Source organism: Streptomyces prunicolor NBRC 13075 (genome assembly GCF_000367365.1).
Lineage (GTDB): Bacteria > Actinomycetota > Actinomycetes > Streptomycetales > Streptomycetaceae > Streptomyces > Streptomyces prunicolor.
In genome coordinates this window covers 1-86,394 of sequence record NZ_BARF01000039.1, presented here as the reverse complement: position 1 = coordinate 86,394, position 86,394 = coordinate 1, and the positions used below count along the sequence as shown (strand labels likewise).

74 protein-coding genes and 1 pseudogene are annotated in these 86,394 nt (G+C 69.7%); 47 read left to right on the top strand and 28 right to left on the bottom strand.

From position 1 onward, the window contains the following. Positions 1–261 precede the first annotated feature (261 nt). Both ychF and SPR02S_RS18440 read left to right on the top strand, forming a co-directional pair. A complete protein-coding gene (gene ychF, locus SPR02S_RS18445) occupies positions 262–1,350 on the top strand; it encodes a redox-regulated ATPase YchF (RefSeq protein WP_019058470.1) in 1,089 nt (362 codons plus the stop codon). Positions 1,351–1,542: 192 nt separating this feature from the next. After that, entirely contained in the window at positions 1,543–1,920 is a 378-nt protein-coding gene (locus SPR02S_RS18440; RefSeq protein WP_019058469.1) for a hypothetical protein, read from the top strand. A 264-nt stretch (positions 1,921–2,184) separates the two neighbouring features. Here SPR02S_RS18440 and SPR02S_RS18435 read toward each other — a convergent pair whose 3' ends face one another. Further along, complete coding sequence (locus SPR02S_RS18435) at positions 2,185–2,940, bottom strand: SDR family oxidoreductase (protein WP_019058468.1); 756 nt, start codon at positions 2,938–2,940, stop codon at positions 2,185–2,187. A 14-nt stretch (positions 2,941–2,954) separates the two neighbouring features. Beyond that, entirely contained in the window at positions 2,955–4,478 is a 1,524-nt protein-coding gene (locus SPR02S_RS18430; protein ID WP_019058467.1) for an FAD-dependent monooxygenase, read from the bottom strand. Between the two features lie 58 nt (positions 4,479–4,536). Here SPR02S_RS18430 and SPR02S_RS18425 point away from each other — a divergent pair, with 58 nt between their 5' ends. Beyond that, on the top strand, positions 4,537–5,151 hold the full coding sequence (locus tag SPR02S_RS18425; protein WP_019058466.1) for a TetR/AcrR family transcriptional regulator C-terminal domain-containing protein: 615 nt from the start codon (positions 4,537–4,539) through the stop codon (positions 5,149–5,151). A 40-nt stretch (positions 5,152–5,191) separates the two neighbouring features. Here SPR02S_RS18425 and SPR02S_RS18420 read toward each other — a convergent pair whose 3' ends face one another. Then, a complete protein-coding gene (locus tag SPR02S_RS18420; RefSeq protein WP_026150670.1) occupies positions 5,192–6,538 on the bottom strand; it encodes a M14 family zinc carboxypeptidase in 1,347 nt (448 codons plus the stop codon). 250 nt (positions 6,539–6,788) lie between these two features. Between SPR02S_RS18420 and xynA the strand changes: the two genes are divergently transcribed. The 3 genes from xynA to SPR02S_RS18405 all read left to right on the top strand — a co-directional run bounded on the left by xynA (position 6,789) and on the right by SPR02S_RS18405 (position 9,163). After that, positions 6,789–7,475: an endo-1,4-beta-xylanase XynA gene (gene xynA, locus SPR02S_RS18415; RefSeq protein ID WP_019058464.1), complete on the top strand. Its 687-nt coding sequence runs from the start codon at positions 6,789–6,791 to the stop codon at positions 7,473–7,475. 38 nt (positions 7,476–7,513) lie between these two features. Next, complete coding sequence (locus SPR02S_RS18410; protein ID WP_019058463.1) at positions 7,514–8,197, top strand: polysaccharide deacetylase family protein; 684 nt, start codon at positions 7,514–7,516, stop codon at positions 8,195–8,197. Between the two features lie 174 nt (positions 8,198–8,371). Next, positions 8,372–9,163: a COG4705 family protein gene (locus tag SPR02S_RS18405; RefSeq protein WP_019058462.1), complete on the top strand. Its 792-nt coding sequence runs from the start codon at positions 8,372–8,374 to the stop codon at positions 9,161–9,163. 43 nt (positions 9,164–9,206) lie between these two features. Here SPR02S_RS18405 and SPR02S_RS18400 read toward each other — a convergent pair whose 3' ends face one another. Next, on the bottom strand, positions 9,207–10,550 hold the full coding sequence (locus SPR02S_RS18400) for a sensor histidine kinase (protein ID WP_019058461.1): 1,344 nt from the start codon (positions 10,548–10,550) through the stop codon (positions 9,207–9,209). Beyond that, positions 10,547–11,209, bottom strand: a complete 663-nt coding sequence (locus SPR02S_RS18395) for a response regulator transcription factor (RefSeq protein ID WP_019058460.1) — start codon at positions 11,207–11,209, stop codon at positions 10,547–10,549. Before SPR02S_RS18395 ends, SPR02S_RS18400 begins: the two co-directional genes overlap by 4 nt. A 138-nt stretch (positions 11,210–11,347) precedes the next feature. Between SPR02S_RS18395 and SPR02S_RS18390 the strand changes: the two genes are divergently transcribed. Continuing rightward, positions 11,348–12,187 carry a COG4705 family protein gene (locus SPR02S_RS18390; RefSeq protein ID WP_043258347.1) on the top strand — a complete coding sequence of 280 codons (840 nt, stop codon included), beginning with the start codon at positions 11,348–11,350 and terminating at the stop codon, positions 12,185–12,187. Between the two features lie 26 nt (positions 12,188–12,213). On the opposite strand, the gene SPR02S_RS55900 is transcribed toward SPR02S_RS18390, so the two are convergent. From SPR02S_RS55900 to SPR02S_RS18375, 3 genes are all read right to left on the bottom strand, one after another. After that, positions 12,214–12,855, bottom strand: coding sequence for a hypothetical protein (locus SPR02S_RS55900; protein ID WP_019058458.1), 642 nt, complete (start codon positions 12,853–12,855; stop codon positions 12,214–12,216). A 39-nt stretch (positions 12,856–12,894) separates the two neighbouring features. Continuing rightward, complete coding sequence (locus tag SPR02S_RS55895) at positions 12,895–14,325, bottom strand: NAD(P)/FAD-dependent oxidoreductase (protein ID WP_019058457.1); 1,431 nt, start codon at positions 14,323–14,325, stop codon at positions 12,895–12,897. A gap of 84 nt (positions 14,326–14,409) precedes the next feature. Then, entirely contained in the window at positions 14,410–14,826 is a 417-nt protein-coding gene (locus SPR02S_RS18375; RefSeq protein ID WP_019058456.1) for an SsgA family sporulation/cell division regulator, read from the bottom strand. Between the two features lie 209 nt (positions 14,827–15,035). On the opposite strand from SPR02S_RS18375, the gene SPR02S_RS18370 reads away from it, so the two are divergent. Next, the gene (locus SPR02S_RS18370) at positions 15,036–16,679 is read left to right on the top strand and encodes a sigma-70 family RNA polymerase sigma factor (protein WP_019058455.1); all 1,644 of its coding nucleotides are present in this window, start codon (positions 15,036–15,038) and stop codon (positions 16,677–16,679) included. On the opposite strand, the gene SPR02S_RS18365 is transcribed toward SPR02S_RS18370, so the two are convergent. Beyond that, positions 16,654–17,580 carry a LysR family transcriptional regulator gene (locus SPR02S_RS18365; protein WP_026150667.1) on the bottom strand — a complete coding sequence of 309 codons (927 nt, stop codon included), beginning with the start codon at positions 17,578–17,580 and terminating at the stop codon, positions 16,654–16,656. The genes SPR02S_RS18370 and SPR02S_RS18365 overlap by 26 nt on opposite strands. Before the next feature lie 96 nt (positions 17,581–17,676). Here SPR02S_RS18365 and SPR02S_RS18360 point away from each other — a divergent pair, with 96 nt between their 5' ends. Beyond that, entirely contained in the window at positions 17,677–18,507 is an 831-nt protein-coding gene (locus SPR02S_RS18360) for an oxidoreductase (RefSeq protein ID WP_019058453.1), read from the top strand. A gap of 101 nt (positions 18,508–18,608) precedes the next feature. Continuing rightward, entirely contained in the window at positions 18,609–20,822 is a 2,214-nt protein-coding gene (locus SPR02S_RS18355) for a DEAD/DEAH box helicase (RefSeq protein WP_019058452.1), read from the top strand. A 37-nt stretch (positions 20,823–20,859) separates the two neighbouring features. On the opposite strand, the gene SPR02S_RS18350 is transcribed toward SPR02S_RS18355, so the two are convergent. The 3 genes from SPR02S_RS18350 to SPR02S_RS18340 form a co-directional block, all read right to left on the bottom strand. After that, a complete protein-coding gene (locus SPR02S_RS18350) occupies positions 20,860–23,484 on the bottom strand; it encodes a discoidin domain-containing protein (RefSeq protein ID WP_019058451.1) in 2,625 nt (874 codons plus the stop codon). An 86-nt stretch (positions 23,485–23,570) separates the two neighbouring features. Next, positions 23,571–24,791, bottom strand: coding sequence for a serpin family protein (locus tag SPR02S_RS18345; protein WP_019058450.1), 1,221 nt, complete (start codon positions 24,789–24,791; stop codon positions 23,571–23,573). A 137-nt stretch (positions 24,792–24,928) separates the two neighbouring features. After that, complete coding sequence (locus SPR02S_RS18340) at positions 24,929–26,119, bottom strand: serpin family protein (RefSeq protein WP_026150666.1); 1,191 nt, start codon at positions 26,117–26,119, stop codon at positions 24,929–24,931. A 114-nt stretch (positions 26,120–26,233) separates the two neighbouring features. Between SPR02S_RS18340 and SPR02S_RS18335 the strand changes: the two genes are divergently transcribed. The 6 genes from SPR02S_RS18335 to SPR02S_RS18310 all read left to right on the top strand — a co-directional run bounded on the left by SPR02S_RS18335 (position 26,234) and on the right by SPR02S_RS18310 (position 33,146). After that, positions 26,234–27,607, top strand: a complete 1,374-nt coding sequence (locus tag SPR02S_RS18335; RefSeq protein WP_019058448.1) for a DUF4190 domain-containing protein — start codon at positions 26,234–26,236, stop codon at positions 27,605–27,607. Between the two features lie 147 nt (positions 27,608–27,754). Then, a complete protein-coding gene (locus SPR02S_RS18330) occupies positions 27,755–28,507 on the top strand; it encodes a GntR family transcriptional regulator (protein WP_019058447.1) in 753 nt (250 codons plus the stop codon). Between the two features lie 390 nt (positions 28,508–28,897). Continuing rightward, positions 28,898–29,089: an SPOR domain-containing protein gene (locus tag SPR02S_RS18325; RefSeq protein ID WP_026150665.1), complete on the top strand. Its 192-nt coding sequence runs from the start codon at positions 28,898–28,900 to the stop codon at positions 29,087–29,089. 31 nt (positions 29,090–29,120) lie between these two features. After that, positions 29,121–29,555, top strand: coding sequence for a (deoxy)nucleoside triphosphate pyrophosphohydrolase (locus SPR02S_RS18320; RefSeq protein ID WP_019058445.1), 435 nt, complete (start codon positions 29,121–29,123; stop codon positions 29,553–29,555). A gap of 206 nt (positions 29,556–29,761) precedes the next feature. Next, complete coding sequence (locus SPR02S_RS18315; RefSeq protein ID WP_026150664.1) at positions 29,762–30,169, top strand: ATP-binding protein; 408 nt, start codon at positions 29,762–29,764, stop codon at positions 30,167–30,169. A gap of 262 nt (positions 30,170–30,431) precedes the next feature. Further along, complete coding sequence (locus tag SPR02S_RS18310; RefSeq protein ID WP_019058443.1) at positions 30,432–33,146, top strand: SpoIIE family protein phosphatase; 2,715 nt, start codon at positions 30,432–30,434, stop codon at positions 33,144–33,146. Between the two features lie 93 nt (positions 33,147–33,239). Here SPR02S_RS18310 and SPR02S_RS18305 read toward each other — a convergent pair whose 3' ends face one another. Continuing rightward, the gene (locus SPR02S_RS18305; RefSeq protein WP_245607577.1) at positions 33,240–34,709 is read right to left on the bottom strand and encodes a hypothetical protein; all 1,470 of its coding nucleotides are present in this window, start codon (positions 34,707–34,709) and stop codon (positions 33,240–33,242) included. Between the two features lie 217 nt (positions 34,710–34,926). On the opposite strand from SPR02S_RS18305, the gene SPR02S_RS18300 reads away from it, so the two are divergent. From SPR02S_RS18300 to SPR02S_RS18290, 3 genes are all read left to right on the top strand, one after another. Then, entirely contained in the window at positions 34,927–36,243 is a 1,317-nt protein-coding gene (locus SPR02S_RS18300; RefSeq protein ID WP_373283329.1) for a glycoside hydrolase family 18 protein, read from the top strand. Positions 36,244–36,341: 98 nt separating this feature from the next. Then, the gene (locus SPR02S_RS18295; RefSeq protein WP_019058440.1) at positions 36,342–36,629 is read left to right on the top strand and encodes a hypothetical protein; all 288 of its coding nucleotides are present in this window, start codon (positions 36,342–36,344) and stop codon (positions 36,627–36,629) included. Then, a complete protein-coding gene (locus SPR02S_RS18290) occupies positions 36,626–37,642 on the top strand; it encodes a phosphotransferase family protein (RefSeq protein ID WP_026150662.1) in 1,017 nt (338 codons plus the stop codon). The genes SPR02S_RS18295 and SPR02S_RS18290 overlap by 4 nt, the downstream gene beginning before the upstream one ends. A gap of 501 nt (positions 37,643–38,143) precedes the next feature. Here SPR02S_RS18290 and SPR02S_RS18285 read toward each other — a convergent pair. The 4 genes from SPR02S_RS18285 to SPR02S_RS18270 are packed head-to-tail and all read right to left on the bottom strand — an operon-like array spanning position 38,144 to position 42,027. After that, positions 38,144–38,914, bottom strand: a complete 771-nt coding sequence (locus SPR02S_RS18285; protein ID WP_019058438.1) for a succinate dehydrogenase/fumarate reductase iron-sulfur subunit — start codon at positions 38,912–38,914, stop codon at positions 38,144–38,146. Further along, positions 38,911–40,878: a fumarate reductase/succinate dehydrogenase flavoprotein subunit gene (locus SPR02S_RS18280; protein ID WP_019058437.1), complete on the bottom strand. Its 1,968-nt coding sequence runs from the start codon at positions 40,876–40,878 to the stop codon at positions 38,911–38,913. The genes SPR02S_RS18285 and SPR02S_RS18280 overlap by 4 nt, the downstream gene beginning before the upstream one ends. 18 nt (positions 40,879–40,896) lie before the next feature. Continuing rightward, positions 40,897–41,718 carry a succinate dehydrogenase subunit SdhC gene (gene sdhC, locus SPR02S_RS18275; protein WP_019058436.1) on the bottom strand — a complete coding sequence of 274 codons (822 nt, stop codon included), beginning with the start codon at positions 41,716–41,718 and terminating at the stop codon, positions 40,897–40,899. Positions 41,719–41,736: 18 nt separating this feature from the next. Then, positions 41,737–42,027, bottom strand: a complete 291-nt coding sequence (locus tag SPR02S_RS18270) for an Rv0250c family protein (RefSeq protein WP_019058435.1) — start codon at positions 42,025–42,027, stop codon at positions 41,737–41,739. Between the two features lie 292 nt (positions 42,028–42,319). Between SPR02S_RS18270 and SPR02S_RS18265 the strand changes: the two genes are divergently transcribed. The 10 genes and pseudogenes from SPR02S_RS18265 to SPR02S_RS18220 all read left to right on the top strand — a co-directional run bounded on the left by SPR02S_RS18265 (position 42,320) and on the right by SPR02S_RS18220 (position 55,207). Beyond that, a complete protein-coding gene (locus SPR02S_RS18265; RefSeq protein WP_019058434.1) occupies positions 42,320–44,509 on the top strand; it encodes an ABC transporter family substrate-binding protein in 2,190 nt (729 codons plus the stop codon). A 167-nt stretch (positions 44,510–44,676) separates the two neighbouring features. Further along, a complete protein-coding gene (locus SPR02S_RS18260) occupies positions 44,677–45,276 on the top strand; it encodes a hypothetical protein (protein ID WP_019058433.1) in 600 nt (199 codons plus the stop codon). A 153-nt stretch (positions 45,277–45,429) separates the two neighbouring features. Continuing rightward, positions 45,430–47,337: a translational GTPase TypA gene (gene typA, locus SPR02S_RS18255; RefSeq protein WP_019058432.1), complete on the top strand. Its 1,908-nt coding sequence runs from the start codon at positions 45,430–45,432 to the stop codon at positions 47,335–47,337. A gap of 251 nt (positions 47,338–47,588) precedes the next feature. Continuing rightward, positions 47,589–48,185, top strand: coding sequence for a hypothetical protein (locus SPR02S_RS18250; RefSeq protein WP_158697839.1), 597 nt, complete (start codon positions 47,589–47,591; stop codon positions 48,183–48,185). A 320-nt stretch (positions 48,186–48,505) separates the two neighbouring features. Beyond that, positions 48,506–48,839: pseudogene (locus tag SPR02S_RS61735) on the top strand (ATP-binding protein). 527 nt (positions 48,840–49,366) lie between these two features. After that, positions 49,367–50,989 carry a peptide ABC transporter substrate-binding protein gene (locus tag SPR02S_RS18240; protein WP_019058429.1) on the top strand — a complete coding sequence of 541 codons (1,623 nt, stop codon included), beginning with the start codon at positions 49,367–49,369 and terminating at the stop codon, positions 50,987–50,989. 146 nt (positions 50,990–51,135) lie between these two features. Further along, complete coding sequence (locus tag SPR02S_RS18235; RefSeq protein WP_019058428.1) at positions 51,136–52,062, top strand: ABC transporter permease; 927 nt, start codon at positions 51,136–51,138, stop codon at positions 52,060–52,062. Further along, positions 52,055–52,993 carry an ABC transporter permease gene (locus SPR02S_RS18230; protein WP_019058427.1) on the top strand — a complete coding sequence of 313 codons (939 nt, stop codon included), beginning with the start codon at positions 52,055–52,057 and terminating at the stop codon, positions 52,991–52,993. Before SPR02S_RS18235 ends, SPR02S_RS18230 begins: the two co-directional genes overlap by 8 nt. Positions 52,994–53,004: 11 nt before the next feature. Further along, positions 53,005–54,066, top strand: coding sequence for an ABC transporter ATP-binding protein (locus SPR02S_RS18225; RefSeq protein WP_019058426.1), 1,062 nt, complete (start codon positions 53,005–53,007; stop codon positions 54,064–54,066). Then, positions 54,059–55,207: an ABC transporter ATP-binding protein gene (locus SPR02S_RS18220; RefSeq protein ID WP_019058425.1), complete on the top strand. Its 1,149-nt coding sequence runs from the start codon at positions 54,059–54,061 to the stop codon at positions 55,205–55,207. The genes SPR02S_RS18225 and SPR02S_RS18220 overlap by 8 nt, the downstream gene beginning before the upstream one ends. 98 nt (positions 55,208–55,305) lie before the next feature. Here SPR02S_RS18220 and SPR02S_RS18215 read toward each other — a convergent pair whose 3' ends face one another. From SPR02S_RS18215 to SPR02S_RS18190, 6 genes are all read right to left on the bottom strand, one after another. Beyond that, the gene (locus SPR02S_RS18215) at positions 55,306–56,304 is read right to left on the bottom strand and encodes an ABC transporter ATP-binding protein (RefSeq protein WP_019058424.1); all 999 of its coding nucleotides are present in this window, start codon (positions 56,302–56,304) and stop codon (positions 55,306–55,308) included. After that, positions 56,301–57,299, bottom strand: a complete 999-nt coding sequence (locus SPR02S_RS18210; RefSeq protein ID WP_019058423.1) for an ABC transporter ATP-binding protein — start codon at positions 57,297–57,299, stop codon at positions 56,301–56,303. Before SPR02S_RS18210 ends, SPR02S_RS18215 begins: the two co-directional genes overlap by 4 nt. Beyond that, complete coding sequence (locus SPR02S_RS18205) at positions 57,296–58,210, bottom strand: ABC transporter permease (protein WP_019058422.1); 915 nt, start codon at positions 58,208–58,210, stop codon at positions 57,296–57,298. Before SPR02S_RS18205 ends, SPR02S_RS18210 begins: the two co-directional genes overlap by 4 nt. Beyond that, entirely contained in the window at positions 58,207–59,247 is a 1,041-nt protein-coding gene (locus tag SPR02S_RS18200; RefSeq protein ID WP_026150661.1) for an ABC transporter permease, read from the bottom strand. Before SPR02S_RS18200 ends, SPR02S_RS18205 begins: the two co-directional genes overlap by 4 nt. 45 nt (positions 59,248–59,292) lie before the next feature. Beyond that, on the bottom strand, positions 59,293–61,164 hold the full coding sequence (locus SPR02S_RS18195) for an ABC transporter substrate-binding protein (protein ID WP_026150660.1): 1,872 nt from the start codon (positions 61,162–61,164) through the stop codon (positions 59,293–59,295). 236 nt (positions 61,165–61,400) lie between these two features. After that, the gene (locus SPR02S_RS18190; RefSeq protein ID WP_019058419.1) at positions 61,401–61,943 is read right to left on the bottom strand and encodes a hypothetical protein; all 543 of its coding nucleotides are present in this window, start codon (positions 61,941–61,943) and stop codon (positions 61,401–61,403) included. A gap of 569 nt (positions 61,944–62,512) precedes the next feature. Here SPR02S_RS18190 and SPR02S_RS18185 point away from each other — a divergent pair. The 5 genes from SPR02S_RS18185 to SPR02S_RS18165 are packed head-to-tail and all read left to right on the top strand — an operon-like array spanning position 62,513 to position 68,183. After that, positions 62,513–64,150 (top strand): peptide ABC transporter substrate-binding protein, encoded by a 1,638-nt coding sequence (locus tag SPR02S_RS18185; protein ID WP_019058418.1) that lies wholly within the window; start codon positions 62,513–62,515, stop codon positions 64,148–64,150. 60 nt (positions 64,151–64,210) lie between these two features. Continuing rightward, complete coding sequence (locus tag SPR02S_RS18180) at positions 64,211–65,134, top strand: ABC transporter permease (RefSeq protein ID WP_019058417.1); 924 nt, start codon at positions 64,211–64,213, stop codon at positions 65,132–65,134. Beyond that, positions 65,127–66,134, top strand: a complete 1,008-nt coding sequence (locus SPR02S_RS18175) for an ABC transporter permease (RefSeq protein WP_019058416.1) — start codon at positions 65,127–65,129, stop codon at positions 66,132–66,134. The genes SPR02S_RS18180 and SPR02S_RS18175 overlap by 8 nt, the downstream gene beginning before the upstream one ends. A gap of 8 nt (positions 66,135–66,142) precedes the next feature. Next, a complete protein-coding gene (locus SPR02S_RS18170) occupies positions 66,143–67,117 on the top strand; it encodes an ABC transporter ATP-binding protein (RefSeq protein WP_026150659.1) in 975 nt (324 codons plus the stop codon). Next, entirely contained in the window at positions 67,110–68,183 is a 1,074-nt protein-coding gene (locus SPR02S_RS18165; RefSeq protein WP_019058414.1) for an ABC transporter ATP-binding protein, read from the top strand. The genes SPR02S_RS18170 and SPR02S_RS18165 overlap by 8 nt, the downstream gene beginning before the upstream one ends. A gap of 150 nt (positions 68,184–68,333) precedes the next feature. Here SPR02S_RS18165 and SPR02S_RS18160 read toward each other — a convergent pair whose 3' ends face one another. Further along, complete coding sequence (locus SPR02S_RS18160; protein WP_019058413.1) at positions 68,334–70,451, bottom strand: S9 family peptidase; 2,118 nt, start codon at positions 70,449–70,451, stop codon at positions 68,334–68,336. Between the two features lie 216 nt (positions 70,452–70,667). On the opposite strand from SPR02S_RS18160, the gene SPR02S_RS18155 reads away from it, so the two are divergent. Both SPR02S_RS18155 and SPR02S_RS18150 read left to right on the top strand, forming a co-directional pair. Continuing rightward, a complete protein-coding gene (locus tag SPR02S_RS18155) occupies positions 70,668–70,862 on the top strand; it encodes a hypothetical protein (protein ID WP_019058412.1) in 195 nt (64 codons plus the stop codon). Positions 70,863–71,113: 251 nt separating this feature from the next. Continuing rightward, the gene (locus tag SPR02S_RS18150; RefSeq protein WP_019058411.1) at positions 71,114–71,887 is read left to right on the top strand and encodes a maleylpyruvate isomerase family mycothiol-dependent enzyme; all 774 of its coding nucleotides are present in this window, start codon (positions 71,114–71,116) and stop codon (positions 71,885–71,887) included. A gap of 55 nt (positions 71,888–71,942) precedes the next feature. Here the strand turns inward: SPR02S_RS18150 and SPR02S_RS18145 are convergent, their stop codons facing one another. Together SPR02S_RS18145 and SPR02S_RS18140 are read right to left on the bottom strand one after the other, a co-directional pair. Further along, positions 71,943–72,134, bottom strand: a complete 192-nt coding sequence (locus SPR02S_RS18145; RefSeq protein WP_019058410.1) for a DUF397 domain-containing protein — start codon at positions 72,132–72,134, stop codon at positions 71,943–71,945. Then, positions 72,131–73,006, bottom strand: a complete 876-nt coding sequence (locus tag SPR02S_RS18140; protein WP_019058409.1) for a helix-turn-helix domain-containing protein — start codon at positions 73,004–73,006, stop codon at positions 72,131–72,133. The genes SPR02S_RS18145 and SPR02S_RS18140 overlap by 4 nt, the downstream gene beginning before the upstream one ends. A gap of 157 nt (positions 73,007–73,163) precedes the next feature. Between SPR02S_RS18140 and SPR02S_RS18135 the strand changes: the two genes are divergently transcribed. From SPR02S_RS18135 to SPR02S_RS18095, 9 genes are all read left to right on the top strand, one after another. Further along, positions 73,164–73,673 carry an ATP-binding protein gene (locus tag SPR02S_RS18135; protein ID WP_019058408.1) on the top strand — a complete coding sequence of 170 codons (510 nt, stop codon included), beginning with the start codon at positions 73,164–73,166 and terminating at the stop codon, positions 73,671–73,673. A 228-nt stretch (positions 73,674–73,901) separates the two neighbouring features. Then, positions 73,902–74,786, top strand: a complete 885-nt coding sequence (locus SPR02S_RS18130; protein ID WP_019058407.1) for a helix-turn-helix domain-containing protein — start codon at positions 73,902–73,904, stop codon at positions 74,784–74,786. A 141-nt stretch (positions 74,787–74,927) separates the two neighbouring features. Then, positions 74,928–75,809 (top strand): N-acetyl-1-D-myo-inositol-2-amino-2-deoxy-alpha-D-glucopyranoside deacetylase, encoded by an 882-nt coding sequence (gene mshB / locus SPR02S_RS18125; RefSeq protein ID WP_019058406.1) that lies wholly within the window; start codon positions 74,928–74,930, stop codon positions 75,807–75,809. Further along, positions 75,809–76,228: a DUF6113 family protein gene (locus SPR02S_RS18120; protein ID WP_019058405.1), complete on the top strand. Its 420-nt coding sequence runs from the start codon at positions 75,809–75,811 to the stop codon at positions 76,226–76,228. Before mshB ends, SPR02S_RS18120 begins: the two co-directional genes overlap by 1 nt. Positions 76,229–76,378: 150 nt before the next feature. Then, a complete protein-coding gene (locus tag SPR02S_RS64345; RefSeq protein WP_026150658.1) occupies positions 76,379–79,021 on the top strand; it encodes a hypothetical protein in 2,643 nt (880 codons plus the stop codon). Positions 79,022–79,171: 150 nt separating this feature from the next. Next, on the top strand, positions 79,172–80,122 hold the full coding sequence (locus SPR02S_RS18110) for an ABC transporter ATP-binding protein (RefSeq protein WP_020684185.1): 951 nt from the start codon (positions 79,172–79,174) through the stop codon (positions 80,120–80,122). Continuing rightward, positions 80,116–80,865 carry an ABC transporter permease gene (locus SPR02S_RS18105; RefSeq protein ID WP_019058402.1) on the top strand — a complete coding sequence of 250 codons (750 nt, stop codon included), beginning with the start codon at positions 80,116–80,118 and terminating at the stop codon, positions 80,863–80,865. Before SPR02S_RS18110 ends, SPR02S_RS18105 begins: the two co-directional genes overlap by 7 nt. After that, on the top strand, positions 80,862–82,076 hold the full coding sequence (locus SPR02S_RS18100; RefSeq protein WP_019058401.1) for a sensor histidine kinase: 1,215 nt from the start codon (positions 80,862–80,864) through the stop codon (positions 82,074–82,076). Before SPR02S_RS18105 ends, SPR02S_RS18100 begins: the two co-directional genes overlap by 4 nt. Next, positions 82,073–82,687, top strand: coding sequence for a response regulator transcription factor (locus SPR02S_RS18095; RefSeq protein ID WP_019058400.1), 615 nt, complete (start codon positions 82,073–82,075; stop codon positions 82,685–82,687). Before SPR02S_RS18100 ends, SPR02S_RS18095 begins: the two co-directional genes overlap by 4 nt. A gap of 107 nt (positions 82,688–82,794) precedes the next feature. Here the strand turns inward: SPR02S_RS18095 and SPR02S_RS18090 are convergent, their stop codons facing one another. Beyond that, complete coding sequence (locus SPR02S_RS18090) at positions 82,795–83,646, bottom strand: transglutaminase family protein (protein ID WP_026150657.1); 852 nt, start codon at positions 83,644–83,646, stop codon at positions 82,795–82,797. 23 nt (positions 83,647–83,669) lie between these two features. Then, positions 83,670–84,689: a GNAT family N-acetyltransferase gene (locus SPR02S_RS18085; RefSeq protein ID WP_026150656.1), complete on the bottom strand. Its 1,020-nt coding sequence runs from the start codon at positions 84,687–84,689 to the stop codon at positions 83,670–83,672. 140 nt (positions 84,690–84,829) lie between these two features. Here SPR02S_RS18085 and fdxA point away from each other — a divergent pair, with 140 nt between their 5' ends. Both fdxA and SPR02S_RS18075 read left to right on the top strand, forming a co-directional pair. Next, positions 84,830–85,150, top strand: coding sequence for a ferredoxin (fdxA, locus tag SPR02S_RS18080; protein WP_019058397.1), 321 nt, complete (start codon positions 84,830–84,832; stop codon positions 85,148–85,150). Between the two features lie 115 nt (positions 85,151–85,265). Then, positions 85,266–86,360, top strand: a complete 1,095-nt coding sequence (locus SPR02S_RS18075) for a bifunctional succinyldiaminopimelate transaminase/glutamate-prephenate aminotransferase (protein ID WP_019058396.1) — start codon at positions 85,266–85,268, stop codon at positions 86,358–86,360. Positions 86,361–86,394: the final 34 nt, after the last annotated feature.

Genomic DNA, 86,394 nt, shown 5'->3' with positions numbered 1-86,394 from the left:
GAAGGGGCGGGGCCCCGCGTCTCGCGCCGGGCTGTGGGGGTCGTGTCCTGTGTTGCTCCACTGGACCAACTTAGGTCGGTTTATGTGCCGAATAGGTCCTCAGACACGCCGATGGGCAGAGCTTGGCCACGTGTTCGACGCGAAGCCGGGAGGGCGCGACGCACGCCGTAGACTGGTGGATCGGCCCCGGGCCCCAGTCTCCGTAGCCCCAGCCGGTCCCCTCCACTGCTCTCACGCCACTCACGTACGGGAAGTCGCAACGTGTCGCTCACGATCGGAATCGTCGGTCTGCCGAATGTCGGCAAGTCGACCCTGTTCAACGCCCTGACCAAGAACGACGTGCTGGCGGCCAACTACCCGTTCGCCACGATCGAGCCGAACGTCGGCGTGGTCGGCGTCCCCGACGCGCGCCTGACGAAACTGGCCGAGATCTTCTCCTCGCAGAAGATCCTCCCGGCGACCGTCGACTTCGTCGACATCGCGGGCATCGTGAAGGGCGCGTCGGAGGGCGAGGGCCTGGGCAACAAGTTCCTCGCGAACATCCGTGAGTCCGACGCGATCTGCCAGGTCATCCGCGCCTTCCAGGACGAGAACGTCGTCCACGTCGACGGCAAGGTCTCGCCCAAGGACGACATCGAGACGATCAACACCGAGCTGATCCTCGCCGACCTGCAGACCATCGAGAAGGTCCTGCCGCGCCTCCAGCGGGAGTCGCGCATCAAGAAGGACATCGGCCCGAAGGTCGCGGCGGTCGAGGCGGCGCAGGAGATCCTGGAGAAGGGCGACACCCTCTTCTCGCAGGGCATCGTCCAGGGCTCCGGCAAGGAGGAACTCCTCCACGACCTGCACCTGTTGACGACCAAGCCCTTCCTCTACGTCTTCAACGTCGACGAGGACGAACTGGTCGACGAGGACTTCAAGACCGAGCAGCGCGCCCTCGTCGCCCCCGCCGAGGCGATCTTCCTCAACGCCAAGCTGGAGGCGGACCTCGCCGAGCTCGACGAGGAGGAGGCGATGGAGCTCCTGGAGTCGGTCGGCGTCGAGGAGCCCGGCATGACGACCCTGGCCCGCGTCGGTTTCGACACCCTCGGCCTGCAGACCTACCTCACGGCAGGCCCCAAGGAATCCCGCGCCTGGACCATCAAGAAGGGCGCGACCGCCCCCGAGGCCGCCGGCGTCATCCACACCGACTTCCAGAAGGGCTTCATCAAGGCGGAGGTCATCTCCTTCGCCGACCTGGTGGAGACGGGCTCGGTCGCGGAGGCGCGGGCCAAGGGGAAGGCTCGTATGGAGGGCAAGGACTATGTGATGCAGGACGGGGATGTGGTGGAGTTCCGCTTCAACGTGTAGCGGGCGACCTACCGTCACGTCGCCGATCTGGCAAACATGCAGGTCAGAGAAGGTCCGGCTCTTCGGAGTCGGGCCCTTTGACATGTTCGACCCGAAGGTCAGCCGTAGCACCACCGACCCCAAGACCTCGGCCACCGCCTGCACGGTCACCTTGACCGAGGCACTGCCCACAAGCGGTGGTACTACTACCCGGTGCGGATCACGCTGAGCAGCGTCGGACCGGGCGCCGCTCCCGTGGCCGCGTCCTTCTCCGTCGGGCTGGACCCGCAGGTCGTCTCCGACGTCCGGATCGTCAGCGCCCGGCTCAACGACAAGGCGTACGACGCGGGGGTGCGGCTCCTCTCGGACACCCGGACCGTGTCGCTGTTCGAGACCCGCTGGACGACGCGAGCGAAGCTCAGGTCCGGCGACCGGCTCGACCTCGGTCTGGAGGTGAGGACCCGGAAGCCGACGGGTGACCTGCCGACCGTCAAGCACCCGACCGTAGGGTTGATCGACATGGGCAACCACATCACCCAGCGGCAGACCGGCCTCACCTCGATGTCGCGGAGAGATGCACAGTGGACATAGTCCCCGGTTACGTGTTCATCCTGCCGGCGGTGATCGTCGTGGGATGGATCCTGTCGTGGTGGGCCGCCCGGTGGGTCCGGTGGTTCCTGCTGTCCGGCGCGGCCGTCGTCTCCGTGCTCTGTGTCGTCGTCGGCTGGATCCTGTTGTGGGGAGCACGTGGATGTGGTGGGGTCTGCTGTCCGCCGGGGCCAGACGCGGAGGGCCTGAGCAAGCCCCCGCGCCCCGCCCCGGGACCGACCCTTCTCCGAAGCGCTCAGCAGCCGCTCAAAAGCCGTGCCGCGCCCCACCATCCACCGACACCATCACCCCGGTGACATACGACGCCGCCGGTGACAGCAAGAACGCCCCCGCCCGTCCGAACTCCTCCGGCGTCCCGTACCGCCCCAGCGGGATCGCGGCCTCGTTGGTGGCGCGCCTCGTGTCGGGGTCGGGGGACAGGGCGTCCAGGTCGCGCATGCGGTCCGTGGCGATTCGGCCGGGGAGGACGCCGAGGACGCGGACGCCGCGGGGGCCCAGTTCGTCCGCGAGGGACTTGGCGAAGCCGGCCAGACCGGGGCGCAGGCCGTTGGAGATGGCCATCCCCGGGGCCGGTTCGTGGGCGGTGCCCGACAGGACGAAGCCGATCACGCCCCCAGCCTCCAGCTCTTCCGCCGCCGCTCGGGCCAGTCGTACCGCGCCCAGGAACACCGACTCGAACGCCGCCTGCCACTGTTCGTCGGTGGTGGCCGTCGTTTCGCCCGCGGGCGGGCCGCCCACGCTGATCAGGATGCCGTCGAAGGAGCCGTACAACTCCCTTGCCGAGGCGATCAGTTGACGGGGTGCCCGCGGGTCGGAGTTGTCCACGGCGACTCCGGTCGCGTTCGGGCCCAGCTCGGCCGCCGACTCGGCGGCGCGCTTCTCGTCGCGGCCGGTGATGACCACCTTGGCGCCGTCGGCGACCAGTTCGCGGGCGACGGCGTAGCCCAGCCCGCGCGTGCCGCCGGTGACGACGTACACCTTGTTGTTCAGTCCGAGGTCCATGAGTCCGGTCCCGCCTAGAGGTTGAGGGTCGTGGTGATGGCCGCGTCCACCTGCGCCGCCAGCTTGGTGTCGTCCGCCTCCGTCCACGCCCACGCGACGTGGCCGTCGGGGCGGATCAGGGCGGCGCGGACGTCCGCCCAGGCCGGCCGGGTCTTGTCGGGGGCGCCGGCGTGCACCGTCACCCGCTGCTGGGCGCGGTCGGCCAGCGCGTCGTCCTCCGTGAGGTCGAGCAGGACGTACGAGTCCGCCCGCAGCGCGCCGAACAGCGTGCTGTCCGTGTCGGTGAGGGCGAGGTCGGGGGCGCGGGTGCCGGTCACCGGGTGGGCCGTCGGGTCGGTGCTCGGGTAGGCGACGTCGAGCGCGGTCAGCCGGCCGGCCAGTACGCCGCTGAACTCCCGTGACTCGGGGACCATCCGGCTCAGCAGGTCACGCAGGGCCATCCCCTCGGGCGTGAAGGCGTGGAACAGGTAGGTCTGCGCGCGGCTGTGCTCCATCAGCTGCTCGCCGACCGGGTAGCGGTCGGAGTGGTAGCTGTCGAGGAGCCCCTCCGAGGCCCAGCCGTCGATCGTCGCGGCCAGCTTCCAGCCGAGGTTGAAGGCGTCCTGGAAACCGACGTTCATGCCGACGCCCCCGGTGGGGTAGTGCTGGTGCGCGGCGTCGCCCGCCAACACGACGCGGCCACGCCGGTAGTGGGAGGCGAGGCGGGTGGCGTTGCCGTAGCGGGAGAGCCAGGACGGGTCGCGCATGCCGAAGTCCTCGCCGGCGATGTCGATCACCTTCTGCCGCAGTTCGTCCATCGTGAGGTCGCCGGGCCATTCGCGGGTCTCGCTGTCCGGGCTGGTGCCCGCGATGCGCCAGCGGTTGTCGGGCAGCGGCACGATCATCAGGCCGCCGCGCTCGGTGAAGCGGTTGAAGCCGGGCGCCGGCGGGTTGTCGAAGAGGACGTCACCGAGCCAGCCGAGATAGCGCGAGTCCGTGCCGGGGAACTCGATCCCGGCGACGTCGCGCACGGTGCTCCGCGTGCCGTCGCAGCCCGCGATGTACTCCGTCTCGATCTCGTACGGCCCCTCCGGCCCCTCGACCCGGACGGTCACCGAGTCCGTGTGCTCGGTGAAACCCGTGACGCGGTGCCCGCGCCGGATGTCCGCGCCGAGCCCGCGGGCGTACTCCTCGAAGAGCGCCTCGGTACGGGCCTGGGGGATGAACAGGGTGTACGGGAACGGGGTGTCCATGACCGAGAAGTCGAGCCGGTCGGACAGGTTGGCGAAGTGGCCGGTGGAGATCTTCAGGCTCTCGTCGAGGAAGCGCTGGTGGATCCCGCGCGAGGCCAGCACCTCGACGCCGCGCGGGTGCACGGTGAGCGCCTTGGAGCGGTTGTCGATCTCGGTGCGGATCTCCAGGACGGTGACGGAGATGTTGTTGAGTCGGAGTTCGGCGGCGAGCCAGAGGCCGACGGGGCCGCCTCCGGAGATGACGACCTGTGCTGTTTCCACCCGGGCCGTTTCCGCCTGCGCTGTGTTCACCTGCTGTGCACCCATGAGATCACTCATTCCTTGGTCGCTGACCTAGAGTCTTGAGGTGAAGTAAACTAGGTCGGTGACCAACAAGCAACAGAGCGACCGACTGGATCCGGCCGCGGTGATCCGCGCGGGGCTGGACCTCCTGGACGAGAAGGGCCTGGACGCGGTGTCCACGCGCGCGGTCGCCGACCGGCTCGGCGTGCGGATCAACACCGTGCAGTGGCATGTGAAGACCAAGGCCCGGATGCTGGAGCTGATGGCGGACGCCGTGATCGGCGAGATCCCGCTCACCGGCCTGCCGGAAGTCCCCGCCGAACGGGCCCGCGAACTGGCCCGCCGGTTCCGCCGGGCCCTGCTGTCCCACCGCGACGGCGCGGCACTCGTGGTCGGCACCTACGCCGCCGAGCCCATGACCCTGGCCTTCGCGGAGAGCCTGGTCGAGGCGCTGCTGGCCTGCGGCCTGGGCGATCGCGAGGCCGCGTGGACCTCATGGGCGGTCGTCTACTTCGCCCTCGGTCTCACCCAGGAGGAACAGGCCGTGGATCACCGCCCGTTGGGCGATGTCCTGGCGCGTGCGATCTCCGAGGCGACCCATCCCGCGCTGCACCGGGTGGCCGGGCATCTCGCGCCGACGTCGTTCGAGGAGCGGTTCGAGTTCGGGGTGGCCGCGCTGCTCGCCGGGCGGCGGTGAGGGGGAGGGTCTCCGGCTCGGGTGCGGGTCCGTCGCGGGGTCAGCGGAGGGACTTGAGTGCGCTCTCCGCACCGGCCAGGACCGTACGCGCCTGGTGTTCCACTTGATGGTCGACCGGCACCCAGCGCACCCGCAGCGCCTCCTCGGTATCCGTGCACCACGCGGTGAAGAGTTCGTCCAACTCGCGGTACAGCACCGGGGCGGCTCTGTCGTCCGATGCTCGCAGGAGTCGTAGCAACAGGCCTGCCGCGCGGATCGGTTGGCGGCGGGCCACGATGTTCAGGGCCGCGATCTGGGCCGTCGTCAGACGCCTCGGGTCGTCGTCGGCCGACGCGGCGGCGGCCTGACGGCCAAGCTGCGCCCAGGAGTTGGCGACCATGTCGTAGAGGCCGTCGCCCATCCACTCCACCACCCGTCTGAGCGGGTCGTGTTGGGGCGGTGGCAGGAAGCTACGAGCCTTTTCGAGTACGGCGGTCACCTGGCGGCCGCCGTCCAGGACCAGGTCGGCCAGGTCGCGGAGCGCGTCCTCGGCATCCGGGTACGGGGTCAGGTCCTCGGCCAAGTCGCTTGCCCACATGGGGACTTCGACGATCGCGGTGACACCGCCGTAGCGCAGGGGCGCGCACCAGGTGGACGCGCCGATGTTCTCCGAACCGGCCGCCAGGCGCGCGGTGCTGTCCGGCGGGGGCAGGACGTAGACCGCGGGGCTGGGGTTCTCCCAGTACAGGGCGTCGTACGTGCCGTGTTGGAGGGGGATGCCGAGTTCGGCGGCGGAGGTGCGGAAGGGCGCGGCCAGTTCGGGGAGGTCGCGGGTCAACTGGAGCCAGCTGCCGCCCACATCGGTGCTGTGCAGCGAGCACTGGAGGAACGGTCGTAGGTCGTCGATGACCTCGAACAGCGCCCGGCTCTCCGGGAGTTGGCTCGAAATGATCGGTGCCCATTCCGGTTGCTCCGCGGCCATCGGACGGTAGGTGGTGCGGTAGTAGTGCCGGAGGGTTGGGGTGCGGGTGGGTGTGGCTGTGGCTTCCGCGGTTCCGGCCTCGCTCACCGCTGCGCCGTCCGGGTCGAGGCACAGGACGATGTCCCAGGTGACGAGGGTGGGGTCGGTCGCCGCGGACAGGCGGGCGCCGCGGGCGAGTTGCTCCGCGAGCACGAGCGCGGTCGCGCCGCCGACCGGCTCGTCGGGGTGCGGGCCGGCGACCACCAGGACGTGGTGCGGTCCGTGTCCCACGGACAGCATCAGGATCGGGCGGCCCGCGCGGGACCTCCCGATCCGGCGCAGCCGGCAGGTCCCGGGATACCGGGAGACCAGCCGCCGCGCCGATGCGGTGACCTGGGTGACCGTGGGATAGCGGTCCGTCATGCGTGCCGTCATGCGTGCCGTCATGCGGTCCATCATGACCAATGAAGGGGACGATTCGATGATCGGAGAATTCTTCGAAACATTCGATCGAAAACATTCGGCTTTTGGGTCTTGATCCTTTGTTGTATCCGGGGAATTTCTGCGGTGAATTGTTCAATGTGGTGTCTGAGCTGGGGAATTCGCCAAGGTATTGGGTGCTGATCGGCTACGAATATTTCGTACTCAGAACCGAAACTATTGACAGTTGGCAGGGGCAGACCAACACTGACGCGGCATGGACACCACACCCGCACGCACGTCGAACCGCTTGAGGCTGTCAGTCAGCGGCGCCTGCGCCCTGCTGCTGGCCCTGCTGGCGATGATGACCCTGCCCGGCACGGCCGGGGCCGCCACGGTCATCACCACGAACCAGACCGGCACCAACAACGGCTACTACTACTCGTTCTGGACCGACTCCCAGGGGTCGGTCTCCATGAACCTCGGCTCCGGCGGCAACTACAGCACCACGTGGAGCAACACCGGCAACTTCGTCGCGGGCAAGGGCTGGAGCAACGGCAGCCGGCGGAGCGTGACGTACTCGGGGAGCTTCAACCCGTCCGGCAACGGCTATCTCGCGCTGTACGGCTGGACGTCGAACCCGCTCGTCGAGTACTACATCGTCGACAACTGGGGCACCTACCGGCCCACGGGCACGTACAAGGGGACCGTCACCAGTGACGGCGGGACGTACGACATCTACAAGACGACGCGGTACAACGCCCCCTCCGTGGAAGGCACGAAGACCTTCGACCAGTACTGGAGCGTCCGGCAGTCGAAGCGCACCGGCGGCACCATCACCACCGGCAACCACTTCGACGCCTGGGCCCGTGCCGGGATGCCGCTGGGCAGCTTCAGCTACTACATGATCCTCGCGACCGAGGGCTACCAGAGCAGCGGCAACTCCAACATCACGGTGAGCTGACCACCTTCCAACTCCCCATACTGGAGGGACCACTTCACATGAAACCCAGCGCGTTACGATCCCTGGTCGCCACGCCGGCCGTCATCGCCCTGGCCGCCGCGGGCACCCTCGCCGCCGGTGCGAACACCCCGGCGCAGGCCGCCACTTGCGGGGGTTACGTCGGGCTCACCTTCGACGACGGGCCGTCCGGCAACACGCCCGCCCTGCTCAACTCGCTGAAGCAGAACGGTCTTCGGGCCACGACGTTCAACGAGGGCCAGTACGCGGCCGCCTACCCGGCGCAGGTCAAGGCGGAGGTCGCCGCCGGAATGTGGGTCGGCAACCACAGCTACACGCATCCGCACCTCACCCAGCAGACCCAGGCGACGATCGACTCGGAGATCTCCCGGACCCAGCAAGCCATCGCGGCCGCGGGCGGCGGCACCCCCAAGCTGTTCCGGCCGCCGTACGGCGAGACCAACGCGACGGTGAAGGCCGTGGAGGCCAAGTACGGTCTGAAAGAGATCATTTGGGACGTCGACTCGCAGGACTGGAACGGCGCGAGCACCGACGCGATCGTCCAGGCGGCGGCCCGGCTCACCAACGGCCAGATCATCCTCATGCATGACTGGCCGGCCAACACGGTGGCGGCGATTCCGCGGATCGCGCAGGGGCTGGCGGCGCGGACTCTGTGCGCGGGGATGATCTCGCCGCAGACGGGGCGCGCGGTCGCTCCTGGATAGCCGCCGCCGCGCCGCGTTTACCATCCGCCGTACCCCTCTGGCCAGGGCATTGGCCTGCGCTTTCAGGTTGTGTTCAGGCTCGGAGGGGTCTCGGGCAACTCATGCACCGGAAGCCCCAAAGCTCTGGCAAAGGGGTCTGGGGCAACCGCCGTTCGCCATGTCATCGTGCCTGCCATGACGACGGATCACCTCACTCACGACCGGCCCTCGCGCCGCATCCGGCACGCGGCGAGCAAGGTGCCGGAGGTGACCGTCTACTTCTGGGTCATCAAGGTGCTGACGACCGGCATGGGGGAGACGGCCTCCGACTTCCTGGCCCATGCGTTCGGCCCGATCCCCGCTGTCGGCCTCGGCGGCATCGCCCTGGTGGCCGCCCTGGCCGTGCAGTTCGCCGTCCGGCGGTACGTCGCCTGGATCTACTGGACGGCGATCGTCATGGTCAGCGTGTTCGGCACGATGGCCGCCGATGTCCTGCACGTCGGCCTCGGTGTGCCGTACGCCCTCTCGACGCCGTTCTTCATGGTCGTCCTGGCCGCCGTCTTCGCCCTCTGGTACCGCAGCGAGGGCACCCTGTCGATCCACAGCATCCACACCCGGCGCCGCGAGATGTTCTACTGGGCCACCGTGCTCGCCACGTTCGCGCTGGGCACGGCCTGCGGGGACCTCACCGCCACGATCGGCCTGGGCTATCTGGGCTCCGCCTTCCTGTACGGCGCCGCGATCGCGGTTCCGGCCCTCGCGCACCGGTGGGGCGGGCTGAACGCGGTGGCCGCTTTCTGGGCGGCGTATGTCATCACCCGCCCGCTCGGTGCCTCCGTCGCCGACTGGATGGCCGTCGGCCACCAACGGGGCGGGCTCGGCTGGGGACTCGGGCCGGTCACGCTGTCCTGGACGGTGGCCATTCTGGGCTTCGTCGGCTACCTCGCCGTCTCCCGCAAGGACATCCGGCGCGACACCCTGGCGTGAGAGCACGACGCCCCGGCGTGCGGGTCCGGGGCACGCCTCGTTCTCAGCCGGCGGGCAGGCTGACCACGAACCGTGCCCCCGGGGTGTGTTCGGAGTCGTAGGTCACCTCGCCGCCCGCGGAGCGGGCCAGGCGGCGCGCCAGCGGCAGGCCGAGACCCGCACCGCCGTGACCGTCGCCGGGATCCGCGCGCCGGCCGGGCTCGAAGAGCCGTGCCGCGAACGGGGGCGGTACGCCGGGGCCGTCGTCCACGATGTCGACGCGGACGCCGTCGGACGCCTGGTGGGCACGGACGGCGACGGTGGTGACGGCGTAGCGGCAGGCGTTGGCGAGGAGCGGGCTGACGATGCGTTCGAGGAGAACCGGCCCGACTCCGGCCACGAGGTGCGGGCCGTCCACCGTGATCGTCAAGTGGCCTGGTGCGTACGGGACTTGGGCAAGGGCGCGCAGTACCGGCAGCACCTCGGCTGTGCCCGGTGCGGCGAGGCCGCCGGCGCGGGCGTCGTCCAGGAGGGTGTCGCAGATGCTGCGCATGGACTCGGCGGCGTCGGCGATGACCTGGTGGGTGGCGCGGGTCTGGTCGGCGGTACGGGGGTGGGCCTGCCACCAGTCGAGCTCGGCGATGATCCGGCTCAGCGGGGTGCGCAGCTCGTGCGAGAGCTCGCCGGTGAGTCTGCGCTCGTAGCGCAGAAGGCTGCGGATACGGTCCAGCAGGGCGTCCAACGACCCGCCGAGCAGGGCGAGTTCGGCCGGATGCCGGATGCTGCCGAACCGTTCCCCGGAGGCGACCGCGCTCCACTGGGTGGCCTGGTCGGTCATGGTGCGGACGGGGCGCAGCGCGCGGCCGACCGCCAGCCGGGTCAGGGCGTAGGTGCAGGCGAGCATGACGGCGTCCAGGGCGAGCGACCCCATGAGCAGGGTGTCGGCCGAACCGCGGTACGCGGAGAGGTCCAGCGCGGTGACGACGGTGGTCCGGCTCCCCGACCCCGGTACCGGTTGGGAGCAGAGTCGTAGGGGACGTCGGACCGTGGCGGTGACGCACCGGTGCCCGCCGTACCGGGCCAGCGCGTCGGCCACCCGGGTCGACCGACCTGCGGCGGGCGGCTGTTCCAGCAGTTGCCGGTCGGCGTAGATCCAGACGTCGGCGTCGAGGAGCGCGTCGTTCGCACTCTCCAGGACACGCACCGTCGTACCCCGGGTGTCGACGGTCGTCGCGACGGCGGCGGCGCGGGTGCGCAGCTCGTCGTCCGCCTGGTGCTGGAGGCGGCGTTGGGCCACGGAGTCGAACGACACGGTGAGGACCAGCATCAGCGGCGCGGCGGTGAGAAGCGCGACGAGGGAGAGCCGGCCGCGCAGGGTCCGGGAGGCCGGGCGGCGGACCCCGTTCATGACAGCCGGTGTCCGACGCCACGGGCCGTGCCGATCGTCCGGGCGCTGCCCGCCTCCCGGAGTTTGCGGCGCAGCCGGGTCAGGTACTGGTCGAGGGTGTTGTCGTGGACCCGGGCGCCTTCGGGCCAGCCCGCGCGGATCAGTTCGCGGCGGGTGACGATGCCGCCGGAGGCCGCCATGAGCGCGGCCAGGAGGCGGAACTCGGTCGGCGTCAGATCGACCCGGGTGTCCTGGACGTCGACCGTGTGCCGGACGGCGTCCAGGGCCAGGTCTCCCGCTGTGGCGGCGGGCGCCGGCGCCGCCCGTCTGAGGGCCGCCCGCAGGCGGGCCGCGAGTTCGGCGAGGTGGAACGGCTTGGACAGGTAGTCGTCGCCCCCGGCGGAGAACCCGGACAGCCGGTCGGGCAACCGGTGATGCGCGCTGAGGAAGATGACCGGGGAGAGGAACCCGTTCGCCCGCATCGCCTGGCACACGTCCCGCCCGTCGGCGTCGGGCAGTCCGATGTCGAGTACGGCGGCGGAGACGTCGGCGGTGGCCAGCCGCAGGGCGGTCGCGCCGTCCGGGGCCGGGACGGTGTCGTAGTCCTCGTCCCGCAGCCCGCGCATCAGCACGTCCCGCAGGGCGTGATCGTCCTCGACGACCAGGATGGTCCGGCGCATGGTCCTCCCCGACTCCGCCGACTTGCCGCTGACTACAATCCTGTAGACGGTCTACGGAACTGTAGACGATGCCGGTGCGGGAGGGCGCCGTACGGCGGTCAGGATGTGTTCAGGTGTCCACCGGCAGGGTCGGGCCGCATGACATACGAACCCCTCGAGAGCGCTGAAACCGCTGAGCCCGCTGAGCCCGCCGTGCCCGGTGCTGCTCGGCCGCGCTGGAACAAGGTGCCGGAAGTCACCGCCTACTTCTGGATCATCAAGGTGCTGTGCACGACGGTCGGCGAGACCGCGGCCGACCTGCTGAACGAGAAGGCCGACCTGGGCCTGACCGGCGTGTCGGTGCTGATGAGCGGGCTGCTGGCGGTGGTGCTGGTGGTCCAGTTCCGTACGCGGGCCTACCGCGCCGGCGTCTACTGGCTCGCCGTGGCGCTGATCAGCGTCGTGGGAACGCTCATCAGCGACAACCTGACCGACAACCTGGGCGTGCCGCTGGAGACGAGCACCGCGGTGTTCGCCGTCGCCCTGGTGGTCGTGTTCGTGGTGTGGCATCGGCGCGAGGGGACGCTGTCCATCCACAGCATCGACACCACCGGCCGCGAGGCCTTCTACTGGCTCGCCGTGCTGTTCACCTTCGCGCTGGGCACCGCCGCAGGTGACCTGGTCTCCGAGCGCATGAACCTCGGCTACTGGCTGTCCGCCGTCCTGTTCGCCCTGGCCATCGGCGCGGTGGCCGTCGCCCGCTTCGCCCTCGGTCTGGACGCGGTGCGCGGCTTCTGGATCGCGTACGTCCTCACCCGCCCACTGGGCGCCTCGATCGGCGACTACCTCTCCCAGCCGACCGGCGACGGCGGTCTCGGCTTCGGCACCGTCGTCACGAGCGTGCTGTTCCTGGCGGTCATCCTCGGACTGGTGGTGTACCTCGGGGTGACCCGCAGGGACGTCGTCGATCGGGGCCGTGCCGCGCGGCAGGCGGCCTGACCGGCGGAGCGGGAATCGCCCCGGTGTCACTCCCGCCCGGCCGCCGGGTTGAGGGCCGCGGCGATCGCCGGGGTCACCGGGTGTCCGGCGAGGACATGGCGGATGGCGTCGAGGGGGACAGGGCGTTCGTAGTAGTCCTCGAAGTGGGCCTGGATCGTCTTCGGGGAGCGGTGGGTGAGGAGACGGAAGAGGTGGCTGGCGCCGTCCGGGTCCGCGCGTCCGGCCGGGAAGTCGATGGCCGAACCGGTGCGCCACGCGGTGTCGCCGGTCTCGCGCCACAGGCAGGCCGTGACGCGGGTGCGGGTGATCCCCATGTGCTCGTCCGTGAACGCGAGGTCGTCCAGCAACGGGCGCAGCGTGACCGGCACTTCGTCGATGACACCGGGCCAGACCTGGTCGTCCTCCGTCCCGTACGGGCTCATCGCCGACTCGTGGTCGAAGCCGCGTATGAGCACTCCGGCCGAGGTGAAGAGGACGGAGAAGTCGTCCCCTGAACCGTTGTCCATCAGGGCCGCTTCCTCGCCCGGGCCCCAGTTGGCGTCGAAGGTGTAGTAGACGAACTGCGGATCGTCGCCGATCGTCGAGTCCAGGACCGCCAACGCCCGCAGATGGACGCGGAGTTCGGCGGGATCAGGGAGGAGGGCGGCGGCCTCGTACACGGTGCTCATGACCTCATGGAAGCAGCCGCCACTGACAACCCCGACGCGCTACTGGGCGATCCCGGGCAACGAGATACCGGCCTCAGCCAACAACTTCCGTTCTCCAACCGTGAACGTCGGCCCCTCGAGCTGCGGCCGAAGCGGCCCGATTGCCGCCGCCGCAAGCACACTTGGCCGGAGCAGCGCCGTGCCCGGGGACTGGAGGGTCAGTACCTCTGTCATCGCGGTCGCCACGTGGTACGAGCCCGTGGCGGTGTGGGAGAGGCGGCTGACGTAGCGCTGGAGGAGGCGGTCGGGGGTGCCCGCGTTTCTGCCCTTCGTCGTCCCGTAGTGGATGTCCTGGCCCACGGCGAGACTCCAGGCGAGTTCGACAGGCCTCGCGATGGCCCGTTGTGCCTTGCGGGAGAGGCCGTTGGTGAGGCCGAGGGAGGTCAGTTGGGTGCGTAGGGCTACGGCGCCGAGGGCCGCCACCGACATGCCGTGGCCGTACACCGGGTTGAACGCGGCCACCGAGTCGCCCAGGGCGACCAGGCCTTCGGGCCAGGACTTGAGACGTTCGTAGTAGTAGCGGCGGTTGGCCGTGCTGTGGGTCACGGCGACGTCGGTGAGGGGTTCGGCGTGGGACAGGAGGTCGGCGATGACCGAGTGGCGGAGCGTGCGGGCGTACGGCTCGAACTCGGCTGCCTCGCGGGAGGGTTGGGCGCCCGGCGTGCCGATCAGGCTGACGTGCCAGCGGCCGTCCTCGATCGGGACGATGCCGCCCGTGCGGCCGGGTTCGCCCCGCCGCGGGTCCGCCTGGACGCTGATCACGGGCCAGTTGAGGGTGGGGACGGGGGCGCGGTAGACGCGGCTGGCGTACGCGATGCCGGAGTCGATGCGGTCCTCGGCCGGTGCCGGGATGCCCAACTCGGCCAGCCACCGCGGAGTGCGTGCCGCCTTTCCGGAGGCGTCGATCACCAGGTCCGCGGTCAGGTCGGTCTCGGTGCCGTCCGCCGCGCGCAGCCGTACGCCGGTGACGCGGCGCGAACTCCCCAGCAGGGCGGTGACTTTGGTGTGCGGGCGCACGCTGACGCGCGCGTCCTTCAGTACCTTCCCGCGGACGACGGAATCGGTGAGGTCGCGGCTCGCGGTGATCAGATGGTGGCTGTCGCGCTTCCAGCGGCGGTACCAGCCCTCGGGCGAGTAGATCAGCATGTTCGTCGTCATGGGCACCCGGTTGGCGCCCGCCGACAGCAACTCCCCGACCGTGCCCGGCAGCAGCTCCTCGATCGCGTTCGCCCCACCCGACAACAGGACGTGGAAATGCGCCGCTTGGGGAACGCCCGGACGTGCCTCGGCGCCCTCGGGCAGGCCGTGCGCCTCGATGATCTCGACGCTGTCGACGTGGTCCCGGACGGCCGCGGCGGCGAGCATGCCGGCGAGGCTGCCTCCGACGACGACGGCACGGGTGGACACACGGGTCGATACACGGGTGGACATCCGGTGCGGTGATTCCGTCATGAGAGGCAGACAATCATCCCAACGCGCCGATCGCATAGGGGAGTTGACCTTCGCCCCCGCATGTCACGCGCCGTCGAGCAGCGAGGCGAGTCCTCGGTCCAGGGACGGTTCCAGGGCTTCGCGGCCCGGCTCGGTGACCCGGTACGTGCGGCGCAGGAAGTGGTGCAGGGCGACCGAGTCGAAGCGGATCATCGCGATGCCCTCGGGCGAGTGGAACTCAACGGCCGTGTGGGCGGGGCCGTATGGCCTGATGTGCACGTTGCCCATCCCGGAGGGGGTGTCGAGACCCTCCTCGAGGAGTGCCCGCGCGAAGGTCCAGGTCACCTTCTTGCCGTCGAGCGATATCCAGGCGGGGAACAGGAGTTGGACGGCGAAGGGGTCGCCGGAGGAGTACCGCAGGGTGACCGTCACGGCCAACTCCTGGTCGTCGTCGGCGATCAGGCGGGCGCTGGTGGGCTGTTCCAGGGTGAGATGGCGCATGGACGGTCTCCGATTCGGGCGGGGCGGGCGGCGGCCGGTTGTGCCGACGCACCTCCTTGATCACCTGGAGGGGTCCTTGATTACGCCGTTTCGTACGGGAGTTATGTGACCTGTATCACCTTGCGGAACGACTGCAACTTTAATTGAAAGTTTTGCCATCTAGGGTACAAACCCTTCCCCGCCCCACTGGCAACTGGAGCGTTGCTGCCATGAACGACGGTCCCACCGCCGCGTACGCCCGGATCTACGAGGAGCAGCAGCCGCGCCTCGTCGCCTACGCCCGCTCGCTCACCCGGAACACCTGGGTCGCCGAAGACCTCGTCGCCGAGGCGCACTTCAGGGTGTGGCGCAGGCTGTCCGCCGGGCACGAGATCGACAACGTACCGGCGTACCTCATGACCACGGTGAAGCACCTCGCCACGGCCGCGGGCAGCGCCGCCCGCGAGACGCCGCGCGATCCGCAGGTCGACGAGCGGACCGACGCGGACCCTGTGCACGTCCACGCCCAGGGGGGCGATCCGGCCGAGCAGGTGTCCTCAACCGACCTGCTGATGCGGGTACTTGAGCAGTTGCCCGAGCGGTGGGTGAAGGCGCTGTGGCTGGCCGAGGCGGAGGGGCTGCCGCTGGCCGCGATAGGCCCCCAACTCGGTACCAAGCAGGGCGCGACGGCCGTACTGCTGCACCGCGCGCGGGAGGGCATGCGGCAGGCGTTCCTGCGTGCCCAGACCGGCGCCCCGGACGATCCCGCCTGCCAGGTGCACTGGGCCCGGATGCCCGCGTACGTGCGCGGCGCCGCCACCGAGCGGCAGTCGGAACGCATCCTCGGCCACGTCGACGCGTGCGACGACTGCCGCGCCCGCCTCGCGGCCCTGATGCGCGCCAACGACCGGCTGCCCGCGCTCGTGGCACCGGCGCTGCTCGTGTTCGTCCTCGGCGGCGCGGGCAAGTTCCTGCTCGCGTTCGGCGCGGGCTCCGCGGGCGCGGCGGCCGTCACGGCGGGTGGCGGTCATGGTGCCGGGTTCCTGCACGGCGTACGGCATGCGGCAGTCGGCGCGTCCAAGACCCAGGTGGCGGCCGCCGTCGGTACGGCCGTGGCGGGCGCCGTCGCGGTGTGCGTCCTCCTCGGCGGCGGCGACGCCACCGAAGTCCCCGTCGCCAAGGGCCCGGTGACCGAAGTCCCGGTCTCCCAGGCACCGGTGGCGTCCGAGCCGCGCACGGCGAAGCCCTCGAAGACACCGGGCGACCGGGGTGGTTCTACGGCGCCCGTGGCGGACGGGGCGATAAGTGCCGTGCCGCCGGCTGTTCTTGGCGACACCGGGGGCGGGTCGACCGTGACGCCGGTGGGGGATGGGGGCGCAACTCCTGTTCCTACGGCTCCTGTTGAGCCGCCGCCGGTGACCACTGAGCCGACTCCGACTCCGACTCCGGATCCCACCCCGCCTCCGACCGAGACGCCGACTCCAACTCCCGCTCCACCGGTGACCACGAAGCCGGAACCGACACCGACCGAACCGACACCGACCGAACCGACACCGACCGAACCGACACCGACGAAGCCGGAACCGACACCGACGAAGCCGGAACCGACACCGACGGACCCGAAGCCGACGGAACCGACTCCCACGCCGCCCAAGAGCGACGAGCCGACGCCGGAGCCGAGTACTCCCGTCAAGGAGACCCCGGACCCTGTCACACCGGAGCCCACGACCCCGTCCGAACCGTCGTCGCCGTCCGAACCGTCGTCACCCGCACCCACCCCCACAACCACACCTGAACCCACGCCCGTTGAGACCCCGGGCGGCAGCGACCAGCCCTGTGATCGGGAGGTCAAGGGGAATCGGCCGATCTCATAGGAGCCACCAGGCGGCACGCCTCCGCGTAAGCCCTCACCAGCGGCCGTACACCGTCCTCCCGTCGCCAGGCGAGGGCGTAACGGCTCGGCGAAATGCCGTGCACCGGGCGGGTGATGACCCCACCGAGGGTGATCAGATGGGCGTTGCCCGTGGCCACCAGGCAGATGCCGAGACCGGCGACGAGCGCCTCGTACGTCTCCTCGGTGCTCGCGATCTCCGCCCCGATGCGCGGTAGTTGGCCACCGCGTTCGTCGAGGGCGAGCCAGTGGTCGCGCAACGGACCCGCGTCGGGCGGCAGGGCGAGGAACGGCTCGTCGACGAGGTCCGCGAAGTCGACCTCGGCGCGGGCGGCCAGCGGATGGGTGTCCAGGAGCGCGACCAGGCGGGGTTCCTCGGCGACCACCGTCCAGCCGTAGCGCTCCGCGTCGGGCAACGGCAGCCAGACGAACGCCACATCCGCGGCGCCGTCCGCGAGGCCGGCCGTCGGATCGTCCCAACTCACCTGCCGCAGCCGTACGTTCGCCTCCGGACGCGCGGCCGTGAAGCGGGAGCGGATCGCGGGCAGCAGGCCACCCCGGCCGGGGCTGGTGCTCATGCCGACCACCAGGGTGCTGCGTTCGGCCGCGCCCACCTCCGCCAGCGCCGCCGCGCCCTCCGCCCAGACCGCCAACACCCGCTGGGCGTACGGCAGTAGGGCCGCACCGGCGGCCGTGAGCGCCACGCCCTGCCGGTCGCGCCGGAACAGTTCGGCGTCCAACTGCCGTTCCAGCGCCCGGATCTGCTTGCTCAGGGCGGGCTGCGAGACGTACAGCTTCTCGGCCGCGCGCGTGAAGTGCAGTTCCTCGGCGACCGCGACGAAGTAGCGCAGGTCCCGTACGTGGACGTCCGTCGTCATAGCCATTGGTTATCAGCGTAGGTCTTGGACGGGCGATCGGGGGCGGGCGCAGGCTGGTCGGCAGTCGGGCAACAGGGATCCGGGATCTCAAGGGGAGACGTCATGAACAAGGTGTGGCTGGTCACCGGCGCGAGCAGCGGGTTCGGGCGGGCCATCGTCGAGGCCGCGCTCGCCGCCGGTGACGTGGTCGTCGGTGCGGCGCGGCGGACCGAGGGGCTGGAGGACCTGCTGGCCGCGCGGCCCGACCAGATGGAGGCGCTGCGCCTGGACGTCACCGACACGGGGGCGGCGGAGGCGGCCGTACGGGACGTGGTGGCGCGGCACGGGCGGATCGACGTGCTCGTCAACAATGCGGGGCGTACGCACGTCGGGGCCTTCGAGGAGACCACCGAGCAGGAGCTGCGGGACCTGTTCGACCTGCATGTCTTCGGGCCTGCGGCCCTCACGCGCGCGGTGCTGCCGTCCATGCGGGAGCGGCGCTCCGGGGCGATCGTGCAGATGAGCAGCATGGGCGGGCAGATGTCCTTCGCGGGCTTCTCGGCGTACAGCGGAACGAAGTTCGCCCTGGAGGGGCTCTCCGAAGGGCTCGCGGACGAGGTCGCCGAGTACGGCATCAAGGTGCTGGTCGTTGAGCCGGGCGCCTTCCGGACCGCGCTGTTCGACACGAGCCGGGCCGGAGTCAGCGCCGACAGCGGGGCGTACTCCAAGGTGAGCGCGACCCGCGGCGCCGTCGACAGCAACGACGGCGCCCAGCCCGGCGACCCGGCCAAGGCGGCGGCCCTCATCCTGGCCGCGCTGGACGCCGAGGAGACCCCGCTCCGCCTGCCGTTGGGCGAGGACGCGGTCGACGCCGTCCTCGGCCACCTCGACCAGGTGCGCGGCGATATCGCGGCGTGGGAGAAGCGGACGCGGGCGACGGGGTTCGACGCCTGACGGACGGCCGGAACCCTTGGCCCGGCTGCTCTCGTCCCGGTTGTCAGTGGCGCGTGCCACGATTGTGCGCACAGGGAGACCGATGGGGAGCGGGGGGTGACATGGAGGGCGAGTCGCCGCGGGTCGGCCGACGGGCCAGGGAGCTGTGCGTACAGGGCACACGGCTCTACGACGTGGCGCGCGCCCTGCGTGCCGACCACACCCGTGCCCTCGACACCGTCCGCTCCGCGCTGGAGCCGCTGCGGGCCGAACTCGTCGCCCAGGAGCTGGAGTCCATCCCCGTAGCGAGGCTGAAGGACGTCACCGAGGGGCGGCTGCGGCTCGGGGCCGTGGAGGCGGCGGGGCTCACCTCCGTGCGCGCGGTGCACGAGGCGAGCCGGTACGAGCTGCGGCAACTGCCCGGCGTAGGACAGCAGACCGCCGACCGGGCGCTCGCCGCCGCCCGGCAGATCGCGCGGGCCGTCGCCGAGACCGTCTCCGTGCGCATCGACGTCGACCACCCCGAACCCCGCACCACCGCCCTGGTCATCGCGCTGCAACGGCTCGTCGAGGCCGGACCCGAGCTGCGCCGCGCCCTGGACGCCGCGACCCGGCTCGACGAACGGCTCGGCGCGCTGCTGCCCGTGGCCCGGCCCGCCAGCAGCAGGCTGTTGCTGGCACTCGCCGGTCGGCGCAGGCGGGACGGTGCACTCGCCGCGGTCACCGAACTGCACGAACTGGTCGCCGACCCGGCCGCCAAGGACGTACGGCTGCTGATCGCGCAGGCCTCCACCGATCTGCTGCGTCCGCCCGTCTCCGAGATCGAGGCGTGGGTCGACTTCGAGCTGCGGTCCGCCGAGTACTACAGCCAGCTCGCCGAGGTCGACGGGCAGCAGCCGGACCTCGCGGCGAGCGAGGGCTTCCTGCCGGCGGAGCTGGCCGAGCGGGTGCACGCCCAGCCGCTGGACGACACCCATCGCCGGGTCTCCCTGCGCGGATACCAGTCCTTCGGCGCCCGCTTCGCCCTTGCTCAACGCCGGGTCGTCCTCGGGGATGAGATGGGGCTCGGCAAGACCGTCCAGGCCATCGCCGCACTGGCCCATCTCGCGGCCGAGGGGCACAGCCACTTCCTGGTGGTCTGCCCGGCCAGCGTGCTGATCAACTGGACCCGCGAGATCGGCGCCCGCAGCACCCTGCGCGCGCTGCCCGTGCACGGCCCGGACCGACAGGACGCCTACGGGGAGTGGAGCGAGCGGGGCGGGGTGGCGATCACGACCTTCGACACGCTGCACACCCTGCCCGCGCCGGTCGACAAGTCACCGAAGGGCAGGAGGACGAGGACCGAGGCACCGACCGGTCCCACTCCGGGCATGCTCGTCGTGGACGAGGCCCACTACGTGAAGAACCCGGACACCCGCCGCACCAAATCCGTCGCCCTGTGGACCGAGCGCTGCGACCGCGTCCTGTTCCTCACCGGCACGCCGATGGAGAACCACGTCGACGAGTTCCGCACCCTCGTCCGCCACCTGCGCCCCGAACTCCTCCCGACCGTCCGCAACGGCACCGCGGCGGCCGGACCGCACGCCTTCCGCAAGTCCGTCGCCCCCGCCTATCTGCGCCGCAACCAGGAGGACGTGCTCACCGAACTGCCCGCACTCGTCCAGGTCGACGAGTGGGTGGAGCTGGGCGTCGCCGACCGCGAGGCGTACGACCGCGCGGTCGGCGACGGCAACTTCATGGCGATGCGCCGGGCCGCCTACGCCGACACCGAGAAGTCCGCGAAGCTCCAGCGCCTGCGGGAGCTGGTCGCCGAGGCGGCGGACAACGGGGTGAAGGTGGTGGTCTTCTCGTACTTCCGGGATGTGCTCGCCGCGGTGGAACAGGCCCTGGAGAAGGGGGTGTTCGGCCCCATCTCCGGAAGCGTCCCGGCGGCCCGCCGACAGCAACTCGTCGACGACTTCACCCAGGCCCCCGGCCACGCCGTGCTGCTCTCGCAGATCGAGGCGGGCGGAGTCGGCCTCAACCTCCAGGCCGCCTCCCTGGTCATCCTCTGCGAACCCCAGGTCAAGCCGACGGTGGAGCACCAGGCCGTGGCCCGCGTCCACCGCATGGGCCAGATACGCACGGTCCAGGTGCACCGCATGCTCGCCACGGACAGCGTGGACGACCGGCTCCTGACCATCCTCAAGAACAAGGACCGCCTCTTCGACGCCTTCGCCCGGCGCAGCGCCCTCGCGGACGCCACACCGGACGCGATCGACATCTCCGATGCCTCGCTGGCCCGCCGCATCGTGGAGGAGGAGCAGCGGAGACTGGCGACGGAAGCCGCCAACTGACCGTGCCCTCAGGGGTGTTCGGCCAGTTGTTCGGCCGTCACGAGCGCACGTCGAGTTCGGCGAGAGCGGCACCTTTGCCGCCGCTCCGTACGGTGACGCGGACGTACCGGGCGGGCGTCCCGTCAGGCGTGTGCCAGGTACGCCGATCCGCCGAGACCTCGACCGTGTAAGCCCCCGGCTGCTTCGTCCACGTGGGCCGCACCGTCCCGACGCGCACCGTCCGCCCCAGGTCGACTGTCAGAGCCGCGCTGTCGGTGGCCGGGGACCAGGTGGTCGCCGGGCTGCCGTCGACCGCTGCCTCCGGATACAGGCCGGACTCCGAGGAGGTCGCCGTCGCGGGCCGGCAGCGGGCCAGGTCGGTGGTGGGGGTGAGATCGGGGCGCCGGGTCTTGAGGGTGACCGTGCCAGTGAGGGTGCGGCGCCCCTCGGGGGTGTCCAACGTGAACGGCGCCCCGGAGCGCAGCCGTACCGTCGTCGTCTTCGCCCCGATCGCGATGTCGTACGTACGACCGCGCCAGCTGAGCCCCGACAGGCGTACGCCGTCGGTGAGTTGGGGCGGCAGGCTCGGGTCGAGGTGGAGGGCGTCGGGGCGCAGGCGCAGACCGGTGAGGCCGTGGGTGAAGACCTGGAGGAAGCCGCCCTTGCCGGTGAGGAAGTCCTGCGCGGGGGAGCCCGCGAGCGGGTCGGACGCGCCCGCCTTGTCGCCGCGTGACTCCGAGAAGAGGGCGAACGGGCCGCGCGCGAAGGGCTGGTAGGCCCGGCGCAGGAAGGTGTACGCGGCGCAGCCCGGCTCGCCGATCGCCGCCGCGTCGATCGCGTGGACGGCGTCGGTCATGGCGGGGCCGTCCGGGTCGGTGCGCTGGGCGTAGTAGTCGAGGGTGGCGGCACCGGCACCGGACGGCATCGGCCACTCCAGCGGGTAGATCAGCAGCACGGTGTCGGCCTGCTTGATCTGGGAGCCGCCGTAGCCGTCGTACTGGAGGAAGATCTTGCGCTTCGGGTCGTAGGGGACGCGCAGCCGGTTCGCGATGGTGAGCCAGTCGGCGGGGGCGTCGGTGCCCAGGGTGCGGGCCGCGTCGGTGGCGGCGCGCAGGGCGGTGGCGGCGACGGCGTTGGTGTAGACGCCGTCGTTGACGCCGTTGCTGTACTCGTCGGGTCCGGCGACCTCTTTGACGGAGTACGAGCCGTCGGAGTTCTTCGTGACCCGCGAAGTCCAGTACTGGGCAAGGCCGTTGAGGAGGGGCCAACCTCGGGTGCGGAGCCAGCTGCGGTCGCCGGTGGCGAGGTAGTACTGCCAGGCGGCCAGCGCGATGTCGCCCTGGAGGTGGTTCTGGGTGACGCAGTGCGGCGGCTGCCAGCTCTGGCACTCGTTCCACAGCTTCCCGTGACTCGCGCTCGTCCACGGGAAGAACAGGCCCTTCACCCCGGTCTTCGCGGCGTTCTCGGCGGCGGCCGTGCGGGTGCGGTACCGGTATTCGAGGACCGGGCGGGCGAGGTCGGGGTGGGCCGCGAGCAGCGAGGGGAGCATCCAGGTCTCGGCGTCCCAGAAGACCATGCCCGCGTAGTTGTCGCTGGTCAGACCGGCGGGCGCGATGCTGTTTTGGGCGCCGGGGCGCAGCGCGGACAGCAGCCCGTACTGGGCGGAACGGGCCCAGAGTTGCAGATCCGGATGGCCCGGCACCTCGATGTCGGACGACCACAGCGCCCGCCACGCGGCGGTGTGCGCGGCCAGCAGCGCGTCCCACCCGCGCCCCGCGGCCCGCCCGGCGGCGTCCTGCGCGGCGGAACGCGGGTCGCGGGAGGTGAGGGCGGTGTCGACGCCGACGTACTTGGTGGCGGTGTAGCTACGACCGGAACGGACGGGGAGGGTGGCTGCCTGACTGGCACTCAACCCTCCCTGCCTATCGGCCTGTTGGATACGTCCGGGGGCATCCAGCACGGACGCGACGGCCCCGTCGACATGCGTCCCGTCCGTGCGGAACGCCACGCCGATGGTGCGATCGCCGACCGGGCCGCCGTCCGTCTGTGTGACGCGCCGTGCGCCACGGCCGTCGAGGCGGTCGGTGAGGGTGAGTTCGCCGTCCCAGTGCGGGGTCACGCGCAGCCGTACGGCGCCGGTGTGCGGGGCGTCGCGGGCGGCGAGGACGTCGTAGACCAGGTCGGTGCGGCGGCCGTCCTTCGTGGTCCAGGTGAGGGACGTACGGACGTAGCCGCAGCGGAGGTCGAGCGTCTGGCGGTAGTGGCTGACCCGGCCGGTGTCGGCGCCGCCGTAGGTCTCGGTGCCCGTCGTGACGTCGAGGCCGGTCCAGTTCGGGAGCGCGGCGAGGGCTTCGCGGCCGGCGGTGTTCGCGGGGCCCCGGGCGTAGAGGCCGGAGACGAACGCGCCGTCGTAGCGCGGGGTGTAGAGCGGCCAGCCGGTCTTCTCGCCGGAGGCGGCGTAGCCCGCACCGGAGGGCGGTACGCGGGCGCCGAGATAGCCGTTGCCGACGTAGGGGTGGTACGTGTCGGCCGGGTCGATGCGGGTGGCCGAGGGCGACCAGCCGCGCGCGCCGCAGTCGGCACGGGGATGGGGGCGGGGTGCGGCCGACGCCGGAGAGAGGGGAAGGGGGAGGAGCAGGGCGGCGGCGAGGAGCGGGAGCAGCAGGCGGGTGGGTTTGGGCACCGTTCGACGATGGGCTGCCCCGCGCGGCGAGGGTGGGAAGCGCGCGGGGGATTACCACGTACGGAGCGCAACCGGCCCCGGGTCCCCTACCTCCCGTAGGGGGTCGGATCGGTGACCCAGCCCGCCGTCAGGACCAGGCCCGACTCCCGGTGTACGGCCAGGAAGCCGAAGGGGCGGTCGAATTGGGCGGTGACGACGGTGGTCATGTGGCGGAGTCGGGGCGCGGCGCCGCCGTAGCCGGGCGCGATCGCGGTCACCGCGCCCGCACGGAAGCCGAGCGCGCCGAACCGCGCCACCGCGGACTGTTCGGCCTGCCCGATGGCCAGCGGGGTCGGGCTGATGCCGGGGAAGTGGCCGTCCGTGCTGTCCATCGCCGTGGTGAGCCCGAACAGGCCGTGCAGGCCCCGGAGATCGTGCCGCGCCCGCATGTCGTACGCCACCGTCGTCACGGCCAGCTCCGGCGGTCGCGGTGTGGCACACGGCTGTTGCTCGACGCGCAGGCCCGGTCCCACGTCCCCGTACGGGAGTTGGCCGCTCGGTACCACGGTCAGTCGGCCGGCCAGTACGTCAACTCCCGTGCCCAGCACCCGACCTGGGGTCATGCGCGGTTCGCCGAGCAGCAGGTGGACGTCGATCCCGTTGTCGCCGGGGACCTTGAGCTCGGTGACGTGACCGTGCGGGCCGCTTGTCACGCCGGCCCGGTCGAGGCGTACGCCGGTGCGGTGCAGGCCCACCAACTGCCGTCCCTGCCAAGGGCCGGTGTCCGGGCGGAGCCTCAACTCGCTGAACGGGCGCGGCCATTCGGTACGGAGCGCGAGCGCGCTCGCCAGGACCATGAGCACGTCCTCGTCCAAGGTGACCGGCATCCGCTCGATCAGCCCGTCCGTCCGCTCGGCGGCCCAGGCGTCCAACGCGTGCTGGGAGGCGGGGAGATCTTCGGTGAGCACACCGTGCGTGTCCGCCGGCAGCCCGGCCCGCCACTCCTCCCGTAGGGGCAGTTCGCGCCTGGTCCACAGTCCGAGCGCGGAGTTCAGACCGGGCATCGACGCCATCCGGGCCAGCAACTCCCGTGCGGCGGCGGCAGCTTGGTCGGCGGGCATGCCCACCGCGTCCGCCAGCTCCGCCCGCGCGGCGCCGGACGCCCCGTCGGCGAGGAACGCGAGCAACGGCCACACCCCGGCCGCCGAGAACACCGTGCCGTCGGACACCGAGCCCGCCCAACGCGCCGTCAGCCGATTGGCCGCCTCGACCGCGCCCCCGAGCGCCGCACCGTCAACTGCCGTGCCGCCGACCGCCGTTCCCTGCACCGCTCCCAATTCCGCCCCCGTGAGTTCCGTGACACAAGACCGCGCCACCGCAAGATCGCGTACGGGAAGGCTATCGTCGGCCGCGCCGTCCCCGGTGCTCAGCCCCGGTGCTCAGCCCCGGTGCTCAGCCCCGACGATCAGTCCCAGTCCTCCTCGGGGTACAACTCCGGTTCCGTGACCCACCCCGCCGCCAGCACCAGCCGTGAGTGACGGTGCAGGGCGAGGAACGCGAAGGGGCGGTCGAAGCGGGCGGTGATGGTGGTGGTGACGTAGCGGAGGTCGGGCGGGGCACCGCCGGGGATGGCGGCGAAGGCCGTCACCGCCGCCGCGCGAAAGCCGCGTGCGCCGAATCTCGCCGTCGTGGACTGCTCGGCCGACCCGATCGCCAGCGGGAACCCGCTGATCCCGGGAAAGTGCCCCCGCGAGGCGTCCCGCGCCGTCGTGAGGCCGAACAGGCGGTGCAGGCGCAGGAGATCGTGCCGCGCACGCATGTCGTACGCCACGGTCGTCACGTCGAGCGAGGGTGGTTGTGGGCTCGTGCAGCGTTCCTTCTCCACGCGCAGGCCCGGGCCCGGGTCGCCGTAAGGGAGTCGGTCTCCGGGTACTACGGGATGACGGCCGTCCAGGATCCCCACGCCCGCGCCCAGCACCTGCCCGGACGTCATCCCCTCCTCCCCGAGCAGGAGATGGACGTCGATCGCCGACTTGCCGAGGACCTTCAGCCGGGTGACATGGCCGTCCGGTGTGTCCGCCACGCCGATCCGGTCCAGGAGGGCGGTGCTGCGGAACAGGCCGAGCGGGACCCGGTCGCTCCAGTACAGGCTCTCCATCGGTGTCTCGTCGAACGGCCGCAGCCACTCCGTGCGCAGGGCCAGCGCGCTCGCCAGCACCAGTTCGGTGTCGTCCGTCAGCGCCACCGGCATCCGCTCGATCAGCCCGCCGGTCCGCTTCGACGCCCACGCGTCCAGGGTCGCGCGGTCCGCCCCGAGGTCTCCCGTGAGCACCCCGTGCGCCTCGGCCGGCAGCCCCGCCGCCCACGCCTCCCGCACCTCCAGCGTCCGCTTCGTCCACAACCCGAGCGCCGAGTCCACACCCCGCATCGCCGCGAGCCCGCCCAGCAACTCCCGTGCGGCGGCGGCAGCTTGGCCGGTGGGCAGCCGCACCGCGTCCGCCAGCTCCGCCCGCGCCGCACCCCCGGCACCGTCCGCCAGCAGGGCCAGCAACGGCCACACCCCGGCCGCCGAGAACACCGTGCCCCCGTCGACCGCCCCCGCCCACCGCGCCGTCAGCGCGTTCACCGCCCGCACGGTCGCTCGTGTAACCCGCATTCCACCCCCGCTCACCTCGCGCTTACCATGCGCCAAGTCGTACGTCAGTTCCGCATCTGAAGATCTCCAGCTCTCCCCCCGGAGATCCCCGCCTGAACCAGGAGCACGGTACCCGTGTCCATACCCCCGCCCCCTCAGGGTCCCGAAGGTCCCCAGGACCAGCCCCCGGTCCCGGCTCCCTCCCCGCAGGCATCCACCCCGTACAACCCCTACGCCCCACCGCAGCAGGACCCGTACGCCCCGCCGTCGGCGGACCCGTACGCCCCGCCCCCGCAGACCCCCTACGGCGCGCAGCCTCCGCCCCAACTCCCGTACGGCGCACAGCCGCAGAGCCCCTACGCCCCGTACCCCCAGGGCGTGCAGACCCCTCCGGGTCCCCCGAGCCCCTACGGCCCCCAGCCCTACCAGACCTGGTCCCAGGGCTACACCCCGTACAACAACCCCGCGCCCCTCAACGGCATGTCCGTCGCCGCGCTCGTGCTCGGGATCCTGTGCTGCGTGCCGGGTGTCGGTCTCGTCCTCGGGCTGATCGCGCTGAACCAGATCAAGAAGCGGGGCGAGCGCGGGCGGAGCATGGCGGCGACCGGCATCGTGCTGTCGGCGTTCGGGCTGGTGGTGGGGGTGCTCGGGGTGACCGGCGCGGCGACCGGGTTCTGGGACGAGGTCAAGGACAGCGCGCGGAACAACGCGAGCGCCTCCCCGGTGAAGGGCGAGTGCTTCGACGCGCCCAGCGGTTCGCTGGAGGGCATGACGTACGACTTCGACGTGGTGTCCTGCGACGGCGAGCACGACGGGGAGGTGTTCGCCGTCGTACGGATGGGCAGCGGCTCGTATCCGGGGGACAAGAAGGTCACCGCCACCGCCGACGACAAGTGCTACGCGCTCCAGGACGCCTACGCCATGGACGGCTGGGCCGTACCCGACGACGTGGACATCTACTACGTCACCCCGACCTCGCAGAGCTGGAGCCTGGGCGACCGCGAGATCACCTGCGTGTTCGGCAACACCGACGAGGAGGCGAGCCTGCCCGGCGGTTCGCTGCGCAACGACGCCACGAACCTCGACTCCGACCAGGTCGCGTATCTGAAGGCGGCCCACGTCCTCAACGCGGCGCTGGACACGGCACCGGACGCGCAGTACGTCGAGGACGACCTGCCGGGGCACAAGGCCTGGGCGGGCCGGGTCTCGACCGCGCTGACCCAGCAGGCCGATCTGCTCGACGGCCATGAGTGGTCCGGCGCCTCCGCCGAACCGGTCGCGGCCCTGGTCAAGGATCTGCGGACGGCGCAGAAGGAGTGGGCGAAGGCGGCGAAGGCGTCCGACGCCGACGAGTTCTACGCGCACTACGACAAGGGCGCCGACCTGATCGACCCCCAGAAGTCGGTCACCGCCCGCAAGGCTCTGGGGCTCGCCACGACCCCTCCCGCGTACGACGAGAACGACGGCGGCGAGGACAGCGGGGGAGGCGCCGGCGGCATGGAGGTGTGACGGCTCCTATAGCGGGGAGAAAGTGCCTGGGTAAAGCCCACACCGGGGATAAGTCATCACATCGAGTGATTCTCTGGCCTTTGCTTGCATGGCACAACCCACGGTTGCCAGGCTGTTGCTGTCTGTACAACCTGATGGGAGCGGCCAGTGACATTCGGTGAGCAGCCGGCGTATCTGCGCGTCGCGGGTGATCTCCGCAAGAAGATCGTCGACGGCCAGCTGCCCCCACACACCCGGCTGCCCTCGCAGGCCAGGATCCGCGAGGAGTACGGGGTCTCCGACACGGTCGCGCTCGAAGCGCGCAAGGTGCTGATGGCCGAGGGGTTGGTCGAGGGCCGTTCCGGCTCGGGGACGTATGTGCGCGAGCGTCCCGTGCCGAGGCGCGTGTCCCGCTCCGGGTTCCGGCCGCCGGCCGGCGCGACCCCGTTCCGGCAGGAGCAGGCCGAGGGGGAGGCGCGCGGCACCTGGGAGTCCAGCAGTGAGCAGGCCGAGGCGAGCGGCACCATCGCCGAGCGGCTCGCCCTCAAGCCCGGTGACCGCGTGATGTGCACGAAGTACGTGTTCCGGGACGCGGGCGAGACGATGATGCTCTCCACGTCCTGGGAGCCCCTCGCGGTGACCGGCCGTACGCCGGTGATGCTGCCCGAGGAGGGGCCGCTCGGCGGCATGGGGGTCGTCGAGCGGATGCGTGCCATCGACGTCGTCGTGGACAACGTCACGGAGGAGGTCGGCGCCCGGCCGGGTCTCGCCGAGGAGTTGCTCTCCCTGGGGGGAGTCCCCGGGCATGTGGTCCTGGTCATCCAGCGCACGTACTACGCCTCGGGGCGCCCGGTGGAGACGGCCGACGTGGTGGTCCCGGCTGACCGCTACCGGATCGCCTACCACTTGCCGGTCAAGTAGCGCACCGAGAAGCGCACCAAGCGGCACGCCAAGAAGCACACCGAGCGGCGCACCGAGTAGTGCGCTCAGTGTGAAGTAGTCCACCCCTTACGGCATTTGTCGCCGGAACCGACCAACTCGCCCCGCCCTGGGCGCCGTTGGATTCCGGTCTTTCTCGCAGGTCGTTCACGACGCCTGTAGCGTGCCTCTCACCGGATGCATCGAGGTGCGCCAACGGCGCGTTCGTCATCGTGCGCCCCCTCCGTCCTGGCTGGTTGCGTACCTCTTTGTGAAAACCCGTATTCGCTGCGTGAAGGTTAGGCGTAGGCTCCGGCATATGCGGATTGCGGTTTCCTTATGGGGTGGGGCACGGCACGAACCGCGAGCAGGAGGCGGAGGGGCGCGATGGCGATGAACGACGACACGATCACCCTGCCCTGGCTCGTGATACGGCAGGACGACAACGGCAATCGCTACCGCGTGGGCAGGTACGCCACCCGCGCGGAGGCCCAGAAGATCGCGGACAGCCTCGACGACCGCGGCCACAAGCAGCTGTACTGGGTCGAGCGGATCGGGCAGAGCGAGGACGCCACCCGCAACTGACCGCACCCTCGCACCCCGTAGGCTCCGGCGCATGACGACACGGATCGTGGTGGTCGGAGCCGCCCTGTTCGACGGCGACGGCAACGGCGGCAGTGCCGGCGGCCGACTGCTCGCCGCCCGTCGCAGCGCTCCCCCCGAACTGGCCGGACGCTGGGAACTCCCCGGCGGCAAGGTCGAGCCCGGCGAGCGCCCCGACGCCGCGCTGGTGCGCGAGTTGCGCGAGGAGCTCGGCGTCGACGCCGAGACCGTGGAGCGCGTCCCGGGGGAGTGGCCGCTGAAGCCGCCGTACGTCCTCCAGGTCTGGACGGCCCGGCTGCTCCCCGGCTCGGCGGAGCCCGCGCCCCTCGAAGACCACGACGAACTCCGCTGGCTGGCCCCCGCCGACATCTGGACGGTCGACTGGCTCGACCAGGACGTGCCCGCCGTACGGGAGGCGCTCGCGCTCGTCGAGGCCGGGGCGCGCTGAACTCGTCGACGTGCGCAGGGCTGCCGGGCCGCTGCGAACTCGTCGTGGGCCGGGATGACGTAGGCCGGGATGGCGGAGCGCGGTGGACTCGGCGTACGCCGTTCGTGCCACAGTGCGCCCTCCGGGGCGGTACCGGGCCCTGAATATCGGGTATGTGCCCATTAACCCCATGAAATCGGACATGGGTGAGCTGGCTGGCCCGGGATGTGATCGGCTTGATCGACACCGAAGGCGACTGCGCCGAGTGGACCTTTCCCGCGGAGCCCGGAGCCGTCCGCACCGCACGCACCGCCGTCCGCGGCCAGTTGCGGGACTGGGACCTCGACGCCCTCGCCGACATCGCGGCGCTGCTGGTCAGCGAGCTGGTGACCAACGCGCTGCGGCACGCCACCGGACCCATCGGCGTCCGGCTGGTCCGGCCGGTCGGCCCGGACGGAGTCCTGCTGGTCGAGGTCTCCGACCCGCTGCCCGACCCGCCCCGCGAGCGCGTCGCCCGCCCCGAGGACGAGAGCGGCCGGGGTCTCCAACTGGTCGCCGGTGCCTGCGTCCGCTGGGGTACCCGGCCCGGCGAAGCGGGCAAGATCGTATGGTTCGAGCTGGCGGTCCCGGGGTGAAGCGATGCCTCGGCCGGCTGTACGAACCGGACAATGGTGTCCATCGACTGGTTCAGGCCTGTGACGGTTGTCGATCGGCGTGGTTCGACTGCGTGTCCGCTGGTTAGAAGACTGGGAGTGTTGTCGCAGGCCGGTCCGAAATGCATCGGGATTGTCCTGTGATCGTGAACACCGTGTTGTGCGGCGCCGTAGTGCTGGATACTGCGGGCAGCCGCCCCCGGTGACCGGTGCCGGACGCGGTGAGCTGGAGGGGACGGTTCGCGTGAGCGAGATACCAGCGAAGGCCACGGAGTCCGAGGACCCGTCGGACGGCGCGAGGGCTGAGGCCGCGGGTCACGTCGACGTGCCCGGAGGTGACGGCGTGTCCGCCGCTGACGTCATGTCGGGTGTGCCCGGCGGCGACGCGATGACCGTCGGTGACGCCATGTGGCAGAGCAGCCCACCCGGCTCGATCTACGACTACATCAAGGTCGCCTCCTTCTCCATAGGCCCCGACGGGCTCGTCGACCAGTGGAGCCTGCGGGCCGAGCAGCTGTTCGGCATCCCCACGGAGCGCGCGGTGGGCATGGATCCCATCGAGGCGTTCGTCGACCCCGAACTGCACGAGCGCGGCCAGCGGAAGATGGCCGAGATCCTGGACGGCCGGGAGTGGACCGGAGTGGTCCCCTTCAAGGTGCCGGAGACTCCGGAGGGGGAGCCGGGCAAGGAGGGTCTCGCCGAGGTCTATGTGATGCCGACCCGGACCGAGGAGGGCGAGCGGGCCGCCGTCTGCATCGTCGTCGACGTCCGCATCCTGCGTCGCATCGAGACCGATCTCGCCGCCTCGCAGTCGATATTCGGTCAATCTCCGTTCGGGTTCCTGCTGATCGACCCCGACCTGCGGGTCCGCCGGGCCAACCAGCAGATCGCCAACACCTTCGGCGGCACCCCCGAGGACCACCGCGGCCGGGGCGTCCACGACTATCTGCAGAGCCCCGAGGCCGAGCGGGTCACCGCGACCTTGCGCCGCGTCCTGGAGACCGGCAACTCCATCACGGACATGCAGGTCACCGGCCTCGTGCCCGGGTCCGAAGAGCGCCGCCACTGGTCCATCAACCTCTACCGCGTGCACGGCGGCAGCGGCCGCCCCATCGGCATCGCCTGGCTCGGCACCGACGTCACCGACCGCCGCGCCGCCGCCCGCGAGGCCGCCTCCGCGCGGCGCAATCTCGCCCTTCTGAACGAGGCCGGCGCCCGCATCGGGAACTCCCTCGACCTGGAGACCACGGCCCGCGAACTCCTCGACGTCGTCGTCCCCGGCTTCTGCGACCTCGCGACCGTCGACCTCTACCAGGGCCTCCTGGCCGGCGACGAGACCCCGCCGGGCCGCGCCGACGGCAGCGCCGAACTGCGCCGGGTCGCCTTTGCCAGCGCCGTCTCCGACGCCCCCTTCGCCGGCGGGGGCGCACCCGTCACGGTGGGCGCGGTGCACCACTATCCCTTCAACTCGCCCTGCGCGGACGCCTTGCGCACCGCCCGCCCGCAGTACGTCCCCGCCGAGGAGGGCGGCCCCGTCCAGTCCACGCTGGCTGTGCCGATGGTCGCCCACGACACGGTCGTAGGACTGGTGCAGTTCGCCCGTACGAAGGGCAGCGAGCCGTTCGGGGACCGGGACCGGGATCTCGCGGTGGAGCTGGCGGCGCGGGCCGCCGTCTGTATCGACAACGCGCGGCTGTACCGGCGCGAGCACGAACGGGCGTTGATACTGCAGCGGTCCCTCCTCCCGCCCGGCGACCCGGAGGCCTCCGGTCTCGACATCGCCTGCCGCTACCTGCCCGGGAACGCGGCGACGGAGGTCGGCGGCGACTGGTTCGACGTCATCGAACTCCCCGGCCACCGCACGGCGTTGGTCGTGGGAGACGTGATGGGACGCGGTCTGCGCGCGGCGGTGGCGATGGGTGAACTCCGCACGGCGGTCCGCACGTTGGCCCTCCTTGACCTCGAACCAGCCGAAGTCCTCTCGGCGTTGGACGAGATCGCCCGAGGCCTGGGCACCCCCGGCGGAGTCCAGCAAGCCACTCGGGCGGCCCGCCGCCCCCGAGAGGCGGACCTCGCAGAGGTGTATCTGGCCACCTGCATCTACGCGGTCTACGACTCGGTGACCAGGCGCTGCACGTTCGCCAACGCGGGCCACCTCCCGCCGGTCCTGGTGGAACCGGGCGAGGCCGCGCTGATGCTCGACGTCCCGCCCGGCATGCCCCTAGGGGTCGGCGGCGAGCCCTTCGAGGAGGTGGAGGTCGAACTCCCCGAGGGCGCGCTGCTGGCGCTCTACACGGATGGGCTGGTCGAATCCCGCGACCACCCGCTGGACGAGGGCCTCCAGGCGTTTGTGGGCGCGCTGACCGACCCGGCGACACGTGGTTCGTCCGACGGCAACCCGTCCACCGCGGCGGCACTGAACGCCGAGACCCACCGCGACCTGGAGGACGTCTGCGACCACGTCCTCAGCACCCTCGACACCCACCACGGCGAGGACGACATCGCGCTCCTCATGGCCCGCGTCCAGGGCCTGCCGGAGGACTCCGTCGGCGACTGGACCCTGCCGCGGGAACCACGCAGCGTGGGCCGCGCCCGCGAGTACGCCCGCGCCCGCCTCCAGTCCTGGGACCTCGAACCCCTCATCGACACCACCGAGTTGCTCGTCAGCGAGCTGGTGACGAACGCGCTGCGGTACGGCGAGGGCGAGATCCGGCTCCGTCTCCTGCTGGACCGCACCCTGGTGTGCGAGGTCTGGGACGCGGGCCTGGTCCAGCCGCGCCGCCGCCGCGCCCGCGACACGGACGAGGGTGGCCGGGGCCTACAGCTGGTCGGCCTCCTGTCGGCGGCGTGGGGCTCACGCCGGACGCCACGCGGAAAGACGGTGTGGTTCGAACTGCCGTTGCCGGACGGGGAGAACGGGATGGTGGACCCGGCGGAGGCGCTGCTCAGTCTTTTCTGACGGCTCTGACGGCTCTGACGGCTCTGACGGCTCTGACGGTCTGACGGCTTTGGCTGGTCCCGGCGGTGGTGTTCTACGTCGTTCTACGTCGTTCTACGTCGGCGGAACGCCCCGGCGTTTGCGGGTGGCCGGTCCGCCGAAGCAGAGGGGTGGGCCGCCGTCCGGGTCCTCGCCGAGGAGGATTCCGCCGAGGACCGCCCCGCCGACCCCGCTCGTGTGCGCGTCGGCGGCACCGGCGTACGGGTTCCCGTGCACACGGACGTCCTGCTCGGCCAACTCCCGGGCCTCCAGCGCGGGTACGTCCGCCGCGGCGGGGTCGGTGGTGAGCAGCAGCTCCGCTTCGGCCAGCCGGGTGCGGGCTGCCACGCCCACGGCACCCCGGTGCGTCGCGATGAAACCGTCCGCCGAACCGACGTCACTCCGCCCGACGAGCCAGGCGGCGGCGCCGAGGACTCCGTCCCGTGTCCCGCCCAGCGGCCGCAGGGCCTGGACGATGCGGCGCAGGGCGTCGAGGGGGTCGTGGTCGTAGGGGCGGTCTCCGGCCAGTTCTTCTCGTACGGCGGCGAGGGTGGTGTGGGCGTGGGCGAGGTGGGTGTGGAGCGGCCCTGTTGGTGATGTGGCCGTTGCCCTTGCGATGTCGGATTCGGTGCCGGTGAGTGTGGCGGGCACCAACTCGGCGGCGGTGGCGAGTGAGTTGGCGAGCCGGTCGACGTCGTTGAGGAAGACATCGGCCTGACTGATGGCACCCTCGGCGGCGCGGAGGTCGCGTATCGCTTGGCCGGTGTCTCCCAAGTCGGCTGCCTGGCGGGCCTGGTTGAGGTGGGTGGTGGCGAACACGAGCCGGTCCTTGGCCTGTTCGACGTATCCGGTGACGGTGGTGGTCGCGGTTGCCGGGTAGTGAGCGTGGAGGTCGGCGAGTGTGGCGTCCACGCTTCCGGTACGGCCGGCGAGTTCCCGAAACCGCGCCTCTGCGATGCCGAGGGCATTGTTCAACTCCTCTTCCAATGCCCGGAGTTGATCGAAGGCGGGTGCTTCCGTATCGAGCCGCCGCCCGACCTCGGCGCACCGTCCGACGATGCCGGCGAGGGCGTGCCGCCGGGCGGCGTCTTCCTCCGGGACCCCTTGGTCGTAGCGCAGGCGTATCGCGAAGGCGGCGGAGAGCTCGCGCTCGGCGTCCCGCAGGGCCCGCACGAACGGTTCGATGGCCGTGTCCCCGAACCGGGCGTGGACAAAAGCGAGTTCCTCACGGCTGGTGCGCAGGCAGTCGTCGGCCTGGACGAGGGAGGCACCGGCTTGGCGTTCCAGTACGGGGAGTGGGGTGACGGGAGGCTGGGCCGATACGACAGCGACCCCGACACCGGGAGTAGTACGGGTACGGGCCCTACGGGTACGGCGCACATACCCGTACCCCGCGAGTACGCCCACTCCGCCCAGGGCGACGAGGGGGAGGACGAGGTCGGCGGCGGACGTACCCCCCTCGGCGTCCTGCCGCCCCGGCCCGCCCGCGACGGCGACGGCCCCACCGCCGGTGGCCGCAACCGGAACCTCCGCATTGATCGTCATCACCGGCAACACCAGCCACACGACCCCGACGGCCCCACCCAACACGGCATGCGCCACCCGCACGGATATGTGGGAGGTCCCGCGCCGCGGCCGGCCCCGTATCAAGGATGACGTCACATTTCGGAGCGTATGAGCAGGAATGCGGTCGCGCGACCGGGATGGGCCTGGGGTGGGACGTGGGGTGTACGGGGGCGAGTGAGGTGAGGGGTGTGCGGCTATGGGGAGGGGTGACGCGGGGATGGGGCGTGTAGGAGGTACGGGGTCGGGGGTTGGCTCGGGGTCTGGGACTGGCTCGGGGTGGGTGGACGCGGGGGAGGAAGAGGCGAATGGCGAGGCCCGTCCGACGGTCGGAGACGGAGCCGAGCAGAGGGAACGAAGGGTGGGGAAGCGCGGCGGGAGCGAAGCGAGCGGCGCGCCTGCGGCGAGCGGCGCGCCTGCGGCGACCCACCCACCCGAGGTCGCCGACGGTGTCGTACCCCCACAAGGGCCACCCGCACCCGACGACGAAAGTAGTACGGGTGGGCGGGGTGGGAGAACGAAGTGGGTTCGGCGGAGTGTCCTCGCTGTTGTGCTTGCCCTGGTGCTGCCGCTCCTCGGTGCTGAGGTCGCCCTGCGGGTCAATTACGCCGGTGAGCCGGCCGACGGCACGTACACCAGGGATCAGGACGCGATCTGGCTGGGCCATGCGTGGGTGGACGGGCGTAAGACCGACACGGATATCGCGGCGCTCGCCGGGCGGCTGAAAAGCACCGGTATTCGCGACCTGTACGTCCATTCAGGCCCCCTGGAGCACGACGGCACCCTCCCGAAGTCGGACTATCCCAGGGCGGCCTGGTTGATCGAGTCGGTGCACAGGGAACTTCCCGGGGTCCGTATCCAGGCCTGGCTGGGTGACAAGCTCGCCACCGAGAGCCCGGACGGCCTGCGCCTGCAGAACCCCGCGACCCGCACCGCGATCGTCGCCTCGACCCGCCAGATCCTCGCCGCCGGCTTCGAGGGCGCCCACTTCGACCTGGAACCCCTCCACTCCGGCGACGCGAACTACCTCGACCTCCTCGACAGACTCCACGAGGTCACCCAGGCCCACCACGCCCAACTCTCCGTTGCCGCCCACCAGATCGACCCGCTCCCCGCCTTCCACTCCTTCTGGGGCACCGTCACCAACCACCCCAAGTGGTGGTCGCAGGCGTACTTCGGCCAGGTCGCCCGCCGCGTCGACCAGATCGCCGTCATGTCGTACGACACGATGCAACCCCTGCAGAGCCTCTACGGCGGCTACGTCGCCCAGCAGACCTCACTCGCCCTGGAGGTCACCCCGGACTCCACCGACCTCCTCATGGGCCTGCCCTTCTTCCACGAGAACCGCTTCGGTCACCGCGGCGCCGCCGAGACCGTCCCCGCCGCCGTACGCGGCGTACGCCTCGGCCTGTCCCGCACGGACGCGGACCGTACGAACTTCGGTGTCGCCCTGTACGTCGACTTCGCGGCGACGGAGGCGGACTGGACGGCGTACCGGGAGGGCTGGGTGCGGTAGGCGCGCACGCTCAAGTTCCCGGAGAACACCGTGCTGTTCGGAGCTCGGGGTGCGATGATCGGCCCGGTCAGATGGGGTGGGCGACATGGGGGTGGGCGATGGTGTGGACGGTACTGGCCGCGGCGGCCTGTGCGCTGATGGCCGTGAGCGGAGTCGTCGCCGTGACGACCGGCCGTATGCTGCCGACGCTGCAAGGCCGGGTCGTACGGCCCGAGTTGTGGGGTTACGGCCAGCTGGTCTTCGCGTCGGGCATGGCGACCGGGATCTCCCTGCGCTGGTGGGCGAGTTCCCTGGCCTTGGGCGACGCGGGTGCCGCGACGGCGCTCGCCCTGATCGCCCTCGGCGGTGCACTCCAGTGGCGCGCGCAGCGCCCCGCGCTCCGATGACCACCACCCGCAAGACGCTCACCCGCACCGACCTGGCCCCGTTCGCCCACGCCATCGGCCACACGCTGAACGACGTCACCCGCCTCCGGGGCGGTTCGAAGAAGGGCGTCTACCGCCTCACCTTCCAGGACCGTTCGACCGCCGTGGCCTACGTCTGGTCCCCGGACGAGGACCTCTGGGACGCCGGCCCCGGCGACCCCCGCGACCCCTTCTCGCACGCCTCCGGCCTCACCCGCTTCACCGCCGCCGCGAACCGCCTCGCCGCAGCCGGCGTCCGCGCGCCCCGCCTCCTCCACGCCGACCCCACCCACACCCACCTCCCGGCGGACGTGGCGATCGTCGAGGACCTCCCGGGCGGCACCCTGGAGGACCTGCTGAACGGCGACCCGGCCGCCGTACCGAAGGCAAAGGCGAAGGAGGATGCGCTGGAGCGGATGGCGGCTCTCCTCGACACGCTGCACTCCTGCACGGGCCCGAGCTTCGGCAAGGTCGCCGTCGTCGACAACGGCGGTTCCTCGTACGGCGGTTCGTGCGCGGCGGTCGTAGTCGAACGAGCCCTGAGCGACCTCGGCGAACTACCGGCACGCGACCCACGAGCAGCCGCCGCCCACCCCCAACTGGCCGATGGCATAAGGATGTTGGCTGCCCAGGTCAAACCCCGCGCCGAGCCCCCCACCCTCATCCACGGCGAACTCGGCCCCGACCACGTCCGCGTGACCCCCGACGGCGACCTCGCCCTCATCGACATCGAAGGCCTGATGTACTTCGACGTGGAGTGGGAACACGTCTTCCTCCGCCTGCGCTTCGGCCACCACTACGACGCCCTGCGCACCGAAGGCACCGAGGCCCTCGACGCCAACCGCCTGAGCCTCTACCGCCTGGCCATGCACCTCTCCCTCGTGGCCGGCCCCCTTCGCCTCCTGGACGTCGGGGACTTCCACGACCCGGAGTTCATGCGCGGCATCGCGGAACACAACCTCCAGCAGGCGCTCTCCCTCGTGGGGAGGACGTGACCGGCGTCGACGTCTGGGCGGGCGTACGCGAGCGGGTCCTGGCGCTGAGCGCGGCTCCGCACCGGGACAAGGTGTTCGGCGCTCACGAGCATGCCTTCGAGCCGGCAGACGTCCTGACCGGGCAGCGAGTTCGGGCTGCTCCGCCCCGACCCGGAACGCGAGCCCTGACGCCCCGGCACCGAACCACCCGTCGTACGAGACCTGGGAGCGGGAGTACGACACCCTGGACGAACAGCTCGCGGCAGCACCCTCTGTCTGAACCACCAGGGCTGCGGCTACTTCACACTCCACGTCCTCAACGGCCCCCGGAGCGGCACGCGTGGGGAGGCAAGCGATGAGAACCGTCCCGCCGACCGAGACCGCGGCCGGCCTTGGTCGGCATCGCCGCCGCCCGACCTACGAAGAACGCCGCCCGACCTACGAAGAACGCCGCCCGACCTACGAAGAACGCCGCCCGACCTACGAAGAACGCCGCCCGCCCTACGAAGAACGCCGCCCGCCCTACGAAGAACGCCTCCCGATCTTCGACCCCAGCCACACCAGCGGGTCGTACTTCCGGTCAACCGCCCGTTCCTTCAAGGGAATCAGCGCGTTGTCCGTGATGTGGATGCCCTCGGGGCAGACCTCGCTGCAGCACTTGGTGATGTTGCAGTAGCCGAGGCCGTGTTCGTCCTGGGCGGTCTTCTTGCGGTCCAGGCCGGAGTCCGCCGCCGCGTCCAGCGGGTGCATGTCCAACTCCGCGACCCGCATGAGGAATCGGGGGCCGGCGAACGCCGTCTTGTTCTCCTCGTGGTCGCGGACGACATGGCAGGTGTCCTGGCACAGGAAGCACTCGATGCACTTGCGGAACTCCTGCGAGCGGTCGACGTCCTCCTGCATCATCCGGTACTCGCCGGCCGCGACCCCCTCCGGCGGTACGAACGACGGAATCTCCCTGGCCTTCTGGTAGTTGAAGCCGACGTCCGTGACCAGGTCGCGGACCACGGGGAAGGCGCGGAGCGGGGTGACCGTGATCGTCTCCTCGCGGGTGAACACCGACATGCGGGTCATGCACATCAGTCGGGGGCGGCCGTTGACCTCCGCCGAGCACGAACCGCACTTGCCCGCCTTGCAGTTCCAGCGCACGGCGAGGTCGGAGGCCTGGGTTGCCTGGATGCGGTGGATGATGTCCAGGATCACCTCGCCGTCGTTGACCTCGACCTTGAAGTCCTCAAGGTCGCCGCCCTTGACGTCCCCCCGCCACACCTTGAAACGGGCCTCGTAGCTGCTCACTCGTACAGCTCCTCTTCGGCGAGGTACTTGACCAGCTCTTCCTTCTCGAAGAGGGCGAGCAGGTCGGCGCGGATGGGGTCGGTGGTCTCGCGGGTCAGGGAGATCTGGCCGGATACCGGGTCCGCCGCCGCCAACCCGCCGTTGGGATCGGTCAGTTGGCAGATCAGGTTGATGCGGCGCCAGTCGCGGTTCATGCCGGGGTGGTCCTCGCGGGTGTGTCCGCCCCGCGACTCGGTGCGTTCCAGCGCGGCCCGCGCCACGCACTCGCTGACCAGCAGCATGTTCCGCAGATCCAGGGCGAGATGCCAGCCGGGGTTGAACTGCCGGTGACCTTCAACTCCCGCCCTGCGGGCCCGTACCCGAAGATCCGCCAGCTTCTCCAGCGCCCGTTCCATCTCGCCCTCGCGGCGGATGATGCCGACGAGGTCGTTCATGGTCTGCTGGAGTTCCTGGTGGAGGGTGTACGGGTTCTCGGGGGTACGGCCGTTCTCCTGGCCGGGTTCGGGGCCCTCCGCCGAGAAGGGGCGCAGTGCCTCCGCCGCCGCCAGGTCGACCTCCGTGTCGTCCACCAGCGGGCGGCTCTCCGCCAGGTCGGCCGCGTGGTCGGCCGCGTGCCAGCCCGCCCGGCGGCCGAACACCAGCAGGTCGGACAGGGAGTTGCCGCCGAGCCGGTTGGAGCCGTGCATGCCGCCGGCCACCTCACCGGCCGCGAACAGCCCCTCGACCCCGCGTGCCGCCGCCGTGTCCGACTCGACCGCGATGCCGCCCATCACGTAGTGACAGGTCGGCCCGACCTCCATCGCCTCGGCCGTGATGTCGACGTCGGCCAACTCCTTGAACTGGTGGTACATGGACGGGAGTCGGCGCCGGATCACCTCCGCCGGCATCCGCGTCGACACGTCCAGGAAGACCCCGCCGTGCGGTGAGCCGCGGCCCGCCTTCACTTCGGAGTTGATGGCGCGGGCGACCTCGTCGCGGGGGAGCAGTTCGGGGGGACGGCGGTTGTTGTCGGGGTCCTCGTACCAGCGGTCGCCCTCGGCCTCCGACTCGGCGTACTTCTCCTTGAAGACGTCGGGGATGTAGTCGAACATGAACCGCTTGTTCTCGGAGTTGCGCAGCACCCCGCCGTCACCGCGCACCGACTCGGTGACGAGGATGCCCTTCACGGACGGCGGCCAGACCATGCCCGTGGGGTGGAACTGCACGAACTCCATGTTGAGGAGGGGTGCGCCCGCCAGCAGCGCCAGCGCGTGGCCGTCGCCCGTGTACTCCCAGGAATTCGACGTCACCTTGAAGGACTTGCCGATCCCGCCGGTCGCGATCACCACGGAGGGGGCTTCGAGGACCATGAAACGGCCGGTCTCGCGCTCGTAGGCGAAGACACCGGAGACCCGGCCCGCGGCGGAGCCGCTAATGGATGCAGTGTCCTTCAACACCCTTGTGACGGTGCACTCCTGATAGACCTTCAGGCGGGACTCGTAGTCTCCGGTCTCCTTGTAGTCCTCCTGCTGGAGCGACACGATCTTCTGCTGGAGCGTGCGGATCAGCTCAAGTCCCGTACGGTCGCCGACGTGCGCGAGGCGCGGGTACTCGTGGCCGCCGAAGTTGCGCTGCGAGATCCGGCCGTCCTTCGTGCGGTCGAAGAGGGCGCCCCAGGTCTCCAACTCCCATACCCGGTCCGGGGCTTCCTTCGCGTGCAGCTCCGACATGCGCCACTGGTTGAGGAACTTGCCGCCGCGCAGGGTGTCGCGGAAGTGGACCTGCCAGCTGTCGTGGGAGTTGACGTTGCCCATCGCCGCCGCGATGCCGCCCTCGGCCATCACCGTGTGGGCCTTGCCGAACAGCGACTTGCAGATCACCGCCGTACGGGCACCGCGCTCGCGCGCCTCGATGGCGGCCCGGAGGCCCGCGCCACCGGCACCGACCACGACGACGTCCCACTCCTGTCGCTCGACCACGGACATCAGAAAGCCCCTGCCAATCTAAAAGAAGCGCGGATCATTGAAGGCTCCGGAGGCGACCAGGTACACGTAGAAGTCGGCAGCCGCCACGCTGATCAACGACGCCCAGGCGAGCTGCATATGACGGTTGTTCAGTTTCCCGACGAACTTCCAGGCCTTGTAGCGCACGGGATGCTTGGAGAAGTGCTTGAGCTTGCCGCCGACGATGTGCCGGCAGGAGTGGCAGGACAGGGTGTACGCCCAGATCAGCACGATGTTGGCCAGGAAGACGAGGGTGCCGAGGCCCATGTGGCCCCAGTGGTAGTGCTCGTCGCGGAAGGTCAGCACGGTGTCGTACGTCAGCGTGCCCGCCACCAGGAGCGCCGCGTAGAAGAAGTACCGGTGGACGTTCTGCAGGATCAGCGGGAAGCGGGTCTCGCCGCTGTACTTCTTGTGCGGCTCGGCCACCGCGCAGGCCGGGGGCGAGGCCCAGAAGCCGCGGTAGTAGGCCTTGCGGTAGTAGTAGCAGGTCAGGCGGAAGCCGAGCGGGAAGATCAGGATGATGATCGCGGGGGAGATGCCCCACCAGCTCCCGAAGAGGTCGGCGTTCGGGCCCGCGTGCATGGTTCTGCACCGGTCGGCCAGACAGGGCGAGTAGAACGGCGAGACATAGGGCGCCGCGTAGTAGTTCGAGTCCGCGAAGGCCCGCCACGTCGAGTAGACGATGAAGGCCAGCAGTCCGGCGGCGGTGCCGGCCGGGGCCAGCCACCAGCGGTCGGTCCGCAGATGCGGGGCGGCGATCGCGGCGCGCGTACCGGTGTGTACGCCGCCGCTCTTCGGTTGGGGTTCCGTACCAGTGGCCAAGTCAGGACTCCGGTCGGTTCAGGGTGCGTGGCGGTCGTGGGCGCCGAGTCCTTCGTCGTCCGAGTCCGTCCACAGGGTGTTGTCGTAGGGGGTGTCGGGGATGGAGACGAGATCGGGGCGCCGGGGGCGCTCGATCCCTGGTGCGGCGTCGCGCAGCAGCGCGACGCTCTCGCGCAGCCGGTCGGCGTCGGCCTTGACCCTGCGCATTTCCAGGCCGCCGCTGCCGAATTGGTTCTCCAGCCGCCCCACCGACCTGAACAGGTCGTCGAGACAGCGCTGGACTGACGTCAGTTCGTCGTGCACGGACATGACATGACCTCGCTTCCGTGGGCGTCGGCCCTGGACGGCAACGTTCATGCGCCTGCGAGTGTTGCGCGTCACACCTGCCGGTGGGAAGCGGTGTGCACGGATTGGCCGGGGTGCGTTGGTGTGTACGGGGGCAGATTCGAACATTGCGCCGCACGGGTGGGCTTCCCGGCGCCCCTCGCCGTGTCGCCTTTCACGGCCGAACCGTTTCCTCTTCAGTGGCCGCAAAGATCTGATCAGCTCCATATACGCCCAAAAGTGATCAGAAGCCCGCGGCTTACCGGAGGTAGCAGTGATGTCCCACGACGGCGTCAGACTGCGCGCGGTCATGCGCTCGGTCGCCTTCCTCACCGCGGGCGCGCTCGCGGTGCCCACCCTCGCGGCGTGCAGCTCGGACAACGAGTCCGGCAAGCCGCTCGCCGGACAGGACATCGCGCCGGTCGGCCGTGACCTGGTCGCCGACGGCGGCACCCTGAACTGGGCCGTGGACGACGTACCGGAGACCCTCAACACGTTCCAGTCGGACGCCGATGACGCCACCACCCACGTCGCCCAGGCCGTGCTGCCCGCGATGTTCCGGCTCGACGCGCAGGGCCGGCCGCAGCGGGACGCCGACTACCTGGAGTCCGCGAAGGTCGTCGACACCGAGCCCAAGCAGGTCGTCCTCTACAAGCTCGACCAGCGGGCCGTGTGGAGCGACGGCCGCGAGATCGGCGCTGCCGACTTCGCCGCCCAGTGGCGTGCCCTGTCCGGCAAGGACTCCGCGTACTGGACCGCGCGCAACGCCGGCTACGACCGCATCGAGAAGATCGAGCGCGGCGCCAACAACCTCGAGGTCAAGGTCACTTTCAGCAGGCCGTACGCCGACTGGAAGGCGCTGTTCTCGCCGCTGTACCCCAAGGACGTCATGGGCACCCCGGACGCCTTCAACGACGGCGCGCGCCGCAAGCTGAAGGTCACCGCCGGCGCCTTCGGGGTGCAGAAGATCGACCGCAAGGACAAGGAGATCGTCCTCGCCCGCAACCCGCACTGGTGGGGCCGGCCCGCGAAGCTCTCCGAGATCGTGCTGCACGCCGTACCGCTCGACAAGCGGGCCGCCGCGCTCGCCGACGGCACGGTCGACCTGGCCGAGATCGACCCCGCCGACGCGAGCCGTATCGCGCTCGCGGGCCGCGCGAAGGGCACGAACACCCCGCTCCAGGGCGCGAGTTCGAGTCCCACGAGCAAGGACGAGAACAAGAACGAGAGCCGGCAGAAGAAGAAGCTCAGCAAGAAGCAGCGCAAGGCGCTCGCCAAGTACCTGCGCCGGCAGGACGCGTTGCGCGCCTTCACCGTCCGCCGCTCCTTCGAGCCCGCCTACACGCAGCTCGCCCTCAACGGCTCCGAGGGCCCGCTCGCCGACGAGCGCGTCCGGCGCGCGGTGGCCCGCGCGCTCGACCGTACGGCGCTGGCGAAGGTCGTCCTCGCGCCGCTCGGCCTGCCCGCCGTGCCGGTCGGCAGCCACCTCGCGCTCTCCGGGCAGGCCGCGTACGCCGACAACAGCGGCGCGCTCGGCGACCACGACACCACGGAGGCGCAGGCGCTGCTCACCGACGCCGGCTGGGTGCCCGGCGGACCGCTCAAGGACAAGGGCGAGAAGGCCGCCGGCGCCGCGGGCAAGAAGGGCAAGAAGTCCGACGACGAGGCCGAGTCCGAGGGCGGCTCCGACGGGCAGTACATCGTCGGCGAGGACAACAAGGACCCGCAGGACCACACCAAGAAGCACGACAAGGCTTCCGGGCACGGCGGTGACGAGGGCTCCAAGCACCTCGCCGACGGCAAGCAGTACGACGGCCGCAAGGTGAAGCAGGGCGGTGCGCCCGGCGCGTACGCCCCCAAGGGCACGGCCGCCCCCGCCGGCGCGAAGACCGGGGTGCTCGCCAAGGACGGCAAGCCGCTCACCCTGCGCTTCGTGCTCCCGTCCGGCACCGGCTCGGAGTCGCTGAGCGCGGTCGCCGACAACATCTCGCGGATGCTGGAGAAGGTCGGCATCCGCACGGAGATCACCAAGGTCTCCGACGACAGCTACTTCAAGGACCACATCGCGTCCGGCCAGTACGACCTCGCCCTCTACTCCTGGCCCGCCTCCGCCTTCCCGGCCACCGACGCCCGCCCGATCTTCGCCAAGCCGGTCCCGGCCGCGGACGGCTCCCTGAACGTCGAGCAGAACTACACCCGCGTCGGCACCGACCAGGTCGACCAGCTCTTCGACCAGGCCGCCTCGACCCTGGACGAGGACGAGTCCGCCGCCCTGGTCCGCAAGGCCGACGCCCGCATCTGGGCGGCGGCCGGCTCGATCCCCCTCTACCAGCGCCCGCAACTCACCGCCGCCCGCAGGACCGTCGTCAACGCCGGCTCCTTCGGCTTCCAGACCCCGGTCTACGAGGACATGGGCTTCCTGAAGAAGGGGGCGAAGGTGTCGCCGAGCCCGTCGTCCGGGAGCTGACCCGGCCGGAAGCCTCAGAATCACCTCAACTCGCTTGCCCCGCCCGCTGTGCTCGGTCAGAGTGACGCACTCCTGATCACAGCGGGCGTCCTCTTTTCACGAGGACGACGAGAACAGCAGAGGACAACGGGGTGGCCATGTACGGGGGAACACGAAGGACGTCGGCCGTGGGTTTCGCACTCGCGGCGATGGTGTTGGCGACGGCAGGCTGCGGAGCCGTAGCCACCGACGACGGCCGGGCCGCCGCCGGGGCGGCCACGATCTGCACACACGGGACGTACCGGTGGTCCGGTGTCCGGCATTGGCAGGAGGTGACCGCGCTCGCGGACCCGGTCACCTTCCCCAAGGGGACCCAGCACTACGAGTCGACCCTCAAACCCGTCGACGACACCGTCTACCGGGTGGCCGTGTCGCATGTGCCCAAGGGAGTCCCCGCGGCTCGGGTGATCACGGCGCTGGGCGACCGGCTGAACGTGGACGATCCCCTGGCCGACCCGTCGGAGGTGATGCGGCCCGAGACGTCGCAGTTCTTCTCCGACACCGGGGAACTGGAGGGCCCGTACTACGCCTGGGGGTCGATCAGTCTGGTCGAGGCCGATTTCACTTATACCTGCGGGTACACCGTGCCGGTGCGGGGCCATGTGCGGACCTGGGAGACGGTCGGTGTGGGGTTCCTACCCTGCTCCGAGCCCTCGGACGACGTCGCCGGGCACACCGCCGCCCTGCGTCTGTGCCCGGCCGGTTCCCCGGCGGCCCGGCCCGCCTGACCGGTTCCGCCGCCGCCCGTAAGGCCCTGCGGAGGCCCCTTCCCCGTACGCCACGTACGATGGGGTAAGGCCGTGGCGTGTCCAGCCCGGCAGGGTCCGCGTAACACAGACGTACGCGCAGGCCTTCCTCACTCTCCGGGAGTTCGCCGCAATATGGCCACGCGCCACGACATCCGCAACGTCGCCATCGTCGCCCACGTCGACCACGGGAAGACGACCCTCGTCGACGCCATGCTGAAGCAGGCCGGTGCCTTCGCCGCGCACGCCGCCGAATCGCTCGACGACCGAATGATGGACTCGAACGATCTGGAGCGTGAGAAGGGCATCACGATCCTGGCCAAGAACACGGCCGTGAAGTACCACCCGAAGGATGGCGGCGACGTCATCACCATCAACATCATCGACACCCCGGGCCACGCCGACTTCGGTGGCGAGGTCGAGCGCGGTCTGTCGATGGTGGACGCGGTGGTGCTGCTCGTCGACGCGTCCGAGGGCCCGCTGCCCCAGACCCGCTTCGTGCTGCGCAAGGCGCTCCAGCAGCGCCTGCCCGTCATCCTGTGCATCAACAAGACGGACCGCCCGGACTCCCGGATCGACGAGGTCGTCAACGAGACGTACGACCTGTTCCTGGACCTGGACGCGGACGAGGAGCAGATCGAGTTCCCGATCGTCTACGCGTGTGCGCGTGACGGTGTCGCCTCGCTGACCAAGCCCGAGAACGGCACGGTCCCGCAGGACAGCGACAGCCTGGAGCCCTTCTTCACCACGATCCTGTCGCACGTCCCGGCCCCGCAGTTCGACGAGGCCGCCCCGCTCCAGGCGCATGTCACCAACCTGGACGCCGACAACTTCCTCGGCCGTATCGCGCTGCTCCGCGTCGAGCAGGGCGAGCTGCGCAAGGGCCAGACCGTCACGTGGATCAAGCGCGACGGCACCATGTCCAACGTGCGCATCACCGAGCTGCTGATGACCGAGGCGCTCACCCGCAAGCCGGCCGAGATGGCGGGCCCCGGTGACATCTGCGCCGTGGCCGGTATCCCGGACATCATGATCGGCGAGACCCTCGCCGACCCCGAGAACCCGATCGCGCTGCCGCTCATCACGGTCGACGAGCCGGCGATCTCCATGACCATCGGTACGAACACCTCGCCGCTGGTCGGCCGCGGCGGCACCGGCAAGGGCGCCTCCGCGAAGGCGGCCGTCAAGGACCGCAAGGTGACGGCCCGTCAGGTCAAGGACCGCCTGGACCGCGAGCTGGTCGGTAACGTCTCGCTGCGCGTGCTCGACACCGAGCGCCCGGACGCCTGGGAGGTGCAGGGCCGCGGTGAGCTGGCGCTGGCCATCCTGGTCGAGCAGATGCGCCGTGAGGGCTTCGAGCTGACCATCGGCAAGCCGCAGGTCGTCACGCAGATCATCGACGGCAAGGTGCACGAGCCGGTCGAGCGCATGACGATCGACGTGCCCGAGGAGCACATGGGCGCGGTCACGCAGCTCATGGGTGTCCGCAAGGGCCGGATGGACAACATGTCCAACCACGGCTCGGGCTGGGTCCGCCTGGAGTTCGTCGTCCCGTCCCGCGGTCTCATCGGCTTCCGTACCGAGTTCCTGACCGGGACGCGCGGCACGGGTATCGCCCACTCCATCCACGAGGGCCACGAGCCGTGGTTCGGTGTGCTGACGACCCGTAACAACGGTTCGCTGGTCGCCGACCGCGCCGGTGCCGTCACCGCGTTCGCGATGACGAACCTCCAGGAGCGCGGTGTGCTGTTCACCGACCCCGGCACCGAGGTGTACGAGGGCATGATCGTCGGCGAGAACTCGCGCGCCGACGACATGGACGTGAACATCACCAAGGAGAAGAAGCTCACCAACATGCGCTCGGCCGCCGCCGACTCCTTCGAGGCGATCGTGCCGCCGCGCAAGCTCTCCCTGGAGCAGTCCCTGGAGTTCTGCCGCGACGACGAGTGCGTCGAGGTGACCCCGGAGTCCGTCCGGATCCGCAAGGTCGTCCTGGACCAGAAGGAGCGCGGTCGCTCCGCGAGCCGCGCCAAGCACGGCTGAGGCGTCTGACGAAACAGCCTGGCGGGCCGGGGCCTTAATGGCCCCGGCCCGCCAGGCTGAACAGGGTTCCAGCAACCTTGTGGGGGTGGGGTGTCGCGCGGCATTGCTGTCGATAATCGCTCAAGTTTCGCTCAATTTCATTGCAGACGATTCCACGTCGTGGTCGACTCTTGTCCGCGTCTCGTCAATCGACGAAGACGTGGGTATCGGCGGCTGTGCATGCCACAGCTGCCGAACAACGGGGAGTTGTCATGAAGAAGAGGATGGCAATAGCCACCACGGCCACTGGTGTGTTGGCTGCCGCGCTGGTTGCGATTCCAACCAGCCAGGCGAACGCCGGCCCGCTGATCTGTGACCCGGGTACGCGTACCGTGAAGTGGGTCAGTACCGACCACAGCCGGGTGCTCACGCACGATGTGAAGGGCTATGAGAAGGAGTACTCCGGAGGTAGCCGCAAGATCACGAAGACGCTCTCCCACACCAAGACCCTGTCGTCCGGATGGACCGTCAGTGGGGGCAGCTCGGCCGGCTTCTCCTTGGGGAAGGTTCTTGCCAGTCTGGACGCGCACGTCGACGGCAGCTACACCCACACCAAGGGCTCGACCACAACCAAGAGCCTCAGCGTGACCGACACGCTCACGAACAAGGGGCAGTACTGGTTCTACGTAGGCCGGTACAAGGCATCGGGCTACTGGGTCGGATACCGATGCGACCGTGGCACCAAGTGGATCGAGCAGGCGCACGGTACGGCCAAGACGTACGCCGCGATCGTCGACGGGGCCGTGCGATGTGGTGAGAGCGTCAGCAGTAAGAGCATCGCCTACATCGTCAAGAAGCAGTACTGCTGAAGCAGTTACTGACGCACGGCCGGGCCCATAACGTCCGGCAACAGCAAGCCACTTGAAGCCCGGGTCCCCCTCATTGGGGGCACCCGGGTTTTTTTGCAATCTGTGCGCACTTGATCTGGCTGATCTGCACAGAGTCGATGCGGAGAACTCCGCTGCTTCGTGAGCCTTTATGTCTGTCGCCTCGCACGGTGCCTGCGCAGTGCGGTGCCCTGTCGCACCCTGCGGACCGTGAGGCGCCTTCTCGGCGGCAACCCTTCTCCTGTCGCAGCGGCAATGCCTCCCGCGTGAAATCCCCCTTCACCGAACGGAGTTGATGACGCATGCCCGAAGCCTCGGACTACGCCCTCTACATCCGGAACGGCCTCAGAGCCGTCACCATCTGTCGCCGCACCATGCGTCCGATCCTGGCCATGCACGGTCTGATCGGGCTGGTCGCCAATGCCGTACGCCATACCAAGGGGGCCAGCCGCCCTCAGGGTTCGCCGGTCTGCGGAGGGTGCCGTGTGGATCGGGGCGTGGGACGCAGACCCCGAACCGCCGGAGTCGCCAAGGTCGTTGGACCCGGTCGTGGAGACGGAACTGGATCACCTCACGGCCTGGGTCCAGCGCGCGGTCCACGCCGAGGCCGCGGCGGCGCTGTTCTTGGCGGACTGACCCGGCCGAGGCAGGGTTAGGGAAAACCCTCGTTCTCGTCCTGGATCCGTCCAGGCGGATCACACGGCATTAGTCTTCTGCCAGCGCGGGCCCTGTCCGTCACCTGTGAGGGACCGGCGAACGGTCCTGTGATGCGGTCCGTTGGCTGAAAATGGCCGGCCGTGCACCCCTGCGCAGGAGCCACGATTCCGCAAGTGAATTTTCATGCCCTTCGCGTTCGGTATACGAACATGCGGGCCCGATAGGTGTGTAACAAGTCCGTTTCGCAGGGATCTTTCACCAAACCCTTTGTCCGGATTTTGGAAGATGTACGCGTCAGGTGTGATCGAACCGAGACCTTGTGAATGTGGCTCGGTCACTCGCCATGGCAGATAGTTAGGCGCGTAGAGCTCGGATCACGGGTCACTCGCTGTTGGCGGCGACTCATCGAGCGCGGGGAGCACTTGACCTTTTCAGGCACCGGTGACGGTGATGTGTCATGCGCTCTCCCAGGTGATGAACCATTGGACTCATGAGGAGGAGCCCCCATGCGTGGTGCCAAGAGCGCCAAGTGGGTTGCGATAGCCGCGGTTGTGGCCCTGGGCGCAACGGCCTGTGGCGGCGGCGGTGACGACAGCAGCTCTGGCGGCGGCAAGGGCAACGGCGTCGTGTCGGTGGAGATCGGCGAACCGCAGAACAGCCTGGTTCCGACCAACACGTACGAGACCGAGGGCGGCCAGGTCATCAACGCCCTCTTCACGGGGCTGACCAAGCTTGACGCCGACAACAAGGTCGTCAACGCCATGGCGGAGTCGATCGAGTCCAAGGACAACAAGGTCTGGACGATCAAGCTGAAGTCTGGCTACACCTTCCACAACGGGGAGAAGGTGACCGCCCAGTCCTTCGCCGACGCGTGGAACTACGGCGCGAACCAGACCAACGCCCAGCAGACCAACCCGCTGTTCAGCCACATCGCGGGCTACGCGGACCTCAACCCGGGCGAGGGCAAGAAGCCCACGACCGACAAGATGTCCGGTCTGAAGGTCGTCGACGACAGCACCCTCCAGGTCACCCTGAGCGGCGCGTTCTCTGCGTTCCCGTCGCAGCTGTCCTTCACCGCCTTCGTGCCGCTGCCCACGGCGTTCTTCAAGGACCCGAAGGCCTTCGGCGAGGCCCCGATCGGCAACGGCCCGTTCAAGATGAGCGGTACGTTCAAGCACAACGAGTCGATCAGTGTCGTGAAGTACGACAAGTCCCCGGAGGCCTCGAAGATCGAGGTCAAGGGTGTCAACTTCAAGGTCTACTCGAACCTGGACACCGCCTACAAGGACCTCGTCGCCGGCAACCTCGACACCCTGCTGACGATCCCCAACTCGGGTCTGCCGACGTACCACAAGGACCTGCCGGGCCACTACATGGACACGGCCGACTCCGGCGTTGGTTACATCGGCTTCCCGATCAAGTACAACAAGGCCTTCCAGAACGCGGACCTGCGCAAGGCCATCTCCATGTCGATCGACCGCGCGACGATCTCGTCGAAGATCTTCCTCGGCGCTCGTACGCCCGCGGACGACTACATCAGCCCGATCATCGACGGCTACCGCAAGGGCGCCTGTGGTGAGGCCTGCACGTACAACCCGAGCGCGGCCAAGGAGCTCTACACGAAGAGCGGCGGGCTGCCGGGCAACACGCTGGAGATCGGCTACAACGCCGACGGCGATCACAAGGCGTGGATCGAGGCTGTCGCCAACCAGATCCAGCAGTCCCTCGGTATCAAGGTGACGGCCAAGCCGTTCGAGCAGTTCCAGACCATCCTGAACGACCTGGACGCCAAGAAGTACCAGGGCGCCTTCCGTATGGCCTGGAGTATGGACTACCCGGACATGGAGAACTACCTCCGCCCGATCTTCTCCAAGGAAGCCATCGCCAACGGCTCCAACTACTCCGGCTACACGAACGAGGACTTCGAGAAGTTCCTCGTCCAGGGAGACCAGGCCCCGACGCACGAAGAGGCCATCAAGAAGTACCAGGCTGCCGACGACGTCCTCCTCAAGGACATGCCGTACATCCCTGTGTACTTCTACACCCTGAACACCGGCTTCAGCGACAAGATCAAGTCGCTGAAGATCGCCGGTCACCAGATCCTGTGGGACACGGTCAAGCTCAGCTGATCCGGTTCTGAGCAGTTCTGACACAGCAGTACGGGGTGAGCAGGGGGAGGAATAGCCTTCCCCTGCTCACTCCTGCTGCCGTCTACCGTCCGACCGTGCCCTTCCCCCGGCCGCGGTCGGGTCGAGCACCCCCCTCTGGAGCACCCATGGGCCGATACGTCGCGCGCCGCCTCCTACAGGTGATCCCTGTGGTCATAGGCGTCACGTTCATCATCTTCTGCCTGGTCTTCGCTCTGCCCGGCGATCCGATCCAGGCACTGGCCGGCGACAAGCGCGCCGACCCCAACATCGCAGCGATCCTCCGCGACCACTACCACCTCAACGAGCCGCTGTACCAGCAGTACTGGCACTACATCACCGGGGTCGTCACCGGTGACCTCGGTGAGACCTACAACGGGCGGGCCATCTCCGAAATCGTCTCCGAGCGGTTCCCGATCACGCTGAAGCTGGGCCTGACGTCCTTCGCGATCGAAGCCGTGATCGGCGTCGTCGCGGGCATCTTCTCCGCCCTGAAAAAGGGCAAGTTCATCGACAACGTCGTGCTGATCTCGACGCTGGTGCTGATCTCGATCCCGGTCTTCGTGCTCGGCAACGTGCTCCAGCTGGAGTTCGGAGTGAACCTCAAGATCACCCCGGTCGCCGGCATCGAGAAGGGCTGGCCGCAGAGTTACATCCTCCCGGCCGTCGTGCTCGCCTCGACGTCGATGGCGTACATCTCCCGACTCGTCCGTGCGAGCATGATGGAGTCGATCCGCGCCGACTACGTCCGTACGGCGATCGCCAAGGGCCTTCCGACGCGGCGGGTCATCGGCGTGCACGCGATGCGCAACTCCCTGATCCCGGTCGTCACCTTCCTGGGCTTCGACCTCGGCGCGCTCATGGGCGGCGCCATCATCACCGAGCGCGTGTTCAACATGCCCGGCATCGGCGGCCAGTTGGCCCAGTCCGTCTATCTGCGTGAGCGGCCCGTCGTGGTCGGTCTGGTGACCCTCCTGGTACTGATCTACCTGGTCGCCAACCTCCTCGTGGACCTGCTGTATGCCGTGCTCGACCCGAGGATCCGCTATGAGTGAGAAGACGATAGAAAGGCCCACCACCGACGAGGCCGCCATCGCCAAGGAGATCGAGGCGGAGGAGAAGGCGGCGGCCCGACAGGCGAGCCTGCTCAGGGACGGGTGGGCCGATCTGCGCAAGCGGCCCATGTTCATCGTGACCTCGTTGATCATCCTGGTCCTGCTCGCGCTGGCGATCGCACCAAGCCTGTTCACGGCGCGCTCCCCGTTCTCCGACGGCTTCTGCCAGCTGCAGAACTCCATGACCGGGCCTTCGTCCGGGCACCTGTTCGGCTACGACGTACAGGGCTGCGACATCTACACGCGAACCGTGTACGGCACCCGCAACTCGATCGTCGTCGGTGTCGTGACCACCACGGCCACCACGCTGATCGGCGGCCTGGTGGGCATGCTGGCCGGTCTGATCGGCGGCTGGGCCGACGCGCTGCTCTCCCGCATCACCGAAGTCTTCGCGGGGCTGCCGCTCATCATCGGCGGTCTGCTGATCATGTCCATCTGGGGCGGCGGCGACGTGTGGTCGGTGTCGTTCATCATGGCGATCCTCGGCTGGCCGCAGGTCTACCGGATCATGCGCGGCGAGGTCATCGCGAACAAGTACAACGACTATGTGACGGCCGCGCGGGCACTGGGCGCGGGATCGTGGCGAATAGCGTTCCGGCACATCCTGCCGAACACGCTCGCCCCCGTCATCGTCATCACCACCATGAACCTCGGTGTGTACATCAGCGCCGAGGCCGCCCTGTCCTACCTGGGCATCGGCATCCAGTACCCCAACATCTCCTGGGGCGTGATGATCAGTGACGCCCAGGACAGGTTCCTGACCTCGCCGCACGCGCTGATGTTCCCGGCCGGTGCCCTGAGCATCACGGTCCTGGCCTTCATCATGCTCGGCGACGTGGTTCGCGACGCCTTCGATCCCAAGATGCGCTGAGGGAGGCGTACGTGACCATCATCGACCCGACGGACGCCGTTCCGGCCCAGCGCCCCGGCGACCACGAGAACACCGGTCCCCTGCTCGAAGTGCGCGATCTGCACGTCGAGTTCCAGACCCGCGAGGGTGTGGTCAAGGCCGTCAACGGCGTCAACTACACCGTGAACTCCGGAGAGACGCTCGCCGTGCTCGGCGAGTCCGGCTCCGGCAAGTCCGTGACCGCGCAGGCGATCATGGGCATCCTCGACATGCCGCCGGCCCGGATCCCGCAGGGGGAGATCCGTTTCTACGGCAAGGACATGCTGACCATGGGAGCCGAGGAGCGGCGCAAGCTGCGCGGTGCCCGGATCGCGATGATCTTCCAGGACGCGCTGTCCTCGCTCAACCCCGTGCTCAGCGTGGGGTTCCAGCTCGGCGAGATGTTCCGGGTGCACCAGGGCATGTCCCGCAAGGCGGCCAAGGCCAAGTCCATCGAGCTGATGGACCGGGTGAAGATCCCGGCCGCCGCGGCGCGGGTGAACGACTACCCGCACCAGTTCTCCGGCGGTATGCGCCAGCGCATCATGATCGCCATGGCGCTGGCCCTGGAGCCGGACCTGATCATCGCCGACGAGCCCACCACGGCCCTCGACGTGACTGTCCAGGCCCAGGTCATGGACCTGCTCGCGGAGTTGCAGCGCGAGTACCGGATGGGGCTCATCCTCATCACCCACGACCTCGGAGTGGTCGCGGACGTCGCCGACAAGATCGCGGTGATGTACGCGGGCCGCATCGTGGAGACGGCGCCGGTGCACGAGCTGTACAAGCGTCCCGCGCACCCCTACACCCGGGGTCTGCTGGACTCCATCCCGCGCCTGGACCAGAAGGGCCAGGAGCTCTACGCGATCAAGGGCCTGCCGCCCAACCTGCTGAAGGTACCGGCGGGTTGTGCCTTCAACCCGCGCTGCGACAAGGCGCAGGACATCTGCCGTACGGAGTTCCCGCCACTGGTCCCGGTGACCGAGGCGGACGGAACGGAACTGCCCGGCCGCGCCAGCGCGTGCCACTTCTGGAAGGAGACGATCCATGGCTGACCCGACCAAGGCCGACGAGCCCAAGGACGCGACGCCAAACGTCTCCGACGTGGAGGTGGCCGAGGTGCACTCGGAGGAGGAGGCCGTCGCGGCCCTCGACGCGAACGTCGAGCGGGGCGAGCCGATCCTCCAGGTGCGCAACCTCGTCAAACACTTCCCGCTGACCCAGGGGATCGTGATAAAACGCCAGATCGGCGCGGTGAAAGCCGTCGACGGCATCTCCTTCGACCTGCACCAGGGCGAGACCCTGGGCATCGTGGGCGAGTCCGGCTGCGGCAAGTCGACGGTCGCCAAGCTCCTGATGAGCCTGGAGACGGCGACGGCTGGCGAGGTCTTCTACAAGGGCCAGGACATCACCCGGCTGTCCGGAAGGGCCCTCAAGGCCGTCCGCCGGAACATCCAGATGATCTTCCAGGACCCGTACACCTCGCTCAACCCCCGTATGACGGTGGGCGACATCATCGGTGAGCCCTTCGACATCCACCCCGAGGTGGCGCCGAAAGGAGACCGTCGCCGCAAGGTGAAGGACCTCCTGGACGTCGTAGGCCTCAACCCGGAGTACATCAACCGCTACCCGCACCAGTTCTCGGGCGGTCAGCGCCAGCGCATCGGCATCGCCCGCGGCCTCGCGCTCAACCCCGAGATCATCATCTGCGACGAGCCGGTCTCCGCGCTCGACGTGTCGGTGCAGGCACAGGTCATCAACCTGATGGCGCGACTGCAGGACGAGTTCAACCTCTCCTACATCTTCATCGCGCACGACCTGTCCATCGTCCGGCACATCTCGGACCGCGTGGGCGTGATGTATCTCGGCAAGATGGCCGAGGTCGGCACCGACGAGCAGATCTACGAGTACCCGACGCACCCCTACACCCAGGCGCTGCTGTCGGCGGTCCCCGTGCCGGACCCGGAGGCCCGCGAGCGCCGTGACCGGATCATCCTCACCGGTGACGTGCCCTCCCCGGCCAACCCGCCGTCCGGCTGCCGCTTCCGCACCCGGTGCTGGAAGGCTCAGGACAAGTGCGCCCAGGAGGAGCCGCTGCTCGCGATCCCGGAGCGCTTCAAGGGCTCCGACACCCCGGCGGCCCACGAGTCGGCGTGCCACTTCGCCGAGGTCAAGGACGTGGTGCACGCGGCCTGACCCCTACGGCCACGCCGCTGCACCCCGGTTCCCGGTACCGTCCCACGGTGCCGGGAACCGGCGTTTCCGGACCGCGACGGTGACAGGGACCGGCGTTCTCACACGGCGGGGTCCAACGCCCGCGCCCAATGACAGGCCACCTGCGCCTCCCCGCCGCCGCCCAGCACCTCCAGGTCCTCGGTCCGGCACCGATGCGCGACACCCGCCCGCTCCGCCTCGCCGCTCGCCAGGATCTGGCAGCGCGCCCGGAACCGGCAGCCCGTCGGGATGCGGGACGGGTCCGGGGGCTCGCCGGAGAGGACGACGGGGTCGCCGGGTGCCTCGGGCAGGACCGACAACAGGGCCTGGGTGTACGGATGTTGGGGCGCCGTCAGTACTTTCTCCGCGTCCCCCGTCTCCACGATCCGGCCCAGGTACATCACCGCGACCCGGTCGGCGATGTTCCACGCCAGCCCCAGGTCATGGGTCACCACCAGCGCGGCCAGGCCGAGTTCGGTGCGCAGCCGGAGCAGCAGGGCGAGGATCTCGCCGCGCACGGAGGCGTCCAGGGAGGCCACCGGCTCGTCGGCGACGAGGAGTTCGGGTTCGAGGACCAGCGCACCGGCGATCACGACACGCTGCCGCTGCCCACCGGACAGTTCGTGCGGATACCGCAGGAAGAACCGCTCGGGCGGCCGAAGCCCCGCCCGCGACAACGCCTGCGCCACGGCCGCCCGTTCGTCACCGGCGCCCCGGTGGATCCGCAGCCCCTCAGCCACCGCGTCGTACACCGTGTGCCGTGGGTTGAGCGACCCGCTCGGGTCCTGGAGGATGAGCTGGACCCGTCTGCGGTAGGCCTTCAGAGCGCGGGAGGAGTACCGCAGGGGCTCTCCGTCGAACGTCACCCGCCCCTCCGTCGGCGCCACCAGACCGAGCAGCGAACGCGCCAGTGTCGTCTTGCCGCAGCCGGATTCGCCGACGAGTGCCACGACCTCACCCGGCCGGATGTCGAGGTCGACACCGTCCACGGCCCGGGCGGGTGCACCGCCGTGCCGGGCGGGGAAGGCGACGTGCAGCCCCTGCGCGCTGAGGAGGGGCGCCGGTGGTGTCGTCGTCATGGCGTACTCCCCGTGTCCACGGCCCGTTCCGGCACATCGGCAGTCAGCTCCCGCACATGAACACAAGCCGCCCGCCGCCCCCGGCCGGCCTCCCGCAGCAGCTGGTCGTCCGTCGTGCAGGCATCCAACGCCTCCGCGCAGCGCGGGTGGAAGGCGCAGCCGGAGGGCAGTTCCGTGGGGTCGGGCGGGTCGCCGGGGAGGCCGCGGGGGGCGAAGCGGGAGGTCGGGTCGCCGATGTGCGGGAAGGAGGCAGACAGGGCCTTGGCGTACGGGTGGAGGGCGTTCGCGTAGACCTCGCGCGCGGGGCCCTCCTCGATCACCCGGCCCGCGTACATGACCACCAGGCGGTCGCAGAGGTCCGCGAGGACCGCCAGGTCGTGGCTGATCATGAGCAGGCCCAAGTCCTGGTCCGTGACGAGGCGTTCGAGCAGGTTCAGGATCTGGGCCTGGATCATCACGTCGAGCGCGGTGGTCGGCTCGTCGGCGATGATCAGTTGCGGTGCGCAGGCCAGGGCCATGGCGATCATGACGCGTTGGCGTTGGCCGCCGGAGAGTTCGTGCGGGTACGCGGTCGCCCGGGACGCCGGCAGCCCGGCCTGTTCCAGGAGTTCCCCGGTCCGCTTGCGGGCCTGTGCCGCCGTCGCCCCCTGGTGCAGCAGCACCGGTTCCGCGATCTGGTCGCCGATGCGGTGCACGGGGTTGAGGGAGTGCATGGCGCCCTGGAAGACGATCGAGGCACCGGCCCAGCGGACCGCCCGCACCCGCCCCCAGCGCATCGTCAGCACGTCCTCACCGTTCAGCAGGATCTCCCCGCCGACTCGGGTCCCCGGCGGCAGCAGTCGTAGCAGCGCGAGGGCGAGCGTCGACTTGCCGCAGCCCGACTCGCCTGCCACGCCCACTTTCTGACCAGCCGTCAGGGACAGGTCGACGCCCCGTACCGCGTCGACACCGCCCGGGTACGTCACGTGCAGGTTCCGGACCTCCAGGAGGGTCAACCCGCCACCCCCAGCCGGGGGTTGAGGACCGACTCCACCGCGCGCCCGCACAGCGTGAACGCCAGCGCGACCACCGCGATCGCGATGCCGGGCGGGATCAAATACCACCAGTCGCCCGCACTCACCGCACCCGCCTCCCGGGCGTCCTGGAGCAGCCCGCCCCACGACACCACCGTAGGATCCCCGAGCCCCAGGAAGGCGAGGGTCGCCTCGGTGAGGATGGAGGTCGAGACCATCAGGGTCGTCTGGGCCAGGATCAGGGGCATCACGTTGGGCAGCACGTGCCGGGACATGACGTGCCAGTGGCCGCCGCCGAGCGCCCGGGCGCGTTCGATGTACGGCCGTGACTCCACCGCCAGTGTCTGCGCCCGCACCAGCCGGGCCGTGGTCGGCCAGGTGGTCACGCCGATCGCCAGGATCACCGTCCCCAGCGAGCGGGACATGACGGTGGCCAGCGCGATCGCCAGCACCAGCGTCGGCATCACCAGGAACCAGTCGGTGATCCGCATCAGCACGGTCCCGTACGCGCCCCGGAAGTGCCCGGCGGTAATCCCCACCACCGCGCCGATCGCCACCGACAGCACCGCCGCGAGCAGTCCGACGAGCAGGGAGACCCGCGATCCCCAGACGACGAGCCCCAGCAGGTTGCGGCCGAACTGGTCGGTACCCAGCGGGAATTGGGCGCTCGGGCTCTCCAGCGGACCGCCCGGCGCGTCGGTCACGCTCGACACGTCGGAGCCGACCGTGAGCGGCGCGGTGAGCGCGATCAGCGCGAACAGGCCGAGCGCGGCCAGGCCGACGAGACCGGCGCGGTGGGTGCGGTACCGGGTCCAGAACCGTACGGCGGACCGGCGGCGGCGCTGCCGGGCGAGCGCGCGCGGGCCGGCCTGTACGACGGGAGGAGTGGTCATCGGCCCACCCGGGGGTCGAGCAGCGGATAGACCAGGTCCGCCAGTGTGTTCATGACGATCACCGCCGACGCGAAGAAGAGGAACAGGCCCTGGACCAGGGGCAGATCGGGCACGCTGAGGGCCTGGTAGAACAGGCCGCCCAGGCCGGGCCAGGAGAAGACCGTCTCCACCAGGATCACCCCCGCGACCGTACGGCCGAGGTTGACGAAGACGAGGGTGACGGTGGGCAGCAGCGCGTTCGGTACCGCGTGCCTGCGCCGGACCAGGTCGTCCCGAAGTCCCTTGGCCCGCGCGGTCGTCAGATAGTCGCTGCCCATCTCGTCGAGCAGCGCGGAACGGGTGACCAGCAGCGTCTGCCCGTACTCGACCGCCACCAACGTGACCACCGGCAGCACGAGATGGTGGGCGACATCCAGGACGTACGCGATCCCCTCCTTGCCGCCCGACTCCATGCCGCCGGTCGGGAAGAGCCCGGGGATCGGGCCCACGCCCACCGAGAACACGATGATCAGCAGCAGGCCCAGCCAGAACGACGGGACGGAGTAAAGGGTCAGCGCCAGACCGGTGTTGAGCCGGTCCGAGAGGCTGCCGTGCCGCCATGCCGAGCGCGTGCCGAGGAACATGCCGAGCGCGGTGTACAGCACGAAGGCCGTGCCGGTGAGCAGCAGGGTGTTCGGCAGCGCCTCGGTGATCCGGTCGATGACGGGCGCCTTGAACTGGTACGACGTCCCGAGGTCGCCGGTGAGCGCCTTGCCGCAGTAGTCCGTGAACTGCTCCCACAGCGGCAGGTCGAGCCCGAACTCCCGGCGGTACTCGGCCAGTTGACCGGCTGAAATCGGGCGGCCACCGGTCATCGTCTTGACCGGGTCGCCGGGGATCAGCCGGAACAGGAAGAAGCCGGTGACCAGCACGGCGAGCAACGAGACGGCGGCACCGGCCAGTTTGCCGACGACGTAGCGGACGTAGCCGGTCCGGGTGCCCGCTCCCGGTCCGGCCGTCTCCTCCACCGGTGCTGCCGATGTGACGTCAGCTGCCATCAACAGCCGTCCCGTACACCGCTGTTGAGGATGGACGCATCGCCGCTACTCCCGGTCCTCGGCGGTCGCCCGGCGTCGCAGCCCGAACAGGACCAGCGCACCGACGACGACCACACCCCCGACGACGATCCCGGCGATCGCCCCGCCCGAGAGCCCGCCGGACGACGATCCGTCGGAGGCGGCCGGTACCGCGGACCACCAACTCCAGTAGCCGTCCTGGCCGTAGATGTTGCCCGCGGCGCTGGGCATCGTCTCGATGGACTTGATCTGGTCGGTGCGGTAGGCCTCGACGGCGTTCGGGTACGCCATGACGTTCATGTACCCGAGGTCGTAGAGCCGGGACTCCATCTGCTTGACGATGTCCGCCCGCTTGGCCGGGTCGTACTCGGCCAACTGCTGGGCGTAGAGCTTGTCGTACGTCTTGTCACAGATGAAGTTGTCGGTCGCGCCGATGTCCTTGGGGGTCGCGGGCAGGGCCCCGCAGGTGTGGATGGACAGGACGAAGTCCGGGTCGGGGTTGACGGACCAGCCGTCGAAGGCGAGGTCGTACTTGCCCGCGAGCCAGGGGTCGGTGACGTTGTCGAGGCAGTCGAGCGTGACGCCGATGCCGAGCTTGCCCCACCACTCCTGGAGGTACTGGCCGACCGCCTTGTCGTTGGGGTCGGTGGCGTGGCACAGCAGGCGGTAGGTGATCGGCTTGCCGTCCTTGCCGACGCGTTTGCCGTCGCCGTTCTTCTTGTAGCCCGCCTGGTCGAGGAGTTGGGCCGCCTTCGTCGGGTCGTAGGAGAGTTCCTGGCTCGCCGACGGTTTCCAGAAGTACGTGGAGAAGCGCGGCGGGATGTAGCCCTGGCCCTCGACGGCGTGGCCTTGGAACACCTTGTCGATGAGGGTCGTGCGGTCGACCGCCATGAACAGGGCGTGCCGCACGTTCTCGTCGAGCAGGGAGGGGTCGCCGTCGCCGAAGTGCTTGCCGTCCTTGGCCTGGGCGCCGGGGTTGGTGGCCAGCGCGTAGAAGCGGCGGCCGGGGGCGTCGTTGACCTTGATGTTCTGCTCGCCCTTGAGGGAGGCGGCCTGAGCGGGGGTCAGGGAGGGGGACCCGGCGACGAAGGAGACCTCGCCCTTGCGCAGGGCGGCGACGGCCGCGTCCTGGTCCTTGTAGTAGCGGAAGACCACCTCGTCGAACTTCGGGGCCCCGCGCCAGAAGGTCTTGTTGGCCTTGAGGCGGACGTAGCTGTCCGGCTTGTAGCCGGTGAGGACGAACGGGCCGTTGCCGACGATCGGGAAGCTCTTGTCGTTGTTGAACTTGGAGAGGTCGTCGGCCTTCGCCCAGATGTGCTCGGGCACGATCGGCACGTCGAGGGCGGTCATCGTCGCCTGCGGCTTCTTCAGCTTGATGACCAGCTGGGTGGGGCTCGGGGCGGTGACCTTCGCGAAGTTGGTGACGAAGCTGCCGTTGGCGGTGGCGGCGCCCGGGTCGGTCATCATCTTGTTGAACGTCCACGCCGCGTCGTCGGCGGTGGCCTGCTGGCCGTCGGACCACTTCGAGTTCGAGCGGATCGTGTACGTCCAGGTCAGCTTGTCCGCCGACGACGACCACTTGGTGGCCAGACCCGGGACGATGTGGTTGTCCTTGGGGTCGTAGTTGGTGAGGTAGTCGTACATCAGCCGGCCGATGCTCGTGCTGACCAGACGGACCGCCAGGAACGGGCTCAAGGAGTCCACGCTCTGTGCGACGGCGACGGTGAGGACCTTGTCGGCCGCCTTGGCCTCGGCCTGCTGCGGTGCCGGGTTGAGGGGGGTGGCGAGCGCCGCCGTGAGCGCCAGGGCGCCCGCTGCTGCGGCCACCAGTCGGTGTATGCGGGGTCGTGGTCTTCTCGGGCGTGAGTGCTCTGTGCCGTTCCGGTCCTGAGTGCTCATGGTCCTGACCTCGCGCTGGTGACGCCGGGCTGGGTTGAAGAGTGTGTCTATCAGCGGCGGTCGGCGCCCGTCAACGGCGCATGAAAGCCCATGTGGCCTGCGGAAACGGCAAGTTGACGGCATAAAAGGCAGTTATTGGTCCACACCACTGAAGGTTGCCTGGTGGAGCCTTGACGGTGTGATCGCGCACGAAAGGCGGCCCGCCGGTTGAACCGGCGGGCCGTCGTTATCGAGACCTACTTGTACTCCAGGCCCCAGACGTCGTTGCTGTCGCGCTTCACCGGGGCGGTGAACTGCTTGCGCCACTTGGTCGTGCTGTGGAACTTGCAGTGGCCGTCGTAGTAGTACGTGTACTTACGGACCTTGAACTTCTTGGCCTCGTGGAAGAGACGCATCCGGACCTTCGTCTTGCCCGCCTTGTTCTTGGCGTGCAGCGAGTAGTTCCAACTCTCGGTGTGCGACCACGTCTTGCCCACGGTCACGCTGAACGACACGCTGGCCTTCGCGAAGATCACGCCCGTCTCGGCCGTCACGCCAGCGGTGCCGCTGGCGCTCAGGGTGCCCGTCGAGGACTGGTTGTAGCTGACGGTGGGGTCGTCCTTGTCGAACAGCCACGTGCTGGCGAGGTTGGTCCCCGGATAAACGGTGTGCTTGTCGTAGATGGTGTAGCCGGTGCCCGGGCTCGGGGCGCAGGCGGCGGAGGCCGGTGCGGCCGCCACACTCACCAGGCCGCCGGCGACGACGACGGCCGCGATGACGGAACTCGCGAATTTCCTCACGAAGTTGAATTCCCTTCGAATGGTAAAAACCCGGGAGCCGTGCTCGCGGTGACCTGCGGCATTCATCGGACTCCCCCCGTGGTTACGTCAACTGGACTTCCAGGACGCAGGGTTGAGCTTGTCCGTGCACCGTCGAGATGGCAACCGAAATGCGGAGGCCGCTATCGCGTACTTGTTTTTCGGGTCCGTCCTGGTGCGCGACCAAGGTCTCATATCGGAAAGTTCGGTCCTCTTTTTAGCCGGGTTGTATCCGGTTAGTACAGATATACACGCCGCATAACGTGATGCCCGTCACATGATGTGGGAATGCTCAAATTCCCCTCAAGATCGGAACCGTCCCGACCTTATCGACGTCCTTTTCCGATCGGCCATTCCCCCTCTGTGAATCCTCCGCCCTGTGTGAATGCATTTCCGGGGCGGAATTCACCGGGCTCCGACGGGGTCGGGCTCACCCCTCGCGCGAGCGGCCTGTGCTGCATTCGGGTGGCTGCGTGTGCGCCGCGTCCCCTTTGCGTCGATATTGGCCGGTAACGGATCAGCAGGGATCGGCTTTCCTGAGGAGGCACTCGATGCGTGGAGCCACGCACGCCAAATGGGCCGCTTGCGCGGCGGCGGTAGCCCTCGCGGCGACCGCCTGTGGGGGCGGCGGAAGCAGCGACAGCGGCGGCGGCGGTGACGGCAGCTCGGTGCTCAGCGCCTCCTGGGGCGACCCGCAGAACCCGTTGGAGCCGGCCAACACCAACGAGGTGCAGGGCGGCAAGGTCCTCGACATGGTCTTCCGCGGACTGAAGCGGTACGACCCGAAGACCGGCAAGGCCGAGGACATGCTGGCCGACAAGATCGACACCACGGACTCGCAGAACTTCACGGTCACCATCAAGAGCGGCTGGAAGTTCAGCAACGGAGAGGCCGTCACCGCGAAGTCCTTCGTCGACGCGTGGAACTACGGGGCGAGCCTCAAGAACAACCAGAAGAACGCGTACTTCTTCGGGTACATCGAGGGCTACGACAAGGTCCACCCCGACAGCGGCTCGCAGAGCGCGACCACGCTCACCGGGCTCAAGGTGACCGGCACCGACACCTTCACCATCAAGCTCACCCAGAAGTTCTCGACCTTCCCGGACACCCTCGGCTACGCGGCCTACTCCCCGCTGCCGTCGACGTTCTTCTCGGACCACGCGGCCTGGCTGAAGAAGCCGGTGGGCAACGGCCCGTACACGATCTCGTCGTACACCAAGGGCTCGCAGATGAAGCTCGTGAAGTGGGACGGGTACACCGGGACGGACAAGGCGGAGAACGGTGGCGTGACCCTCAAGGTCTACACCGACAACAACACCGCCTACACCGACCTGATGGCCGGCAACCTCGACCTCGTCGACGACATCCCGGCCTCGCAGCTCAAGAACGTCAAGAGCGACCTCGGCAGCCGGTACATCAACACGCCCGCCGGCATCATCCAGACCCTCGCGTTCCCGTACTACGACAAGAACTGGAACAAGAGCGGCTCGGAGAAGGTCCGCACGGGCCTGTCCATGGCGATCAACCGGGACCAGATCACCAACACGATCTTCCAGAAGACCCGCACCCCGGCCACCGACTGGACCTCACCGGTGCTCGGCACCGAGGGCGGCTTCCAGGACGGGCTGTGCGGGGACGCCTGCAAGTACAACCCCACCGAGGCGAAGAAGCTCGTCCAGGAGGGCGGCGGCATTCCCGGCGGCCAGGTCAAGATCACGTACAACGCGGACACGGGCTCGCACAAGGAGTGGGTGGACGCGGTGTGCAACTCCATCAACAACGCGCTCGGCAACGACAAGGCGTGCGTCGGCAACCCGGTCGGCACCTTCGCGGACTTCCGCAACCAGATCGGCCAGCACAAGATGACGGGCCCGTTCCGCGCCGGCTGGCAGATGGACTACCCGCTCATCCAGAACTTCCTCCAGCCGCTCTACTACACCAACGCCTCCTCCAACGACGGCCAGTGGTCCAACAAGGACTTCGACAAGCTCGTCGACCAGGCCAACGCGGAGACGGACACCAGCAAGGCGATCAAGCTCTTCCAGCAGGCCGAGGGCGTCGTACGGGACAACATGGCCGCCATCCCGCTCTGGTACCAGAACGGCAGCGCGGGCTACTCCGACCGGCTCTCCAACGTGGCGCTCAACCCGTTCAGCGTCCCTGTCTACAACGAGATCAAGGTCAGCTGAGCCCGAGTCGCACCGGGGGCGGGTCCGCCGCGGCCCGCCCCCATGATCCCCGGAGCCCCCATGGGACGGTACGTAATCCGGCGTCTGCTGCAGATGATCCCGGTCTTCATCGGCGCCACACTGTTGATCTTCCTGATGGTGAACGTCATGGGCGACCCCATCGCGGGCCTGTGCGGCGAGCGGCAGTGCGACCCGGCGACGGCCGCCCAGCTCAAGCGGGAGTTCGGCCTCGACAAGCCCGTGTGGCAGCAGTACCTGACCTACATGGGGAACGTCTTCACCGGTGACTTCGGGACGGCGTTCACCGGCCAGAAGGTCACCGAGCTGATGTCGACCGCGTTCCCGGTCACCATCCGGCTCACCGTCGTGGCGATCGTCTTCGAGGTCGTCATCGGCATCACGCTCGGGGTGCTCACCGGCCTCAAGCGCGGCCGCCCCATCGACACCACGGTGCTCCTGCTCACCCTCGTGGTGATCTCCGTCCCGACTTTCGTCACCGGTCTGCTGCTCCAACTCCTCCTAGGCGTCGAATGGGGCTGGATCAAACCGTCCGTCTCACCGGAGGCGACGTTCAGCGAACTGATCGTCCCCGGGCTGGTGCTGGCCTCGGTCTCCCTCGCGTACGTGACCCGGCTGACCCGGACGTCCATCGCGGAGAACCGCCGCTCCGACTACGTGCGTACGGCGGTGGCGAAGGGCCTCCCGAGGCACCGGGTGATCATCCGCCACCTGCTCCGCAACTCCCTCATCCCGGTGGTCACCTTCATCGGCACGGACATCGGCGCCCTGATGGGCGGCGCGATCGTCACCGAGCGGATCTTCAACATCCACGGGGTCGGCTACCAGCTCTACCAGGGGATCGTCCGCCAGAACACCCAGACGGTGGTCGGCTTCGTGACGGTCCTGGTCCTGGTGTTCCTGATCGCCAACCTGCTGGTCGACCTCCTGTACGCCGTTCTCGACCCGAGGATCCGCTATGCCTGAGCAGCCGTTCGAACCGGAGCGCGCGATTGCCGGGACCGGCATGGGCGGCGCCATGGACCTCGCCGCGAGCGAGGCGGAAACCCTGGAGCAGCAGTCATCAGCCGCCTCCGGCGGACGGGCACCAGGGGGACCGGAAGGCACCGGCCCATCCGGCAAACCCCACTCCCTCTGGTCCGACGCCTGGCGCGACCTGCGCCGCAACCCGGTCTTCATCATCTCCGCGCTGGTCATCCTCTTCCTGGTGGTCATCTCCCTCTGGCCCTCCCTGATCGCCTCGGGCAACCCCCTCAAGTGCGACCTCGCCAAGGCCCAGGAAGGCTCCCAGCCGGGCCACCCCTTCGGCTACGACGGCCAGGGCTGCGACGTCTACACGCGCACGGTGTACGGCACGCGTACGTCGGTGACGGTGGGCGTGCTCGCCACGCTGGGGGTGGCGATCTTCGGATCGGTGCTGGGCGGCCTCGCGGGCTTCTTCGGCGGAGTATGGGACTCGATCCTGTCCCGCCTCACGGACATCTTCTTCGCGATCCCGGTGGTCCTGGGCGGCCTGGTCCTCCTGTCCGTGGTGACGAGCAACACGGTCTGGCCGGTGATCGGCTTCATGGTTCTGCTCGGCTGGCCGCAGATCTCCCGCATCGCCCGCGGCTCGGTCATCACCGCCAAACAGAACGACTACGTCCAGGCCGCGCGGGCCCTCGGCGCCTCCAACTCCCGCCTCCTGCTACGCCACATCACCCCGAACGCGGTCGCCCCGGTGATCGTCGTAGCCACGATCGCGCTGGGCACCTACATCTCCCTGGAGGCGACCCTGTCGTACCTCGGGGTAGGCCTCAAGCCCCCCACGGTCAGCTGGGGCATCGACATCTCGGCCGCGTCCCAGTACATCCGCAACGCCCCGCACATGCTCCTCTGGCCCGCCGGAGCCCTGGCGATCACGGTCCTCGCGTTCATCATGCTCGGCGACGCGGTCCGCGACGCCCTCGACCCGAAGTTGAGGTGACCGGCGTCATGCTGCTCGAAGTGCGGGATCTGCATGTGGAGTTCAGGACCAGGGACGGGGTCGCCAAGGCCGTCAACGGGGTCAACTACAGCGTGGACGAGGGCGAGACCCTGGCCGTGCTGGGGGAGTCGGGGTCCGGGAAGTCCGTGACCGCGCAGGCGGTGATGGGGATTCTCGACACCCCGCCGGGGAAGATCACCGGCGGCGAGATTCTGTTCCGGGGCAAGGATCTGCTGAAGTTCAAGGAAGACGAGCGGCGCAAGGTTCGCGGTGCCGAGATGGCGATGATCTTCCAGGACGCGCTGTCCTCGCTCAACCCCGTGCTCTCCGTGGGCGATCAGCTCGGCGAGATGTTCATCGTGCACCGGGGAATGTCCCGAAAGGACGCGCGGACCAAGGCAGTTGAACTGATGGACCGGGTGCGGATCCCGGGTGCGGCGCAGCGGGTCCGTGACTACCCCCACCAGTTCTCCGGCGGTATGCGCCAGCGCATCATGATCGCCATGGCGCTCGCCCTGGAGCCGGCGCTCATCATCGCCGACGAACCCACCACCGCCCTCGACGTCACCGTCCAGGCCCAAGTCATGGACCTGCTCGCCGAGTTGCAGCGCGAGCTGCACATGGGGCTCATCCTCATCACCCACGACCTCGGAGTCGTCGCGGACGTGGCCGACAAGATCGCCGTGATGTACGCGGGCCGGATCGTCGAGTCGGCCCCCGTCCACGACATCTACAAGGCCCCGGCCCACCCGTACACGCGCGGCCTGTTGGACTCCATCCCGCGCCTGGACCAGAAGGGCCAGGAGCTCTACGCCATCAAGGGCCTCCCGCCGAACCTGATGCACATCCCGCCCGGCTGCGCCTTCAACCCCCGCTGTCCGATGGCCCAGGACGTGTGCCGGACCGATGAACCCGAGCTGTACGAGGTGGATCAACACCGGGGCAGCGCCTGCCACTTCTGGAGGGAGTGCCTCAATGGCTGAGTCGATCCTGGAGGTGACCGGGCTCGTCAAGCACTACCCGTTGACCCAGGGCATCCTCTTCAAGAAGCAGGTCGGTGCCGTCAAAGCCGTCGACGGTGTGGACTTCACGCTCAACAAGGGCGAGACCCTCGGCATCGTCGGGGAGTCCGGGTGCGGCAAATCAACAGTCGCCAAGATGCTGGTCAACCTTGAACGGCCGACGGAAGGGTCGATCAAGTTCAAGGGCGAGGACATCAGCCGCATGTCGGGCCGCGCGCTCAAAGCCGCCCGGCGCAACATCCAGATGGTGTTCCAGGACCCGTACACCTCCCTCAACCCCCGGATGACGGTGGGCGACATCATCGGGGAGCCGTACGAGATCCACCCCGAGGTGGCGCCAAAGGGCGACCGGCGCAAGCGAGTTCAGGATCTGCTGGACGTGGTCGGGCTCAACCCCGAGTACATCAACCGGTATCCGCACCAGTTCTCCGGCGGCCAGCGCCAACGCATCGGCATCGCAAGGGGGTTGGCGCTGCGCCCCGAGGTCATCGTCGCCGACGAACCCGTCTCCGCGCTCGACGTCTCCGTACAGGCCCAGGTCATCAACCTCCTCGACCGCCTCCAGGACGAGTTCGACCTCTCCTACATCTTCATCGCGCACGACCTCTCCATCGTCCGGCACATCTCGGACCGGGTCGGAGTCATGTACCTCGGCCGGATCGTGGAGATCGGCAAGGACGAGGAGATCTACGACCACCCGACGCACCCGTACACCCAGGCGCTGCTCTCCGCCGTGCCCGTGCCCGACCCGGACGCGCGGGACCACCGGGAGCGGATCATCCTCGCGGGTGACGTGCCGTCGCCGACGAACATCCCGTCCGGCTGCCGCTTCCGCACCCGCTGCTGGAAGGCACAGGAGCGCTGCTCACTGGAGGTGCCGCTGCTCGCGGTACCCGCCGAGTTCCGGCTGGCGAGCGGCCCCGCGGCACACGACTCGGCCTGTCACTTCGCCGAGGAGAAGCAGGTCGTACCGCAGGAGGAAACCCCCGAAGCGACCCCGGACGATCTTGATCAGGGGGCGGAATAACCTCCCAAACCGCCACCAACCGCGTTAACACACAGGCAACTCCGCCGACCCGATCTCGATATACGGACACGTCAACCTGAATGACGTACGGCCGTGCGGGTGCCGTAAACGGACCGGGGCGCGCCATGTCGCCCCGGTCCGTTGCCGTACCTAGGCCAGGCCCAACGCCCGCTTCAGGAAGTCCACTTGGAGCAGGAGCAAGTTCTCCGCGACCTGTTCCTGCGGGGTCATGTGCGTGACGCCCGACAGTGGCAGCACCTCGTGCGGGCGGCCGGCGGCCAGCAGTGCGGAGGACAGTCGCAGGGTGTGCGCGACCACCACGTTGTCGTCGGCGAGGCCGTGCACGACCATCAGCGGCCGGTGCGGGTCGGCAGGCGCGGACAGTCCGTCGTCCGTCACCAGACTGCTCTTCGCGTACGACTCCGGGTCCTTGGCCGGGTCACCCAGGTACCGCTCCGTGTAGTGGGTGTCGTAGAGCCGCCAGTCGGTGACCGGGGCGCCCGCGATGCCCGCGTGGAAGACGTCCGGGCGGCGCAGCACGGCGAGCCCCGCGAGCCAACCCCCGTACGACCAGCCGCGGATGGCCACCCGGGAGAGGTCGAGCGGGTGGGACTTCGCGAGGTCCTGGAGGGCGTCGATCTGATCGTCGAGGGAGAGGGCGAAGCCGCGGTGGATCGCCTTCTCCCAGGCCGGTGAACGGCCCGGTGTGCCGCGGCCGTCGGCGACGAGCACCGCGAACCCCTGATCGGCGAACCACTGTGACGTGAGGTGCGCGTTGTGCGCGGCGACCACGCGGGGGCCGTGCGGACCGCCGTAAGGGTCCATCAAAACCGGGAGAGGAGTGGTGCCGTCGTAGTCCCGTGGCATAAGCAGGGCGCACGGGACGCGCCGTGCGCCCCCCTCGGTGAACGTGATGCGCGGGGTCATACCGGGATCTTCGGCGTACGACGCGATGGTCACCGTCTTCTTGCCCGCGCGCAGCACCTGGACCTGGGTGCCCGGCCGGTCCGGTACCGCCGAGATCAGTACGGTCACGCCCCCGGCGCGTACCGCCGAGTGCACGCCGGGCTCTTGCGAGAGGCGCTCCAGGCCGAGTTCGTTGACGCGGTAGACGTGTACCTCGCCGGTCTCCGGGGCGGGCGCGTGCTCGCCCGCCGAGGCCGAGACCAGCACGCTGTCGTCGGAGACGTCGAGCACCGCGCGGACGTGCAACTGCGGCCCTGTGAGCAGGCGTTCACCCACCGCGAGCACCCGGGCACCCCCCTCGTCGGCGATCCGCACGAGCCGTCCCGAGGGGCTCCAGCACGGCGCGCCAGGGAAAAGATCAAGCCAAATTGGATCTTCGTCGGCATGCACCATCCGGGTCGCCCCGGAGTCGGGTTCCACGGCGAGGAACAGCTGGCTGCGCTGGTCCCGGGCCTGCACGAGCAGCAGTGGCGCACCCGCCGCTGACCAGTGCACTCGCGCCAGATACGGGTACCGCGCCCGGTCCCAGACGACCTCCGTGCGCGTCCCGTCGAGCCCGATCACGTACAGCCGTACGTCCGCGTTGGCCGTGCCCGCCGCCGGGTACGCGACCCGCTGCGGCTCACGCTCCGGGTGGGCCGGGTCGGCGATCCACCAGCGCTGCACCGGCGTGTCGTCCGCCCGCGCGACCAGCAGCCGCTCCGAGTCCGGCGACCACCAGAAGCCGCGCGTACGGCTCATCTCCTCGGCCGCGATGAACTCGGCCAGTCCATAGGTGACTTGCTCCGACTCCGGCTCGGCGAGCGCCCGGTCACCGTCACCGTCGGCTCCTACGACGCGCAGGGCGCCGCCGGTGACGTAGGCGATGTGCCGTCCGTCGGGGGCCGGGCGGGGGTCGATCACCGGTCCCGGGACCGGGAGTTCGCGTGCGGTGCCGTCCCGCAGCCCGGCCGTGAAAAGCCGCCCTGACAAGGCGAAAGACGCCAACTCGGCCTCGCTGTCGGTGGCGTAGCCGATGATCCCCGCGCCGCCCTCGCGGGTGCGTTCGCGGCGGGCCCGCTCCTCGGGCGAGAGGCGTTCCGAGGCACCGCCGAGGAGGGCGCGCGGGTCGGCCGCCACGCGCTCGGTGCCGGCCGCCGGATCGAGGACCCACAGCGCGTTCGCCCGGTCCGTGCCGGAGGGAGAGCGCAGGAACACGACCCGCGAACCGTCAGGTGACACGGTGAACGCGCGCGGCGCGCCGAGCGTGAATCGCTGGGTACGGGCGTGCCGTCGGGGGAAGGAGTCAGCCTCGGTCGTCATGACCCGACCATATTGGCCATGCGCCCCCTTGTGCGGCTGTGCGCCGAGCGATGCGCGAGCGCGGATAGTTATGATCACTAGCGCTGCGTGGGTATGAACCTGCTGGCTCCTGTATGGATTTGCTGTACCGATTTGCTCTAGGGGTCCACCCCATGGACCCCATTGCCCCCATAGTCCGACCCCCCTAGTCCCTGGGATCATTGGAGGTGAGCCGCCGTGGCACTCTCGATTTCGGCGGTGGTGCTGCTGGCGATCGTCGTCTTCCTTCTGGTCAAGAAATCAGGGCTGAAGGGCGGACACGCGGTCGTCTGTGTCCTCCTGGGGTTCTATCTGGCCTCGTCGACGATCGCACCCACGATCAGCGATCTCACGACGAACATCGCGAGCATGATCGGGAGCATCAAGTTCTGAGCGGGTGTCGGCCCCTCGGTGACGGGGGGCCGGGCATTGCCACTCGCCCGTCCGGCAAGTTCGAGGCCGGCCCAGCCGGTTGGCCTCGAATCGGGTGCGGTCGGCCCGCTGGCCGAGCGTCTCACCTCCCGCACCGACTGAGGCCTGGCTCTCGTTTCACTCCGCTGGCGCTGGCGCTCCGCCCGGCCGTCGACGCGTTCGTCCGACAAATTCGCTACCTGGCGGCCGGAGCGCCGTGATACACAACCGCCGTGCAAAACATCTTGGAGTTTCCCGAGGTCCTGCGGCTGATCGAAGACCGCTCGGCCGCGTTCCGCGCCGCGATCGCATCCGCCCCCGACCTTGACGTCCAGGTCCCGACCTGCCCGGACTGGACGCTGCGCGAACTGGCGCAGCACCTCGGTGACGGCCGCCGCCGCCAAGCCGCCATCGTCGCGGCGGGCCCGGGCGCCGAGCCCCCGGCGAGGACGGACCCGAAGGGTGCCCCGACCGCGCCCCGCTACCGCGAAGCCCTGGACGCCTGGCTCGCCGAGTCGACCGAGCTCATGCTCGACGCGATGCGTGAGGTCGGCCCGGACCGTGGCTGCTGGACCTGGTGGGGCCGCTCGCAGGCCCCGGAGACCAGCGGAGCCGTGGCCCGGCACCAGATCCAGGAGTTCGCCGTCCACACCTATGACGCCCAGCTCACCCAGGGCGCCGCACAGCCGCTGCCGACGGACGTCGCGGTCGAGGGCGTCGACGAGTTCCTGACGACCGTCGCGGCGACGACCGTCCCCTGGCCGTTCAAGCCGGCAACCATCGACCTGCACACCACCGAGGGCCGCTCCTGGCGCCTGACCCTCAACGCCGACGGCGTCCGCTGCGACGACCTCGCCGCCGACGCGGAGCCGGGCGACATGGCGATGCGAGGCGCGGCGAGCGAACTGGTCCTCTACTTCTACGCGCGCGTCCCGCTCGACGGCCTGGAGACCACCGGCGACACCGAGCCGATGGAGCAGCTCGCGGACTGGGACCCGAACGCGTAAACGCGCAGGCGCACTTGTGACGCACTCGTCAGACGAGTTCGAGGCGCGTTGTTGTTCAGGCCTGGGACGCGTACGTCACAAAGTCCGCCCAGGCTGCCGGGGTGATGGCGAAGCGGGGGCCTTCGGCGGTCTTGGAGTCGCGGATGTGGACAGCGCGGGGCGCTACCGCGATCTCGACGCAGGAGTCGCCATCGGGGCCGCTGCTGTAGCTGCTCTTGAACCAGGCCAGTTCGGGCTCGCGGATCATGTTTCTCCCAGCAGTTGCTCGATGAACGCCAGCGACTCCCGTGGCGGGAGTGCCTGCGCCCGGATGGTGCCATACCGCAGCTCAAGGATGCGAAGCTGCTTCGGAATTGTGGTGGGACGACCGTTGAACGCGCCATCGGAACGCCCCACCGCCGTGCCGTCTTCGAACTTCAGCACTTCGATCCTGCCGCTCATGCCGGGATGGGCCGCACTGTCCATCGGCATCACCTGAAGCGCGACGCTGTTCAGTCGCCCCACCTCCAGCAGATGTTCGAACTGCTGTCGCCGCACCATTGTGCCTCCAACCTTGCGGCGGAGCGTTGCCTCTTCCAGTACGAAGCCGAGCGCGGGCGCAGGTGACCGATCGAAGACGCTGCGCCGGGCGACGCGGGCGGCCACGCGACGTTCCAAGTCCTCAGGCGAGTAGGACGGTTGCCACGACTCCAGTAGGGCTCGGGCGTGCTCGGGTGTCTGCAACAGCCCCGGGATGTTGTTGGACTCGTACACCCCGATCTCCACTGCCCGCGCCTCCAATTTCGCCAAGGCCCGCACCTTCTTTGGGTACCGGACCTTCTCCACGTCCTCCTTCATCGCCGAGATCAGCCCGTCCGCCCGCAACACCTCCTCGGACTTGTCCAGATACTCGGGCCGGGGGATCCGCTTCCCGCCCTCGATCTTGTAGACCAGGTCCTCGCCGTACCCCACCGCCACCGCGAAGTCGGCGACCCGCATCCCCACCGTTTCCCGCCGCAGCTTCAACTGCCGCCCGACCGTCGCGAGGACCGCCAACCCCCACTCGTCGTCCGGGTCGACCTCCCAACCCGGTTCGTCCGCCTCGCTGTTGAGCTGTTCCTCGCCCGCGTCCAACGACATCTCGCACCCCTCCTGATCTGTACGACCGTGCCGCGATGCCCCTACCCGTACGCCCGGTCCCGACAGCTCGGACACGACCGGACAACGCCTGGACAGTCACCGTACGCAACGGCCAAGTCACTGTTCACGGTAGTCACGGATGGCCACGCTAAGTGACGTGATCCAAGAATCCGCCACCTCCGAAGCCCAGCCCAAACCCCAACTGGGCAACCCCACCCGCAACTTCACGGTGCAGCTATCACCCACGCCCCGCGGCGCCCGCCTCGCCCGTCTCCTGGCCACCGAACAACTCCGGTCCTGGGCGATCCCGTTGGACCCGGCCCGCCAGATCGTCGCCGAGCTCGCCACCAACGCGGCTACGCACAGTCGCGTACCGGGAAGGGATTTCAGACTCACCCTCTACGTCATCGCCGGCGTCCTGCGTATCGAAGTCACCGACACCCGGGGTGACCGACCGCCGTGCCCCCAAGTCCCCGCGCCGGAAGGGGAGTCGGAGTCGGGCCGGGGTCTGCTGATCGTCGCCGCGCTCGCCGACCGCTGGGGCTGGGACCCGGGACCACGCCCCCGCAAAACGGTCTGGGCGGAACTACACCTCGCACCGAAACCCGGAAACCCGAACTCCGGTGCACGTGGCGCCTTTTCCCAAGAACCCACGACGGCGAAATGACCCCCACCAAGCCTCACCCCACCCTCCCGGCAGCCGAGCCCGACGATCACCCATCCGGGTGAACATCGCCAACTGGGCTGGATTCCGAGCGGGTTACGTGATCTACGCTCAGCGCAGCACCAACTCAGGCTTTGCACAACGACCTCAGACAGCAGACATACGGCGGCCCTCGCCGGGACGGCAATCCCAAAGCGAGGGCCTGACCACCAAGGAAGAGATCGCTTCCCGATGGATACGCACGACATTAGCGCGCCCCCGCGCGCCCAGTCCCGGCACACCGCCGACAAACACCCGAACCACACGAACCAGCGGCACGCCCGTTCAGGGCACTCCAGCGTTGGGCTGACCCACGACAACGCCCGCCACACCGCCCGCTTCACGGTGATCGGCAACCACCTCGCCCAGCACCCGGAGTTGTCGGCCCTGGCGATCGGACTCGGCGTCCACATCCAGTCCCTCCCCGCAGGCACCCGCGTCGACATCAAGACCCTCGCCGCCCGCTTCCCCGAGGGCACGACCCGAATCGCCGCCGCGCTACGGGAGTTGGAGACCCACGGCTACCTCCGTCGCGAACGGCACCGCATCCCCGACGGCCGCATCATCTCCTGCAACCAGCCCGGCAGCAGCCGTAGAGACCCGCACGCACCCCCGAAGGCACCCGCACCCGCATCCGCGCCCCGCCGTGAACGGGCACCCCGCAAGCCGCTCTCCGCCGTACCGCGCCCGGCGTACCCGGCCCCGGCGCTCATCCAGCAGGCCACGGACCTCCTGGCAGGCCTCCGCCGCCACGACTCCCGCCTGCTCCTGTCGACCTGCGACACGGCCCACCTCGCGCAGGGAGTCGCGGCCTGGCTGGAGCGGGACGTCACCCCCACAGCCGTACGCCACGCCCTGACGGCAGACCTGCCACCCGAGGGACTCCGCCGCCCTGCAGCGCTCCTGGCCCACCGGCTGATCGCGCAACTGCCGCCCCCGCCACCGTTCCGCGCCCCGGCCCCACCGCGGACGGTCCAGCACCCGCTCCAGAACTGCGAACGCTGCGACCGCGCCTTCCGCTCACCGACCCCCGGACACTGCCACGACTGCCGAACCGATCTTCCGGAGGCCGCCTAGCATGAAAGGGACGATTCCTCCCCGCCTCTACCAGGCCATGAGGGACTTCCTTTGGCGACTGGACCATCCCGACGGACAACCTGCCGCGCTACAGGTGAGGCCGGGGTCCTCGCAGGGTGAGGGCCTCGTAGGGTGGGGGGTATGACCGAACTGCCCGCCCGTCGTCTGCTGCTGGTGCACGCGCATCCGGACGACGAGTCGATCAACAACGGCGCGACGATGGCCAAGTACGCGGCCGAGGGTGCCCACGTGACACTGATCACGTGCACCCTCGGAGAGCGTGGCGAGGTCATCCCGCCCGCGCTGCGGCATCTGTCGGGCGCCAGACTCGCCGAGGAGCGGGAGCGGGAGCTCGCCGCCGCCATGAAGGCGCTCGGGGTCACCGATCATCGCCTGTTGGGCGGGCCCGGGCGGTATCGGGATTCCGGGATGATGGGCACCTCGGACAACGACGACCCTGACTGCTTCTGGCGGGCCGATCTCGATGAGGCCGCGGGACATCTTGTCGAGGTCATTCGTGAGGTGCGTCCGCAGGTTCTTGTCGCGTACGACCCCGACGGCGGGTACGGCCATCCCGATCACATCCAGGCCCATCGCGTGGCCATGCGGGCGGCTGAACTCGCCGCCGCGGCAGGGGAGTCGATCGCCAAGGTTTATTGGAATCGCGTCCCGAGGACCGTCGTGGAGGAAGGGTTCGCGCGGCTGCGTGATGCGCTGCCGGAGCTGCCCTTCGCCGAGGTGGCCGCCGTGGGCGATGTGCCGGGTGTCGTGGACGATGAGCGGATCACCAGCGCGATCGACGGTACCGCGTACGCCGACGCGAAGATCGGGGCGATGCGCGCGCATGCCACGCAGCTCGAAGTGGCCCCGGAACAGCCGTACTTCGCGCTGTCGAACGAGCTCGCGCAACCCCTCTTCACCACCGAGTACTACGAGTTGGTGCAATCTTTGGTGCAATCTTCTGTGAACAGCGGGCGCGGCGGGGCGATTGAGTCCGACCTCTTCGAAGGGCTGGGTCTGTGATGAGTGCCAACCAGGTCGGCGGGAGTCTGCTTGCCCAGCCGCTGCAACGGCCGTCCGGGCTACGGGTGTTGGCCTACCTTGCACTCTTCGTGCTCGGCGCGGTCGTCGGGGCGGCGGGGGCGCTGGTGCAGGCCGCGTGGTTCCCCGGCGGGCTGCTGCTCGCGCTCGTGGGGGCGGCCGGAACGTTCGTCGGCGGGGCGAGAGCCACCGACGGGCGGGGCGGGGCCGTGGCGCCCGCCGCAGGCTGGATGGTGGCCGTCATCCTGCTCACCGCCAGCCGCCCGGAAGGGGACTTCCTCTTCGGCGCGGGTGTCGGTTCGTATCTGTTCCTGCTCGGCGGGATGGCCGTAGCTGTGATCTGTGCCACGTTGGGTTTGGGGCGGCAACCAAGCAGCCCTGACGTCCGACTTGGCAAGTGACGTACCACTTCGCGGTGACGCGCGCGTGCGAGTCCGGTGTGGGTTTCCCCAGCGGCCGTGGGATACCGCCAAGAAGTGGCCAGTATGGTGGTGCGCGCCGCCGAGTCGCCCGTGGGTGTCGGGCGGCGGAGCCAACCGGGAGAACCTGCCTTGAGTCGTGAAACTGACACTCCGTCCTCCGGGCCCGACGGGCGCGGCGGAGCCGCTTACCCCTCGGGGACCCCGCCGTACGGGACGCCGGCGGCTTCCGACGACCGTACGGACGCGGGGCGTTCGGCCGCTCAGCCGGACGAACGCAAGACTGAGACGACGCTGACGACCCGGATCCGGATCAACATCCCCGGTTCGCGGCCCATTCCGCCTGTCGTCGTGCGTACGCCCGTCGCGGACACCGGGTCCGGCGACGGATCCACGACCGCCGAGGTGCAGCTGCCGAGTTCCGCGCTGCCCACGGGCGGCGTCGTCGAGCCGTCCGCCGAACTCGCCCTGCCCGGCGCCGAGGAGAAGACCAGCGACTGGTTCGCACCCCGCAAGTCCGGCCCCGCGAAGGGCGGTCAGGGCGGTGGCGGCACCAACGGCGCGGGAATTCCCGGTGGTTCGGCCGCGGGCACCCCGAGTGCGCCCGCTGCCGGTGCGCCCGGCGGCAATCGGCCGACCGGTGCTCGTCCCGGTGGCGTGGTCGGCGGCATGAGCGTCACCGGCGCCATCCGTCAGCCCGGCGCGGGCGGCACGGGCGGAGGTACGAACGGCGCCGGAATCGGCGGCGCCACCGGTGCCGGACCCGTCGCCCCCGGGCACGGTGGCGGCACCGGCTCCTTCGACGTGACCGAGGCGCTGGCGGCGGGGCCGCGCGGCGACAACGGGTCGCGCCCGAACGGCGGCCCCAACTCCGGTGGCCCCAACGGCGGCCCCGGCGAACCCCGTCGCGACGACCTGCCGTACTTCTCGGACAACGGGCAGCAGGGCGGTTTCCCCGGACCCAACGGGCAGGGCGGACCAGGCGGCCAGGGCGGCTTCCCCGGGGGCAACGGCCCCGGCGCGCGAGCCGAACAGTTCCCCGGTCCGGACGGTCAGGGCATGGGCCCCGGAGGCACTGGTGGTCCCGGCGGTCCGGGTGGGCCCAACGGCTTCAACGGTCCGAACGGGCGCGGCGGTCAGGGCGGTCCGGAAGGTCCCGCGGGCCCGACCGGCGGTCCGGTCACCGGCAACGGCCTGATGCTCCCGCCCGGCCCCATGGGCGGCGGCGGAGCACCGGGCGCGCCCAGCGTGCTGAGCGGCTACGCCGACGGGCCTGGACCCGGCGGCACGAACGGCGCCGGTGGATTCGCCGGACCGGGTGGTCCTGGAGGCCCCGGTGGTCCCGGTAGTCCCGGTGGTCCGGGCGCGGCTTCCGGCCGACACAGCGCTCCTGGCAGGGGCCCTGCTGGTCCTGGCGCGGGCCCTGGTGGTCCGGGCGTCGGCCCCGGTGGCCCCGGCATGGGCCCTGGCGGTCCCGGAATGGGACCCGGCGGTCCCGGTATGGGCCCCGGCGGCGCGAGCCTCCCCGGCGGCCCCGGCGGCATGATCCCCGGTGGCGGTCTCAGCGACGACACCGCGATCCTCACCCCGCAGAAGCCTGCCCCCGGCCCCGGCAGTCCCGGCTACGGCGCTCCCGCCGACCAGGTCTCCGGCCACACCGTCACCAGTGGCATGCCGGTCATTCCCGGCGCCGGGAACGCACCGTTCGGCACCGGTACCCACCCCGACGGACCGCTCCCGCACACGCCCCCGAAGCAGCCCGAGCCCGGCTCTTCGCAGAGCGCGCCCGCCGCCAAGAACGCGGGCAAGGGCGCGAAGAAAAAGAAGAAGGGCCGCAGCAAGCTGGTCCTGCTGGTCGTCGGCGTGGTCGTCATCGGCGGCGGCGCCTACTGCGCCGGTCTGCTGATGAACCACACCGACGTGCCCAAGGGCACCACCGTGCTCGGCGTCGACATCGGCGGCGGCACCCGTGACGACGCCGTCAAGAAGCTCGACGACGCGTTCGGCGACCGGGTGAACAAGCCGCTGAAGCTGTCGGTCGGCGGCAGGACGGTCTCGCTCAAGCCGGACCAGGCGGGGCTGCAGTTCGACTTCGCGACCACCGTCAGCAAGGCCGCCACCAGCGACTACAACCCGGTCTCCGTGATCGGCTCGCTCTTCGGCCAGCACCGGGTCGTCCAGCCCGAGATGCCGACCGACGAGGAGAAGCTCCAGGCCGCCCTCGCCGACCTCGGCGGCGGCTCCGGCTCCGGCTCGGTCACCGAGGGCACGATCCGGTTCACGTCCGGCAAGGCGGTCGCCGTCTACGGCAAGGCGGGCAAGGCGATCGACGCCGCCGGTTCCCTCACGGCGGTGGAGGACGCGTACCGCACCGAGGTGGAGACCAACACGGCCACCACGGTGACGGTCCCGACGACCACCAGGCAGCCGACGGTCACGAACGCCGAGGTCGACCGCGAGATGAAGGCCTTCGCCAAGCCGGCCATGTCCGCGAAGGTCACCGTCCAGACCGACGCGACACACTCGGTCCTGATGAGCCCGCAGAACTCGCTGTGGAAGTTCCTCAAGGTGACGGCCGTCAACGGCAAGCTGGTCGACAAGCCCGACCTGACCGCCCTGAAGGAGCTGTACGGCCAGACCTTCGACGGCGTGCTGATCACCCGGGCCAACGGCAAGAAGACCGCCGTCACACCGCAGGACGTCTACCTCGCGCTGCGCGAGGCCCTGACGAGCACGACCGACCGGGTCGCTGTCATCGACACCGACCCGAGCTAGCGCCCGACCGCACGAGGGGGGCACCCGGCACAGCGCCGGGTGCCCCCCTCGGTCGTACGACATGACATCTGTCGGCATGACATCTGTCATGCGCCACACCGGACCGCCGACACTGCCGGGAACCGGCCCCCGCCAGCCACGATGGGTGGCATGACGACAACAGCGGTGACGGCCACCCCGGTGGTCGGGTTCGAGCAGGTGACCAAGAGCTACGGCAGTGTCCGGGCCGTCGACGGGCTGTCGCTCGTGCTGCGCCCGGGGGAGACGGTGGCCCTGCTGGGTCCGAACGGGGCCGGCAAGTCGACCACCCTGGACCTGCTGCTCGGCCTCAAGCAGGCCGACACCGGCAAGGTCGAGGTCTTCGGCACCAGCCCGCGCGGGGCGATCGTCGCCGGGCGGGTGGGCGCGATGCTGCAGAGCGGCGGGCTGATGGACGAGGTCACCGTCGGTGAACTGGTCAAGCTGGCCTGCGACTTGCACCCCAAGCCGTACAAGGTCGCGGACGTGATCGCCCGCGCGGGCATCGCCCAGATCGCCGACCGCAAGGTCAACAAGCTCTCCGGCGGCCAGGCCCAGCGCGTCCGCTTCGCCCTCGCGACCGCGGGCGACAGCGACCTGATCGTCCTCGACGAACCGACCACCGGCATGGACGTCTCCGCCCGGCAGGCCTTCTGGGCCACCATGCGCGAACAGGCAGACCAAGGCCGTACGGTCCTCTTCGCCACCCACTACCTCGAAGAGGCCGACGCGATCGCGGACCGCGTGCTGGTCCTGCACCGCGGCCGACTGCTCGCGGACGGCACCTCGGCCGAGATCAAGGCGAAGGCCGGCGCCCGCCGGATCGCCTTCGACCTGGACGGCGAGATCGACGAGGCACCGATCCGGTCCCTCCCCTTCCTGACCAGCGTGACTGTGTCCAATAGCGGCTCCGCCGCGGGCTCGGGCCACACGATCCGCATCCAGTCCACCGACGCCGACGCGACCGTCCACGCGCTCTACGGCCTCGGCGTCTACCCCCGCAACCTCGAAGTCGCCGGGCTCGGTCTGGAGCAGGCGTTCGTCGCCATCACGGAGGCCGAGGAGGCCAAGCAGTCATGCTGAGTACATTTGCTTCGCGGGGCCTGATCAAACTGGAACTCACCCGCGCCCTGCGCAACCGCAAGTTCCTGTTCTTCTCGGTGATCTACCCCTCGGTGATCTTCCTGCTCGTCTCCAACCAGACGGGCACCGTCGACGGCACCGGCCTGAGCATCGCGAAGTACGTCATGGTCTCCATGGCCTCCTTCGGCGCCCTGACCGCCGTCCTGATGGGCAACAGCGAGCGCATCGCCAAGGAACGCGAGAACGGCTGGGTACGGCAGCTGCGGCTGACCCCGCTGCCCGGGCGCGGCTACGTCCTCGCCAAGACCGCCGGCGCCGCCGTCGTCAGCCTGCCGTCGATCGTGGTCGTCTTCATCGTCGCCGCCGTGCTGAAGGACGTACGGCTGGACGCCTGGCAGTGGCTCGCGCTGACCGGTGCGATCTGGGCGGGCAGCCTGGTCTTCGCGGCGCTCGGCGTCGCCATCGGCTACCTCGCCTCCGGGGACGCGGTCCGCCCGATCACGATGATCGTCTACTTCGGCCTGTCGATCCTCGGCGGCCTCTGGTTCCCGTCCACGACCTTCCCGACCTGGTTGCAGGACATCGCGAAGTGGCTGCCCACCCACGCGTACGCTGCCCTCGGCCAGGCGATCGAGCAGAGCCAGTCGCCGCACGCCAAGGACGTCACCCTCCTCGTCGTCTACTTCGCCCTGTTCGCGGGCGGGGCGGCGTGGCTGTACCGGAAGGACACGCTGAAGGCGTGAGCGCGATGACCGAGGACCCGCTGCCGGAGAAGGCCAGGGTGGAACGGCTGATCCGGATCGGCCAGCCGCCCCGCGACCGGGGCGAGGTGCTGCGCAAGCTGGTCTGGATCCTGCCCTGGCTGGTCTTCCTCGGCGCACCCATGCAGGACCTGCTGGCCGACCACCACACCACTCCGGCCACGACGGCCGGCTGGGTGGGCCTGCTGACCTTCACCGGGACCTACCTGGCGGTCGTCTTCCGCACCATGGGCCGCCCCTACTCCGGCTGGCTCATCGGCGCCCTGGTCGCTGTCCTGTGGATACTGGCCGTAGCCCTGACCCTCTCCCTCGGCCACGCCTGGCTCGGCCTCTTCGTCTACGTCTCCGTCACCTGCGGGGTGACCCTCCCGCTGCGCGCCGCGTACTGGACGATCCCGCTGACCACCGCCGCGATGATGCTGGCGGGCTGGTTCGTCGACGACCTGGACGACGCCTGGGGCCTGTTCCTGATCGTGCTGCTGGTGGGCTACTCGATGACGGGCGTACGGCAACTGGTGCGCACCACGGTCGAGTTGCGCAAGGCGCGAGCGACGGTCGCCCAACTCGCCGCCAACGAGGAGCGATTGCGCCTGGCCCGAGACCTGCACGACCTCCTGGGCCACTCCCTCTCCCTGATCACCCTGAAGAGCGAGCTGGCCGGCCGCATGCTCCCCGACCACCCCGACAAGGCGGCCCAACAGGTCGCCGACATCGAACAGGTCAGCCGCCAGGCCCTGGTGGACGTCCGAGAGGCGGTCACCGGTTACCGCCGCCCGCGCCTGGCCGGTGAACTGGCGGGCGCCCAGGTCGCGTTGACGGCAGCGGGAGTAATCGCGGACCTCCCCGTAGAACCGGACCTGACGGCGGTCTCCGAAGGCAGCGAGTCGGCCCTGGCCTGGGCCCTGCGCGAGGCGATCACGAACGTCGTACGGCACAGCGCCGCCCAGCGCTGCGTGGTCGAACTGGTCCGACGCCAGACCCTGGACGGCCCGATGCTCGAACTCTCCGTCGAGGACAACGGCACCGGCGGCTCGGGCAAGGGCCCCGGCAACGGTCTGACGGGCCTCGGCGAGCGCCTCACGAAGGCCGGCGGCTCCCTGGAGGCGACCCGCCTCAAACACGGCTTCCGGCTGGTGGCACGGGTGCCCGCGGAAGCTCCGGCCGCTGTGACGGACGTAGGATCGCCCGCATGAGCCGTACGATCAAGGTCCTCCTCGCCGAGGACCAGTCGATGGTCCGCGAGGCACTGGCCGCGCTGCTCGGCCTGGAGGACGACATCGAGGTCGTCGCCCAAGTCGCGCGCGGCGACGAGGTGTTGGCGGCGGTACGGCAGCACGCCGTGGACGTGGCCCTCCTCGACATCGAGATGCCGGGCTGCACGGGCATCGAGGCGGCGGCCCAGCTCCACAAGGCACTCCCCGAGGTGAAGCTGGTCGTCCTCACGACCTTCGGCCGCCCCGGCTATCTGCGCAGCGCGATGGAGGCGGGCGCGGACGCCTTCCTGGTGAAGGACGCCCCGGCGGCCCAACTGGCGGAAGCGGTACGGAAGGTGCTCGCCGGGGAGCGGGTCATCGACCCGACCTTGGCGGCGGCGGCCCTGGCGGAGGGGGCCAACCCGTTGACCGACCGCGAGCGCGAGGTGCTGCGGGCGGCGGCGGACGGTTCGACGAATGCGGAGCTGGCCAAGGCCTTGCATTTGTCGCAGGGGACGGTCCGCAACTACCTGTCGACAGCGATCCAGAAACTGGCGGTACGGAACAGGGCGGAAGCGGTACGGATCGCGAGAGAGAAGGGCTGGCTATAGAACGCAGGCCGGGGGCAACCCCGCCAGGGGCGCGGGGAACTGCGCGACCAGCCCCAACGCGCCTGCACCCGCAAGACGACCGAATCCCAACGGCGCAAAGGCGAACGTCAGTTCAACATCGCCCGAGCCGAATGAGCCTGCCCCCGCACCCGATCAGCAGCAGGCTCATCCACAACCGCCACCACCTCCGCATACGCGTCCAGTTCAGCCGCGCCCGTGAGGAAATCCCCCCGCTGAACCAGCAGTTGAGCCCGCTCATACCGCAACCGAGCCGCATGAGACGGCAACACCAACGCCAACTCAACAGCCCACAGGGCAACATCCGACCGCTCAGGCCGAGCCGCAGCCCACGCCCGAATGTTGTTCAGGACGCGAGTAACAACCTCCAAAGGCGCCGCAGGCACCAGCATCCCGGGTTCCAGCGAAGCCCCCGTCGCCCCCGCCACCAACACCTCCGCATCACCCCCCGTCAACACCCGCCCCCCATCAAAGGGATCGGCGAGCACCTGTTCCTCAGCCGCCCCGAACCCGACCACGAAATGCCCCGGCAACGCGACCCCGTACACCGGCGCCCCCGCCCGCCGAGCCACCTCCATCCACACCACGGACAACAGAATCGGCAACCCCCGCCGCCGCCGAAGCACTTCATGCAGCAGCGAGGACTCCAACCGCTGATAGTCACCGGACGAGCCCCGGAACTCGAACCGCTCGCCCAGGAGTTGACGCAACGCGCTCGCCCAGGCCGCGGGCCCGCCGGGGCGATACGGCACCTGCCCGGCCAGCCGATCCAGTTCCACCTGGACCGAGTCGATCCCGGCGTCGTCCAACGCCCCGTCCGCCGAGGCCCCCACCAGCAGACACAACGTCGCGAGATCGGGCCGCTCGGCCCGAGCCTCCTCGGCGAACAACTGCCGTACCGCAGCGGCCCGTTCAGCCGCCGGAGGCCGGGGCGCGGGCATGGCGAACTCGAACCCGAACCCGCTCACGACGAACCGTCGCGATGGTCGCGGTAGTGGTGATAGGCGTGATGCGCGGAGAACCCCATCCCCGAGTACAACGCCCGCGCCCCCACGTTCTCCGCCTCGACCTGCAACCACGCGGCCGACGCACCCTCCGCCAACGCCCGCGAGGCCAACGCGGCCATGACGACCGAGGCGAGCCCCCGTCGCCGCAGCGCGGGATCGACCTCGACCGCGCCGAACCCGGCCCACCGCCCGTCGACGACACACCGCCCGATCGCGGCAGGAGCCGAATCCGCGCCCTCGCCACCCTCGCCGGGCACGGTGGCGAACCACACCGAGGGTCCACTCCCCAGCACCTTCAGGGCCACCTCGCTCACCCCCTTGCGCTGATAGCGGGCCAGCCACGCCTCGTCGGCCGTCCGGGACAGCTGGACCCCGGACGCGTCGGCGCGGTCGGCGACAGGGGCCAGGGCGCCGACCCACAGCTCGGCGGTCACCTCACGGGTCCAACCGCGCCGTTCGAGCTCGGCGCAGAGCAGCTCCTGTGTGCCCTCGCCGCCGGTCGCGGTCTGGACGTACGCGGGCAGGCCCCGGTCGCCGTACCACCGTCGTACGACAGTCAGGGCCTCGTCGAGGGGCAGGCCGGGATCGCCGAGCGGGAGGACGGAGTTGGCGCGGCGGGTGTATCCGGCGGCGGCGCGCAGCTCCCACTCGCCGAGCCGCTCGCTCTCCACCGGCCGCCAGGCGCGCGCGGAGACCCGGGCCAGCTCCCGGTAGGTGGCGGACGGTCCCCGTCGGCGGGCCGGAGCGGGCGGGACGACCTTGCCCGCGACCAGCGAGGTTTCCGGAATGCGGACGGACTCGCCGCTCTTCCGTGTGATCGTCAGCACACCGCTGTCCCATGATGTGAGAACACCCACCGTGTCGGTGAACTTCTCCGTCGTGTCTTCCGTACCTGCCAGGCGCCTGACAGACACTCGTTTACCCACGTCAGCAGCGGTGATCCAGACCTCAAGTCGTCCAGCCGCAGAGATTTCCACAGGTCAGTTCACCCCTCCTGTATGGATCACGCCCCGGAACGGAGATACTAGGTGCGGGCATGGACGACGCCGCGCTCCAGCGCGCCTGGCGGCGGAGCCTACGGAGGCCCGCCAGCGCCCTATCGAGGAGGAACGACAGCGTGACCTACGTCATCGCGCAGCCTTGTGTCGACGTCAAGGACAAGGCGTGCATCGAGGAGTGCCCGGTCGACTGCATTTACGAGGGCTCCCGGTCCTTGTACATCCACCCGGACGAATGCGTCGACTGCGGAGCCTGTGAGCCGGTGTGCCCGGTCGAGGCGATCTTCTACGAGGACGACACTCCCGAGGAGTGGAAGGACTACTACAAGGCGAACGTCGAGTTCTTCGACGAGCTCGGCTCTCCCGGCGGCGCCAGCAAGCTGGGCCTGATCGAGCGCGACCACCCCTTCGTCGCCGCGCTCCCGCCGCAGAACCAGTAAGAGCGGCCCGCACAGACGAGCCGCCTCGGTCCCGTACGGCCTGATCACGCCCGATCAGCGCCCTACGGGGCCGAGGCGTTTGCCGTACGACGGTCCAGAAAGTGAGTCAGTCATCGTGTCCGCAGTAACCGACCGCCTGCCCACCTTCCCCTGGGACAAGCTGGAGCCGTACAAGAAGACGGCCGCGGCGCACCCGGACGGCATCGTCGACCTGTCCGTCGGCACCCCGGTGGACCCGGTTCCCGAGCTGATCCAGAAAGCGCTGATCGCCGCGGCCGACTCGCCCGGCTATCCGACGGTCTGGGGCACACCGGCACTGCGCGACGCGATCACCGGCTGGGTGGAGCACCGCCTGGGCGCCCGCGACGTGACCCACCGCCACGTCCTGCCCATCGTCGGCTCCAAGGAACTGGTCGCCTGGCTCCCGACCCAGCTGGGCCTGGGCCCCGGCGACCGCGTGGCCTACCCGCGCCTGGCGTACCCGACGTACGAGGTGGGCGCCCGCCTGGCCCGAGCCGAGTACGAGACCTACGACGACCCGACGACTCTCGATCCCGAGGGCCTGAAGCTCCTCTGGCTCAACTCCCCGTCGAACCCGACCGGCAAGGTCCTCCCGAAGGACGAGCTGACCCGGATCGTCGCCTGGGCCCGCGAGCACGGCATCCTGATCTTCTCCGACGAGTGCTACCTCGAACTGGGCTGGGAGGCCGACCCGGTCTCGGTCCTCCACCCGGACGTCAACGGCGGTTCCTACGACGGCATCGTCGCGGTCCACTCCCTCTCCAAGCGCTCGAACCTCGCCGGTTACCGCGCGGCCTTCCTCGCCGGCGACCCGGCGGTCCTGGCCCCGCTCCTGGAGATCCGCAAGCACGGCGGCATGATGACGTCGGCGCCCACCCAGGCGGCGGTGGTGGCGGCCCTAGGGGATGACACCCACGTCCAGGAGCAGCGAGAGCGGTACCTGACCCGCCGCACGGCGTTGCGCGAGGCCCTCCTGGCCCACGGCTTCCGCATCGAACACAGCGAGGCGAGCCTGTACCTCTGGGCGACCAGGGGCGAGTCCTGCTGGGACACGGTCGCCCACCTGGCCGACCTGGGCATCCTCGTGGCTCCGGGCGACTTCTACGGAGAGGCCGGCGAAAACTTCGTAAGGGTGGCTTTGACGGCAACGGATGAGCGAGTCCGGGCAGCTGTAAACAGGCTGAGCTGAAGGGCCTTTTGCCTTTAGGGGCGCGGGGCTGTAT

Excerpts from the sequence above, each read along its gene's own strand:
- SPR02S_RS18435 (WP_019058468.1), bottom strand. The coding sequence starts at position 2,940 with ATGGACCTCGGACTGAACAACAAGGTGTACGTCGTCACCGGCGGCACG.
- SPR02S_RS18430 (WP_019058467.1), bottom strand. The coding sequence starts at position 4,478 with ATGGGTGCACAGCAGGTGAACACAGCGCAGGCGGAAACGGCCCGGGTG.
- SPR02S_RS18420 (WP_026150670.1), bottom strand. The coding sequence starts at position 6,538 with ATGACGGCACGCATGACGGCACGCATGACGGACCGCTATCCCACGGTC.
- xynA (WP_019058464.1), top strand. The coding sequence starts at position 6,789 with ATGGACACCACACCCGCACGCACGTCGAACCGCTTGAGGCTGTCAGTC.
- SPR02S_RS18410 (WP_019058463.1), top strand. The coding sequence starts at position 7,514 with ATGAAACCCAGCGCGTTACGATCCCTGGTCGCCACGCCGGCCGTCATC.
- SPR02S_RS18405 (WP_019058462.1), top strand. The coding sequence starts at position 8,372 with ATGACGACGGATCACCTCACTCACGACCGGCCCTCGCGCCGCATCCGG.
- SPR02S_RS18400 (WP_019058461.1), bottom strand. The coding sequence starts at position 10,550 with ATGAACGGGGTCCGCCGCCCGGCCTCCCGGACCCTGCGCGGCCGGCTC.
- SPR02S_RS18395 (WP_019058460.1), bottom strand. The coding sequence starts at position 11,209 with ATGCGCCGGACCATCCTGGTCGTCGAGGACGATCACGCCCTGCGGGAC.
- SPR02S_RS18390 (WP_043258347.1), top strand. The coding sequence starts at position 11,348 with ATGACATACGAACCCCTCGAGAGCGCTGAAACCGCTGAGCCCGCTGAG.
- SPR02S_RS55900 (WP_019058458.1), bottom strand. The coding sequence starts at position 12,855 with ATGAGCACCGTGTACGAGGCCGCCGCCCTCCTCCCTGATCCCGCCGAA.
- SPR02S_RS55895 (WP_019058457.1), bottom strand. The coding sequence starts at position 14,325 with ATGTCCACCCGTGTATCGACCCGTGTGTCCACCCGTGCCGTCGTCGTC.
- SPR02S_RS18375 (WP_019058456.1), bottom strand. The coding sequence starts at position 14,826 with ATGCGCCATCTCACCCTGGAACAGCCCACCAGCGCCCGCCTGATCGCC.
- SPR02S_RS18370 (WP_019058455.1), top strand. The coding sequence starts at position 15,036 with ATGAACGACGGTCCCACCGCCGCGTACGCCCGGATCTACGAGGAGCAG.
- SPR02S_RS18365 (WP_026150667.1), bottom strand. The coding sequence starts at position 17,580 with ATGGCTATGACGACGGACGTCCACGTACGGGACCTGCGCTACTTCGTC.
- SPR02S_RS18360 (WP_019058453.1), top strand. The coding sequence starts at position 17,677 with ATGAACAAGGTGTGGCTGGTCACCGGCGCGAGCAGCGGGTTCGGGCGG.
- SPR02S_RS18355 (WP_019058452.1), top strand. The coding sequence starts at position 18,609 with ATGGAGGGCGAGTCGCCGCGGGTCGGCCGACGGGCCAGGGAGCTGTGC.
- SPR02S_RS18340 (WP_026150666.1), bottom strand. The coding sequence starts at position 26,119 with ATGCGGGTTACACGAGCGACCGTGCGGGCGGTGAACGCGCTGACGGCG.
- SPR02S_RS18325 (WP_026150665.1), top strand. The coding sequence starts at position 28,898 with ATGAACGACGACACGATCACCCTGCCCTGGCTCGTGATACGGCAGGAC.
- SPR02S_RS18320 (WP_019058445.1), top strand. The coding sequence starts at position 29,121 with ATGACGACACGGATCGTGGTGGTCGGAGCCGCCCTGTTCGACGGCGAC.
- SPR02S_RS18305 (WP_245607577.1), bottom strand. The coding sequence starts at position 34,709 with ATGACGATCAATGCGGAGGTTCCGGTTGCGGCCACCGGCGGTGGGGCC.
- SPR02S_RS18300 (WP_373283329.1), top strand. The coding sequence starts at position 34,927 with ATGGGGAGGGGTGACGCGGGGATGGGGCGTGTAGGAGGTACGGGGTCG.
- SPR02S_RS18295 (WP_019058440.1), top strand. The coding sequence starts at position 36,342 with ATGGTGTGGACGGTACTGGCCGCGGCGGCCTGTGCGCTGATGGCCGTG.
- SPR02S_RS18290 (WP_026150662.1), top strand. The coding sequence starts at position 36,626 with ATGACCACCACCCGCAAGACGCTCACCCGCACCGACCTGGCCCCGTTC.
- SPR02S_RS18280 (WP_019058437.1), bottom strand. The coding sequence starts at position 40,878 with ATGTCCGTGGTCGAGCGACAGGAGTGGGACGTCGTCGTGGTCGGTGCC.
- SPR02S_RS18270 (WP_019058435.1), bottom strand. The coding sequence starts at position 42,027 with ATGTCCGTGCACGACGAACTGACGTCAGTCCAGCGCTGTCTCGACGAC.
- SPR02S_RS18265 (WP_019058434.1), top strand. The coding sequence starts at position 42,320 with ATGTCCCACGACGGCGTCAGACTGCGCGCGGTCATGCGCTCGGTCGCC.
- typA (WP_019058432.1), top strand. The coding sequence starts at position 45,430 with ATGGCCACGCGCCACGACATCCGCAACGTCGCCATCGTCGCCCACGTC.
- SPR02S_RS18250 (WP_158697839.1), top strand. The coding sequence starts at position 47,589 with ATGAAGAAGAGGATGGCAATAGCCACCACGGCCACTGGTGTGTTGGCT.
- SPR02S_RS18240 (WP_019058429.1), top strand. The coding sequence starts at position 49,367 with ATGCGTGGTGCCAAGAGCGCCAAGTGGGTTGCGATAGCCGCGGTTGTG.
- SPR02S_RS18235 (WP_019058428.1), top strand. The coding sequence starts at position 51,136 with ATGGGCCGATACGTCGCGCGCCGCCTCCTACAGGTGATCCCTGTGGTC.
- SPR02S_RS18230 (WP_019058427.1), top strand. The coding sequence starts at position 52,055 with ATGAGTGAGAAGACGATAGAAAGGCCCACCACCGACGAGGCCGCCATC.
- SPR02S_RS18220 (WP_019058425.1), top strand. The coding sequence starts at position 54,059 with ATGGCTGACCCGACCAAGGCCGACGAGCCCAAGGACGCGACGCCAAAC.
- SPR02S_RS18215 (WP_019058424.1), bottom strand. The coding sequence starts at position 56,304 with ATGACGACGACACCACCGGCGCCCCTCCTCAGCGCGCAGGGGCTGCAC.
- SPR02S_RS18205 (WP_019058422.1), bottom strand. The coding sequence starts at position 58,210 with ATGACCACTCCTCCCGTCGTACAGGCCGGCCCGCGCGCGCTCGCCCGG.
- SPR02S_RS18200 (WP_026150661.1), bottom strand. The coding sequence starts at position 59,247 with ATGGCAGCTGACGTCACATCGGCAGCACCGGTGGAGGAGACGGCCGGA.
- SPR02S_RS18195 (WP_026150660.1), bottom strand. The coding sequence starts at position 61,164 with ATGAGCACTCAGGACCGGAACGGCACAGAGCACTCACGCCCGAGAAGA.
- SPR02S_RS18185 (WP_019058418.1), top strand. The coding sequence starts at position 62,513 with ATGCGTGGAGCCACGCACGCCAAATGGGCCGCTTGCGCGGCGGCGGTA.
- SPR02S_RS18180 (WP_019058417.1), top strand. The coding sequence starts at position 64,211 with ATGGGACGGTACGTAATCCGGCGTCTGCTGCAGATGATCCCGGTCTTC.
- SPR02S_RS18175 (WP_019058416.1), top strand. The coding sequence starts at position 65,127 with ATGCCTGAGCAGCCGTTCGAACCGGAGCGCGCGATTGCCGGGACCGGC.
- SPR02S_RS18170 (WP_026150659.1), top strand. The coding sequence starts at position 66,143 with ATGCTGCTCGAAGTGCGGGATCTGCATGTGGAGTTCAGGACCAGGGAC.
- SPR02S_RS18165 (WP_019058414.1), top strand. The coding sequence starts at position 67,110 with ATGGCTGAGTCGATCCTGGAGGTGACCGGGCTCGTCAAGCACTACCCG.
- SPR02S_RS18160 (WP_019058413.1), bottom strand. The coding sequence starts at position 70,451 with ATGACGACCGAGGCTGACTCCTTCCCCCGACGGCACGCCCGTACCCAG.
- SPR02S_RS18145 (WP_019058410.1), bottom strand. The coding sequence starts at position 72,134 with ATGATCCGCGAGCCCGAACTGGCCTGGTTCAAGAGCAGCTACAGCAGC.
- SPR02S_RS18140 (WP_019058409.1), bottom strand. The coding sequence starts at position 73,006 with ATGTCGTTGGACGCGGGCGAGGAACAGCTCAACAGCGAGGCGGACGAA.
- SPR02S_RS18130 (WP_019058407.1), top strand. The coding sequence starts at position 73,902 with ATGGATACGCACGACATTAGCGCGCCCCCGCGCGCCCAGTCCCGGCAC.
- mshB (WP_019058406.1), top strand. The coding sequence starts at position 74,928 with ATGACCGAACTGCCCGCCCGTCGTCTGCTGCTGGTGCACGCGCATCCG.
- SPR02S_RS18120 (WP_019058405.1), top strand. The coding sequence starts at position 75,809 with ATGAGTGCCAACCAGGTCGGCGGGAGTCTGCTTGCCCAGCCGCTGCAA.
- SPR02S_RS18110 (WP_020684185.1), top strand. The coding sequence starts at position 79,172 with ATGACGACAACAGCGGTGACGGCCACCCCGGTGGTCGGGTTCGAGCAG.
- SPR02S_RS18105 (WP_019058402.1), top strand. The coding sequence starts at position 80,116 with ATGCTGAGTACATTTGCTTCGCGGGGCCTGATCAAACTGGAACTCACC.
- SPR02S_RS18095 (WP_019058400.1), top strand. The coding sequence starts at position 82,073 with ATGAGCCGTACGATCAAGGTCCTCCTCGCCGAGGACCAGTCGATGGTC.
- SPR02S_RS18090 (WP_026150657.1), bottom strand. The coding sequence starts at position 83,646 with ATGCCCGCGCCCCGGCCTCCGGCGGCTGAACGGGCCGCTGCGGTACGG.